Origin of the sequence: Microbacterium sp. TWP3-1-2b2 (genome assembly GCF_049896145.1) — a bacterium.
Lineage (GTDB): Bacteria > Actinomycetota > Actinomycetes > Actinomycetales > Microbacteriaceae > Microbacterium.
On sequence record NZ_JAFCTS010000001.1, the window covers coordinates 2013642 to 2125603 of the forward strand.

Annotated in this window: 110 protein-coding genes and 5 tRNA genes (2 of these 115 cut by a window edge); 48 read left to right on the top strand and 67 right to left on the bottom strand. The window is 65.9% G+C overall.

Going from position 1 to position 111962, the window contains the following annotated elements:
• Nucleotides 1-274 carry the 5' portion of an SDR family oxidoreductase gene (locus ACP7AR_RS09945; RefSeq protein ID WP_426185244.1) on the bottom strand. It extends 605 nt beyond the left edge of the window, so only the first 274 of its 879 coding nucleotides appear in the window; its start codon is at nt 272-274; its stop codon lies beyond the left edge, outside the window.
• Nucleotides 275-444: 170 nt separating this feature from the next.
• Between ACP7AR_RS09945 and ACP7AR_RS09950 the strand changes: the two genes are divergently transcribed.
• On the top strand, nt 445-1443 hold the full coding sequence (locus tag ACP7AR_RS09950) for a PfkB family carbohydrate kinase (protein ID WP_426185246.1): 999 nt from the start codon (nt 445-447) through the stop codon (nt 1441-1443).
• Nucleotides 1440-2261: a 5'/3'-nucleotidase SurE gene (gene surE, locus ACP7AR_RS09955; protein WP_426185248.1), complete on the top strand. Its 822-nt coding sequence runs from the start codon at nt 1440-1442 to the stop codon at nt 2259-2261. The genes ACP7AR_RS09950 and surE overlap by 4 nt, the downstream gene beginning before the upstream one ends.
• Here the strand turns inward: surE and ACP7AR_RS09960 are convergent.
• The gene (locus ACP7AR_RS09960) at nt 2183-2533 is read right to left on the bottom strand and encodes an ATP-dependent DNA ligase (protein ID WP_426187704.1); all 351 of its coding nucleotides are present in this window, start codon (nt 2531-2533) and stop codon (nt 2183-2185) included. The genes surE and ACP7AR_RS09960 overlap by 79 nt on opposite strands.
• Before the next feature lie 82 nt (nt 2534-2615).
• Between ACP7AR_RS09960 and ACP7AR_RS09965 the strand changes: the two genes are divergently transcribed.
• On the top strand, nt 2616-2930 hold the full coding sequence (locus ACP7AR_RS09965) for a hypothetical protein (RefSeq protein WP_426185250.1): 315 nt from the start codon (nt 2616-2618) through the stop codon (nt 2928-2930).
• A 32-nt stretch (nt 2931-2962) separates the two neighbouring features.
• Here ACP7AR_RS09965 and ACP7AR_RS09970 read toward each other — a convergent pair whose 3' ends face one another.
• Nucleotides 2963-3874, bottom strand: a complete 912-nt coding sequence (locus ACP7AR_RS09970; protein ID WP_426185252.1) for a MarR family transcriptional regulator — start codon at nt 3872-3874, stop codon at nt 2963-2965.
• Nucleotides 3875-4049: 175 nt separating this feature from the next.
• On the opposite strand from ACP7AR_RS09970, the gene ACP7AR_RS09975 reads away from it, so the two are divergent.
• The 6 genes from ACP7AR_RS09975 (at nt 4050) to ACP7AR_RS10000 (ending at nt 7571) form a co-directional block, all read left to right on the top strand.
• The gene (locus ACP7AR_RS09975) at nt 4050-4298 is read left to right on the top strand and encodes a hypothetical protein (protein WP_426185254.1); all 249 of its coding nucleotides are present in this window, start codon (nt 4050-4052) and stop codon (nt 4296-4298) included.
• A 9-nt stretch (nt 4299-4307) separates the two neighbouring features.
• Nucleotides 4308-5681: a serine hydrolase domain-containing protein gene (locus ACP7AR_RS09980; protein WP_426185256.1), complete on the top strand. Its 1374-nt coding sequence runs from the start codon at nt 4308-4310 to the stop codon at nt 5679-5681.
• A 107-nt stretch (nt 5682-5788) separates the two neighbouring features.
• Nucleotides 5789-6286: a hypothetical protein gene (locus ACP7AR_RS09985; protein ID WP_426185257.1), complete on the top strand. Its 498-nt coding sequence runs from the start codon at nt 5789-5791 to the stop codon at nt 6284-6286.
• 52 nt (nt 6287-6338) lie between these two features.
• Nucleotides 6339-6731: a CBS domain-containing protein gene (locus ACP7AR_RS09990; RefSeq protein ID WP_426185259.1), complete on the top strand. Its 393-nt coding sequence runs from the start codon at nt 6339-6341 to the stop codon at nt 6729-6731.
• An 8-nt stretch (nt 6732-6739) separates the two neighbouring features.
• Nucleotides 6740-7258 carry a CinA family protein gene (locus ACP7AR_RS09995; protein ID WP_426185261.1) on the top strand — a complete coding sequence of 173 codons (519 nt, stop codon included), beginning with the start codon at nt 6740-6742 and terminating at the stop codon, nt 7256-7258.
• Between the two features lie 40 nt (nt 7259-7298).
• Nucleotides 7299-7571: a DUF7218 family protein gene (locus tag ACP7AR_RS10000; RefSeq protein WP_426185263.1), complete on the top strand. Its 273-nt coding sequence runs from the start codon at nt 7299-7301 to the stop codon at nt 7569-7571.
• On the opposite strand, the gene ACP7AR_RS10005 is transcribed toward ACP7AR_RS10000, so the two are convergent.
• Complete coding sequence (locus ACP7AR_RS10005; RefSeq protein ID WP_426185265.1) at nt 7549-8826, bottom strand: FAD-binding protein; 1278 nt, start codon at nt 8824-8826, stop codon at nt 7549-7551. The two genes, ACP7AR_RS10000 and ACP7AR_RS10005, sit on opposite strands and share 23 nt — an antisense overlap.
• A gap of 52 nt (nt 8827-8878) precedes the next feature.
• A complete protein-coding gene (locus ACP7AR_RS10010; protein WP_426185267.1) occupies nt 8879-9445 on the bottom strand; it encodes an NADPH-dependent FMN reductase in 567 nt (188 codons plus the stop codon).
• 277 nt (nt 9446-9722) lie between these two features.
• On the opposite strand from ACP7AR_RS10010, the gene ACP7AR_RS10015 reads away from it, so the two are divergent.
• Genes ACP7AR_RS10015 through ACP7AR_RS10025 form a run of 3 tightly spaced genes read left to right on the top strand, consistent with a single transcriptional unit; the run spans nt 9723 to nt 11862 of the window.
• On the top strand, nt 9723-10400 hold the full coding sequence (locus ACP7AR_RS10015; RefSeq protein WP_426187706.1) for a DUF6766 family protein: 678 nt from the start codon (nt 9723-9725) through the stop codon (nt 10398-10400).
• Nucleotides 10401-10402: 2 nt separating this feature from the next.
• Nucleotides 10403-10873 (top strand): hypothetical protein, encoded by a 471-nt coding sequence (locus ACP7AR_RS10020; protein WP_426185269.1) that lies wholly within the window; start codon nt 10403-10405, stop codon nt 10871-10873.
• The gene (locus ACP7AR_RS10025) at nt 10870-11862 is read left to right on the top strand and encodes a cation diffusion facilitator family transporter (RefSeq protein ID WP_426185271.1); all 993 of its coding nucleotides are present in this window, start codon (nt 10870-10872) and stop codon (nt 11860-11862) included. Before ACP7AR_RS10020 ends, ACP7AR_RS10025 begins: the two co-directional genes overlap by 4 nt.
• Before the next feature lie 35 nt (nt 11863-11897).
• On the opposite strand, the gene ACP7AR_RS10030 is transcribed toward ACP7AR_RS10025, so the two are convergent.
• The 11 genes from ACP7AR_RS10030 to ACP7AR_RS10080 all read right to left on the bottom strand — a co-directional run bounded on the left by ACP7AR_RS10030 (nt 11898) and on the right by ACP7AR_RS10080 (nt 23058).
• Nucleotides 11898-12035 (bottom strand): methionine/alanine import family NSS transporter small subunit, encoded by a 138-nt coding sequence (locus tag ACP7AR_RS10030; protein ID WP_426185273.1) that lies wholly within the window; start codon nt 12033-12035, stop codon nt 11898-11900.
• A complete protein-coding gene (locus ACP7AR_RS10035) occupies nt 12032-13654 on the bottom strand; it encodes a sodium-dependent transporter (RefSeq protein ID WP_426185275.1) in 1623 nt (540 codons plus the stop codon). The genes ACP7AR_RS10030 and ACP7AR_RS10035 overlap by 4 nt, the downstream gene beginning before the upstream one ends.
• 57 nt (nt 13655-13711) lie before the next feature.
• Nucleotides 13712-14527 carry a DeoR/GlpR family DNA-binding transcription regulator gene (locus ACP7AR_RS10040; protein WP_426185277.1) on the bottom strand — a complete coding sequence of 272 codons (816 nt, stop codon included), beginning with the start codon at nt 14525-14527 and terminating at the stop codon, nt 13712-13714.
• Nucleotides 14528-14544: 17 nt separating this feature from the next.
• Nucleotides 14545-15342, bottom strand: coding sequence for a triose-phosphate isomerase family protein (locus tag ACP7AR_RS10045; RefSeq protein ID WP_426185279.1), 798 nt, complete (start codon nt 15340-15342; stop codon nt 14545-14547).
• Nucleotides 15335-15808: a ribose-5-phosphate isomerase gene (locus tag ACP7AR_RS10050; protein ID WP_426185281.1), complete on the bottom strand. Its 474-nt coding sequence runs from the start codon at nt 15806-15808 to the stop codon at nt 15335-15337. Before ACP7AR_RS10050 ends, ACP7AR_RS10045 begins: the two co-directional genes overlap by 8 nt.
• A 2-nt stretch (nt 15809-15810) precedes the next feature.
• Nucleotides 15811-17559 (bottom strand): dihydroxyacetone kinase family protein, encoded by a 1749-nt coding sequence (locus ACP7AR_RS10055; RefSeq protein ID WP_426185283.1) that lies wholly within the window; start codon nt 17557-17559, stop codon nt 15811-15813.
• Nucleotides 17560-17679: 120 nt separating this feature from the next.
• Nucleotides 17680-18669 (bottom strand): substrate-binding domain-containing protein, encoded by a 990-nt coding sequence (locus ACP7AR_RS10060; protein ID WP_426185285.1) that lies wholly within the window; start codon nt 18667-18669, stop codon nt 17680-17682.
• A 49-nt stretch (nt 18670-18718) separates the two neighbouring features.
• Nucleotides 18719-19813: an ABC transporter permease gene (locus tag ACP7AR_RS10065; RefSeq protein ID WP_426185287.1), complete on the bottom strand. Its 1095-nt coding sequence runs from the start codon at nt 19811-19813 to the stop codon at nt 18719-18721.
• A 22-nt stretch (nt 19814-19835) separates the two neighbouring features.
• Nucleotides 19836-21359, bottom strand: coding sequence for a sugar ABC transporter ATP-binding protein (locus tag ACP7AR_RS10070; RefSeq protein WP_426185289.1), 1524 nt, complete (start codon nt 21357-21359; stop codon nt 19836-19838).
• Nucleotides 21356-22027, bottom strand: coding sequence for a DUF2291 family protein (locus ACP7AR_RS10075; protein ID WP_426185291.1), 672 nt, complete (start codon nt 22025-22027; stop codon nt 21356-21358). The genes ACP7AR_RS10070 and ACP7AR_RS10075 overlap by 4 nt, the downstream gene beginning before the upstream one ends.
• Entirely contained in the window at nt 22024-23058 is a 1035-nt protein-coding gene (locus ACP7AR_RS10080; protein ID WP_426185293.1) for a zinc-dependent alcohol dehydrogenase family protein, read from the bottom strand. The genes ACP7AR_RS10075 and ACP7AR_RS10080 overlap by 4 nt, the downstream gene beginning before the upstream one ends.
• A gap of 269 nt (nt 23059-23327) precedes the next feature.
• Here ACP7AR_RS10080 and ACP7AR_RS10085 point away from each other — a divergent pair, with 269 nt between their 5' ends.
• Complete coding sequence (locus ACP7AR_RS10085) at nt 23328-24374, top strand: NAD(P)-dependent alcohol dehydrogenase (RefSeq protein WP_426185295.1); 1047 nt, start codon at nt 23328-23330, stop codon at nt 24372-24374.
• A gap of 1 nt (nt 24375) precedes the next feature.
• On the opposite strand, the gene ACP7AR_RS10090 is transcribed toward ACP7AR_RS10085, so the two are convergent.
• The 10 genes from ACP7AR_RS10090 to ACP7AR_RS10135 form a co-directional block, all read right to left on the bottom strand.
• On the bottom strand, nt 24376-25014 hold the full coding sequence (locus ACP7AR_RS10090; protein WP_426185297.1) for a flavodoxin family protein: 639 nt from the start codon (nt 25012-25014) through the stop codon (nt 24376-24378).
• Nucleotides 25007-25171, bottom strand: a complete 165-nt coding sequence (locus ACP7AR_RS10095) for a hypothetical protein (protein ID WP_243228339.1) — start codon at nt 25169-25171, stop codon at nt 25007-25009. The genes ACP7AR_RS10090 and ACP7AR_RS10095 overlap by 8 nt, the downstream gene beginning before the upstream one ends.
• A gap of 179 nt (nt 25172-25350) precedes the next feature.
• Nucleotides 25351-25530 carry a hypothetical protein gene (locus ACP7AR_RS10100; protein WP_426185299.1) on the bottom strand — a complete coding sequence of 60 codons (180 nt, stop codon included), beginning with the start codon at nt 25528-25530 and terminating at the stop codon, nt 25351-25353.
• 92 nt (nt 25531-25622) lie between these two features.
• A complete protein-coding gene (locus ACP7AR_RS10105; protein WP_426185301.1) occupies nt 25623-26105 on the bottom strand; it encodes a GNAT family N-acetyltransferase in 483 nt (160 codons plus the stop codon).
• Complete coding sequence (locus tag ACP7AR_RS10110; protein ID WP_426185303.1) at nt 26095-27420, bottom strand: APC family permease; 1326 nt, start codon at nt 27418-27420, stop codon at nt 26095-26097. Before ACP7AR_RS10110 ends, ACP7AR_RS10105 begins: the two co-directional genes overlap by 11 nt.
• A gap of 58 nt (nt 27421-27478) precedes the next feature.
• Complete coding sequence (locus tag ACP7AR_RS10115; protein WP_426185305.1) at nt 27479-28462, bottom strand: YihY/virulence factor BrkB family protein; 984 nt, start codon at nt 28460-28462, stop codon at nt 27479-27481.
• A 69-nt stretch (nt 28463-28531) separates the two neighbouring features.
• On the bottom strand, nt 28532-28843 hold the full coding sequence (locus ACP7AR_RS10120; protein ID WP_426185307.1) for a hypothetical protein: 312 nt from the start codon (nt 28841-28843) through the stop codon (nt 28532-28534).
• A gap of 44 nt (nt 28844-28887) precedes the next feature.
• On the bottom strand, nt 28888-29343 hold the full coding sequence (locus ACP7AR_RS10125; RefSeq protein WP_426185309.1) for an SRPBCC family protein: 456 nt from the start codon (nt 29341-29343) through the stop codon (nt 28888-28890).
• Nucleotides 29344-29461: 118 nt separating this feature from the next.
• Nucleotides 29462-30529: an FUSC family protein gene (locus ACP7AR_RS10130; RefSeq protein ID WP_426185311.1), complete on the bottom strand. Its 1068-nt coding sequence runs from the start codon at nt 30527-30529 to the stop codon at nt 29462-29464.
• Nucleotides 30510-31313: an SDR family oxidoreductase gene (locus ACP7AR_RS10135; protein ID WP_426185313.1), complete on the bottom strand. Its 804-nt coding sequence runs from the start codon at nt 31311-31313 to the stop codon at nt 30510-30512. Before ACP7AR_RS10135 ends, ACP7AR_RS10130 begins: the two co-directional genes overlap by 20 nt.
• 216 nt (nt 31314-31529) lie before the next feature.
• Here ACP7AR_RS10135 and ACP7AR_RS10140 point away from each other — a divergent pair, with 216 nt between their 5' ends.
• Nucleotides 31530-32705, top strand: coding sequence for an alcohol dehydrogenase catalytic domain-containing protein (locus ACP7AR_RS10140; protein ID WP_426185315.1), 1176 nt, complete (start codon nt 31530-31532; stop codon nt 32703-32705).
• Between the two features lie 9 nt (nt 32706-32714).
• Here the strand turns inward: ACP7AR_RS10140 and ACP7AR_RS10145 are convergent, their stop codons facing one another.
• Together ACP7AR_RS10145 and ACP7AR_RS10150 are read right to left on the bottom strand one after the other, a co-directional pair.
• A complete protein-coding gene (locus ACP7AR_RS10145) occupies nt 32715-35075 on the bottom strand; it encodes a phosphoketolase family protein (RefSeq protein WP_426185317.1) in 2361 nt (786 codons plus the stop codon).
• A gap of 55 nt (nt 35076-35130) precedes the next feature.
• A complete protein-coding gene (locus ACP7AR_RS10150) occupies nt 35131-36216 on the bottom strand; it encodes an ATP-binding protein (RefSeq protein WP_426185319.1) in 1086 nt (361 codons plus the stop codon).
• Nucleotides 36217-36457: 241 nt separating this feature from the next.
• Between ACP7AR_RS10150 and ACP7AR_RS10155 the strand changes: the two genes are divergently transcribed.
• Nucleotides 36458-37213 (top strand): ion channel, encoded by a 756-nt coding sequence (locus ACP7AR_RS10155; protein ID WP_426185321.1) that lies wholly within the window; start codon nt 36458-36460, stop codon nt 37211-37213.
• Nucleotides 37210-38826, top strand: coding sequence for an MFS transporter (locus ACP7AR_RS10160; protein ID WP_426185323.1), 1617 nt, complete (start codon nt 37210-37212; stop codon nt 38824-38826). Before ACP7AR_RS10155 ends, ACP7AR_RS10160 begins: the two co-directional genes overlap by 4 nt.
• A gap of 54 nt (nt 38827-38880) precedes the next feature.
• Here the strand turns inward: ACP7AR_RS10160 and ACP7AR_RS10165 are convergent.
• A tRNA-Ser gene (locus ACP7AR_RS10165) sits at nt 38881-38969 on the bottom strand.
• A gap of 75 nt (nt 38970-39044) precedes the next feature.
• Nucleotides 39045-39782 carry a FadR/GntR family transcriptional regulator gene (locus ACP7AR_RS10170; protein WP_426185325.1) on the bottom strand — a complete coding sequence of 246 codons (738 nt, stop codon included), beginning with the start codon at nt 39780-39782 and terminating at the stop codon, nt 39045-39047.
• Between the two features lie 202 nt (nt 39783-39984).
• Here ACP7AR_RS10170 and ACP7AR_RS10175 point away from each other — a divergent pair, with 202 nt between their 5' ends.
• From ACP7AR_RS10175 to ACP7AR_RS10205, 7 genes are all read left to right on the top strand, one after another.
• Entirely contained in the window at nt 39985-41265 is a 1281-nt protein-coding gene (locus ACP7AR_RS10175) for an MFS transporter (RefSeq protein ID WP_426187708.1), read from the top strand.
• Nucleotides 41262-42056 carry a sugar phosphate isomerase/epimerase family protein gene (locus ACP7AR_RS10180; RefSeq protein WP_426185327.1) on the top strand — a complete coding sequence of 265 codons (795 nt, stop codon included), beginning with the start codon at nt 41262-41264 and terminating at the stop codon, nt 42054-42056. The genes ACP7AR_RS10175 and ACP7AR_RS10180 overlap by 4 nt, the downstream gene beginning before the upstream one ends.
• Nucleotides 42014-42925 carry a phosphogluconate dehydrogenase C-terminal domain-containing protein gene (locus ACP7AR_RS10185; protein ID WP_426187710.1) on the top strand — a complete coding sequence of 304 codons (912 nt, stop codon included), beginning with the start codon at nt 42014-42016 and terminating at the stop codon, nt 42923-42925. Before ACP7AR_RS10180 ends, ACP7AR_RS10185 begins: the two co-directional genes overlap by 43 nt.
• A gap of 1 nt (nt 42926) precedes the next feature.
• Nucleotides 42927-43682, top strand: coding sequence for an SDR family NAD(P)-dependent oxidoreductase (locus tag ACP7AR_RS10190; RefSeq protein ID WP_426185329.1), 756 nt, complete (start codon nt 42927-42929; stop codon nt 43680-43682).
• Nucleotides 43683-43695: 13 nt separating this feature from the next.
• Nucleotides 43696-45426, top strand: a complete 1731-nt coding sequence (locus ACP7AR_RS10195; RefSeq protein ID WP_426185331.1) for a hypothetical protein — start codon at nt 43696-43698, stop codon at nt 45424-45426.
• An 87-nt stretch (nt 45427-45513) separates the two neighbouring features.
• A complete protein-coding gene (locus ACP7AR_RS10200; protein WP_426185333.1) occupies nt 45514-46044 on the top strand; it encodes a VOC family protein in 531 nt (176 codons plus the stop codon).
• Nucleotides 46045-46049: 5 nt separating this feature from the next.
• Nucleotides 46050-46853 (top strand): MerR family transcriptional regulator, encoded by an 804-nt coding sequence (locus ACP7AR_RS10205; protein ID WP_426185335.1) that lies wholly within the window; start codon nt 46050-46052, stop codon nt 46851-46853.
• Nucleotides 46854-46869: 16 nt separating this feature from the next.
• Here the strand turns inward: ACP7AR_RS10205 and ACP7AR_RS10210 are convergent, their stop codons facing one another.
• Nucleotides 46870-47871 (bottom strand): LacI family DNA-binding transcriptional regulator, encoded by a 1002-nt coding sequence (locus ACP7AR_RS10210; protein ID WP_426185337.1) that lies wholly within the window; start codon nt 47869-47871, stop codon nt 46870-46872.
• Between the two features lie 184 nt (nt 47872-48055).
• Here ACP7AR_RS10210 and ACP7AR_RS10215 point away from each other — a divergent pair, with 184 nt between their 5' ends.
• The 5 genes from ACP7AR_RS10215 to ACP7AR_RS10235 are packed head-to-tail and all read left to right on the top strand — an operon-like array spanning nt 48056 to nt 53978.
• Nucleotides 48056-48436 (top strand): L-rhamnose mutarotase, encoded by a 381-nt coding sequence (locus tag ACP7AR_RS10215; protein WP_426185339.1) that lies wholly within the window; start codon nt 48056-48058, stop codon nt 48434-48436.
• Nucleotides 48433-49599, top strand: coding sequence for an L-rhamnose isomerase (rhaI, locus tag ACP7AR_RS10220; protein WP_426185341.1), 1167 nt, complete (start codon nt 48433-48435; stop codon nt 49597-49599). Before ACP7AR_RS10215 ends, rhaI begins: the two co-directional genes overlap by 4 nt.
• Before the next feature lie 25 nt (nt 49600-49624).
• Nucleotides 49625-50500 carry an alpha/beta hydrolase fold domain-containing protein gene (locus ACP7AR_RS10225; RefSeq protein WP_426185343.1) on the top strand — a complete coding sequence of 292 codons (876 nt, stop codon included), beginning with the start codon at nt 49625-49627 and terminating at the stop codon, nt 50498-50500.
• Entirely contained in the window at nt 50497-52533 is a 2037-nt protein-coding gene (locus tag ACP7AR_RS10230) for a bifunctional aldolase/short-chain dehydrogenase (RefSeq protein WP_426185345.1), read from the top strand. The genes ACP7AR_RS10225 and ACP7AR_RS10230 overlap by 4 nt, the downstream gene beginning before the upstream one ends.
• The gene (locus ACP7AR_RS10235; protein WP_426185347.1) at nt 52530-53978 is read left to right on the top strand and encodes a rhamnulokinase; all 1449 of its coding nucleotides are present in this window, start codon (nt 52530-52532) and stop codon (nt 53976-53978) included. The genes ACP7AR_RS10230 and ACP7AR_RS10235 overlap by 4 nt, the downstream gene beginning before the upstream one ends.
• A gap of 229 nt (nt 53979-54207) precedes the next feature.
• Here the strand turns inward: ACP7AR_RS10235 and rhaS are convergent, their stop codons facing one another.
• From rhaS to ACP7AR_RS10255, 4 genes are read right to left on the bottom strand one after another with little or no spacing between them, the layout of a single operon-like run.
• Nucleotides 54208-55251 (bottom strand): rhamnose ABC transporter substrate-binding protein, encoded by a 1044-nt coding sequence (gene rhaS, locus ACP7AR_RS10240; RefSeq protein WP_426185349.1) that lies wholly within the window; start codon nt 55249-55251, stop codon nt 54208-54210.
• Between the two features lie 55 nt (nt 55252-55306).
• Nucleotides 55307-56359 (bottom strand): ABC transporter permease, encoded by a 1053-nt coding sequence (locus tag ACP7AR_RS10245; RefSeq protein WP_426185351.1) that lies wholly within the window; start codon nt 56357-56359, stop codon nt 55307-55309.
• Complete coding sequence (locus ACP7AR_RS10250; RefSeq protein WP_426185353.1) at nt 56356-57381, bottom strand: ABC transporter permease; 1026 nt, start codon at nt 57379-57381, stop codon at nt 56356-56358. Before ACP7AR_RS10250 ends, ACP7AR_RS10245 begins: the two co-directional genes overlap by 4 nt.
• Nucleotides 57378-58907 carry a sugar ABC transporter ATP-binding protein gene (locus ACP7AR_RS10255; RefSeq protein ID WP_426185355.1) on the bottom strand — a complete coding sequence of 510 codons (1530 nt, stop codon included), beginning with the start codon at nt 58905-58907 and terminating at the stop codon, nt 57378-57380. Before ACP7AR_RS10255 ends, ACP7AR_RS10250 begins: the two co-directional genes overlap by 4 nt.
• Before the next feature lie 154 nt (nt 58908-59061).
• Here ACP7AR_RS10255 and ACP7AR_RS10260 point away from each other — a divergent pair, with 154 nt between their 5' ends.
• Nucleotides 59062-60069, top strand: a complete 1008-nt coding sequence (locus ACP7AR_RS10260; protein WP_426185357.1) for a LacI family DNA-binding transcriptional regulator — start codon at nt 59062-59064, stop codon at nt 60067-60069.
• A gap of 177 nt (nt 60070-60246) precedes the next feature.
• On the opposite strand, the gene ACP7AR_RS10265 is transcribed toward ACP7AR_RS10260, so the two are convergent.
• The 4 genes from ACP7AR_RS10265 to serS form a co-directional block, all read right to left on the bottom strand.
• Nucleotides 60247-61485, bottom strand: a complete 1239-nt coding sequence (locus tag ACP7AR_RS10265; protein ID WP_426185359.1) for an LCP family protein — start codon at nt 61483-61485, stop codon at nt 60247-60249.
• A 54-nt stretch (nt 61486-61539) separates the two neighbouring features.
• A tRNA-Ser gene (locus tag ACP7AR_RS10270) sits at nt 61540-61624 on the bottom strand.
• A gap of 44 nt (nt 61625-61668) precedes the next feature.
• A complete protein-coding gene (locus ACP7AR_RS10275) occupies nt 61669-62499 on the bottom strand; it encodes an HAD family hydrolase (RefSeq protein WP_426185361.1) in 831 nt (276 codons plus the stop codon).
• The gene (serS, locus tag ACP7AR_RS10280; protein ID WP_426185363.1) at nt 62496-63830 is read right to left on the bottom strand and encodes a serine--tRNA ligase; all 1335 of its coding nucleotides are present in this window, start codon (nt 63828-63830) and stop codon (nt 62496-62498) included. Before serS ends, ACP7AR_RS10275 begins: the two co-directional genes overlap by 4 nt.
• Nucleotides 63831-63887: 57 nt before the next feature.
• On the opposite strand from serS, the gene ACP7AR_RS10285 reads away from it, so the two are divergent.
• Entirely contained in the window at nt 63888-64886 is a 999-nt protein-coding gene (locus ACP7AR_RS10285; protein ID WP_426185365.1) for a diacylglycerol/lipid kinase family protein, read from the top strand.
• Nucleotides 64887-64908: 22 nt separating this feature from the next.
• On the opposite strand, the gene ACP7AR_RS10290 is transcribed toward ACP7AR_RS10285, so the two are convergent.
• The 3 genes from ACP7AR_RS10290 to ACP7AR_RS10300 all read right to left on the bottom strand — a co-directional run bounded on the left by ACP7AR_RS10290 (nt 64909) and on the right by ACP7AR_RS10300 (nt 67484).
• Entirely contained in the window at nt 64909-65664 is a 756-nt protein-coding gene (locus tag ACP7AR_RS10290) for a hypothetical protein (protein WP_426185367.1), read from the bottom strand.
• A gap of 55 nt (nt 65665-65719) precedes the next feature.
• The gene (gene cls / locus ACP7AR_RS10295; protein ID WP_426187712.1) at nt 65720-67174 is read right to left on the bottom strand and encodes a cardiolipin synthase; all 1455 of its coding nucleotides are present in this window, start codon (nt 67172-67174) and stop codon (nt 65720-65722) included.
• Between the two features lie 133 nt (nt 67175-67307).
• Entirely contained in the window at nt 67308-67484 is a 177-nt protein-coding gene (locus ACP7AR_RS10300; protein WP_426185369.1) for a hypothetical protein, read from the bottom strand.
• Between the two features lie 112 nt (nt 67485-67596).
• On the opposite strand from ACP7AR_RS10300, the gene ACP7AR_RS10305 reads away from it, so the two are divergent.
• On the top strand, nt 67597-68724 hold the full coding sequence (locus ACP7AR_RS10305; RefSeq protein ID WP_426185371.1) for a DUF4192 family protein: 1128 nt from the start codon (nt 67597-67599) through the stop codon (nt 68722-68724).
• A gap of 40 nt (nt 68725-68764) precedes the next feature.
• On the opposite strand, the gene lysS is transcribed toward ACP7AR_RS10305, so the two are convergent.
• The 10 genes from lysS to ACP7AR_RS10355 all read right to left on the bottom strand — a co-directional run bounded on the left by lysS (nt 68765) and on the right by ACP7AR_RS10355 (nt 80981).
• The gene (gene lysS / locus ACP7AR_RS10310; protein ID WP_426185373.1) at nt 68765-70285 is read right to left on the bottom strand and encodes a lysine--tRNA ligase; all 1521 of its coding nucleotides are present in this window, start codon (nt 70283-70285) and stop codon (nt 68765-68767) included.
• A 112-nt stretch (nt 70286-70397) separates the two neighbouring features.
• Nucleotides 70398-71213 (bottom strand): serine hydrolase, encoded by an 816-nt coding sequence (locus tag ACP7AR_RS10315; protein WP_426185375.1) that lies wholly within the window; start codon nt 71211-71213, stop codon nt 70398-70400.
• Complete coding sequence (locus ACP7AR_RS10320; RefSeq protein ID WP_426185377.1) at nt 71210-72262, bottom strand: C45 family autoproteolytic acyltransferase/hydolase; 1053 nt, start codon at nt 72260-72262, stop codon at nt 71210-71212. The genes ACP7AR_RS10315 and ACP7AR_RS10320 overlap by 4 nt, the downstream gene beginning before the upstream one ends.
• Entirely contained in the window at nt 72259-73095 is an 837-nt protein-coding gene (locus ACP7AR_RS10325; RefSeq protein ID WP_426185379.1) for a serine hydrolase, read from the bottom strand. Before ACP7AR_RS10325 ends, ACP7AR_RS10320 begins: the two co-directional genes overlap by 4 nt.
• Nucleotides 73092-74066, bottom strand: a complete 975-nt coding sequence (locus ACP7AR_RS10330) for a S66 peptidase family protein (RefSeq protein WP_426185381.1) — start codon at nt 74064-74066, stop codon at nt 73092-73094. Before ACP7AR_RS10330 ends, ACP7AR_RS10325 begins: the two co-directional genes overlap by 4 nt.
• Entirely contained in the window at nt 74063-75715 is a 1653-nt protein-coding gene (locus ACP7AR_RS10335; protein ID WP_426185383.1) for an ATP-binding cassette domain-containing protein, read from the bottom strand. The genes ACP7AR_RS10330 and ACP7AR_RS10335 overlap by 4 nt, the downstream gene beginning before the upstream one ends.
• Before the next feature lie 3 nt (nt 75716-75718).
• Nucleotides 75719-76630, bottom strand: a complete 912-nt coding sequence (locus ACP7AR_RS10340; RefSeq protein WP_426185385.1) for an ABC transporter permease — start codon at nt 76628-76630, stop codon at nt 75719-75721.
• Nucleotides 76627-77670: an ABC transporter permease gene (locus ACP7AR_RS10345; protein WP_426185387.1), complete on the bottom strand. Its 1044-nt coding sequence runs from the start codon at nt 77668-77670 to the stop codon at nt 76627-76629. Before ACP7AR_RS10345 ends, ACP7AR_RS10340 begins: the two co-directional genes overlap by 4 nt.
• A gap of 59 nt (nt 77671-77729) precedes the next feature.
• The gene (locus ACP7AR_RS10350) at nt 77730-79571 is read right to left on the bottom strand and encodes an ABC transporter substrate-binding protein (RefSeq protein ID WP_426185389.1); all 1842 of its coding nucleotides are present in this window, start codon (nt 79569-79571) and stop codon (nt 77730-77732) included.
• Nucleotides 79572-79868: 297 nt separating this feature from the next.
• Nucleotides 79869-80981: a M20/M25/M40 family metallo-hydrolase gene (locus tag ACP7AR_RS10355; protein WP_426185391.1), complete on the bottom strand. Its 1113-nt coding sequence runs from the start codon at nt 80979-80981 to the stop codon at nt 79869-79871.
• A 108-nt stretch (nt 80982-81089) separates the two neighbouring features.
• Between ACP7AR_RS10355 and ACP7AR_RS10360 the strand changes: the two genes are divergently transcribed.
• The 7 genes from ACP7AR_RS10360 to ACP7AR_RS10390 are packed head-to-tail and all read left to right on the top strand — an operon-like array spanning nt 81090 to nt 89660.
• A complete protein-coding gene (locus tag ACP7AR_RS10360; protein ID WP_426185393.1) occupies nt 81090-81860 on the top strand; it encodes a GNAT family N-acetyltransferase in 771 nt (256 codons plus the stop codon).
• Nucleotides 81857-82534 (top strand): MurR/RpiR family transcriptional regulator, encoded by a 678-nt coding sequence (locus ACP7AR_RS10365; protein ID WP_426185395.1) that lies wholly within the window; start codon nt 81857-81859, stop codon nt 82532-82534. The genes ACP7AR_RS10360 and ACP7AR_RS10365 overlap by 4 nt, the downstream gene beginning before the upstream one ends.
• On the top strand, nt 82531-83646 hold the full coding sequence (gene menC, locus ACP7AR_RS10370) for an o-succinylbenzoate synthase (RefSeq protein WP_426185397.1): 1116 nt from the start codon (nt 82531-82533) through the stop codon (nt 83644-83646). The genes ACP7AR_RS10365 and menC overlap by 4 nt, the downstream gene beginning before the upstream one ends.
• A gap of 17 nt (nt 83647-83663) precedes the next feature.
• Nucleotides 83664-84533, top strand: coding sequence for an aminodeoxychorismate lyase (locus ACP7AR_RS10375; protein ID WP_426185399.1), 870 nt, complete (start codon nt 83664-83666; stop codon nt 84531-84533).
• 3 nt (nt 84534-84536) lie between these two features.
• Nucleotides 84537-86282: a membrane dipeptidase gene (locus ACP7AR_RS10380; protein WP_426185401.1), complete on the top strand. Its 1746-nt coding sequence runs from the start codon at nt 84537-84539 to the stop codon at nt 86280-86282.
• Nucleotides 86279-87808 carry a serine hydrolase domain-containing protein gene (locus tag ACP7AR_RS10385; protein WP_426185403.1) on the top strand — a complete coding sequence of 510 codons (1530 nt, stop codon included), beginning with the start codon at nt 86279-86281 and terminating at the stop codon, nt 87806-87808. The genes ACP7AR_RS10380 and ACP7AR_RS10385 overlap by 4 nt, the downstream gene beginning before the upstream one ends.
• 37 nt (nt 87809-87845) lie before the next feature.
• Complete coding sequence (locus tag ACP7AR_RS10390; RefSeq protein WP_426185405.1) at nt 87846-89660, top strand: DUF2207 domain-containing protein; 1815 nt, start codon at nt 87846-87848, stop codon at nt 89658-89660.
• A gap of 150 nt (nt 89661-89810) precedes the next feature.
• On the opposite strand, the gene ACP7AR_RS10395 is transcribed toward ACP7AR_RS10390, so the two are convergent.
• From ACP7AR_RS10395 to hpt, 10 genes are all read right to left on the bottom strand, one after another.
• Nucleotides 89811-90500 carry a DUF2520 domain-containing protein gene (locus ACP7AR_RS10395; RefSeq protein WP_426185407.1) on the bottom strand — a complete coding sequence of 230 codons (690 nt, stop codon included), beginning with the start codon at nt 90498-90500 and terminating at the stop codon, nt 89811-89813.
• Complete coding sequence (locus ACP7AR_RS10400) at nt 90497-92197, bottom strand: PH domain-containing protein (RefSeq protein ID WP_426185409.1); 1701 nt, start codon at nt 92195-92197, stop codon at nt 90497-90499. The genes ACP7AR_RS10395 and ACP7AR_RS10400 overlap by 4 nt, the downstream gene beginning before the upstream one ends.
• Complete coding sequence (locus ACP7AR_RS10405; RefSeq protein ID WP_426187714.1) at nt 92194-92775, bottom strand: PH domain-containing protein; 582 nt, start codon at nt 92773-92775, stop codon at nt 92194-92196. Before ACP7AR_RS10405 ends, ACP7AR_RS10400 begins: the two co-directional genes overlap by 4 nt.
• Nucleotides 92776-92920: 145 nt before the next feature.
• Nucleotides 92921-93409: a DUF3180 family protein gene (locus ACP7AR_RS10410; RefSeq protein WP_206477110.1), complete on the bottom strand. Its 489-nt coding sequence runs from the start codon at nt 93407-93409 to the stop codon at nt 92921-92923.
• Entirely contained in the window at nt 93406-93969 is a 564-nt protein-coding gene (gene folK, locus ACP7AR_RS10415; protein WP_206477111.1) for a 2-amino-4-hydroxy-6-hydroxymethyldihydropteridine diphosphokinase, read from the bottom strand. Before folK ends, ACP7AR_RS10410 begins: the two co-directional genes overlap by 4 nt.
• Nucleotides 93966-94346: a dihydroneopterin aldolase gene (gene folB / locus ACP7AR_RS10420; protein WP_426185411.1), complete on the bottom strand. Its 381-nt coding sequence runs from the start codon at nt 94344-94346 to the stop codon at nt 93966-93968. The genes folK and folB overlap by 4 nt, the downstream gene beginning before the upstream one ends.
• A gap of 2 nt (nt 94347-94348) precedes the next feature.
• Nucleotides 94349-95146: a dihydropteroate synthase gene (gene folP, locus ACP7AR_RS10425; RefSeq protein ID WP_206477113.1), complete on the bottom strand. Its 798-nt coding sequence runs from the start codon at nt 95144-95146 to the stop codon at nt 94349-94351.
• Nucleotides 95143-95763: a GTP cyclohydrolase I gene (gene folE, locus ACP7AR_RS10430; RefSeq protein WP_206477114.1), complete on the bottom strand. Its 621-nt coding sequence runs from the start codon at nt 95761-95763 to the stop codon at nt 95143-95145. The genes folP and folE overlap by 4 nt, the downstream gene beginning before the upstream one ends.
• A gap of 2 nt (nt 95764-95765) precedes the next feature.
• On the bottom strand, nt 95766-97781 hold the full coding sequence (ftsH, locus tag ACP7AR_RS10435) for an ATP-dependent zinc metalloprotease FtsH (RefSeq protein WP_426185414.1): 2016 nt from the start codon (nt 97779-97781) through the stop codon (nt 95766-95768).
• A gap of 101 nt (nt 97782-97882) precedes the next feature.
• Complete coding sequence (gene hpt, locus ACP7AR_RS10440; protein WP_426185416.1) at nt 97883-98434, bottom strand: hypoxanthine phosphoribosyltransferase; 552 nt, start codon at nt 98432-98434, stop codon at nt 97883-97885.
• An 85-nt stretch (nt 98435-98519) separates the two neighbouring features.
• On the opposite strand from hpt, the gene ACP7AR_RS10445 reads away from it, so the two are divergent.
• Nucleotides 98520-99116, top strand: a complete 597-nt coding sequence (locus ACP7AR_RS10445; RefSeq protein ID WP_426185418.1) for a DUF937 domain-containing protein — start codon at nt 98520-98522, stop codon at nt 99114-99116.
• Between the two features lie 36 nt (nt 99117-99152).
• On the opposite strand, the gene tilS is transcribed toward ACP7AR_RS10445, so the two are convergent.
• On the bottom strand, nt 99153-100142 hold the full coding sequence (gene tilS, locus ACP7AR_RS10450) for a tRNA lysidine(34) synthetase TilS (protein WP_426185420.1): 990 nt from the start codon (nt 100140-100142) through the stop codon (nt 99153-99155).
• 64 nt (nt 100143-100206) lie between these two features.
• Between tilS and ACP7AR_RS10455 the strand changes: the two genes are divergently transcribed.
• Entirely contained in the window at nt 100207-100818 is a 612-nt protein-coding gene (locus ACP7AR_RS10455; RefSeq protein WP_426185422.1) for a TMEM175 family protein, read from the top strand.
• A gap of 43 nt (nt 100819-100861) precedes the next feature.
• On the top strand, nt 100862-101353 hold the full coding sequence (locus ACP7AR_RS10460) for an inorganic diphosphatase (protein WP_426185424.1): 492 nt from the start codon (nt 100862-100864) through the stop codon (nt 101351-101353).
• Between the two features lie 71 nt (nt 101354-101424).
• Here the strand turns inward: ACP7AR_RS10460 and ACP7AR_RS10465 are convergent, their stop codons facing one another.
• Complete coding sequence (locus ACP7AR_RS10465) at nt 101425-102846, bottom strand: M23 family metallopeptidase (protein ID WP_426185426.1); 1422 nt, start codon at nt 102844-102846, stop codon at nt 101425-101427.
• A gap of 209 nt (nt 102847-103055) precedes the next feature.
• On the opposite strand from ACP7AR_RS10465, the gene ACP7AR_RS10470 reads away from it, so the two are divergent.
• The 3 genes from ACP7AR_RS10470 (at nt 103056) to ACP7AR_RS10480 (ending at nt 103375) form a co-directional block, all read left to right on the top strand.
• Nucleotides 103056-103128: transfer RNA gene (locus ACP7AR_RS10470), tRNA-Glu, on the top strand.
• 28 nt (nt 103129-103156) lie between these two features.
• Nucleotides 103157-103230: transfer RNA gene (locus tag ACP7AR_RS10475), tRNA-Asp, on the top strand.
• Between the two features lie 72 nt (nt 103231-103302).
• Nucleotides 103303-103375, top strand: a tRNA-Phe gene (locus ACP7AR_RS10480).
• Nucleotides 103376-103584: 209 nt separating this feature from the next.
• On the opposite strand, the gene ACP7AR_RS10485 is transcribed toward ACP7AR_RS10480, so the two are convergent.
• Together ACP7AR_RS10485 and ACP7AR_RS10490 are read right to left on the bottom strand one after the other, a co-directional pair.
• Nucleotides 103585-104871 carry a type II toxin-antitoxin system HipA family toxin gene (locus ACP7AR_RS10485; protein ID WP_426185428.1) on the bottom strand — a complete coding sequence of 429 codons (1287 nt, stop codon included), beginning with the start codon at nt 104869-104871 and terminating at the stop codon, nt 103585-103587.
• On the bottom strand, nt 104858-105079 hold the full coding sequence (locus ACP7AR_RS10490) for a helix-turn-helix domain-containing protein (RefSeq protein WP_426185430.1): 222 nt from the start codon (nt 105077-105079) through the stop codon (nt 104858-104860). The genes ACP7AR_RS10485 and ACP7AR_RS10490 overlap by 14 nt, the downstream gene beginning before the upstream one ends.
• 630 nt (nt 105080-105709) lie before the next feature.
• Between ACP7AR_RS10490 and ACP7AR_RS10495 the strand changes: the two genes are divergently transcribed.
• The 4 genes from ACP7AR_RS10495 to ACP7AR_RS10510 all read left to right on the top strand — a co-directional run bounded on the left by ACP7AR_RS10495 (nt 105710) and on the right by ACP7AR_RS10510 (nt 111431).
• Nucleotides 105710-106993: a deoxyguanosinetriphosphate triphosphohydrolase family protein gene (locus ACP7AR_RS10495; protein ID WP_426185432.1), complete on the top strand. Its 1284-nt coding sequence runs from the start codon at nt 105710-105712 to the stop codon at nt 106991-106993.
• A 54-nt stretch (nt 106994-107047) separates the two neighbouring features.
• Nucleotides 107048-107959, top strand: coding sequence for an AAA family ATPase (locus ACP7AR_RS10500; protein ID WP_426185434.1), 912 nt, complete (start codon nt 107048-107050; stop codon nt 107957-107959).
• Between the two features lie 53 nt (nt 107960-108012).
• Complete coding sequence (locus tag ACP7AR_RS10505) at nt 108013-110604, top strand: S8 family peptidase (protein WP_426185436.1); 2592 nt, start codon at nt 108013-108015, stop codon at nt 110602-110604.
• Nucleotides 110605-111266: 662 nt separating this feature from the next.
• On the top strand, nt 111267-111431 hold the full coding sequence (locus ACP7AR_RS10510; RefSeq protein WP_426185438.1) for a hypothetical protein: 165 nt from the start codon (nt 111267-111269) through the stop codon (nt 111429-111431).
• Between the two features lie 489 nt (nt 111432-111920).
• On the opposite strand, the gene ACP7AR_RS10515 is transcribed toward ACP7AR_RS10510, so the two are convergent.
• On the bottom strand, nt 111921-111962 hold the 3' portion of the coding sequence (locus tag ACP7AR_RS10515; RefSeq protein WP_426185440.1) for a hypothetical protein. 171 nt of this gene lie beyond the right edge of the window; only the last 42 of its 213 coding nucleotides appear in the window; its start codon lies off the right edge, out of view; it ends in the stop codon at nt 111921-111923.

Sequence of the window (111962 nt, forward strand, 5' to 3'; positions counted from 1 at the left end):
GGAGCGTGTCATCAGCATCCCCCTGCTCTTCGGGCATGTGAACGATCGCGACGTCCGCGCCCTCACGGGCGAACGCGATGGCGACCGCACGTCCGATTCCGGAGTCTCCGCCGGTGATCAACGCCCGCCGACCGGCGAGCCGCCCGTGACCTTCGTAGCTGTCCTCACCGTGATCCGGTGTGGGTCGCATCTGGTCGGTCTGCCCTGGCTGGTCCTGCTGCTGCGGGGGGAAACCTTCGTCGGGGTGTGCATAGCGGGGATCTTCGGTCTGCATTCTGGTCTCCTCTCTCGGTTGAGTGTGACTCGAGCCTCCTTCAGTTCTGCCACCGTGCCAAGGGGGTTGACAGGGTTGCGGGCTAGTGCGATCACGCGCCCATGTCAACGGGGACGCGTCGTGCCGGCTGCGTTGAGAGGATGCGAGAACTGACGAAGAAGGGAACGACCGTGAGCGACGTGACCATCCTCGCCCCGTCTCCGACGCTGACCGTGACCGTCGAGGATCACCCCCAGGGCTCCGAGATCCATGTGCACGCGGGCGGGCAGGGCGTGTGGCAGGCGCGGATGCTGCGCCGCCTCGATGTCCCGGTGACGATGTGCTGTGTGTTGAGCGGCGAGATCGGCCGAATGCTGCAGCACCTGCTGGAAGACGAGGGGATCACCGTCGTCGCCGTCGAACGGGAGGGACGCGGCTCTGCCTACGTGCATGACCGCCGCCAGGGCAAGCGCATCGTGATCGCCGAAGAAGAGGGGGATCCGATCGACCGTCATGCACGAGATGATCTCTACGGAGCGGTGCTTCACACCGGCGCAGAATCCAAAGCGGTTCTGCTCAGCGGGCCCGCAGGAGATTCGACGGTGCCGGCCGACCTCTATCGCCGGCTCACGCTCGACCTGCGCAACGAGGAGCGCCCGGTCATCGCCGACCTTGCGGGCGACCGTATGCGCGCGGTCGTCGAAGGCGGCATCGACGTGCTCAAGGTCAGTCACGAGGAGTTGCGCTCGGATGGCCTCGTCAGTGATGCGTCCGTGCCCGACCTCGCCAGGGCGATGCGCCGTCTCCGCGAACAGGGCGCCGGAGCCGTGATCGTGACGCGCTCGTCCGAGCCGCTGCTGCTGCTCGACGAGCACGGTCTGATCGAGGTGTCGCTCCCCCGCTTCGAGGAGAACGAGGCCCGCGGTGCCGGCGACTCGCTGACCGCAGGAGTGGTGGCGGCGCTCACTCGCAGTGAGACTCTGCGTGATGCCCTCAGCCTGGGCGCCGCCGCGGGTGCCCTCAACGTCACCCGGCACGGGCTCGGCACCGGCGACCCTGACGCGATCGCGGGACTGCGCGAGAGCGTCCAGGTACGGGAGATAGCGCTGTCCGACGCGGATGCCGGAATGCCGCAGGGACGGGTCAGCCCGGACGGGCTTGCCGCACTGGCCGAAACGGAGGAGTCATGACGCATCGCGCGCTCATAACCAATGACGACGGCATCGACGCTCCAGGTCTCGTGGCGCTGGCGGATGCCGCGGCCAGGGCAGGACTCGATGTCACCATCGCCGCACCCGCAGCGCAGTCGAGCGGTTCGAGCGCGTCGATCATGGCGAGCGAATCCGATGGGCGCATCGCCGTGGATCGGCCCACGCTGGACACCCTGCCTGACGTGCCGACTTTCGCCGTGCACGGCGGTCCGGGATTGATCGCGATGATCGCCGCACGGGGAGCGTTCGGCCCGGCGCCGGACGTGGTGCTCTCCGGTGTGAATCACGGCGCCAACGTCGGTCGTGCGATCCTGCACTCGGGCACGGTCGGTGCCGCCCTCACCGGCGCACTTAACGGAGCGTGGGCGATGGCCGTGTCACTCGACGTCGGCATGAACCCGAGCGCGTTCCACTGGGACGTCGCCGCCAGAGCTGCCGTCGAACTGCTCCCTCTGCTGACATCGGAGGCGCGCGGAACCGCTCTGAACGTGAACGCGCCGAATCGACCGGATCCCCTCGGCATCCGCCAGTGCACGCTGGCTCCGTTCGGGATCGTGCAGACGACGGTCGCTGAGAGCGACGAGAGCTACGTGCGACTCGCTGTCGAAGAGCTGCCGAACGTGCCGACGGCCGACAGCGATGCCGCGTGCCTGGCCCAGGGCTGGGTCACGATCACAGGCGTCGATTCGGTCACAGAGCGACGCATCGACGTCACGGATCAGCTGACCGCCGGGACCGTCGACATCTCTGCGGCGCCAGGGGCCTCGCCGTTGTCGGCCGGCTCAGGGACGAGATAGAGGCCGGCGGGAGAGTTCGCGTTGAAGGCGAGCGCGTCGACCCAGGCACGGTTGACGGAAGGCTGCCTCCCGCCGTAGTACTTGTAGACGATCGAGCTGCCGGGATGCACCCATACCGTGGTGCGTCCGCCGCCGACGCTGGCGTCTTCGCGCCAGCTGAAGGCGAATGGCTCGCCGCGTCGAAGCTTCGCGCTGACGACGAGCTGGATGTGCAGCAGCGCGCGGTCCTCGATCTCGACCTTGACGCCACCCTCGTAGATGAACTTGCCCATTTGTGTGCCCGCTTTCATGACATTCCCGTATCGTCCGCGCGTGCGCGCCCCCGGAGCATTCCCGTCTGAGTAGCCTAATGCGATGGGAATGATCTTTTACGGCGGCGCCGCTGAACCGATCTCCGTGGAAGATCGCGCGCTCGCGCATCTCAAAGTCGTCATCGCCACGAAGCTGAGACGCAATGAGAGCTTCACACTCTCGTGGCGACATCCGGAAGGACAGCGTCCGGGCCGGTCCACGATCTGGCTGCACCCGTCGATCCCGCTGCGCTTCGTGTTCGACGAACCTGAGCCGCCGGCGCTGAGCGCCGAGTGGATCACCGCGATGGCGAACTCCGCCAACACGAGCGGAGGCATCAACCTCGTCGCGGAAGACACACGACCATCTGAGATGTAGGTGCCGCCGAGCGGACGCTGTCGCCATCCTCATCACCTGCCGTCGGCCTGTGCTGATGATTCGACCAGCGCAGCACTCTGCTGCGCTGACAGGCGGTCCGGTCGCGCGTGGATCCGATAGCCGGCGTCGGTCTCCTGCACCGCGAACGGGTCGGCGATGGCCGGTCGCCGCCGCAGTACCCCGAGCGCGTCGTCGACGCGGGTCGCCGGCCAACCGAGGGCGCGTGCCAGCCGCCGTGCAGTCATGACCTGCCGGGTCTGGCCGAGGGCAGCGATGACGGTCTTCGCATCGCTGATGGTGGGGTCAGCGAGATCGCTGCCGCGCAGATGGTCAGTGAGCGCGCCGAAGAACTGGCCCATCCGGGCCAGCCTGATCCCCGCAGCGCTCTTCGCGCCGAGGAGGGCGAGACCCCGGTGGGCAGCATCCGCGACGTCGGCGTGTCCACTCGAATCAGTGCGCATCGCCCGCGTCCAGACGTCATCACCCACGCGGTAGTACTCTCTACGATCGCCTGGTTCGCTACGGCGTTCGACCAACTCCATCCCTTCGAGATACCCGATCGCTTTGGATACCGAAGCCGGGCTCACGCCGAGCTCGCTCACGAGCCCGGCAGCCGTGGCTGTGTCGGATTCTGCGGTGATGAGACCGGCGAACACCCGTGAGGCCATCCGGGGCATGCCTGTCGAGGCGAGAGCCGAGGTGAGTTCCTCCACGAATGCACGCGCGGGATCCGCGATGGCGTTCGTGCGAATCCCGGTGGTTCGCGATCGGGTGCGGCGACGTGTGGCCTGCTGTGCCTGGCCGGCGGTGTAGTCACGGTGTCCGTTGCGAGCGACCTCGCGACTCACGGTCGAGGTGGGACGCCCGATCCGCCGCGCGATCTCCGCATAGGCGAGTCCCTCGGCCAGCCCAGCGGCGATCGTCTGCCTCTCTGCGAGATCCAACCGACCGCCCGACACCATGCTCTCCGTTCACCTTGCAACGCGAGGGATTGCGTTCACGCGCATCAGCTCGCAACGATTCCACTGTTCACAGCAGCTTATGTTGACGCTTCCGTGAACGCAACGTAGCGTTTCGAAAATCTGAAACACACGACAAGAAGGACACATCATGCATGTCTTGGCGATCTCGACGGTGACCGACGATGACCGATTCTGGGGCGGCCTGAAGAAGGCGTACGGGCGTCTGCCGAAGCAGGCGGCGTGGGTTCTCGCACTGGCGGATGCGGGTGGAACGCGGGCGGTGAATGTGATTCGACACGACTCCATCGAAGCCGTGCGTGACGTGCTGGAAGGGCACGCCGGGTCCGCGGCGGTGACCGAGTACTTCGAAGTCGACGCGGCCAACGCCGTCGGCCTCGCCGAGTAAGGCCAAGAAGTGGCCACCCTCACGAACCTGCGTCCTCGGATCGCCGAGATCCTCTCCGAATACGAGACACCGGGAGCGGTGGTGGGCATCCTTCATCGCGGTGAAGTGACCGAGCTCGCGTACGGCGTCACGGATATCGCGACCGCTGAGCCTGTGACACCCGCCACGGTGTTCCAGTGCGGTTCGCTGACCAAGTCGTGGACGGCGCTGGCGTTCATGCAGCTCGTCGACGAGGGCAAGGTCGCACTCGACTCGCCGGTGCGCACTTACCTGCCCCGCTTTCGCGTGGCCGATCCAGAGGTCTCCGCGAGAGTCACTCCGCGGAACCTCCTGAATCACACCAGTGGAATCGAGGAGGCTTACGGTGACCAGGGCGAGACGGATGCTGTGTACGAGCGCATGGTCGAGGCCATCGTCGACGCACCCCAGGTCAGCCCCCTCGGGAGCACGCACGGCTACAGCGCAGCACTCGGTTACGCGATCCTCGCCCGCATCGTGGAAGTCATCGATGACAAGCCGTGGGACAAGATCATGGCCGACCGACTCTTCGATCCGATGGGCCTCGTCGACACGACCACCCGGAGGGAGGACGTCGATCTCGGCCGCGCCGCGAGAGGCCATCTGGTCCGCTCCCTCGAAGAGGGGCCGATCCCCACCCCGATCGACTTCCTTCCGCGCGCGTTCGGGCCGAGCGGCGGCATCTCCTCCTCTGTTCGCGGCATCCTCGCTCTCGCCCACGTCTACCTGCACGGCGGCGTCGCAGCGAATGGCCACCGCATCCTCTCTGCGCAGCAGGTGCAGGTGATGATGGCCTCACGGGTGACCATTCCTGATCCGTACCTCCTCGGCCAGGAATGGGCTCTCGGGCTCGTTGCGTCCGACTGGCGCGGGATACCCGTCTACGGACACGACGGCAGCACCATCGGGCAGAACGCCCGTCTACGCATGCTCCCCGGCGACGACCTCGCGCTCGTGCTGCTGACCAACGGCGACGACCGAGAAAGCCTCTACAGAAGGATCTTCAATGTCGTTCTCGCGGAAATCGGCACCGTCACCATACCGCCACTGCCCGACGCGAACCCGACGCTGGTGCTCGACCATGCCAGGTACCTCGGCGTCTACGAGCGGCCGGGCGCGCGGTTCGAGGTCACTGCCGACGGTGACAGGCTCCGTCTCAGTGTGGACGTCGATCCCCTGCAGGCCGACATCATGGGTCTGCCACGACACATCACGCGCGACCTCATCCCGATCGACGAAACGCACTTCCTGATCCCGCCGGCCACGGCCTTGGAGGAGCCGCAAACGGCTGCGATCTTCGATCTCCGCGACGGGCGCGCACGTTACCTCCACACCAACGCGCGTCTTCATCCCCGTCGACCATGACCCGTCGCGACGACCGCTAGCCACGAGGACCTCTCCGGTCAAGGCCCTCCTCGTCGATCACCCGAGCACGTAACGTTGCCGTTCCAGTGAGCTTGAAGGGACCGGATATGACCGACCAGACCGCGCCAGGGTACGAGCCGACCACGACCCACGCCGAATGGGGAGCGGGCGATCCGCGTCTGCTCGTCTCGCGCGAGGACGACCGTTCTGTGCATCACATCAACACAGACACCGTGCGCATCGGTCAGGCAGAGGGCAATGAGCTGCGTCTTGCCGACACGGATCCCGTCCACGCGACGATCACGCATGACGAGCGGGACGAGTACGTGCTCACCCTGCACGGCGAGGGCGAGATGAACGCGAACCCTCTGTCGGCCGAGACCGATGGCGGCGACCGTTCGGAGATCCTGCGCACGGGCGCCCGCTTCACCGCAGGCCCCTGGACCCTCGTGTTCAGCAGGGAGGAGTTCGCCGATCACGGACGACCCTTCGGCGGACGTGAAGGCGGCGAGTTCGACGATCAGCCGCCGCAGCCCGCGAGGCCCGCCTATACCGACGACAACGGAGACGAGTCGGATGCCGGGCTCGAGGTGAAGGACGGCTGACCGAGATGCAGACGACGAGAGGAACGAGAGAATGACCCTGACGCGGGATATCATGACCCCGGCACCGCGGTGCATCGGCGAGAACGACTCACTCAGCATCGCGGCAGCCCTGATGTCCGAACTGGACGTGGGAGCCCTGCCGATCTGCGGTGAGGACAGGAAGCTGAAGGGCATGCTCACCGACCGGGACATCGTCGTCAGAGCCGTCGCCGAAGGCCTCGATACCGAGACCACGCCCTCGAGAGCGCTCGCGCAAGGGAAGCCGGTTACGGTCCAGGCGTCGGATGACATCCGCATCGCGCTCGAGAAGATGCAGGAGCACCAGATCCGCCGACTGCCTGTCATCGACGATCACCTGCTCGTGGGAATCATCAGTCAGGCAGATGTCGCACGCTCGCTGGCTCCCGAGGCCACCGGCGTGACGGTCGAGAGCATCTCTCGCTAGGCACCTGAGTGAGCGAAACGCAATCCACCGACGTCGACCGGCTCAGTCGGGTGGCACGCAAACGGGATCTTCGCATCGCGGTGGTCGAGTCCCTCACCTCCGGAGGCCTCGCCCACGAGATCGGCGCCGGCGAAGGAGCCAGCAACTGGTTCGCCGGCGCCATGGTCGCGTACATGACCGACGTCAAGCAGCATCTGCTCAAAGTCGCGCCGGGGGTCGACCCGTGCTCCGCTGAATGCGCGGAGCAGCTCGCCGTCGGCGGTCTCGAGTTGTTCGCCGCCGACATCTGCGTCTCCACGACCGGCGTCGGAGGGCCGGACCCTGAAGACGGGCACCCGCCGGGAACCGTCTACCTCGGCTGGGCGAACCAGCACCAACACGGGCACGAACACCTCCAGCTCGACGGCGACCCCGAGGAGGTGCTGACGGCGACGGTCGACGCCGCCAGCCGCCTGTTGCGTGAACGCGCCGAGCGCTTCGACCATCTACCAGAGGGCGCTGACGCTCCGACTCGCAACCTCGTCTGAACACGGAGCCGACCCACATCTCAACCGAAGGAGAGCAATCATGCCACGCGGTGCGAACTCACGACTGAAGGATCCCGAGCTCTATGAAGAGCTGCGCGACGACGGTGCCTCCAAAGAGAAGGCGGCGCGTATCTCGAACGCCACTGGCGGGACGAAGCAGGGACGGTCAGAGGTCGGTCGTCGCGGAGGCGAGGCCGGGGACTACGAGGACTGGACGGTCGAAAAGCTGCGTGGCCGAGCCAAGGAACTCGGGCTCACCGGCTACTCGAACAAGCGGAAGTCCGAGCTGATCACGGCGCTTCGGAATCACTGAGCCTCAGAACGCGGTCGAGGTGATCGTTGCGGAACTTCCCGGTGGGGTCGACCCGCGCAGCAAGCGCGATGAACTCGCCCAGCCGGTCGAAGCCCGCGGCCTGATCGAACCCTGCCGAGTACACCTTCCCCCAGTGCGCGCGGGGGGTGAACGGCCTCAGCGCGGCCTCGATCTCGGGGAGGATGGCGGCGACCTCGTCCGGACGCTGCCGCCAGGTGAAGTGGATGGCGAGTCGCCCGCCGCCCTCCCCGCCGCTGAGCCACAGATCATCCCCGGCGAAGGTTCTGAACTCGCTCACGTGCAGCAGAGGGTCGATCCGCTCGCCGAGCGGTCGGATGGCGCGCAGCGCGTCGACCGCGGCCGCCCGCGGCACGAAGAACTCGGACTGGATCTCGTCGCCTCCGGCGCTGGGGTCGCGGTCGAAGCGGAAGTGCGCGAGCCTGGTCGACCACGCGCCGCGCGTGCCCAACGGCGTCATGTTGTCATCGGGCGCGTCGCCGGTGATGATGGCGTGCACGTCGGCGGTCACCCGGTCGCCACCGAAGAGTCGGGATCCGGCATCCGCTGAACCGGCTCCGTCCGCACGAGCGCGATGCTTGAGCCAGAGCGTAGAGAGCGTCGGCGTCGCCCACTTGCCGAGCACGCTGACGCTGTACGCCGACGCCATGATCGCGTCGAACTGATCCAGGAAGGTGTCCCAGCTCAGTCCGGTGTACACCTGCTGCGTCACGTCGTACGTGGGCTCGATCGCCAGCCTTATCCGAGTGATGACCCCGAGCGCACCCAGAGCGACGACGCTGCCGTCGAAGTCCGGGTCGCCGGCACCCACCCACGTCAGTTCGCCGTCTGCGCCGATGCGCTCGATCCCCCTCACCGCGGTCGAGAGCACACCGTTGCCGTCGCCGGAGCCGTGCGTACCTGTCGCGGTGGCGCCGGCGACGGAGATGTGCGGCAGAGAACCGAGGTTGTGCAGCGCCCAGCCGTGCTCATGCAGGAACGCCGCGACGGCACCGTACGGTGCCGCACCACGCACGGTGACCGTCCGCGCGGCCTCATCCAGTTCGAACGGTGACGCGATATCGCGCAGCGAGATGAGCTGCGGCGCATCGGCGATGTCGTTGAACGAATGACCGGTGCCGAGTGCTCTGATCCGAGGTGCGTCCGCGACCAGTCGCTGCGCTTCGGCGATGTCTCGGGCGTGAAGCACATCCGTCGGAGTGAAGGCGACGTTGCCCGCCCAATTGCTGAGTGTCATTCGACCATCATGCCGTGGCGATCGGTGGTCCGTGATCGGATGACGCTGCGCGTCACTGCCGTGGCAGCACAGTCAGCACACGCTGGACGTGCTCACGGAACTCCGTCATATATGCGCGCAGGAACTCTTCGGTGTCCGGCTTCGTGACAGTGCCGTCGTCTTGGAAGACCTCCTCGGTGAAGTGGATGTACGCCTCGGGTGCCGTCATCTGACGGGCGTTGCAGAACGCCAGCACTGCGCGCAGGCTCTGCTGCGCGACCGCAGTGCCGATCACGCCGATGGAGGCGCCGATCACCGCGGTCGGCATGTGATCGAAGGAGTTCTGGCCCCAGGGCCTCGACGCCCAGTCGATCGCATTCTTGAGTGCTCCGGGAATCGACCGGTTGTACTCGGGTGTCACGAAGAGGATCGCGTCGCTCGCGCTGATCGCCTCCTTCAGGGCGCGTGCCTCCGCCGGATAGTCGGCGTCATGATCGGGGCTGTACAGCGGAAGACCGCCGATCGGGATCTCCGTGAACTCGAATTCATCGGGCGCGACGCGGATCAGTGCCTTGGACAGCACACGATTGATCGAGGTCGACGACAGGCTTCCGACGAAGTAACCGACTCTGTACGACATGGTTCTCCTCACCATTGAGCGACGAGACCAGTGTGCTCTTCGACTGCGCTGCGCGGTACCCCCCTCGGACGGTTGCGTGACCGCGACCTCGTTGTCAAGGGTGCTCCCCTGCGCGACTTCGTCAGCCAGGATCGGGTGAAGCATGGAGAGGAGCGGGTATGTCGGGCAACAGAGAATCACACGACGCCATGCGCACAGCATTCTGGTCGTGGGCGATGATCATCGTGGTCGGACTCGCGTTCATGATCATCCTGCCGCTGGCAGGACGGTGATCGATGTGCGCCGCTTCCTGCGCAGCAGCAGCCTCAGCCTCGCGTTCCTGGTCATCTTCGTGGTGGCGCTTGTGGGTCAGTCGATCGCGGGGTACATCTACAACAACGAGGAACTCAGCCAGCACGGCCAGCCGCCCGTGACCTTCACTGACTTCGTCACGTCATCCGCATTCCTCGTGGATGTCGCGGAGAACTGGCAGTCGGAGTTCCTCCAGTTCTTCCTCTTCATCCTGGCTACCATCTGGCTCATCCAGCGCGGCTCACCCGAGTCGAAGAAGCTGGGCGACGAGGGCACGGGAACAGATGAGGAGCAGCTCGTCGGCAGGCACGCCAGGGGGGACTCACCCGGTTGGGCCAAGGTCCGTGGCATACGACTGTGGATCTACTCGAACTCCCTGCTGATGACGATGGGCACCGTGTTCCTGTTCTCCTGGTTGGCGCAGTCGATCGCCGGACACACCGTCGCCAATCAGGAGAACGCGCAGCATGGGGTGCCTCCCGAGACATGGGGCGACTACATCGCGTCTGCCGATTTCTGGAACCGCACGCTGCAGAACTGGCAGTCGGAGTTCCTCGCCGTGGGTGCGATGGTCGCATTCTCGATCTATCTCCGCCAGCGCGGCTCGAGCGAATCCAAACCCGTCGGCATGCCGCACCACGTCAGCAGTGCGGAGTCGGAGTGAACATGCTGAGACGACTGCAGGGTGTTCTGCTGGCATTCGCCATGACGGCGGTCCTTGCGGGGTGCGGCATCTCGGTACCCGCCGATCCCGAGGGCACATTGCAGGCGGTCTCCGGCGGCGAGCTGCGGGTGGGCGTCTCCTCTGACGAAGGTCTCGCCGACGTCTCCGGAGACGCACCGACCGGGCCACTCATCGATCTCGTGAACGCCTTCGCGCAGTCGATCGAGGCGGAGGTCGAGTGGTCGACAGGCAGCGAGGAGACGCTGGTCGTGATGCTGGAGGAAGGCGACTTGGATCTCGTGGTCGGCGGACTCACCGACCAGACGCCGTGGGTCGACCGAGTCGGCGTCACACGCGGGTACAGCGGCATCGAGGGTGCGCGGGATCGCGCCATCGTGATGTTCGTGCCTCTCGGGGAGAACGCGTTTCTCACCGAGCTGGAGGGGTTCCTCGACACGGAGGTCGGTCCGTGAACGCTTCTCATCAGTTCGGTCGCACCGATCTGCCCGCCGAACAGCAGCAGGCACTGAAGAAAGCGGTGCGGTGGGAGTACGCCACGATCGCGTACACCGTCTTCACGATCGCGCTGATCGCGTTCGTCGTCGGCAACTCGCAGGCGATGCGAACCGCGTGGATCGAGGACATGCTGTCTCTCATCCCGCAGATCGCATTCCTCACGGCGCTGATCGTCGTGCGACGCCGGCCGACTCTGCGGCATCCCTACGGTATGCACCGTGCGATGGGCGTCGGGCATCTGGTCGCCGGAGTGGCCCTTCTCGCCGTCGGCCTGAACCTCGCCTTCGAAGCCACCTCCGGGCTGATCGCGGGAGAGCACCCAACGATCGGAACTGTCGATCTCTTCGGACAGACCATCTGGCTCGGCTGGCTGATGATCATCGTCATGGCTGTCATCGTGGTCGGTCCTCTGATCTACGGACCCGCGAAGGCCAGACTCGCCCCCGTGCTGCACAACAAACTCCTCTACGCCGACGCCGACATGGCCAGAGCCGACTGGCACACCAACGCCGCGTCCATCGTCGGCGTGCTCGGCGTCGGACTGGGCTTCTGGTGGCTCGACGGCGTCGCCGCCCTGTTCATCTCGCTCGGCATCATCTGGGATGGCGTGCGCAACACCAAGGGCGCTGTCATCGACCTCATGGATCAGCGCACCCGCACCTACGATGACAAGCATCCGCACCCCCTCGCGAACGACATCGTCGAGCACCTCCGCGCACAGCCGTGGATCACGGACGCGGCCGTTCGAATGCGCGATCAGGGTCAGGTGTTCCACGTCGAAGCGTTCGTCATCCCACGCACGCGTCGGGTGCCTGTCACCCGGATCGACCAGGTCTCCGAGAGCATCGCCGAGATGGACTGGAAGGTGCAGGACGTCGTCGTCATCGTATGCAGCACGCTCCCCGACGAGGCGGACAGAGGTGCCGCGCACGCGCGACGCAGCTGAGCGCGCTCAGTGCGCCGACCGGTCTGGAGACCGCGTCAGAGTTCGACGCGCAGCGTCTCCGGCTCCGACTCTGCGACCTCGGGATGACGGGCGAGATTCACGATCGCGGCGATCAGACCTCCCCAGACAGTGACCATGGCGATGATCATCATGATGATGGCTGTCGTGGTCATGCGCTCTGTCCCTTCTCGTGCGACGTTGCGGTGCGGATCGTTCCGGTCTCCGGATCCGGATCGTAATGCTCATCGGCAAGGAAATCGTCGTAGTCGGGATCGTCCTTGGCCTGCGAACGTCCACTCCACGGCATGAGCGAGAGAAGAATGCCGATCACGACCAGCGCGATCACCATCCCCCATCCGAAGATGCTCAGGAACCACGTGGGATACCCGCCGTACGGCTCCGAGATCTTCGTGATCAGTTCAGTGATGAGCAGGTAGCCGAGCACGACGGGGGCGAGCACGCCGACCAGCAGCATCCAGATCCGACCGACGCGGAAGCTGGAACGCCGGTTCAGGTGCTCCCTCAGCACCGGCAGTTTGTGGAACACCCATGCGACCACGATGACCGCGACGAGCGCGACCGCCATGATGCCGAAGGCATTGACGAAGGCATCGGCGGTGTCGAGCACCGTCAGCGCCGTCGTCGTGGAGAAGAGCGCCATCGAGATCACCGCGAGCGGGATCGACACCGTCAGCGTCGTACGGACGCGTCCCCAGTTGAGCTTGTCCTGAAGCGCGGCGACGATCACCTCGAGGATGGAGATGAGCGAGGTGACGCCGGCGAACACCAGTGCTCCGAAGAAGAGGACGCCGATGATCGACCCACCCGTCGCCTGGGAGACGATCGTCGGGAAGGCGACGAACGCCAGCCCGATTCCCGACGACGCGACACCTGACACGTCTGTCCCCTGGGCCTGCGCCATGAACCCGAGCGCGGCGAAGACGCCGATGCCGGCGAGGATCTCGAACCCAGAGTTGGCGAACGCCACGACCAGGCCTGAGCCGGTCAGATCGGTCTTGCGCTTGAGGTAGGACGAATACGTCACCATGATGCCGAAGGCGACCGAGAGCGAGAAGAAGATGTGCCCGTATGCCGACGCCCACACGCCCGGGTCAGCCAGTGCTTCCCAGTTCGGGGTGAAGAAGGCGTTGAGGCCCTCCATGGCCCCCGGCAGGAAGAGCGACTGCACGACGAGGACTGCGAACATGACCGTGAGCAGCGGCATGAGGACCATGTTCGCCGCACCGATCCCCCGCTTGACTCCGAGCGCCATGATCACGATCACGACGAGCCAGACGATGACCAGCGGAATGCCGACCTGAGGGACGAAATCCGTGGAGATCCCCCCTTCCGCGACGTCCGCTGACTGCAGGAAGTCGACGAAGAAGAAGTCGTTCTCGTTCCCTGCTCCCCAGGTCAGCTGTGCGGAGAACCATGTGTACATGGCCGCCCACGCGATGATGACCGCGTAGTACACGGCGATGACGACGCAGATCAGCACCTGCCACCAGCCGAGCGGCTCTGCCGCACGATGGATGCGCCGGAACGCCAGCGGAGCGGAGCCGCGGAATCGATGTCCGATCGCGTAGTCGAAGAACAGCAGCGGGATACCGGCGGTCAGAAGCGCGCACAGGTACGGGATGAGGAACGCGCCACCGCCGCCCTCATACGCGACGTACGGGAAACGCCAGATGTTCCCGAGGCCCACGGCTGAGCCGATCGCCGAGAGGATGAACACGTTCCGTGAGCCGAATGCCTCACGTTTGCGGGTCTGCGTCGATGCCTTGGCCATGTCCCAGACGTTACCTCAGACCGCGTATCTCCGCCGGGAAGCGCGCGTCCCGTCAGCTCAGCGAGCGACGGCAGGGCGACGCGCGATGTGCACGTTGACGCCCGAATCCTGCAGCCGCTCGATGTGTCGCCGGTCCGTCGCGGCGTCGACGACGACGACATCGAAGTCGGCCAGCGGCAGCATCGCGTGCAGTGCACGCTTGTCGAACTTCGTCCGATCGGCCAGCAGCACCCGCTTGCTCGCGGATTCGAACATCGCCCGCTTCACATCCACGGTCTCCAACGTCTGGTGGAAGCAGATGTCGTCGACGATCGCCGACGTGGACATCACGAAGAGGTCGGCACGCAGTTCGGCGATCTCTCGCACGGTGATGCGGCCCATGAAGGCGCTGCACCAGTTGTAGAACTCGCCCCCGAGGCCGATCATCTCGATGCCGCGCATGCCGCGCAGGTCGTTCATGATCGTCAGCGTGTTGGTGATGACGGTCAGCGGCGTCTTCGTGTGCAGGTGCGGAAGCAGATGCATCGTCGATGTCGAATCGTCGAGGATGATCGCCTGACCAGGCTCGACGAATTCCATCGCGGCGAGCGCCATCGCCTCCTTCTCAGCCTGTTGACGACCCACACGGTACACGTCACTGGATTCGACCAGCGCCGTGGAACTGGCGGTGGCCACTCCCCTGCTCTTGCGCAGCAGCCCTCGATCCTCCAGCTCGTCGAGATCGCGGTGGACCGTCATGACGCTGATGTCGAACCGCTCGGCGATCTGCTCGATGCGCATGGACCCTGCGGCCATCACGGCCTCGCTGATCGCGAGCTGACGCGACTGCTGCCGGTCGGTGCGCGAGGGCGCTCCCTGGGAACTGCTGGTCATCACGGGTCTCCTCTTTGTCAGCGAGTCCGTGCGGCTTCGTCGATGATGCTCGCGAACGCCTGCGGATCGTGGGCGAATCGGCCGAGGAACAATCCGTCGACACCTGAGGAGAGCGTACTCAGCAGTCCGGGTTTCGCGCTTCCACCGTAGATCACTGCCGCGTCTGCGAGATCGCGCAGTGCGAGATGAGAACGCAGCCGCGCGACGACCGCCGTCACGTGCTCGGGGGAGGCGGGCTCGCTCTGCCCTATCGCCCACTCCGGCTCGTAGGCGACGACGAGGTCATCGAAGTCTCCGGCATCCGTGATCGCCGACTCGATCTGCGCGATGCAGGTCTCCGCCGCGAGTGCGGCGTCCTGCCGCGTCTCTTCGCCGACGCACAGCACGGGTGTGAGGCCGTTGCGCACGGCGGCGGCGAGCTTTCGCCGGATGATCGCGTCATCCTCGCCGAAGACATGCCGCCGCTCCGCGTGCCCGACCTCGACGTACCGGCATCCGAGTCGGGCGAGGTCGGCACCGCTGACCGCGCCGGTGTACGCACCCCGCTCGTCCCAGAACAGGTCCTGCGCGCCGACGGCGATCGGCGAGTCGGCGACGGCGGCGATCACGCGATCCAGCGCCGGAAGCGACGGCAGGATGAACAGCCGCACATCCCCCGCGAGGACAGCGGGATGCGCGCGTGCGATCTCTGCGAGAGACGTGGCCCACGCGACGCTCGCATCGACGTCGAGATAGAGCTTGAGACTGGCTCCGAGCAGAATCGGACGATCGGACTGCCCGCGTGCGGTACGAGACGGTTCGCCGTCGTCAGCCACAGGTTCCCGTGGCCTCGTAGTCGTTGATCACGGCGACCTTCTGCGCCGAGGCGGACGACTCGTCGAACTCGTAGCCGAGCCACTCACGAGCAAGTCGGCGTGCCAGTTCGAGTCCCACCACACGCTGACCGAACGTGAGCACCTGCGCGTTGTTGCTGAGCACGCTGCGCTCGACGCTGTAGCTGTCGTGTGCGGTGACAGCGCGGATTCCAGGGACCTTGTTCGCCGCGATCGCGACACCGAGCCCCGTGCCGCACACGAGGAGCGCGCGGTCGGCTTCGCCGTCGCGCACCTTCTCGGCCGCCGCGATCGCAACGACCGGATACGCCGTCCCGCCGCTCGAGTCGACACCGACGTCGATGACCTCAGCGACCCGCGGGTCGTTCTCCAGGTCCTTCTTGAGCGCTTCCTTGTACTCGAAGCCCGCGTCGTCGGATCCGATGACGATTCGCCATTCACGTGTCATGTTCAGTCCTTCTCTGTGCTGCTGTCATCTGCGAGCACCTGGCCCGCAACGGTCATCGCCCGTGCGAGCGAGATCGCTCCGGGGTCCGGAGTGCCGAGGCTCTTCTCCATGTGCGGTCGCGCACGCCCGAGACGGGGAAGAAGTGCGGCTGTCGCTTCTGCCGCGCTCGTGGCGTCAGCGGCCGCTGCCACCCACGCCGGCGCCAGCGCCGCGCCTGCTGCGACGCGCGTCGCAAGTCCCTCCGCGAAGGGCACGAGCGCGTCGACCATGGTCTTGTCTCCGACCGCGGCCTTACCGTAGCTCTGGATCGCGGCCCGCGCGGCCTCGACGGCGGATGCGACGTCCTGCGCGGTGGGTCGGATCTCGTCGCCGAGGCGTTCTCCCGCCGCACGAAGCGCCGCACCCCAGAGCGCACCCGAGGTGCCGCCTGCCTTGTCAGCCCAGGCGTCTCCCGCACGGCTGAGCACTGTGCCCGCGCCTGCAGCGGCTGCGACGGCCTTCCGTGCGGCCGCAGCGCCGGCACGTGCACCGCGCTGCATGCCGATGCCATGATCGCCGTCGCCGGCGATCGCATCGAGTCGGCCGAGTTCATCGACGTCACGATCGATCATGTCCCGGATGGCGTCCACGATCGCGAGGGCGACGGCGCCGACCTCGACGGAATCCTGCGAGGCCGCGGGGATGACCTCGTCGTCGAGGCCGGCTTCCTGGACGATCTCGGCTGCGGCGTCCACGCCGGACGATTCGACAGCGCCCTTGCGATACGCCGGAGTGTAAGCGGGCGAGGCCCATGCCTGTGCGAGCTCTTCGTCCAGCCAGAACAGGGTCAGCGAGACGCCCGCCATCTCGAAGCTCGTCGCGTACTCGCCGACCTCTGGCTCGACGACCGTGACCCCCGCATCGGCCAGGATCTCGGTCACCGTCGCGTAGATCACGAACAGCTCTTCGGACTTGACCGCACCGAGACCGTTCAGGATGACCGCCGCCCTCGCGCCGTCGGCCGCGACGCCGTCGGGCAACTCAGCGAGCAGTCCTTCGACGAGGAGTGCCGCGATCTCGCGTGCCGATGGCAGCGGTACGACCGAGATGCCCGGTTCGCCGTGTATGCCCATCCCGACCGCCATGTGGCCGGGCGCAACGGTGAAGAGCGGCTCGGACGCGCCTGGGAGCGTGCACCCGGAGAACGCCACACCGATCGATCGGGTGCGCTCGTTGGCGCGGGCGGCGATTGCGGCGACCTCTTCGAGCGCCATCCCCTGCTCGGCGGCCCATGAGGCTGCGCGGAAAACCGCAAGGTCTCCGGCGATGCCGCGACGCTTCGATCTCTCTGCAGGGGACGCACTGTAGATGTCGTCCGTCACCCGAACGGTGCGGCACGGGATGCCTTCGTCGCGCAGCCGCTGCTCGGCCTGATCGAAGTTGAGCACGTCGCCGGCATAGTTGCCGTAGCTGAGGAGCACGCCGGCCTCGGTGGCGACGGCCTTGGCGACCGAGTAGATCTGCTGCGCGCTCGGCGACGCGAAGACGTTGCCCATCGCTGCGCCGTGCGCGAGGCCGGCACCGACCAGCCCTGCGAAGGCGGGGTAGTGTCCTGATCCGCCGCCGATGACGACCGCCACCTGTCCTGGTGCGGTGGCCCGCGCACGGGCGACACCGCCGGCGACTCGCCTCACGAGCGCGCCGTGGGCGGCGACGAAGCCGACCACGGATTCGTCCGCGAAATCGGCGGGGTCGTTCAGAACGTAACTCATGTTGCCTCTCGTGAGCGCCTTGAGATCATTGCCCCTTGAGATCGGGACGAAGTGTGTGGGCGGTGGCGGATGCTGCTCGGCATCCGCCACCGCTCTCACCGCATGGGAGCGCGGTGGTGCCTACTCGGAGTAGGTGAAGGGCTCCGTCATCTTGTCGGCGTTGTCCTTCGTGATGAGGATGCAGTCGAACGACTGCTTCTCGGTCTCCGGTGCGGTGCCGGTGCGGATGTACTCGTCGGCGAGCTCGACGGCCTTCTTCGAGAAGACTGCGACGGGCTGGAGGACGGTGTACGCCATCTCTCCCGCGATGACGGCGGAGACAGCATCCGGTGCACCGTCGAAACCACCGACGACGACGCCCTCGAGCTTGCCGGCTTCCTTGAGCGCTGCGACCGCGCCAAGCGCCATCTCGTCGTTGCCCGACATGACGCCGGTCAGGGACGGGTTCGACTGCAGCAGCGACTGCATCTTGTCGTGGCCCTTGGTGCGGTCCCAGTCCGCGACCTCTTCGCCGACCTCGACGAGCTCGGGGTACTGGCTGATCACGGTCTGGAAACCGTTGGAGCGGGTCTGCGCGTTGTTGTCGGACGGAGCGCCGAACAGCTCGACGTACTCACCGGCCTCGCCCATCTGCGTCACCCACTCCTGGGCACCGATCGCGGCTCCCTGAGCGTTGTTCGACACCAGCTGCGCCTTCGCGATGCCGGCCTCGTTGATCTCGGCGTTCACGAGGAACACGGGGATGCCCGCTGCCTCGGCCTTCTTGACCGCGGCGATCGAACCGTCGGCGTTCGCGGGGTCGAGGATGATCGCGACGGACTTGTTCGAGATCGCCGTGTCGATGAGGGTGTTCTCGGTGTTCGTGTCGCCCTTGTGCGCGCCGACGCTGGACTCGTAGCCGAGCTCCTCCGCCGTCGCGGCTGCGACGTCGCCCTCTGTCTTCCAGTAGGGGTTGGCCGGGTCGTTCACGATGATCGTGATGAGGCCGCCGGCTTCTCCGCCTTCGGCATCCGTCGGAGGAGCGTCCGTGCTGCCTCCGGCGCATCCAGCGAGCGAGATGATCAGCGCGCCTGTGGCGATGATCGAGGCGATTGCCTTCTTGCGCATCATTTGATGCGTCCTTTCTCTTGGTGGGTGTTGCAGGTTCTGTGAGTGCGGGTCAGTTCTTTCCGGCGGGTTCCGGAGTGGACTGCGACGCCTTTACGGGCGGTGTCGCGGTCGCGGGGCGGCGCCGGCGCCCGTACTGCAGGCTGTTCAGCAGCACAGCGACGACGATCACGGCGCCGATGAAGACCATCTGCCAGTAGGCGGAGACGCCGACGATGACGAGCCCGTCTGACAGGAAGCCGATGACGAAGGCGCCCAGCAGCGTGCCGCGCACGTTGCCGCGTCCGCCCATCAGGGATGCACCGCCGATCACGACCGCGGCGATCGCCGTGAGCTCGTAGGTGTTGCCGGCCGTGGGGCTGGCGCTGGTGAGCGTCGAGGCGAGGATGAGGCCGGCGATCGCAGCGCAGATGCCCGAGATCACGTAGACCCAGATCTTCACGCCACGCACCGGCACACCGGAGAGTTCAGCCGCACGCTCGTTGCCGCCGGATGCGTACAGCCAGCGTCCGAAGCGCGTGCGTCCGAGGATGAAGCCGAGCACGATCGCGATCAGGATCATGATGATGACGCCGATCGGGATGTTCAGGACGCGGTTGAAGCCGAGCCAGTTGAAGCCGGTGTTGCCCAGCGCCTCGTCACCCGAAAGATCGTTGATCGTCAGGCCGTTGGTCATGAGCAGCGCGAGGCCGCGCACCACGTAGAGCATGCCGAGCGTCGCCACGAACGGGGCGACCTTGAACTTGGACACCAGGATTCCGTTGACCAGGCCGACAGCTGCGCCGACAGCACAGGAGATCACCACGACGACGGGGATGCTCGGGTAGAGGATCACGCCGAAGATGTTGATCGGCACACCTTGCATCAGGAACCCGGCGATCACCGCGGAGAACCCCAGCGTCGAGCCGACCGAGAGGTCGATGCCGCCGTTGAGCACGACCAGCAGCATCCCGAGTCCGAGGATGGCGTAGATCGCGACGTGCGAGGACATGATGAGGATGTTGTCGAACGTGAGATAGTTCGGGGACATCAGGGAGAACACCACGATGATCAGGATCAGGGCGAGGAACGCCCTGCCTTCGATGAGCACTCGTGCGAGCGAGAACTTCTTCTTGTTCTCGAGGATGGCGGTCGTTGTCGTCGTCATTGTCGGTCCGTTCTCAAGTTCTCTACGCGGCCACGGCCTCGCCGGAGGCGGCCATGATCATTTCCTTCGTGGCGTCCGGACCGAACTCGGCGGAGATCTGGCCGCGTCGCAGGACGATGATGCGGTGGGCGATGCTGAGGCATTCGCCCACCTCTGATGTCGAATACACGACGGCGAGACCCTCGCGGGCACGCTCGGCGAGAAGTCGGAAGACCTCGCCCTTGGCGCCGATGTCGATGCCGCGACTCGGTTCGTCGAGGAGCATCACCCGCGGATCGGTCGCGATGACCTTGCCGATGACGACCTTCTGCTGGTTCCCTCCGGAGAGCGACCCGATCGGCAGCTCGGGTCCCGGCGTCTTCACGGTCACCGTGCGGATGAGATCCTGAGCGATCTTCTTCTCGGTCCGACGCGAGAGCACGCCGTTGCGCAGCGAGTCGCCGAGGCTCGCGAGGGTGAGGTTCGTGCCGACGTCGAACGTCTGCACGAGCCCGTCGCGCTGCCGATCCTCAGGCACGAGTCCGATGCCGAGCGCGATGCGCTCTGCGATCGTGTCATCGCCGAGGGCGGTGCCGTCCAGCAGGATCTCGCCGCCGTCGATCCGATCGCGCCCGGCGACCGCCTCGAGCAGTTCGGTGCGTCCAGCACCCATCAGCCCGTAGAGGCAGACGATCTCGCCCGCTTTCACATCGAGGCTGAGTCCGTTCACGATCGAGCGCTCCGGGTTCTCCGGATCGAGGACGCGGAGGTCGCGGATGCTGAGGATCGTGTCTCCGAACTCGTATCCGCTGGGTGGCGATCCGAGGTCGAAGTTGTCGCCGACCATGTTCCGCACGATCCACTCGAGATCGATGTTCGACCGCTCGTCCTTCGCGGTCATGGATCCGTCTCGCAGGACGACGGCATGATCGGTGACTTCGAGCGCCTCCTCGAGGTGGTGCGAGATGTACACGATGGCCACGCCACGGGCGGTGAGATCGTGGATGATCCCGAAGAGGATCTCCACCTCGGCTGCCGCCAATGCGGATGTCGGCTCATCCATGATGAGGATGCGCGAGTTCACGGAGAGCGCCCGGGCGATCTCGATGATCTGCTGCTGGCCGACGCGCAGATCGTTGACATGCGTGTCGGGTTCGACGCCGGGAAGCAGATCGGCGAGTAGCTCGCGCGTCTGACGCGCCTCCTCCGCGAAGTCGATCCCGAACGGCCCGGTGATCTCGCGGCCCATGAAGATGTTGTCGCGCACCGAGAGGTTCGGGGCGAGACTCAGCTCCTGATGGATGATCGAGATGCCGCGCTCTCGCGCGTCGTTCGTGGAATGGAAGACGACCGGCTCCCCGTCAAGGATGATTTCGCCGGAGGTCGGCTGCTCAACGCCGGAGAGGATCTTCATCAGCGTCGACTTGCCGGCGCCGTTCTCTCCGAAGAGGGTCGTCACCGTTCCACGACGGATCTCGAAGTTCACGCCCTTGAGCGCTCTGGTGCCGCCGTACGTCTTGACGACGTTGCGCGCCTCGAGGACGACGTCGTCGAAATCTTCGTTCATTGCACGCTCAGTTCGACCGGGGTGACGAGCCAGGAGCTCGGATTGATCAGGGTGAACGCACCGGTGACCTCGATCGTCTTCCCTGTCAGTGCAGCGGTGTCGATGTCGGCGAGCACCTGCGCCTTCAACTCCTCGTTCAATGCAGCGGCGGCGTTCTGGAAGTCGATCTGGTTGACGAACTGCCCGAACTCGATCTCACCCGTCGCATCGCGCAGTTCGGTGCCGTTGATGGCGGGACCGGTCTGCACTCGGATCAGGAGGTCGTCGGGCAGGCCCTCGACGGCCACCTCGTAGATGCCGGATTGGCCTTCGCCGACGACGCCGGTGAACGTCGTGCTGTAGACGGGGCCGCCCGAGCTCTGCACGGCATATTCCTCGGCGGCGGCTGCGGGGTCCTCCGCGACTGCAGCCGCGAGGACGTCCGCCTCGACGGCACGGTCGACGACGTCGGACTGCACCGTGGGAAACTCCTCGGCACCATAGGTGGCTGGATCGAACTTCTCCGTACCCTGCGCAAGAGGGTCATCAGCCGGCACGACTCGGGTACCCAATACCAGGCCGAGGATGACGACGACGATGGCGCCGATCCAGATGCCGCGCTTGGCAGCGGTCGACAGCGGTCGCCGCGGTTTCCTGACCGGCGCACTCGCCGTGGTGGGCGCGGTCACGGGATCAGCACCCTGGACTCGGTGTCGTTCGGTCGGATCTGCAGCTTGCGACCCGAGCCGCGACGGAACAGCTCCAACGCCTCTTCGTAGTCATCGAGGATGAACGAGTGGCTGATCATCGCCTTCGCGTTGATCGCGCCGGCCTCGAACATCTCGACAGCACGGCCGAAGGAGTTGAGCACGGCCATCGTGCCGACGATCGAGATCTCATCGCGGTAGACGCGGAACGGCGAGAACTTGGCGGTGCCGTCAGCGGGAGCGACGCCGAAGTCCTGGAAGAAGCCGGCCGGCTTGACCCGGGTCAGCGCGTCTTCGATGGCGCGCAGGTTTCCGGTGCAGTCGATGACGACGTCCCACTTCTCGCGGTCGGCGTCATCCGCGGATGTGTACCGCAGCTCGATGCCGCATTCCTCGGCGACCGCGAGGCGATCGGGGTTCAGATCGACGATGCTGACCGATGCCGCGCCCGCGCGGGTGGCCAGCTGAGCCATCAGCAGCCCCATCGTGCCGGCTCCGTAGACGAGGACGTGGTCGCCGATGCGGCGTGGCAGCACGTCCCAGCCGCGGATCGCGCAGGCCAGGGGCTCGATGAGGGCGGCCTCGTAGAGGTCTGTCTCAGGCTTGAGCGTGTAGACGTTGCCGGCCGGTGCGGTGAAGAACTCCTGGGACGCACCGTCTGATGCGACGACGCCCAATCCGTTCCAGAATCGGCAGAGGTTCTGGTGCCCGTTGAGGCAGAACTCGCACTCGCCGCAGGTGGTGCTGGGGTTGATCGCGACGTGGTCGCCGACCTTGAAGTCGAACACACCGCTGTTGACGCCATCGCCGAGTGCCACGATCGTTCCCGTCGCCTCATGGCCGGGCACGAGCGGGAAGACAGTGCCCTCGAATTCGCCGTCGAAGACGTGCGTGTCCGTTCCACAGATGCCGACGGCTGCCGTCTCGATCAGGATCTCTTTGTAGCCGGGCGTGGGCTTCGGCCGCTCTTCGAGGGAAAGTCGCCCCTCGGCTGTGAATACAACTGCTCGCATCTTTGCTCCCGATTTGCGTCTCCCGCGACGCGAACACCGTCTCGCCGTTGGGATGTGTCGATGTAACCGCGGGACCCGTGCCAGTGGCGTGAGGTCCCTTGGAGAGGTTCTACTCTCGTGTTACGTTCCTGTGATCAGGTAACATGACCACGTTACATTCACCATACTTCGCGGTATCATCGGGTGTCAAGAAGCCCGCCGATGGCTCCTCTCAGGTCGGTTCATCGGCGAAACGCGACAGTGAAGACCCGCATCGAGGAGATCGCATCATGACTGCAACGACGCACGTTCCCGAGCACATGTTCGCCAATGTGCTCACCCGACCCGGCCACGTCGAACTGCAGGAGCGTCGGGTCCCGACACCGGCAGCGGACGAGGTTCTCGTGAAGGTCACCGCGGTGGGCGTGTGCGGCTCCGATGTGCACTTCTTCCACGATGGGCGCCTCGGCGACTGGGTCGTGGAAGAGCCGCTCGTGCTCGGTCACGAGTCCGGCGGTGTGATCGTCGCGGTCGGCGCGGATGTCTCGCCGGACCGCGTCGGAGAACGGGTCTCGATCGAACCGCAGCATCCGTCGACGACATCCGCCGAGACGCTCCGCGGTGACTACAACCTCGACCCGCACATGCGCTTCTACGCGGTTCCGGGCACGGATGGCGCCTTCCAGGAGTACGTCACGATCCAGAGTCATTTCGCCTTCGCGGTTCCGGACTCCGTGAGCGATTGGGCCGCCGCCCTGCTCGAACCGCTGTCCGTCGCCGTGGCGACAGGGCGCAAAGCCGCCTTCTCGGTCGGTGACCGTGTGCTGATCACCGGCGCAGGCCCGGTCGGTCTCGCCGTCGCGCAGGTCGCCAGGGCGTCGGGCGCCTCGGAGGTCCTCGTCTCCGACATCAGCGAGGCGCGTCGACACGCCGCGCTGCGATTCGGCGCGACCGCGGCTCTCGATCCTGTGGCCGACGCGGATGCGATCCGCACGATCGGCGCCGACTCGTTCGTGGACGCCTCAGGGGCTGCTGCGGCAGTTCGGAGCGGAATCGATGCTCTTCGAGCAGGTGGGCGCGCCGTGCTCGTCGGAATGGGGCTGCCCGAGCTGGCGTTGCCGATCACTCAGATCCAGAACAAGGAACTCGTACTGACGGGCGTGTTCCGCTATGCGAACACGTGGCCGGCCGCGATCGCCCTCGTCGCATCAGGTCAGGTCGATCTCGATGCGATGGTGACCGGCACATTCTCCTTGGACCGGGTCAAGGACGCGCTCGAGTCCACGGCGGATCCGGACACGATCAAGTCGGTCGTGCAGCCACACCGCCGCGGCTAGATCAGCTGGATGCCGGGTAGCTCGACTCACGCAGAAGCCGCGCCAGGTGGATGGCGTTCGTGAGCGCAGTGCTTATCGACGCGCTCACCTTCTCGGGGGTCTGATCCAGGTCCTTGTAGTCGGTGGTGTGCATCGCCTCACCGTTCCAGTACACGCACCCCTGCGCCGGAACCGTGAACCCGACGTCGTTGAGTGCCTGGAACAGCACGGCGGTGATGTGGTGGGCGCCGTCCTCGTTTCCGACGACACCGGCGACGGCGACCTTGTCGAAAAGGATCGGCCGCCCGTCAGCATCCGTCTCGCTCAACTCGGCGTCGAGGCGTTCGAGTACCCGCTGAGCGACGCTCGAATGCTGTCCGAGCCAGGTCGGCGTCACGAACACGAGAACGTCGGCGCTCAGCACCTTCTCGCGCAGCGCCGGCCATTCATCGCCTTCTCCCATGTCTTTCTCCACGCCGGGAAGGATGACGTGGTCGACGGCCCGAACGCTCTCGCACTCCACGCCGCGTTCGGCGAGGAATGTCGAGAGCTGGCCGCCCATCACCTCTGAGCTCGACTCAGCCGGCGATGGCTTGAGCGTGCAGTTGACGACGAGTGCCGTCAACTGCACGCTCGAGACATCCTGGGGGATGTCAGACACGGTTGCGGCCGCCTATGACCCGGAACAGGAAGGCGATCAGGGCGATCACGCCCACGATGAGAGCAACCCAGAGCAGCCAGTTGAGTGCTGCGTTGAGTCCTCCGACGATGGCCAAGACGATCGCGATAACAATGATTACGACAAGTGCGATGTTCATGCTGGTACTCCTGACCTTTGTGGTGAAGGGCGACGGTGGCCGTCCCTCATGTGCGTATAAGAGTGGCAGGTTCGGCGGGTTGCGTCGTGGGGGTTGACGTCCAAATCGCGCGATGGTAATCACGCGGCCCGCGTTGCTGGCCGCGCTACTGCGGGACACGGGCTCTGACACCCGGTCCGCTATTCGGCCGCGCCCGTGCCGTCGGACTCCTCTTCGCTCGCGAGGCGGTCAGCAGTCGCGCTGTCGATGAGACTTTCGTCGATGTCGGGATCGAGCACGGCATCCCCGTCGACATCCATCGTCGCCAGTTCGTCGTCATCATCCGGCGGTGGCACCGGCACGATGTTCGGGTTCGACATGATGGCATCCTTTCGTCTGATGGGACCACGCTAGCCCCGTGAACGGTGCCATCCGATCGGGTTGACCGGTGACAGCTTCGGGGGTATAACTCTCAGCCCGCAGGGGTGCCGAGGCGCTTGCGCATGAAGAGCTGCATCGTGCCGTCGCCCTGATCCACGCTCTCGGTGATCCGATAGCCGCAGCTCTCGTACAGTCGCACGTTGGCCTCACTCAGACTGCCGGTGAACAGCTCGGCCTCGGGCGCTCGGGTGTCGCGTTCCGCGGCCGCGAGCAGGCTTCTGCCGATCCCTGAGCCCTGCATGTCCGGGGCGATGGCGATCCGTCCGATGAGCAGCAGTTCGTCCGTCTCCCTGACCCGGATCGCCCCCACCAGGCGCGAGCCGACCCTGGCGACCCAGCCGTTCGCATCCATCAGCTCGGCCTGCAGCTCCTCGAGGGTCTGCGTGAGCGGGGGCATGTCGGCCGTGCCGTAGATCAAGGCCTCTGATGCGAAGGCCGCCCGCTGGATCGTCAGGACCTCGCCGGCGTCGTTGGGCGAGATTCTCGCCAGAGTGACGTCCGGATCATTCGCCATGCCGTACTCCTTCACGTCGCCGCGCCCACTGCGCGAGGGCGAAGAGCCCAAGACCGACTGCGAGCAGCGCAGCGCCGAACAGCCACACGATCCCGCGCTGCTGAGTCAACAGCAGGATGCAGGACGCGATGCCGAGCCAAGGAACGAACGTCCACACTCGGAAATGGTCGTGCTCGACGCGGTCGCGGCGCAGGACCAGGACGGAGACGTTCGCGCTCAGGAAGACGAACAGCAGCAGAAGCACCACGGTCTCCGCCAGCGTCGCGAGGTCGCCGATCAGCGTCAGCAGCATCGCCACGATGGTCGTGACCAGAATCGCCACCCAGGGGGTCTTCCGGCGAGGGAGCACGCGCCCCAGCCCGCTCGGCAGGAGGCCCTGTTCCGCCATCCCGTAGGCGAGCCTGCTCGCCATGATCATGGTGAGCAGCGCGCCATTGGCGACGGCGACAAGGGCGATCAGACTGAACAGCCAGGATGGCACCCCCACGCCGGTCGCCTCGACGACGGCGAGGAGCGGACCGCTGGACTGTTGAAGCTCTTCCGGGGGCAGTGCAACTGCGCTCGCGAGACCGACCAGCATGTAGACGACCCCGGCAGTGAGAAGGGCGGCGAACAACGCCTTCGGGTAGGTCTTGGACGGATCCTTGACCTCCTCGATCACGTTCGCCGACGTCTCGAAGCCGACGAAGGAGTAGTAGGCGATGATGGCGCCGCCCAGCACCGCGAACCCGGCGCCGGTGCCGTCCGGCGTCTCCATGACGCGTGTGACGTCGCCACCCCCGCCTGCGACGAAGAACCCGACGACGGCGATGACGATCACGAGCCCGCTCAGTTCGATCGCCGTCATCACGAGGTTCGCGCCCATCGACTCGCGGATGCCACGGGCGTTGAGTGCGCCGATGAGAACGAGGAACACCATCGCTGCGAGGATCGGAGGCACGGGCAGGAACGTCTGCAGGTAGTCCCCCGCGAATGCGATCGCGAGTCCGGCCGCACTCACGACACCCGCCGCGAGCATGCTGAATCCGACCAGGAACGAAATGATGCGGCTGCGGAATGCACGCTCCGCGAAGACGGCCGCACCTCCGGCGCGCGGATACTTCGTGACGAGTTCGGCGTACGAGCCTGCTGTCAGAAGCGCGAGCAGCAGCGCCAGCAGGAGCGGTGCCCAGAGCATGCCGCCCACCTGCTCGGAGAGCACGCCCATGAGGGCGTAGATCCCTGCGCCGAGGACGTCTCCCAGGATGAAAGCGAAGAGCATCGGTCCGGAGATCGCGCGACGCAGTCGTGAGGGCGCTGGGGTCTCTTTCGTCATCGTGCAAACCTAAGGCCCGACGCGAATGCTCTCCCAGCCCTTGACAACAGACCGGGTTTCATGTCCCGTCGTCGGTTTCCGTCGCCTTTTCACGTATCTGACGGGCCGCTGCTGCATCGGCCCTGTCCCTGCGCACGACCGTGGCGATGCGTCCGGCGTCGCGCAACGGCAGCTGCACCTGAGTCTCGGCGGGCACGCCGGCGCGGAGCTCACGGATCCGCTCCAACTCCGCGTCGAACTCGACACCGACCAGCAGTGCCATGTTCGCGATCCACATCCACAGCGCGAAGGCGATGATGCCGGCAAAAGAACCATAGACGCGGTCGTAGTTCGAGAAGTTCGCGATGTAGAGACCGAAACCGGCGGATGCGATCGCCAGCACCGCGATCGCCACGACGGCACCAAGGCTGATCAAGCGGAACCGGGGCGGTCGGACATTCGGGGTGAAGTAGTAGAGGAATGCGATGACGAACACGACGAGGAGAACAAGCAGTGGCCATCTCCCGATGCGCCAGACGAAAAGTGCGATCTCGCCCATACCGAGTGCGTTGCCGATCGCGTGCGCGACGGGCCCGGAGCCGACGATGAGCAGTGCGGCGATCACGGCGCAGACGATGGTGACCACGGCGATGGCGAGTTGAGTCAGTTTGAGCGACCAGATGGGGCGCCCCTCCTCCACGCCGTAGATCTTGTTCATCCCACGTCCGAGCACCCCGACGAAACGTCCTACAGACCAGATCGACAGCAGCACACCGAAGACGAGCAGAAGGCCGGACATCCGCAGGTCGGCGAGTTCCTTGAGGAAATCGCCGACCCCGCGCGCCGCTTCCTCCGGCGCGACGGCACGCACGACCTCGAGAAGGATCTGCGCCGTCTCATCGTCGCGCCCGAGAACGCTGAGGATCGAGAACCCGACCATCGACGCCGGCAGCAGAGCGAGGATCGCATAGAAGGCGAGGCTCGCGGCGGTATCGGCGCAACCGTCCGCCGCGAACGCCCGGATGATCCGCCTGATCGCGAAAGTCCATGCGTGTGTGGTCATCCCCACACTCTCGTGCCCCTTCCGGGGAACACGATGCCCCTTGACACTGTCCTCGTCACATTGCTGGATTCAGCTCTGCGGCTCGAGCACCTCATCGACCAAGAAGATGCCGCCGGTGGAATTCGCGGAGTGCATCAGTTCTTCGATCCAGCGCGCGTTCAGCGGCGTGGCATCCGGTTCGTCGAAGACGAATCGCAGCGGTATCGACGGGTGCACCCAGATCGTGGAGCGACCAGCCGGGTCGCCTTCGGCATGCTTCCATGAGAGCGTGAAGGACTCCTGGCGACGAAGCTTCGTCGCGATCACGACTTTGAGGTGCGCCAGCGCGCGATCCTCGATGTGAATCGGGTCCTCAGACCCGCCGTACTGAATTGAGCCCATACGCTGACCGTAGCGCATGACGGAGGGTGTCTCGAACGCCTCGGTCACGCGTCGATGTCGCCTCGCCACGCCCCGCTCTCGCTGCCGCGACGCTCGATGAACTCCTTGAAGTTCTTCAGGTCCTTCTTGACGGCGTGGGAGCCCGCTCCGACGACGGCGCCGATACTCTCCAGAAGCCCTTTCGGCTCCCAGTCGAGTTGCACGGTCACCCGCGTGGACGAGTCGGTGAGCTTGTGGAAAGTGACCGCTCCCGCGTGCTCCGTCTCGCCACCGGTGCTCGTCCAGGCGACGCGTTCGTCTGGATGCTGCTCAGTGATCTCCGCGTCGAACTCACGCTCCGCTCCCCCGACGTTGACCTTCCATCGGGTCAGAGTGTCTGACACCTGTGTCAGTGAGACGACCTCGTCGAGGAACTCCGGAAAGCTCTCGAACTGGGTCCACTGGTTGTACGCCACGCTGACGGGGACGTCGACGTCGATGGTCTCGATGATCTGCGCCATGATTCTCTCCTCTGGTCGGTTGACGTGATCTCCATTCAGCACGATCGTCGCGCGTAGCATCAGGGCCTTGACGTCGCCGCACGGATGCGCGATCGTGTGCATCTGCCGCTCGGACCGATCACTCATGCGATCGCAGCAGGAGCAGGATCCTCCGCAGATGCATGCTGATGACGACGCCGGGGCCGATCGCCTGACCGGAGCTGACGGTCACCTCGTTCACCGTCTCGAGCAGAGCTCGGACCGACCGCGCTGCGCGTTCACGGACCTCATGCGCATCGGCGGAATCGTCTTCTCTCCCGTCGATGCAGTCTGCGACGCGATGGCATGCCTCGCTCAGGGGCTCGGCGAGCGCAGGGTCCAGCCCGAGCCCGCCTGGTCGCTCCCAGATCGCGTCGGCGAGCGTCTCGGAGATGTCGCGGATGCGGACGGCGATCAGCTCCAGCGTCCCCAGCCGGTCGTGGACGTCGGCGGTCCCGTGTCGGCCCCGCATCGCGCGTGGGTTTCCCTTTCGGCTCGTGTCCGCGTCGTCCAGCGCCTGGCGCACCTCCCGCGAGGTGTCGGCCAACGCAGCCGCATCCTGCACCCATCCGTCACGCTCAGGTGGCCACGAATCCGACACCGCCTTGCCGATCTCATGCAGATGTCGCGCGAGCAGTCCGCGAAAGGTCTCTACTCTGGCCGCTGCAGCGGCGGTGAGCGTGCTTGGCGCGATCAGCAGATTGACGGCGAGTCCCACGGCTACTCCGACTGCCATCTGAGTGAGGTATCCCAGCGAGTAGTCGTCCGAATCCTGACCGCCGACGATCAGCACGAACAGCGCCGCGATCGGCACATATTCCCGTCCCACGCCGAACCAGCCGGTACCGGACAGCAGAACACCGACTCCGGCGACGATGGGTATGGACCACCAGGTCGGTCCGACGGTGACGACGACCAGCAGGGCGAGGGCGATGCCTGCCACCAGTGCGAACAGCGTCTGCAGGCCCGACTTGGCAGACTCCATCAGCGTCGGATACATGCTCAGCAGGGCACCGAGCGGGGCGTAGTACGGGTACTCGTCCGTCACGCCGGGCGTGTACTGGGCGACAGTCCAGGCGATCCCTACTGCGAGCGCCGTCTTCGCGGCGATGAGCAGGCGCGCCGAGCTGACGGCGTTCCTCAGCGACTCAAACCGTTCGCCAGGCATGCTCAGTCATGTCTGCTCCGGCCTGCGGTCCCATCTGCAGCATGCCGCCATCGATGACCAGCGATGTGCCGGAGATGTACGCAGCCTCTGGTGACGCCAGGAATGCGATGAGCGCGGCGACCTCGCGGGCGTCGCCCGGCCGACCCAGCGGAATACCGGGGCGATCCTTGTGCCTCGGATCGCTGTCGGTCTGATCGGTCATCGACGTCGCGATCTCGCCCGGGGCCACGCTGACCGCACTGATGCCATGTGCACCGAGCTCGAGAGCCAAGTTCTTCATGAGCCCGCTGAGGCCATGCTTCGCCGCGTCATACGCACTCGATCCGACCATGGGCTGATGTGCATGCACACTCGTGACGGCGATGAGGCGTCCACCTCGGCCGGCTGCGACCATCGAACGAGCGGCGCGTTGCAAGCACACGAAGGCGCCGGTCAGGTCCGTGTCGAAGACGCGGTTCCACTCCTCGAGAGAGATATCGAGGAAGGGGGTCCGTGTGCCGATGCCGGCGTTGTTCACGAAGACATCGAGACCACCGAGCTCATCGATCATTGCGTCGATCACATCGCCGCAGGCCGGGATGTCGGTCACATCGAGCTGAGCGACGATCGCCCTGGAGCCATGACTGCGCACCTCGGCTGCGGTCTGCTCCGCCCCTTCTCGATCGGTGTGCCAGGTGACGCCGACTTCGAGGCCCGCAGCGGCGAGTGCGACCGCGGTCGCACGGCCGATTCCGGAGTCGGAGCCCGTGACGATCGCGCGACGGGGTTGGGGGTCAGCTTTCATCGTTCGCTCCGAATCTACTCATTGCGGTGCTTCAGTCTCGCCCCCGGTGACCAGATTCTGGTCGGGGGTTGACAGCGTCCCTGGCAGTCACATTCCTGATGAGCGCGACGTCTGCGGCCGCCGAATGCGACTGTGCCCGCGACGACAGCTGTTGTCAACCCGATTGGCGTCGCAATGATGATCTGCGAGTGTCACCGTAACGAGACGGAGGAAGACATGAAGGCACTCACCTGGCAGGGCAAGCGCAACGTCACAGTCGAGGAGGTGGAGGATCCGATCATCGAGCAACCGACGGATGCCATCATCAAGGTGACCTCGTCGGCGATCTGCGGCTCGGATCTGCACCTGTATGAGTTGCTGGGGCCATTCCTCGACCGCGGCGACATCCTCGGCCATGAACCGATGGGCACCGTGGTGGAGGTCGGGTCAGACGTCACGCAGCTCGCCGTCGGCGATCGCGTTGTGATCCCCTTCAACATCTCCTGCGGACACTGCTTCATGTGCCGCCACGGTCTGCAGTCGCAGTGCGAGACCACGCAGGTACGCGAGTACGGCAGTGGCGCCTCTCTTTTCGGATTCTCGAAGCTGTACGGCCAGATTCCGGGAGGCCAGGCCGAGTACCTGCGCGTGCCGCTGGCTGATTACAACCACATCCGCGTCGGGGCAGATCTCCCCGACGACCGATATCTCTATCTCAGTGACATCCTGCCGACGGCATGGCAGGGCGTCGAGTATGCGCACGTGCCCGACGGCGGCACGCTCGCCGTGATGGGACTCGGTCCCGTCGGTCAGTTCGTCTCCCGCATCGGCATCCACCGCGGATATCGGGTGCTCGCTGTGGATCCCGTCCCGGAGCGCCGTGCCATGGCAGAGCGCCACGGTGTGCTCACGTACGATCTGACGGACTCGGTCGTCGACGAACTGCGTGATCTCACGGATGGGCGCGGAGCCGATTCCGTCGTCGACGCCGTGGGACTGGAAGCGCACGGCAACGGCGCGGCGGAGTTCCTTCAAAGGGCAGTCGGGCTGCTTCCGGATGCTGTCGCCAGGCCCATGCTCGACAAGGCCGGCATCGATCGTCTTGCTGCGGTCTACGCCGCGATCGACCTCGTACGCAGAGGCGGGACGGTCTCGCTCAGCGGGGTGTACGCCGGCGACGCCGACATACTGCCGATGAAGACGATGTTCGACAAGCAGCTCAGCCTGCGCATGGGCCAGTGCAACGTCAAGAACTGGGCGGATGCGATCCTGCCTCTCGTCGAGGACCCGGCAGACCCACTCGGCGTACTCGACCTCGCGACGCACCATGCGTCACTCGATGAGGCACCGGAGCTGTACGGGAAGTTCCAGCGCAAGGAGGACGGTTGCATCAAGGTCGTGTTGAACCCCTGACGAGCGCGTTTAGGTCCTCCCGGTGAAGACCCAGTCGGCGACCGCGGGGATGTCCACGCCGTGTTCGCGGGTGTGGCGAAGCGCCTCGTCACGCGCCGCAGTGAGGTGCGCGCGGACATCCTCACGTTCGTCGGCAAGACCGGGCACGAGGTCGATCGCATCGATCGCAAGCCGATACCTGTCCATGTCGTTGAGCATGAGCATGTCGAAGGGCGTTGTGGTCGTGCCGCGCTCCTTGTAACCGTGAACGTGCAGGTTCTGGTGCCCGTTCCGCTTGTACGCGAGGCGGTGGATCAGCGCCGGATAGCCGTGATAGGCGAACACGACCGGGCGGTCGGTCGTGAAGAGCGCGTCGAACGCCGCATCGTCCAGACCGGCAGGGTGGTGCTGCGACGACTGCAGCGTGGCGAGATCGACGACATTCACGACGCGGACCTTCAGCGCCGGGATGCGGTCGCGCAGCAGTTCGGCAGCCGCGATGATCTCCTGCGTCGGTACATCGCCCGCGGCGGCGAGCACGACGTCCGGAGTCTCATCCGCTGCCGTGGAACCGGCCCACGACAGCTCTCCCACCCCGCGGCGGACGTGCTCCCGCGCCTCGTCGAGGCTCATCCATTGCGGCGCAGGCTTCTTTCCTGCGACGACGACGTTGATGCGGTCGGTGGCTTCGAGGCACTGTGCCATCGTCACCAGCAATGTGTTGGCATCGAACGGGAGATACACACGCACGACATCGACGCTCTTGTTCAGGACGAGATCGATGAACCCGGGGTCCTGATGCGTGAATCCGTTGTGATCCTGCTGCCATACGTGACTCGACAGCAGATACGTGAAGGAGGGCAGCGGTTCGCGCCACGAGACGCCAGCACACGCCTCCAACCATTTCGCGTGCTGGTTGAACATCGAATCCACGATGTGGATGAACGCCTCGTAAGAGGTGAAGACGCCGTGTCGTCCGGTGAGGGTGTACCCCTCAAGCCACCCCTGGCACAGGTGCTCACTGAGCACCTCCATCACCCGCCCATGCGGTGCGAGGTGCTCGTCCACCGACTCCGTGCCGGCATTCCACTGCTTCTGCGTCGCGTCGAACACCGCCGGAGCCAGGCGGTTGGACTCGAGCTCGTCGGGACTGAAGATCCGGAACGTCTCCGGATTGCGGCCGATGACATCGACGAACCAACCGCCGAGGACCTCGGTCGCACCGGCCTCGGACCCGCCAGGAGAGCCGACCTGGACGGCGTGGCCATCGAGTCCCGGCAGATCGAGTGCCCGACGAACCGCCCCGCCGTTGGACTGAGGGATCGCGCTCATGCGTCTCGTGCCGCGAGGCCCCCATCCGGCGGTCGATTCGCGCGGGGATCCGGCGTCGTCGAAGAGTTCCGCAGGCTGGTATGAGCGCAGCCATTTCTCCAGCATCCGCCGATGGTCTTTATCGTCGCGCACATCGGCGAGGGGCACTTGGTGAGAGCGCCACGTGCCTTCGACGGGCTTTCCGTCGACCTGCTCAGGCCCGCTCCAGCCTTTGGGTGAGCGCAGGACGATCATCGGCCATGGGCGGCGCGAACCATTCACCGCCCCGGCGCGCACCCGATCGATGCCCTCGAATGCTCGGTCGAGCGCCGCAGCGAATCGTTCGTGCACCACATCGTGGGATTCGGATGCATCGATCGTCACGAAGATCGGGTCGTAGCCGTATCCGGTCATCAGCGCGGCCAGCTCCGCTTCCGGAATCCGTGCGAGGAGCGTGGGATTCGCGATCTTCCAGCCGTTGAGATGCAGGATCGGCAGCACGATGCCGTCACGTCGGGGATCAAGGAACCTGTTGCCATGCCAGGCCGCAGCCAGCGGCCCCGTCTCCGCTTCGCCGTCCCCGACGACGCACACGACGGTGAGCTCTGGGTCGTCGAGAGCGGCACCGAAGGCGTGCGCGAGCGAGTAGCCGAGCTCTCCTCCCTCCTGGATGGATCCAGGAGTCTCAGGAGCGGTATGGCTGGGAACGCCACCCGGATAGGAGAACTGCTGGAAAAGCTCCCGCATGCCCTCGGCATCCGGTGTCACTTTCGCATGGAGCTCCGAATAGGTGCCGTCGAGCCAGGCATTCGCATTCATCGCGGGACCGCCGTGACCGGGGCCGGCGATGAAGAGCACGGGCTCGTCGCGCTCGACGATGACACGGTTCAGGTGCGCATAGACCAGGTTGAGGCCCGGCACGGTTCCGAAGTGACCCAGCAGACGGGGCTTGATGTCTTCGGCGACAAGCGGCCGCTCCAGGGTTGCGTCGTCCTGCAGATAGATCTGCCCGACACTCAGATAGTTCGCCGCGCGCCACCAGCGATCGATCCGATCCAGCGCTTCACCCTTTTCAGTCATGTTCCCCTCGATACGCAGGTTCTCTCGGACTGTCAAGTGCCCGCTTCGGAGTGAATCAAGAGCGCAGCGGCACGCGGACGTCACTGCCGGCCTCGTGGGTGAGCCGTTCCCCCATCTGCACGAAGGTCGGCTCGGAGATGAAGCCGCCAGCGAAGAGCGCCTGTCCCTGTGCGAATCCCTGCGCCTGGCGGATGTCCTCTTCCGGGACGAAGCCGAACACCTCGGCGAGCTCAGCGATGTCGCGCGGGGCATTGACGCGCATGAGGCCGAGATTGTCGCACTGTGAAAGCACGTTCGGATGGATCTTCGTCGGCCTTTGGGTGGACAGGAGGAGCCAGAGCCCGAACTTGCGTCCCTCTGCCGCGATCTGCACGAGTTGCTCGGTGAGGGCCCGTTCCACGGCGGTGCGCGGCTCCGGCGAGCAGAGGTTGTGCGCCTCGTCGATCACGATCAGGACGGGTCGTCGGCTCTCCCTCCGCGCCCAGAGCTGCTCAAGAACCGCGAGGGCTGCGACTTTGGGCTCTGCCGGGTGATCGAAGCCTCCGAGATCGAGGACCGTCGCCATGGGACGCTCCTCAATCGCATCGACGACAGATCCTGCACCTCTGGACCACAGGTGCCATTCGAGAACCTGCAGGTTCTCCATCCGGTTCGCGAGCCGGATGCGCGCCGGATCACCCGATGCGCGCAGATCCGCGAGTAATTTCGCCGCGTCGAACTCTGTGGTGTCGGTGTTCCAGTGCAGCAGGACGTTGTACTCCTCGGCATCCGCGATCGGATCAATCTGCAGAACCGCCGCCTTCGCCGCCGGGGAGAGATCGAGATATCGGACGTGCAGCGGATCGCCGTCAGCACCGCCGGATCTGAACACGCGAATGTCGCGGCCTGAGATGTGCGCGGCATGTTCGGCCGCGGCCCCTGCCCTGGCCTCCTTCAACCGCACATAATCCGCGTTGGGGTCGAAGACGAGTATCGGCAGCTCAGTGTGCAGCAGGAGTTGTTCCAGCACGACGCCGAGAGCGTAAGTCTTGCCGCTGCCGCTCTGTCCGCACCAGAAGGTGTGACGGTTGAATCGACGAGGATCCAGCTGGGCAGGCGTCGCCGGGTCGGCGACCTTGACACCGATGGTCAGAGGGATCATGCGTGCCTTCTCTCTCGCGTGTGCGTCCAGCATGCCCTGAACTCGTGCGCGACACCATCACCGTCTCAAGTGACTCCTGCCTGCGACGAAGGCGCCGATGTCATGAGGCAACTCGCCTTGAAAGGGTGACGCGGGCGCGTGCCGCGCACTCGCGAGTGACACCCTGAGCGATGCCAGCAAGTTCCGTGGCGTTGGCCTCGGGCCAGGTTCCGCTCGCCCGTGGAGATGAGTGAGCGTACGCATGAGTTCCGACGGACCTGGAAGCAAGCCGCAGGTGTCCTCCCCTGCGCATTCCGCGAGATCGACGCCGTCTTGGCGCACGGGCTACTGGCTGATCATCGCACTGCTCGTTCTCACGTACGTTCTGTGCGCCGCTCAGGTCACGAACGATCCGAGCCCGTCCGCGTTCCTGGTGCAACTCGTCACGGTCGCCGCCGTACTGCGGGTGACCGAGGTACGCGCCGATGTGCAACGCATCGCGTGGCTGGTGCTCTCGATCGCGGGTGCCGCGATCATCGTCGTCACCATCCTGGGTACGAAAGGGTTGGTTCTCGACATCGTGTTGTCGGCGGCTTCGATGATCGCGTTCTTCGTGGCGCCGGTCGCGATAATCCGTCACCAGGTCACGCGACGCGGCCTCGACATCGAGGCTCTGCTGGCGGCGACTGCCGCGTATGTGCTGGTGGGAATGTTCTTCACACTCTTGTATAACCTGGTCGGGCTGCTGACCGTTGCACCGATGTTCGGGAGTGAGAGCCTCGATTCGCTGTCCAGTCAGCTCTTCTTCTCGTTCACCACCCTCACGACCACGGGGTACGGCAACATCGTGCCGGTATCCCCTGAGGTGCAGGGAATCGCCGTCGCCGAGGCGATCACAGGTCAGCTGTTCCTCATCACCGCCGTGGCGCGGATCATGCGCGGAGCCCGACGCCCGCCGTTCGAGGGTGGGTCTGCTCGTGGGCTCACTTCTGACACAGTCCCGAAGGAGGAGCCGTGAAGAAGTGGAACGTCGTCGTCGTCCTCGGTGCGGCGCAGTTCGTCATGGTGCTGGACGGGACGGTCATGAACGTGTCGATCTCGACCGTCGTGGACGACCTGGACACGACGGTGGCGGCGATGCAGGCTGCGATCACGTTCTACACCCTAACCATGGCGGCTGTCATGCTCTTGGGGGCGAAGCTCGGCGACGTCTGGGGACGTCGTCGGGCGTTCGTGATCGGCTCGTGCATCTATGCGATCGGCTCGCTCATCACGGCCTTGAGTCCGACGGTGGCGTTCCTCTTTCTCGGCTGGTCGGTCATCGAGGGGCTGGGGGCGGTGCTGGTGATCCCTGCGATCGCCGCCCTCGTCGCCGACAATTACCAAGGTCGCGATCGGGTCACCGCCTTCGCGGTCATCGGCGCCGTTTCGGGTGCGGCCGTCGCCGCAGGGCCTCTTATCGGTGGCGCTGTGACGACGTACTTCAATTGGAGGTACGTCTTCGTCGCCGAGGTCGTGATCATGGTCGGCGTCGTCCTCTGTGCGCGCATCGTCACCGATGCCACACCGCGGCAGAGGGTGCGTATCGACATCGGCAGCGTTCTACTGTCGTCCGCCGGCCTTGTGCTGATCGTCTTCGGCATGCTTCAGAGCAAGACCTGGGGATGGATCATCCCGCTGCACACGCCTGAAGTCGCCGGGGTTGCCCTGGCCCCTCTCGGCATCTCTCTCACGGCATGGTGCATCGCGCTGGGCGGCGTGCTGATCTCATTGTTCGTCGCGTGGCAACGCCGACTCGTCGGCGAGGGGCGGTCGCCGCTGCTGCAGACGGCGTTGTTCTCGATCGCACCGCTGCGCAGCGGTCTTTCGGTACTCGGGGCCCAGTACGCGGTGACCGCCGGACTCTTCTTCATGGTGCCCGTCTATCTGCAGATGACGCTGGGGCTGGACGCACTGGAGACGGGGATCAAGATCTTCCCCCTCTCGGTGTCGTTGATCCTCTTCTCGATCCTCGGCACGCGGCTTTCCGGCAAGTGGTCACCTCGTCGCATCGTGCGCGTCGGGCAGTTGATCCTGGTGCTCAGCGCAGTACTGCTGCTTGCCGCAGCGACGAGCGATCTGCGTGGCGCCCTGTTCGCCACCGGCATGTTCCTCGCCGGTAGCGCCTTGGGCCTTCTCGCATCGCAGCTCGGCAACGTGAACATGTCGAGCGTGACCGAGAAGGACACCAGCGAGGTCGGTGGGCTCCAGGGTGTCTTCCAGAACCTCGGCTCATCGCTCGGCACCGCGCTGATCGGATCGATCCTGATCGGTGCGCTGTCGACCTCGTTCGCCTCAGGAGTCGCCGACAGCGATCTTCCGGAGGACGCACGCGCCACCGTGGCTGCAGCCACCGACAGAGGAGTCACGATCGTGCCCGCCGCAGAGGTCGCAGGGCTCGCCGAGCAGGGTGGGCTCAGAGAAGAGGAAGCGGACGAACTCGCTGAGATCTACCGCGAGTCTCAGCTGTCATCGCTGCGCGTGGCGTTCGTCGGCCTGATCGTCATCAGCCTGATCTCGCTGCTTTTCTCTCGCGGAATTCCGACCGAGGTCGCGATCAGGCGAAGAGCGATCGCGGCCGAGGGAGGGTGACGCGCCGCTCGCGCGGATCGCACGCCGACATCAGACTCGGCGAGGAGTTTTCGGCGGAGACGAGGGGATTTGAACCCCTGGACCCCTTGCGAGGTCTCCACCTTAGCAGGGTGGTGCACTAGGCCGGACTATGCGACGTCTCCAGGCATCCGACTCGAAAGCACGGATGCGCTCGTCCATCATAACCGGTCAGAACGCATGCCACGAACCGGCCGACTTCACTCCTGCGAGTCGGCGAGCAGGCGCGCGGTGGCGGTCGCCATGTGGACGGCCATGGCTGATGCGGCAGCATCCCCGTCACCTGCACGCACCGCGGCCAGCACAGCCTCGTGCTCGGCGACCGCCCGCTCCGCCTGCGCCGAATCGTGCACCGCCCGATCCGCGTACACCTGCAGGAGCGAACGGATGACGTGCACATGGTCGGTCAGCGTCTCGTTGCCCGCGGCTTCGGCGAGTGCGTGGTGGAACTCGAGGTCGGCCTTCGCGAAGGCCGACAGGTCGCCGACGGTCTCGCGCATCCGCTTCACGCTCTTGTCGAGTCGGACGATGACGCCGGCATCCGCCCGCGCCGCCGCGAGGCGGGCGACGTAGATCTCCAATCCCTCGCGCAGTTCCAGCAGTTGCGCCGTGTTGCGTTCGCCGATCAGCAGCCCCCAGCGCAGCGTCTGCGGCAGAAGCTCACTCGCCAGACCACGCAGGTACGTACCCGAGCCGGGCCGGACATCGACGATGCCGAGGATCTCGAGAGCCGCGAGCGCTTCGCGCACCGCCGAACGTCCGACGCCGAGAGCAGCGGAGAGCTGCCGTTCGGGTGGAAGTCGGGTGCCGGCAGCGACAGATCCACTCGTGAAGAGATCGAGCAGACGGCGTGCGACCTCGGATACCGGCGTCCCGGCAGGCAGCGCGCTCAGTGCTGCCGTGATGTCATCAACCGGTTCGCCGGGGTATGCGGGCATGGGTTCAACTTACCCGTCGAGGAAGGAATGAGGAGACTTGCAATTGGTCAACCGGTTTGCCAAACTCGAGACAACGCACTGGCCATCACCCGTGATCAACGTCGATTCAGGAGTCACCGTGGACAACACCCAGACCGAAAGCGCGGTCGCGAAGTCTGCGATCCGCAAGGTCGCGATCCGGCTCGTGCCGTTCGTCGCGCTGATGTTCTTCATCAACTACCTCGATCGAACCGCCATCGGATTCGCCTCCCCGAACGGCATGAACGATGACCTCGCCCTCAGCGCAGCACAGTTCGGCTTCGCCTCCGGCGTCTTCTTCATCGGCTACATCCTGCTCGAGGTGCCGTCGAACCTCGCCCTGCACAAGTTCGGTGCCCGCCGCTGGCTGGCCCGCATCATGGTGAGCTGGGGCATCGTCGCGCTGCTGTTCACCTGGGTCCAGAATTTCGAGCAGCTCGTCGTTCTGCGATTCCTGCTCGGTGTCGCCGAAGCAGGCTTCTTCCCTGGCGCCATCCTCTTCCTCAGCCTCTGGGTCCCCGCTCGCTACCGTGGCCGCATCCTCATGCTCTTCTATCTGGCACAGCCCCTGACCACGGTCATCGGCGCACCTCTGGCCGGTGCTCTCATCCAGCAGCACGGCGTCTTCTTCGGCCTCGAGGGCTGGCGCTTCATGTTCATGGGTGTGGCGCTCCCGGCGATCGTGGTCGGCGTCATCGCCTGGTTCTATCTGAAGGACAAGCCTGCCGACGCGAAGTGGCTCACCGCGGAGGAGCAGACCTGGCTCACTGGTGCGCTGGAAGCGGAGCGCAAGACGACCGAGTCCTCGGAGAAGCACGTCTCCGCACGATTCGCGTTCTCGAGCGGACGCGTCTGGATGCTGTCGTTCATCTACTTCGGCTTCATCTACGGTCTCTACGCGCTGGCGTTCTTCCTCCCCACGATCATCGAGGGATTCCAGACGGACACCGGCGGCGAGTTCGACGTGTTCCAGAAGGGACTCATCACCGCGATCCCCTATCTGCCGGCAGCGATCGTCATGTACTTCTGGTCGAGGGATGCCGGCACGCGCGGGCTCAAGACATGGCACATCGCCGTGCCTGCGCTCGCAGGCGCAGTCTCGATTCCCTTGGCACTGTTCATGGGGTCGCCCGTGGCGACGATGGCGGTCATCACCGTGACCGCCTGTGCGATCTTCGCAGCGCTCCCGAACTTCTGGACCCTGCCGACGCAGTTCCTCACCGGTGTCGCCGCCGCAGCGGGCGTCGCTCTGATCAACACGATCGGAAACCTCGCGGGCTTCACGGCGCCGTACATCACCGGCGCCGTGCACGACTGGACCGGCGGGTACGAGGTGCCGATGTTCATCGTCGGCGGGTTCATGCTGTTGTCGGCGGTGCTGATGGTCGTTCTGTCCCGTCGCAATCGCAAGACGCCGGATGCCGGGGCCGTCGAGCGGGCCGATTCGGTGGTAGGCGAAGGATGATCGGCCTCGGCACCTACGCCTACTTCTGGCGGCACTCCGACCGCGTACCGCAGCCGATGAGTCTGATCGGCGCGTTCGAAGACACCCGTGCACAGGGTGTGGACCTGTTCCAGATCTGCGACTACGCACCGCTCGAATCGATGAGCGACTCCGAGCTGCGCGATGCCGCGGGAGCCGCCCGCGACCTCGGCCTCACGATCGAGTTGGGCACGAAAGGCATCGTCACCGAGCACCTGGGCCGATTCCTCGAGCTGGCCCAGATCTTCGATGCGCACTTGGTGCGGAGCATGCTCTACGGTGCGGACTCTCGCCCTTCTCTCGCCGAGGCCGAGTCCTGGCTGCGGCATGCCCTTCCCGCCTACGAGGCCGCCGGTGTCACCCTCGCCCTCGAGACCTACGAGCAGCTCGCCACCGCTGACCTCATCGGCGTGATCGAGCGCGTGGGCAGCGAGAACCTGGGGATATGTCTGGACCCGGCCAACGTCGTTGCTCGCCTCGAATCACCGCGCATCTGCGTCGAGCAGACGGCTGCACTCACGAAGAACGTGCATGTCAAGGACTTCGCCTTCGCCCGCCAGCCGGGTTGGGTCGGCTTCACGTACAGCGGCACCAAGATGGGCACCGGGCTTCACGACTACGACCATCTGCTCGCCACCGTCCGTCCGCGCGAGCGCGGCATCAACGAGATCGTCGAGCACTGGCTGCCATGGCAGGACGACGCCGCGACGACCATCCGAACCGAGCGGGAATGGACCCGCGCCACCCTGGAACACCTGAGGAGCACACTGTGACCGACATTTCGACAAGCTCAGCAATCTACAAGATCGCCGTCATCGGCGCGGGCGGCAAGATGGGCATGCGCGTGTCCGACAACCTCGTGAAGACCGGCCACACCGTCTGGTACGTGGAGAACTCCCCCGCAGGCCGGCAGCGCACGCTCGACGCCGGCCGCGAACTCACCGATGCTTCTGCGGCAGTGGCCGATGCTGACATCGTCGTACTCGCCGTCCCGGACCTCGCGCTCGGACCGGTCACAGCCGACCTGGTCCCCCAGCTTCGGCCCGGCGCGATCGTGCTCACGCTCGACCCGGCCGCCGCGTACGCAGGCCTCCTCACCACTCGCGACGATGTCATCCAGGCCGTGGCGCACCCGTGCCACCCGTCGATCTTCCTGCAGCGTGAGACACCCGAGCAGTGGGCGGACACCTTCGGCGGTATCGCCGCCCCTCAGGATGCCATCGCCGCGATCGAGAGCGACGACGACGCCAAGAAGGCGATCGTCGAAGCCACTGTCCGCGCGATCTATGCTCCCGTCATCGACGTGCACTGGGTCACGATCAAGCAGCTCGCCCAGCTCGAGCCGACCCTCGTGGAGACGGTCGCCTGCATGATCGGCGCACTTCTGAACGAGGCGTTGCAGGAGACGGTGAACACGATGGGCGTTCCGGAGGCCGCCGCGCGCAGCATCCTGTACGGTCACACGCAGGTGGCGCTCGCGAACGGTCTGCGCGGAGACAACCCGTTCAGCGACGCGTGCCTGATCGCGATGGACTACGGCAGGGAGAGCATCATCAAAGACGACTGGAAGAAGATCTTCCGCGACGACGAGCTCGACAAGAACCTCGCTCGCATGCTGCACCTCGACAAGATCGAGCGTTGAGATGACCCGCCTCGCTGGAAAGACCGCACTCGTCACTGGTGCCGGTGCAGGGATCGGACGCGCGGTCGCCGAGCGTTTCGCCCGGGAGGGCGCCCGCGTGATCATCGCCGACCGGGATGCGGATGCCGCGGCATCCGTCGCCGCGGAGATCGGCGATGCGGCACGCGCGGCAGTCGTCGACATCTCGGACGAGGCATCCGTCGAGGCGGCCTACGCCGAGCTCATCGCCGCAGGGTGGAGCCCCGACGTGGTCGTGGCGAACGCGGGAGTGCAGTTGTTCGGGCAGGATGCCAAAGCTGCAGATCTCGATCTCGACGTGTGGCGCCGCACGATCGACGTGAATCTGACCGGCACCTTCCTCACGGTCAAGCACTCCGTCCGGGCGATGCTCGCCTCCGGAGGCGGTTCGATCATCCTCACCGGAAGCCCCACCGGCCTCAACGGCGAGGGGCAGGACTTCACCGCGTACTCGGCTTCGAAGGCAGGCATCCACGGCCTCGCGCGCACGGTCGCCGCCGCGTATGCTCACGACGGCATCCGAGTGAACACTGTCGTGCCGGCCTACACCGAGACCGGACTCGTCTCCACGATCTCCGACGACCCCGACTCACGCGCGGCGATCATCGGACGCATCCCACTGGGTCGTGCAGGAAACCCGGCAGACGTGGAGGGCATCATGGTGTTCCTCGCCAGCGCCGACGGCGAGTTCGCCACCGGCGCGCTGTTCGCCGTCGATGGAGGGATGACGACGCTGTGAACTGGCTCGAAACGTGACCTCGACGACGTGGTGGCGCGGCGACACAGCGACGTGGCAGGCAGAGGGGTGGTCCTTCGAACTGCGCGGTGATGAGCTCGCGGACATCCGACGCGGTGGCGAGGTGATCCTGCGTGCCGTGCGAGCGGTCGTGCGCGACCACGGCTGGAACACCGTCCCCACCAGCGTCACGGCGACGGAATCCGACGAGTCCTCGCTCAGGCTCGTCCTGCGCCATGAGGGGTTCGGCGCCGAGGTGGTCTCCACGCTCACGGTCGAGACGAGCGGAGACGAGCTCCGAGTCACGTGGGACGCCGAGAACCTTCGCGTGTTCTCGACCTGCCGCACAGGGCTCGTGGTCCTGCATCCCGCAACTGACGCCGGGCGCCGCGTCACCGTGACGCACTCCGACGGCGCAGTCGAGCAGACCGCCTTCCCCACCCGCATCAGCCCGCACCAGCCCATCCTGGACATCCGTGCTCTCGAACTTCATCCCACAGGCGATGCGGATGCCGCGACCACGATCCGCTTCGATGGCGACGTGTTCGAGATGGAGGACCAGCGCAACTGGTCGGATGCCTCGTTCAAGACGTACAGCCGACCGCTCGGCCTCCCCTACCCGTACCCGATCGCGGCGGGCGAGCGCGTACATCAGTCGCTCACCGTCGCCGCCGTGCGGACCTCGACCGCCGAGTCACCACCGTCGGCGGAGATCGTCCTCGTCGAAGGCGGCCCGTTTCCCGCTGTCGGTGTCGAAGCCTCGACCGCACCAGGTCGCGGAAGCCGATGTGCAGATGGCAGCTTCCGCGTCGTCGAATTGAACCTGACCACGCCGACGTGGTCGGCGGCCCTGCGCAGAGCCGCTGCTGACGGACTCCCCCTGGACGTGCGTCTCGTGATCGACCAGGACCCGAAACCCCTGGCGGATGCCGCACGAGCACTCGCACACCACCCGGTCGTGGCCGTCACCCCGTTCGACAGCGTGCGTCATGTGAGCGACGAGGGCACTGTCGCGCGCACGCAGGCGGCGTTCGACGACGCAGGCGTACCCACTCACCTTCGCGCCGGCGCCCGATCGCACTTCACGGAGCTCAACCGTGAGCAGGATCGCATCCCCGACGACGTCCACGGCATCGTGTTCACGACCACGCCGCTGTTCCACTCGCTCGATACCGAACAGCTCGTCGAGGCACTCCCCATGCAGCGCCTCATCGCAGCTCAGGCCGTCGAGATGGCAGATCGGCGCCCCGTGCACATCGGGCCCGTGACGTTGCGTCCTCGGTTCAACAATGTGGCGACGTCTCCGGAACCGGCGCCGACGCTGACGGATCTGAGCGAGGGCTACGGGGCCCAGTTCACGGGCGCGGAGGACGAACGACAGAATTCAATGGAGCTCGCGGCCTGGACGATAGCGAGCGCCGCGGCGCTCGCCGTTCCCGGTGTCGAGAGCCTGTCGTGGTTCGAGACCTGGGGGCCGCGCGGTCTGCGCGATGCCACCGGAGCGCCGCGCTTCGTGGCGGAGGCGATTACCGCGCTCTCGCCGCTCGCGGGACGGATGCTGCTCTGGGGCTCCAGTCCCGATGGACTGCTCTGGGCGATCGGCGCCAGAGCAGATGACGAGGATGTCGTGCTGGTTGCGAATCTGGGGCGGGTGCCGAGGACGGCCACCGTCGAAGTGCCCGAGCGCACGGCGGTCAAGGACGTGATCCCGGCTGGCTCCTGGCTGCGTCTGACGACACGAAACTGATGACCACAGCCGAGAACACGAGCGTATACGGTGCAGTTCGACGCCGCGCTTGACCCTCACGCGACGTGAGGATCCAGGCTGTCTCACATGACTGATCACTTCAATGCATTCGAGATGAGCCCCGTTCCCGACGGCCCCGATGCCGTCGCCCCGGATCCGTTCCGAGGCATATACGCGATGCCGATGTTCGTGAAGATCCCGACGCGGGATCTCCAGGCATCGACAGATTTCTGGGTGCGCGGACTCGGCTTCATCGACCTGTTCAGCGTTCCCGGACAGATCGTGCACCTGCGACGATGGGCGTTCCAGGACGTACTGCTCGTTCCCTCGGACGACGATGCGGTCCCGACAGCGGCATCGACGGTTCAGGTGTTCGTCTCCTGCGTCCTCAGCCAGCTCGACTCCGTGGCCGACGCATGTCGAGCCATGTCACCGGGTTCAGTGACGGGACCGTACGACACGGCGTGGAGGACGCGCGACATCACCGTCATCACGCCGGAGGGCGCGCAGGTCACGATCACGGCCGCGACGCCGTTCACTCCCGACAGTGATGTGGGACGCAATTTCGCATCCGTCGGGATTTTCGCACCGGAAGACTCCGAAGGAGGAGCACAATGACATCGATGGTTGACAACGAGATCGATGAGGATGCGACCGTTGGCGTGGCAGCCGACCTCCTCGGGCTGACCGTGCGCACTCTTCATCACTGGGACGAGATCGGTCTCGCGTCGCCGTCTCGCCGCACACCTGCGGGTTATCGTCTCTACACCTGGGACGACCTCGAGCGCCTCAGCCGCGTCGTGGCGTACCGTGAGGCGGGCCTCACGCTCGACGCGATTCGTGATGTGCTCGATGATGCGACCGCTGAGATCGGCGATACCTTGCGCGAGCAGCGGGCCCAACTTGCCGAACGGATTCACGATCTGCAACAGCTCGACGAACGCCTCGAGCGCATGACCGAGGCGCACGAGCGCGGCATCCTGATGAGTGATGACGAACAGCGCGAGGTGTTCGGCGAAGAGTGGGACCCGGAGCAGTCGCGCGCGGCCCGCTACGTGTGGGGAGGGTCGAGGCAATGGGCGCAGTTCGCAGAGCGCTCAGCGTCCCGCTCGCAAAGCCAGTGGCGGGAACTCTCCAGGGCCATGTCCGCCCTCCAGCTCGACCTGGCCGATGCGGTGAGCCGGGGTGTCGTGCCCGGGAGCGAGGACGCGGATGCACTCGCCGAGCGCCACCGTCAACTGTTCTCGCACTTCTTCCCGCTCACACGGCAGATGCAGGTGTGCCTGGGGCGGATGTTCGAAGCCGACCCTGGATTCGCTTCGTACTACAACGGTATCGGCGACGGGCTCGCCACATGGTTTCGTCAGGCGATCGATGAATCCGCGCGTCACCACGGCATCGATCCGGACACCGCGACCTGGGAGTGACGTCGCGGTCCGGAGTTCAGCCAGACGTCGACTGACGGATGACCAGTTCAGGCCGGAAGCGCACATTGCGTTCGTAGTCGCCATCGGGGTCATCGATAGACCGCAGCAGCAAGTCGACCGCGGTGTGCCCGATCAGCTGTGCCGGCTGACGGATGGAGCTCAGAGGCACGACTGTGGCCGCCGCGAAATCGATGTCGTCGTAACCGATCAACGCGATGTCTTCAGGAACTCGGAGCGTCCCGAACATCGAGAAGGCCTGCAGCAGACCGACGGCCAGCAGGTCGTTCGCGGCGAAGATCGCGTCCGGCCGGTCCGGCTGCCCGACGATCACTTCGCCGGCTTCTCGACCGTTGAGCACCGTGAGCGCCGGCATCTCGATCAGCTCGAGAGTCGCGTCCGGAGCCTCCTCCACAGCGCGACGCGCTCCGGTCAGACGGTTCGCGACCTGCGCGATCGATGACGGCCCCCCGATGAACGCGATCCGGCGTCGGCCGATGTCGATCAGATGCCGCACAGCGAGGTATCCGCCCTCGATATCGTCCACCGATACAGAGCAGAAGGTGCTTCCCGGCAGCTCATGATCGACGAGAACGACCGGGATTCCGGCATTCTGCACGCGCTGGAGCTTGTCGACGTCGTCGGTTGCGGGGCTGATCAGCACACCGTTCACGCGCTGCTCGCGGAAAAGGTCGAGATAGCGGTCTTCGCGGGAAGAGTCCTCGTCGCTGTTACCGAGCAGCACCGACAGCCGATCATCCTCAGCCCTCGCCTCAGCGCCGCGGGCGACATCCGCGAAGAACGGGTTGCCTGCGTCTGGCACGACGAGGCCGATGCTCCGGCTTCGCCCTGCGCGCAGCTGGCGGGCGGCGTCGTTGCGGACGAAGCCGAGTTCGTCGATCGCGGCCAGCACTCGCTCAACCGTGTCCGCGGCGACTTTGTCGCGCCGGTTGAGGACGTTGGAGACCGTGCCCACCGAGACGGATGCCGCCACCGCGACATCCCGTACACTCACTGCCACCCGCTGCTCCTCGTCCTTCGTGCTGAGCGCGAGTGTACGGCATCCGGCAGCTGCTCCCCAGCCAGCGCTCCGTTGCAGAGCCCGCGCCGGAACTCGTCGCGCAGACGCGCTTGCGGTCCGCGTGACGCCCGCTTAGTATTGAAACGATTCACGCCATCCCGTCCGACCGAGGAGCACGTCACCGATGACAGCCGTTACCCGCGTCTGCTTTCAACTGAGGGTCCGCCCAGAACTGCTCGACGAGTATCTACGTCGCCACGCACCCGTCCGGCCCGAGATGCTCGCCGAGATCGCCGCCGCCGGCCGGCGGAATTACTCTCTGTTCCTCGGCGAGGGCGGCCGACTGATCGGTTACTACGAGACCGACGACGATGCTGCCGCCCAGGCGTATCTCGCGCAGTCCGAGATCGCCACCCGGTGGGAAGCCGAGATGGCACGGTTCTTCGTCGATCTCGAAGGTCGCCCCGATCAGGCAGCGACCCCGCTCACTGAAGTCTTCAACCTTGCGGATCAACTGTCCGCCACAGCATCCGCACCATCGCCCGCAGAAAGCAGCAGATCATGAGCATCCTCACCCCCGCGATCCTCTCGGAACTCGAGAAGCAGTCCATCGAGCTCCCCTCATGGGCGTTCGGAAACTCCGGCACTCGTTTCAAGGTGTTCGGCACCCCTGGCACCCCGCGCGACCCGTGGGAGAAGATCGCCGATGCCGCGCAGGTGAACAAGTACACCGCCCTCGCTCCGACCGTCGCGCTGCACATCCCGTGGGACCTGGTCGATTCCTTCGACGACCTGCGCAAGCACGCCGAGGACCACGGCGTCGCCCTCGGCACCATCAACTCGAACACCTTCCAGGACGACGAATACAAGTTCGGAGCCCTCACGCACGAGGATGCCGCGATCCGCAACAAGGCCATCGATCACCACCTCGCCTGCATCGACGTGATGGATGCGACAGGATCTCGCGACCTGAAGATCTGGCTCGCCGAGGGCTCGAACTACCCGGGGCAGGCCGACCTCCGCGGCCGTCAGGACCGATTGAACGAGTCGCTCCAGAAGATCTACGCGCGCCTCGGTGACGACCAGCGCCTGGTGCTGGAGTACAAGTTCTTCGAGCCGGCCTTCTACCACACCGATGTTCCCGACTGGGGAACCTCGTACGCCCAGGTCAGCACGCTCGGCGACAAGGCGATGGTGTGCCTCGACACCGGTCACCACGCTCCTGGTACGAACATCGAGTTCATCGTGATGCAGCTGCTGCGTCTCGGAAAGCTGGGCTCGTTCGACTTCAACTCACGCTTCTACGCCGACGATGACCTCATCGTGGGCGCCGCCGACCCGTTCCAGCTCTTCCGCATCCTCTTCGAGGTGATCCGCGGCGGCGGCCTGAACAACGCCGACGTGGCATTCATGCTCGACCAGTGCCACAACGTCGAGGACAAGATCCCCGGCCAGATCCGCTCCGTGCTCAACGTGCAGGAGATGACAGCTCGCGCGCTGCTCGTCGACAAGGATGCTCTGACCGCCGCCCAGAAGTCGGGCGATGTGCTCACCGCCAATGCGGTGTTCATGGATGCCTTCTACACCGACGTGCGCCCGGCACTCGCCGAGTGGCGTGAGTCGCGGGGCCTCGACGGCGACCCGATGGCAGCGTACGCTGCATCCGGTTACCAGCAGAAGATCGCCACCGACCGGGTCGGCGGAGTGCAGGCAGGCTGGGGCGCGTGAGCGGCCGGCACGGTTCTGGAAAGGAATGGATGCTGTGACGCAGCCATACGCCGCCGCCGATGGACTCGTGCGCGTGTACCCGGCCGAAGTGCCCGACGGCACTGGACTCGTCTGGGCGCACGGCGGTGGCTTCCTGTTCGGCGACATCGACATGCCCGAGTCCGATTGGGTCGCCCGGCAGCTCGCCGCTCGCGGAACCACCGTCGTCTCGGTCGATTATCGGCTCGCACCGGTTCCGGAAGGGTTCCACGATGGGGTGACGGGCCAGCCCGGTCACCCCTACCCGGCGGGCTCCGACGACATGGTGACCGCGTGGCGATGGACGCTGACGCACGCAGTCGAGCTCGGAATATCCTCGTCCGCCCTCGCGATCGGCGGAACCAGCGCCGGCGGCAACCTCGCGGCAGGCGCTGCGCTTCGCCTCGCCGGCACGCATGAGGCTCCGGCGCTCGTGCTGCTCGCGTACCCGACGCTGCTCGCGGTGCAGCCCGCTCCGGATGCCGAGCTGCGCGCCGCTCTCGACGCCGACCCCGACGCGGATCGGTTCGGGCCGGTAGCGGTGCGGAGGATGTACGAGAACTATCTCGCCGGTCCGGTCGACGACGCACCACTGCCGGCTGTTCCCGGACGAGCGACGGCATCCGACCTGTCCCACTACCCACCGACGTTCATCGTCAACGGTGATGTCGATGAACTGCGCGTGTCCGCCGAGCACTTCGCGACGACCCTCGCCGCGGCCGGGCGCGATATCGAGATCATCACCGAGTACGGCACTCAGCACGGCCACCTCAACCGTCCGGAGGAGCCGGCCGCCACTCTTTCGATCGAGCGGATGGCCAGACGCCTCGCCGCTCTGTCACCCCAGCTCTCCCCCATACCCTCCGAAGGAATCGCCTCATGACGAACCCCACAGCAGCCGCGCTCATCGCACGCAGCAACCGCCTCGGCGCGGACCCGAAGAACACGAACTACGCCGGCGGCAACACCTCGGCCAAGGGCACTGAGACCGACCCCGTCACGGGTCAGCCGGTCGAGCTGCTGTGGGTCAAGGGTTCAGGCGGAGACCTCGGCACGCTGAAGGAGCAGGGCCTGGCCGTGCTCCGTCTCGACCGCTTCCGCGCGCTCGTCGACGTCTACCCCGGCATCGAGCGCGAGGACGAGATGGTCGCTGCGTTCGACTATTGCCTGCACGGCAAGGGCGGAGCGGCCCCCTCTATCGACACCGCGATGCACGGACTGGTGGATGCTGCGCACGTCGATCACCTGCATCCCGACTCCGGTATCGCGATCGCGACGGCCGCCGACGGCGAAGCCCTCACCACGAAGATCTTCGGAGACAGGGTGGTGTGGGTGCCGTGGCGGCGCCCCGGCTTCCAGCTCGGCCTCGACATCGCCGAGATCAAGAAGCAGAATCCGCAGGCGATCGGCACCATCCTCGGCGGGCACGGCATCACCGCGTGGGGCGACACCTCGGAGGAGGCGGAGGCGAACTCCCTGTGGATCATCGACACCGCCGCCGCGTACATCGAGGCGAACGGCAAGGCCGACCCGTTCGGCGGCGTGCGTTCCGGGTTCGAGGCGCTTCCAGCCGCGGAGCGTCGTGATCGCGCGGCCGCGCTGGCAGGCACGGTCCGCGGCATCGCGTCGACGGACAACCCGATGGTCGGTCACTTCACCGACTCCGACGTGGTGCTCGATTTCCTGGCATCCGAGCGCGCTCCCGAACTCGCCGCGCTCGGCACCAGCTGCCCCGACCACTTCCTGCGCACCAAGGTCAAGCCGCTCATCCTCGACCTGCCGTCCACGGCATCCGTCGATGAGCAGATCGCGCGCCTGCACGAGCTGCACACCGAGTACCGCGCCGACTACCAGGCGTATTACGACGCGCACGCGACCGCCGAGTCACCGGCGATCCGCGGGGCGGACCCGCTCATCGTCCTGATCCCAGGCGTCGGAATGTTCTCGTACGGCGCCAACAAGCAGACCGCCCGCGTGGCCGGCGAGTTCTACGTCAACGCCATCAATGTCATGCGCGGCGCCGAGGCGCTCTCCACGTACTCCCCCATCTCGGATGCCGAGAAGTTCAACATCGAGTACTGGGCGCTGGAGGAGGCGAAGCTGCAGCGCATGCCGAAGCCGAAGTCGCACCAGGGCCGCATCGCGTTCGTCACCGGCGCAGCATCCGGCATCGGCAAGGCCATCGCGACGCGTCTCGCCGCCGAGGGTGCGTGCGTCGTCATCGCCGACCTCGATCTCGAGAAGGCGCAGTCCGCCGCCGCTGAACTCGGAAACACGGATGTCGCGATCGGCGTCGCCGCCAACGTCGCCGACGCTGATGCCGTGCAGGCAGCGCTCAACGACGCCGTGCTCGCCTTCGGCGGTGTCGACCTCGTCGTTAACAACGCCGGTCTGTCGCTGTCGAAGCCACTGCTGGAGACCACCGAGAAGGACTGGGATCTGCAGCACGACGTCATGGCCAAGGGCTCGTTCCTCGTGTCGAAGGCGGCAGCGAAGGTACTCATCGACCAGAAGCTCGGCGGCGACATCATCTACATCTCGTCGAAGAACTCCGTCTTCGCCGGGCCGAACAACATCGCGTACTCCGCGACGAAGGCAGATCAGGCCCACCAGGTGCGGCTGCTGGCTGTGGAACTCGGCGAGTTCGGCATCCGCGTCAACGGCATCAACCCCGACGGCGTCGTGCGCGGCTCCGGCATCTTCGCCTCCGGCTGGGGCGCGAACCGCGCTGCGACCTACGGTGTCGATGAGAAGGATCTCGGCCAGTTCTACGCGAACCGCACGATACTCAAGCGCGAGGTCGTTCCGGAGAACGTGGCAGATGCCGTGTTCGTGCTCACCGGCCCTGAGCTCAGCCGCACGACGGGTCTGCACATCCCGGTCGACTCCGGCGTCGCGGCGGCATTCCTGCGATGACCACTCCCGATTCTCCGGTCGCTGAGCCCGTCGAAGCGTCCGGTGTCCGCGCCGTCGTCGCCGTCGACCTCGGAGCCACATCGGGACGCGTCGTGATCGGGCGCATCGGGGAGGAGACGCTCGAACTCGAGCTCGTCACCCGCTTCCCGAACGGGCCCATTGAACTCGACGACGGACTGCACTGGGACTTCGATGCGCTCTACGGCCATATCGTCGACGGCCTCGCCGAAGCGGTGCGCCGCGAACCCGCGATCGAGAGTATCGGCATCGACTCCTGGGCGGTCGACTACGGCCTGCTGCGAGACGGCAAGTTGCCCACGCAGCCGTTCCACTACCGTGACTCGCGCTCGGAGCGGGGCGTCGCCCAGGTACATGAGATCGTGTCCTTCAGCGAGCTCTATCAGCGCAACGGACTGCAGTTCCTGCCGTTCAACACGCTGTACCAGTACCGCGTCGACGAGCGGCTTGCGGATGCCGACACCGCTCTGCTCATCCCGGACCTGATCGCCTATCTCTTGACGGGCACCGCCGCCGCGGAGCGTACGAACGCCTCGACGACTGGTCTGCTCGGAGTGCGCTCAGGCGAGTGGGATACCGAGCTGGCGGATCGCCTCGGCATCCCGACGGCGGCGCTCCCCACCCTGGTCGACCCGGGGTCGGTGATCGGGATGCTGCGCCCCGAACTCGCCCCGCGCATCGGCAAGGAACTCCCCGTCATCGCGGTCGGCTCGCACGACACGGCATCCGCCGTCGTCGCCGTCCCGCTCTCGTCGCCGAACGCGGCGTACATCTCGTGCGGCACCTGGGGTCTTGTCGGCGTCGAACTCACCGAGCCGGTGTTGACGGATGCCGCGCGCGAGGCGAACTTCACCCACGAACTCGGAGTCGACGGCCGCTACCGCTTCCTGCACAACGTCACGGGACTGTGGCTGTTGAGCGAGACCGTGCGGGCGTGGGAGGCGGAGGACGGGCACTCGGTCGACCTGCCCGAACTGCTGGATGCCGCGTCCGCTGTGACCGACGACATCGCGCTGTTCGATGCGAATGACTCGTCGCTGAGTGCTCCCGGCGGCATGCCCGCACGCATCGCGGCGGTGCTGCGTGTGCAGGGCTCGCCGGTGCCGGCTGATCGCCCGGCCTTCGCCCGCACGATCGTCGAATCGATCGCTGCGGCGTTCGCTTCAGCGGTCCAGACCGCGGCCGATCTGTCAGGTCGCGAGCTCGACAGCATCCATCTCGTCGGCGGCGGGTCGCTCAACCGATTGCTGTGCCAGGCGACAGCCGACCGCGCCGGTCTGCCGGTACTGGCCGGGCCGGTCGAGGCGACCGCTCTCGGCAACGTGCTCGTGCAGGCACGCGCACGCGGTGCTGCTCCTGCGACGCTGGAGGAAATTCGGGCGCTCGTCGCACGCACACACGAACCGCTGCGTTACGACCCGCGCTGATCAGGTCCGTTCCCGGGTCGGGTATCCGCCTGCCCAAAGGTGTCGCCGGATGCTGCTTCCCGTGCCCGGAAGCGACCAACTGCGCCACCTCGAGTGACAGGCGCTCCGGAAGGGTGTCACTGGATGCCGCCAAACCTGCCCGAAGGCGACCAACAGCGCCACCTCGAGCGCCGGGGTCCGCACACAGCAGGACGCCCGACCGCGCGAGCGACCGGGCGTCCTGCACGACTCAGAAGTCGAAGTCGCCGATGTTGTCGGCGTTGAACTCGAACGGGTCGCCGAGCAGGACGGTGCCGTCCGCCCCGACCGTGTACTCGCCGAGGTCGCCTGCCTCGAAGGTGTCGCCTTCGGCGCCGGTGATGTCGCCCTGGATGAGCGCGGCAGCCGCATACGCAGACAGGTATCCGAGCTCTTCCGGGTTCCACAGCGCGAACGCGGTGACAGTGCCGTCTTCGACGTATTCGCGCATCTGGTTCGGCGTGCCGAGGCCAGTGAGCGCGACCGTGCCCTTGTAGTCCGACGTCGACAGGTACCGCGCCGCAGCGGCGATGCCGACCGTCGTGGGCGAGATGATGCCCTTCAGGTTCGGGTGCGTCTGCAGCAGTGCTGCAGTCTTGTCGAACGAGGTCTGGTCGTCGTCATCGCCATAGACCGTCTCGACGAGCGTGATGTCGGGGTAGTCGCTCGCGAGGTACTCCTCCATCAGGGCGATCCAGGCGTTCTGGTTCGTCGCGTTCGCCGAAGCAGACAGCACGGCGATCTCGCCCGCGCCGCCGATCTGCTCGGCGATGAGGTCTACCTGCACCTTCGCGATGCCCTCGGAATCGGCCTGGTTGATGAACAGGTCGCGGCAGTCGGGGTTGGTGTCGGAATCGAACGTGACGACCTTGACGCCGGCGTCGCGTGCTTCATTCAGTGCGTCGCAGATGGCCTTCGGGTCGTTAGCGGACACCACCAGCGCACCGACGCCCTGCTGTGTGGCCGTGTTGATGTAGCTCACCTGAGCATCGGGCGTCACCTCCGCCGGGCCGACCTCGGCGAAGGTACCGCCGAGTTCTTCGACGGCGGTCTTGCCACCCTTGCTCGACGTGTCGAAGTACGGGTTGCCGAGGTTCTTGGGCAGGAATGTGATGGCGAGGTTGTCGGAGCCACCCTCGGCTCCGCCGCCGTCGCCACCCGAGCCTGTGCCGGTGTCGGCGCATCCGGTCAGGACCAGAGCCGCGGCCACGGCGACAGCCGCGAAAGCCGTGACGCGCTTGCGTGCAAACTTCATTGTTCTTCCTTTCGTGGGGCTGCCACAGGCGGATGCCGATGGCAAGAGAGCGATCTCAAGGGGTCGACGCGGCTGCGGAACGAAGCGGTGGGCCTGCCTTCGCACGCACTCTCTGCGCCCAGGCGAGCAGGCTGGCTGCCACCACGGACGCGACCAGAAGACCGCCGGTGATGATGTTGATGACGTCGGACGTCACATTCGCGAGGCGCAGCGCGCTGGAGAGCACACCGATCAAGAGCACAGCGGCGACGACACCGTGCAGTTGCCCCCGCCCTCCGAACACCGATACTCCGCCGAGGACCACTGCGGCGATGACCTGAAGCTCGAGGCCGGTGGCGTTGTCACCCCGGGCGCTGCCGAAGCGCAGCGTGAAGAAGATCCCCGCGAAGGCGGCGACGACGCCGGCGAGCACGAACAGGATGAACTTCGTCCGCTCCACGTGCACACCCGAGAATCGCGCAGCATCCTTCGACAGGCCGATCGCGTAGATGCCACGGCCGAACGGCGTGAAGTGCAACAGCACCACGAAGATCACGAGAAGAACGAGGAATGGCACGGTGATGTACGGAATCGTGGTTCCTGCGATCTTCGCCTTGGCCAGCGCCGTCCACATCTCGGGAAAGTCGGTGACCGCCGTGGTGCCCAGCAGGCCGACGGCGAGTCCGCGGAACAGTGCGAGGGTTCCGATGGTCACCGCGAGCGAGGGCAGTCCGACCACGGTCACCAGGAAACCGTTGACAGCCCCTCCGACCACACCGACGGCGAGGGCGGCCAGGGCTGCGACTTCGAACGGGGCGCCCGCCTGTGTGAGCACGCCCGTCACGACGCTCGCGAGACCCACCATGCTGCCCACCGACAGGTCGATCTCGCCGGTGACCATGATCAATGCCATGGGCAGCGCGATGAGCAGGATCGGCGCGACGTCCAGCAGCAGATAGTTCAGTGTGATCGGCTGCGCGAACCCCTTCACCGTCGTCATCGCGACGACGATCACGACGATGAGCAGCGCGACGATCGCCATCTCCCTGGTGAGCAGCAGCCGTTGCCAGAGGGGCCGGTCGTGTTCCCGGATGACGCGGGTCGTGGCCGTGGCCGTGGTGGCGGTCATGATTCGTCCCTCGCCTCGATGAGTCGCCGTTTCTGTCTGACCGCGAGCAGCCGGTCTAGCACGATGGCGCCGATGATGAGCGCGCCGACGACGGCCCGCTGCCAGAAGTCCTGGATGCCGAGGATCGGCAGCGCTCGGTTGATCGTCATCAGCAGCATCGCTCCGATGGCGGCACCCCAGACCGACCCGACCCCGCCGGTGATGGCGATGCCTCCGATCACGGCCGCACCTACGGCATCCAGTTCCCATCCAGCGCCCGCCTGCGAGCTGACGGATCCGTAGCGGGCGGCGTAGAAGACGCCAGCGAGTCCGGCCAGAGCACCGGAGAGCACGAACGCGGTGAGCAGACGTCGCGTGACTTTGAGCCCGTACAGCTCTGCCGCGGCAGGGTCGGAACCGATCGCGTAGTACTCGCGCCCGGCTCGCGTGTTGCGCATGTACCAGGCGGCGATCGCCAGGACGATCAACGCGACGATCGCCAATACGGGGATGCCGATGAGCTGAGCCGTTCCGAGTCCCAGGAAGTCCTTGGGCATGTCGGAGGCGTTGACCCTGTCGCTTCCTGCCCAGAGCACGTTGATACCGCGATAGGCATACAGCGTGCCGAGTGTGATCACCATGGCCGGCACCTTGGCGAAGGCGACCAGCGCGCCGTTCACGAGCCCGAGCAATGCGCCGAAGACCACCGCAGCGATGACGACGATGATGATCGGGATGCCGGGGATGTCGATGAACAACCGGCCGGTGAGATAGGCGGTCAGACCCATCACCGAGCCCACCGAGAGGTCGACGTTGCGGGTGATGATGACGATCGCCTGTCCGACTGCGACGAGCACGAGGATCGAAGGAGTCAGCAGCAGGTCGCGCCATCCATCGGCGCTGAACAGGAAATTCGGGTTCTTCGCCGTCGCCGCGATGACGACGAGGGCCAGGGCGATCAGGATGCCGAACTCCCGTGCACGCCCGACGCCGCCGATGGCCTTGCCGAGTCCGGAACGCCGGATCGAAGTGGTGCTGGTCACGAGTGGAGCTCCGTTGCATGCGTTGCGGCGAACATCACGTTCTCACTGGTCGCCTCGGCGCGACCGATCTCGGCGGTGATGCGCCCTTCGCGCATGACGAGCACGCGGTCGGCCATTCCCAGCACCTCAGGGAGCTCCGAGGAGATCATGAGAATGCCCATGCCTTCGCCTGCGAGCTGTGACAGCAGCCGGTGCACCTCCGCTTTGGTGCCGACGTCTATGCCTCGCGTCGGTTCATCGATGATGAGCACGCGCGGGTGCGTCGCCAACCACTTCGCGAGGACGACTTTCTGCTGGTTGCCGCCGGAGAGCGTCGATGAGACGGTGTCGAGCGCGTGCGCCTTGACCTCGAGCCTGCTCGCCCACTCCTTCGAGGCGCTGTTCTCCATACCGGTGGTCAGGAGGCCGAACTTCGCGAGTCTGCCGCGGATCGCCATCGTGATGTTGCTGCCGACCCCGGACTCGATCACGAGCCCCTGCTTGCGCCGATCCTCCGGCACGAGGGCGAGCCCAGCGCGCATGGCGTGTGTGGGGCTCCGGCGCGGTACGGTCTGGCCGAGCATCCGCACTTCACCCTCGCGATATGCGTCGACGCCGAACAGGGCGCGGGCGACCTCACTGCGCCCTGCGCCGACGAGCCCGGCAAGGGCGACGATCTCGCCCGCCCGCACGTTGAACGAGATGTCGTGGAAGACACCGGGGCTCGTGAGTCCGCTCACTTCGAGCAACGGCTCTCCGATCGGAACCGTCTGCTTGGGGAAGAGCTCCGTGACGTCTCGGCCGACCATCTGGCGGACGAGTTCGTCGACGGTGGTCTCGGCGATCGGGGTGGTGCTGATGTACGCGCCGTCGCGCATCACGGTGACCGTGTCACACAAGGCGAACACCTCATCGAAGCGGTGCGAGATGAAGAGCACCGCGCGGCCCTCATCGCGGAGGCTGCGCGCGACAGCGAAGAGTCGCTCGACCTCGACCCCGCTGAGCGCTGCGGTCGGCTCGTCCATGATGAGGACACTGGCATCGAGCGAGATCGCCTTGGCGATCTCGATGATCTGCTGATCAGCGATCGAGAGGCCTTCGGTGATCCGCTCGGGGTCGAGAGCGACTCCGAGACGCTGGAAAATCTGCTCGACCTCCTGGCGCATGGATCTGCGGTCGATGCGGCCGATCGCGTTCGTCGGCTGCCTGCCCATGAAGATGTTCTCGGTGACCGAGAGATCGGGGAACAGCGTCGGTTCCTGGTAGATCACGGCGATGCCCGCCGCCTTGGACTGCGCGGTGCTGGTGAAGTCGACGTCGTCGCCGTGCAGACGGAACTCGCCGGAGTCGCGCCGGTACAGGCCGGCCATGATCTTCACGAGTGTGGATTTGCCTGCACCGTTCTCGCCGATGAGCGCGTGGATCGACTGCGAGCGCAGCGTCAGGCTGCCGGAGCGCAGCGCCACCACCGGCCCGAAGGACTTCACGACGCGATGCAGTTCCAGCGCGGCATCCGCTGGGCTGCGGTTCTCGACTTCGACGGCCACTGGCGCGTCCTCTCCGTTGAGGGGATCGATTGATCCGAGACTGAATTTACATGAATCGATTCAGGTACGTTTCAAGCTAGTGTATGAAACTACGCCACGAGGTCAACACCATGGTGACCGAATCGTGATCCGATCAATGAGGAGAGGTGAGGCCGTGTCGGTGAGCATCCGTGATGTCGCACTGCGCGCCGGTGTCTCGGTCGGAACCGTCTCCAACGTCCTGAACCGCCCGGAAGAGGTCTCCGCCGATTCGGTGCAGCGTGTGAGTGAGGCGATCGAACAGCTGGGGTACGTGCGCAACGACGCGGCCCGCAAACTTCGCGCCGGCATCAGCACGACCGTGGGTTTCGTCGTCCTCGACGGACAGAACCCGTTCTACAACGACGTCGTTCGCGGCGCCGAGGATGAGGCCACTCGTCACGGCATCGCCATCCTGTACGGAAACACCGATGAGGACCCGTCGCGGGAGAAGGTCTACCTCGATCTGTTCCGGGAGCAGCAGGTGCGCGGCCTGCTCATCGCGCCGTACGGCGACGTGATGACGCAGTTGCGTCGCTTCCGCTCCTCCGGCATCGCCACGGTGCTCGTCGACCGGTTCAGCGCAGACAGCGACTTCTCGTCAGTGTCGGTCGACAGCGTCGCCGGGGGCCGTCTCGCCGTGGAGCATCTCATCGAGAGCGGCCGGCGGCGCATCGCCTTCGTCGGCGGACCGTTCGACATGCGACAGGTGACCGACAGGCTCGCCGGGGCCAGGGCCGCGGCGGAGAACGCCACGACGCGTGTCGACCTCGAAGTCGTCGCCACCGCGGCGATGACGGTCGAGGAGGGTGCGGCGGCAGGGAGCCGTATCCTCGCCCGGCCTCGGCGGGAGTGGCCGGATGCCCTGTTCGCCTCGAACGATCTGCTCGCCCTCGGCCTGCTGCAATCGCTCGTCGCGGGAGGCCGGATGCTGGTGCCGGACGAGATCGCGATCATCGGATTCGACGACATCCCGTTCGCCGCGGCCGCCGCTGTGCCGCTGTCGTCGATCCGCCAGCCGAGTCGGGTGATCGGTCGCACCGCGCTGCGGATCGTGTTGGAGGAAGCAGCCGATCCGGACAGCATCCCCCGTCAGACCGTCTTCCCGCCCGAACTCGTGATCCGCCGGTCGACCACCGGCTGACTTAGCCCTTCACGGCTGCGTCCGACGTTTCGACCGGTGTCGCAGATCGCCGTCATGTGCATGTGCGAACTACCACGAGGGACAACTCCCGCGAGCGGCATACCCGACCGGTGTCACAAATGGCCGCCAAATATGACTTGACGCGACCACGAGCGACACCTCCCGCGATGGGCCTGTCTAGCGGACGTTGCCGTTGGAGCAGGTCTGCTGAGCGGCCGAGTTGCCCTTGATGGAGTCGGGCAGGGCGACAGCCGTATCGGACGGCGCTGGTGTCTCGCCCGCGGTCTCGTCCGGCGCCGGGGTCTCGGGCTCTTGCACGACGACGCCGTCGTTCTCCGTGTTCTCGTGCGTGATCTGCAGCTGCTGGTTCGCGTTGATCGCGTCCCACATGGTCTGCGCGGACTGTGTGTCCGCCACGACCTTGTTCCGGTCGTCCGGATCCTCATAGGTCGGGTACTGCAGGAAGACGATGTCCTCGAACGGAACATCCTTCACTGCGAGGGCGACCTGCACGATCGTCATCGGATTGGTCAGCGACGTGCTGGCCTCGAGGTTGCTGAGCGCCGTGTTGGCCAATCGCAGCATGGTCGGGATGTTGCCGAGGACCTCGCTGCTGATGAGCTTGCGCGACAGGCTCGACATGTACTGCTGCTGATTGCCGATCCGACCGAGGTCGCTGCCGTCGCCGACGCCGTGGCGAGTCCGCAGGAACTGCAGCGCCTCGAGCCCCATGACCGTGTGGGTTCCGGCCGCCATGTCGAGTCCGGTGTAGCGGTCCTTGATGGGAGTCGCGAGGCAGACGTCGACGCCGCCGATGGCGTTGGTGATCTCGATCACGCCGCCGAAGGTGACGGATGCCGCGAACTCGATGTCCTGACCGGTCTCTTCCGCGATCGTCTTGGCGACGCAGTTCAGGCCGCCATCCATGTACGCGCTGTTGAGCGGCTGTTTGCTCATCGCCGAGGTCGTGCTGCCGTCCTCGCGTGTGCACTCCGGAATCGGGAGCATGAGATCGCGCGGGAAGCTGACCGCCGTGATGCGACGAGGCTCCTCCGACACGTGCAGGAGGATGTTCACGTCGTTGAGGTTGCCCTCGGAATCCGAACCCGAGCACCGATCCCCGAACAGGTGCGCATACGCGTCTTCGCAGCTGTCCGTGCCGACGAGCAGCATGTCGAAGCCGCCCTCGTACTCGCTGATGTCCGGCGGCACCGGCTGCTGCCCCTCGAGCTCGACGGCCCCGGCCGTGGCAGTCCCGTAGAGATCGCTCACCACGAAGGCACTGACGCTCACACCGCTCACCAGCACGACGGCGAGCGCGACGCCGATGATCTTGAGGAGCTGGCTGATCGGGCCCGGAGACCGCAGTTGACCGTGGCGGGCCACAGTCCTGCGGCGACGGATCTTCTCGCTCACTCAATGCCTTTCGAGTCTGTTGCAGTGCTCAGGGGTACCGCAGTCAGTTCTCTGCGGAGGGTGTGGGATTCGAACCCACGAGACATCTCTGCCCACTGGTTTTCAAGACCAGCTCCATCGGCCGCTCGGACAACCCTCCATCGACAGACGAATCCGTCGATCAGTGGTCGAGTCTAGCCGGTTTCATTCTGTCGTCCCCACCTGAGGGACCGCTGGATGGCGCAGCAGCGTGTCCAGTGCGAGCGCGAGCCCGCCGTCTGCGACGTCTGCGGTGACCTCTCCGGCGGCATCCTTGACCTCGTCGACCGCCTGGCCCATCGCCACGGCGCGGCCTCCGACGCTGAGCGCCCAGCCGAACATGCCGAGGTCGTTGCGTCCGTCCCCGGCGACGAACACGTTGCCGCCTTCCATGCCGAGTGCGGCATGGACGCGCTCCAGAGCCGTTCCCTTGTCCACGCCCTGCGGGGCGATGTCCAGCCACGCCGTCCAGCCGATCGCATACGAGACCTCGTTGAGCCCGGCATCCGCGACCAGCCGGTGGAAGTCGTCCTCGCTGTGTCCAGGCGAGACGACGACGACACGAGAGACCGGCTCCGCACCGAGTTCGTCGAGTTCGACCAGACGTCCGTCTCCCAGCGTCCAGTCGTCGAGTTCACCCGTGAACAGGCGCTGCCCTGTTGCGAGTTCGACCATGTAGTGCGCCTCGGGCAGCCGCTCAGTGAGCAGTGCGAGCACAGCGGTCGGGTCGAACGTCTCGACGTGCCATCGCTCCCAGGCGTCTCCCACACGACGCATCGTGACGGCGCCGTTCGAGCACACCACGAATTCGGGAGTGATCTCGAGCTCATCCACCCAGCGCTCGGTACCCATCCAGCTGCGTCCTGTGGCGATCGTCACGAAGTGGCCTGCGTCGCGCACGCGGGCGACGGCCTCCGGAACACCGGGGCTCATCGTCTCGTCCTGAAGGATGATCGTGCCGTCGACGTCGAGGCCGACCAGCCAGGCAGCCGTCACTTCGCCGCCTGCCGAATCGATCCCTGCGCCTGCCGGAGGGTCGGCTCCAGCACTTCCAGTCCGCCGAGATACGGCCGCAGTGCCTCAGGCACGACGACGGAGCCGTCCGGCTGCTGGTGCGTCTCCAGCAGCGCGACGATCCATCGGGTCGTCGCGAGCGTGCCGTTCAGAGTCGCGACATGCTGTGTCTTCGATGCGGCGCCGTCCTCCGCCGCGGGACGGTGCCGCACATCCAGGCGACGAGCCTGGAACGTCGTGCAGTTCGAGGTCGAGGTGAGCTCGCGGAACGCGCCCTGGGTCGGCACCCATGCCTCGATGTCGTACTTGCGCGCGGCGCTCGATCCGAGGTCGCCTGCGGCGACGTCGATCACCCGGTAGGACAACCCGAGGGCAGTGAGCATCTCCTCCTGAAGAGCGACGAGGCGCAGGTGCTCCGCCTCGGCGTCCTCCTGATTCGTGTAGACGAACATCTCGAGCTTGTTGAACTGGTGCACGCGGATGATGCCGCGGGTGTCCTTGCCATAGGAGCCCGCCTCGCGGCGGTAACAGGTCGACCAGCCCGCGTAGCGCAGTGCTCCGCCAGAGAGATCGACGATCTCGTCCTTGTGGTATCCGGCGAGAGCGACCTCGCTGGTGCCGACCAGGTACAGGTCGTCGTCCTTGTCGAGGTGGTAGACCTCGTCCGCGTGCTCGCCGAGGAATCCGGTGCCCTGCATGATCTCCGGGCGCACGAGCGTCGGGGTGATCATCGGCACGAAATCGTTCTGCAGTGCCTTGTCGAGCGCCATGTTCATCAAGGCGATCTCGAGGCGGGCACCGATGCCGCGGAGGAAGTAGAACCGCGAGCCGGACACCTTCACGCCGCGCTCCATGTCGATCGCGCCGAGCAGCTCGCCGATCTCGAGATGGTCGCGCGGTCCGTCAGGGAAGGCAGCGGGGTCGAAGGTCGGCGCTTCGCCGACGCGGCGCAACTCGACGAAGTCCTCTTCGCCGCCGGCAGGCACGCCGTCGATCACGACGTTCTCGATGAGAGCGAGGGCGGATGCCGCGGCATCCGCTGCCTCGTTCGCGGCCTGCTGCGCGTGCTTCACACGCTCGGCGAGTTCCTTCACCTGGGCGACGAGGGCGGCCTTGTCCTCCTTGGGAGCCTTCGCGACCTGCTTTCCGAACGCATTCTGCTCGGCGCGCAGATCTTCGAACGTGCTCAACGCAGCCCGTCGCGCTCGGTCGGCCTCGAGCGCCTGGTCGACGGTGGCGGCGTCGTGGCCGCGCGCGATCTGCGAGCGGCGGACGATGTCGGGCTGGTCGCGGAGAAGAGCGAGGTCGATCATCAGCCAAGTCTACTGGGCGCGCCCTCAGGCACCGAGGCGGCCCGTAGAGTGAGCGGCATGAGGAAGAGCGCCTCGCGAGAGAGTCACGCCGCCCTCGTCTACAACCCCATCAAGGTCGACGAGAAGCGCCTGCGCGCAGCCGTGCGCGAAATGTCGAAGGACGCAGGCTGGTCACCGCCGTCGTTCCACGAGACCACGCTCGAGGATGCCGGGCAGGATGCGGCTCGATCGGCCATCGCCCATGGCGCCGATGTCGTGCTCGTCGCCGGCGGAGACGGCACGGTTCGCGCAGTCGCTGAGGCGATGGCGGGTACCGGTATACCCCTGGCGATCGTCCCGAGTGGCACGGGCAACCTCCTGGCCCGCAATCTGGGGCTGCCCCTCGCCGCCCCTGAGGCGATGATCCGAGCCGCTCTCGGCGACTTCCGGTATCCGATCGACATCGGCTGGGCCGCGCTCACCAGAGTGGGTGGGGAGACGACCGAGCATGCCTTCGTGGTGCTCGCCGGCATCGGCCTTGACGCCGACATGATCGCGAACACACGACCCGATCTGAAGAAGTCGGTCGGATGGGTCGCCTACGTCGACGGGGCCGCTCGGTCACTGCCGAACGCGAAACCGTTCCGCATCGTCTATCAGATGGACGAGTCCCGCCTGCATTCGACCAAGGTGCACAGCGTGCTCTTCGCGAACTGCGGCACGCTGCCTGCCGGGATCGCGCTGATCCCGTCCGCATCCATCGCCGACGGCGAGATGGATGTCGCGATCATCCAGCCGACCGGTCCGTTCGGCTGGCTCGGCGTCTGGCGCAAGATCTGGTGGGACAACTCGGTGCTGCGCAGGTTCCGTGCCGGACGGCTGGTCCTGCAGCGCCGGGGCAGGGACGCATCGGTGCGCTATCTGCATGGAAAGGTCGCAGAAGCCGCCGCCACGCAGCCGACACCGATCGAACTCGACGGCGACGGATTCGGCGAAGCCGTGCGCATCCGATGCCGTATCGCTCCCGGCGCGCTGCTGCTGGCTCTGCCCGAGGGCCACCCCGTGGAGTCGCTGTAGGGACGAGCCGCACCGAGCGGCGTCAGCCTCTGTGCACGGTCACCGTCGCGTCGAGATTGTCGCCGACGAGCGTGAGCACGAATTCACCGTCGTCATCGCTGTCGTCTCCCTCGTCACTGAACCCGAGCACCGTCGCACGCGGCACCATGTCCATCGTGCACGCGCCGTCCTGGGTCACGAAGGTGACGGTCGCACCACCGGCCTGCTCTTCGACCTTCTCGACGACGGGTACGCAGGTCGATGAACCCCACGTGAGCAGAACGGCGCCCTCGTCGTCGAACCAGCCGGCACTCGGCGCGTAATCGGTCGAGCTGCCGGGCGCGGCCTTGAGCGCAGGATTCCCGTCGAGGTCGACGTCGTCGGTCACATCGTCGACCGTGACGATGAACTCGACATCCTGTGTCGGATCCACCCCTTCGGGGACGGCCCCTACGCTCGCACGCGGTGCGAGATCGGAGGTGCACGCCTTCTCAGCGCCGTCTGAGCTCGGCGGGTCGACCAGAGACACCGTCACGGTCTGCCCGTCACCGGTGACCTCATCCACGATCGGGACGCAGGTCGACGAGCCCCAGGTGACGATGGCGAACATGCGGCCGTCGTCGAGCCACGCCGCCTCCACGTCATCGTCGTCCGTCGGCGCGGTCGAGCTGCCCGAGCCGCCCGACGTCGCACTGCTGGTCGGTGCCGGCGATCCAGGTGACGAGGCGCAACCTGCGACGAGGAGGGCAGCGGCGAGCGCGGTCGATGCGGCCAGGACGAGGCGCAGTGGGGTGGTCATGCCCTCAGATTAGCTGTCGCCGGGCCGTTGCGTCAGTGTCGGCGCAGGACCGCGATCACTGCAGCGCGGAGGTGAGTCTGGCGAGGTTGTCGAGCACCGTGGAGCGCAGCGGTTGCTGCAGCCACTCCTCGAGGGTGAGCTCGCGACTGAATGCGCGGTACTCGTCTTCGACCGCGCGCATCTCGGCGACGAATTCCTCGCCACGCACCAGCATCGAGATCTCGAGGTTCAGGCCGAAGGAGCGCATGTCCATGTTGCTGGAGCCGATGACGGCGACCTCGTCATCGATCGTGAGGCTCTTCGTGTGCAGGATGTACGGCCTGCGGTACATCCAGATGCGCACGCCCGCGCGCAGCAACGCCTCGTAGTAGCTGCGCTGTGCGTGATACACGACCGCCTGATCGCCCTCCTCCGACACGAACAGCTCCACGGCGACGCCACGGTCGCTCGCAGCGCTGACTGCGAGCAGCAGCGCTTCGTCCGGCACGAAATAAGGGCTCACGATCATGATCTTCTCGCGGGCAGCGTAGAGGAGTGCGAGGAAGAGACGCAGGTTGTTCTCGACCTCGTAGCCGGGGCCGGACGGCACGATCTGACAGTCCAGATCTCCACTGCCGATCTCAGCCTGCGTGATGTCGATCTCGCTGAGCACCTCGTCGGTCTCGCTGTACCAGTCGCTGAGGAAGATCGCGTTGACGGCGAGGACGACCGGTCCGTCGACACGAACCATCAGGTCGACCCAGTGCAGCCCGCGCTTGATGTTCTTCGGAAGGTTGTAGGTGGAATCTGTGACGTTCTGCGACCCGACGAACGCGACAGTTCCGTCGACGACGAGCAGCTTGCGGTGATTGCGCAGGTCTGGGCGCTGCATGCGCCACTTGAGAGGCTGCATCGGCAGCATGAGGTGCCAATCCGCGCCCATCGCATTCAGCCGGTTGACTGTCTTGCGGTAGCGGGGCTTCCACCGGTTCGCCCAGTGGTCGAGCAGCACACGCACGGTGACGCCCCTGGCCGCGACCTCTTCGAGTGCGCGGAAGAAATTATCCGTCGAGACGTCCGACTGCAGAATGTAGAACTCGACATGAACGTAGTCATCGGCAGTGCGGATGGCGTCCGCCATCTCATCCAGTGATCGCTGATAGTCACTGATCAGATGGGCGCCGTTGTCGCCCGAGATCGGCAGCGCACCCAGCTTCTGGTTCATCGCGACGAGAGGAGGGAACCATTCTGGAGCGTTCGGCCGCAGAGTCCCGAAGTGCAGCTGATCACTGGTCTCGGCGATGTAGGCATTGATCTGATCCTGCTTGCGCCGTCGCGCTCGCGGCAACCGCGGATTGCCGATCACGAGGAAGAGGATCACGCCGATGTAGGGGATGAAGAACACGGCGAGCAGCCACGCCATGGCGGCGGTCGGTCGGCGATTGCGCGGGATGACGATGATCGCGGTGATGCGGATCGCGATGTCGATGACGATGGCGATGCCGAAAACCCACCACGGCCACTGCTCCATGCGACTCACCCCCGACATCCACTGCGCCTTCGCCGAATGCGGCGTCAGGCCTCAGCGTAGTCTGTGCGGCGGACACAGCCCGCAGGCGCGATCGGATACCGCTGGTTCAGCGCGCCCGAGTGCGGCGCGCGGGTCAGGAGGTGCGGGGCGGAAGACCGCGCGCCGCGCGCTCCTCGGCCTCGATCTGCGCGTGCGCCTTCCGCTCGGTGCGATCGGAGCGGATGATGCCCCGCAGCACGATGAAGAAGACCAGACTCACGCCGATGGTCGGCAGAAGCGACCATGCTGCCGCGACCCAGAATGCGTCCATACGTCCATCGTACGCCGCCGCTGCGCGGCCACACTATTCCTGCACATCCGGAGAGAGCCGCTTCTGCTGTGGATGGCCGTCCTCGCGCCGTACTCTGCGCCACACTCACGGCATGAACACAGTCCTCCGTGCCACAGATTCCGCCGAGTTCCTCGGCCTCGTCCCCGCTCTCGCCGGGTTCACGCCACGACAGAGCATCGTCCTGCTGCCGTTCCGGCACTCACGTGCCCATGGCGCGATGCGCATCGATCTTCCGCATGACGATGCAGAACTCGACGACTACGTCGACACTGCGATCGGTCTGGTCTCGCGGGTCAGCGGAACGGATGCCGTCGCCGTTGTGGTGTACACCGATGAGCCACCGCAGCACACCCCGGACGGGATCGTGCTGCCGTCGAGCGTCGTCGTCGACGAACTGCTCGGACTCGCCGCCGACCTCGGGCTGCGCATCGTCGATGCGCTCTGCGTCACGCCAGAGGGATGGGCGAGTTTCCTGCATGACGAGCCCGTCCTTCGTGCGGTGGACGAGATCCCGCAGCCCGCGCCGATCCCCGGGGTCGCCGATGTCTCCGGCGACCAGGATTCCGGCTCGGCTCTGCCTGTCGTCGACCTGGCGGAGAAGGAGCGGGTCGGCCGTGCGCTGCTCGACATCTCCGACATGCTCGCCCACGAACACCTGGCACCGTCCGACCACACACGCACGAACCCGCAGGCGATCGCCGCCTCCGTGCTGCTCGACGATCTGCCGCTGTTCTTCGAGGACCTGCTCGATTCGCCGGAGAATCTGCCGCCCTTCGCGACCGCCGCACTGCTGTGGTGCATGGAGCGACCGCGGTATCGCGACGTGGCGCTGCTTCAATGGGCGACCGACCTGCCCACCGGCGAGCGCGCCCTGAGCGCGCAGCTCGCCTACGCCGAAGGTGCGACGACAGTGCCGGACGATCTGGGCGCGGTGTTCCTCGGACGCGGTCCTCGCCCGGACGTCGACCGGCTCAAGGTGGCGCTCACGATCGCACGCAACGTCGCGGCCCGTGCACCCCGCGCTTCCCGCCCGGCACCGCTCACCGCCGCGGCCTGGCTGTCCTGGGCGCTCGGCCGTTCCTCACACGCCGCCCACTACCTGCGGCTCGTCGGCGAGATCGATCCCGGATACTCACTCGCGTGCCTCATCGGCAGCATGATCAACGCGGCGATGCTGCCGGAGTGGTCGTTACACCGTGGCGACGCGCTCGAGCGGTGATCACCGGCGCCGCTTGTCGAGACCCGACGCGTGAGGTGCGCTACTTGACCAGCGGGAAGAGGATCGTCTCGCGGATGCCGAGACCGGTGATCGCCATGAGCAGGCGGTCGATGCCCATTCCCATCCCGCCCGATGGCGGCATGCCGTGCTCGAGCGCCCGCAGGAACTCCTCGTCCACGCGCATGGCCTCGACGTCTCCACTCGCGGCGAGCTTCGCCTGCTCTACGAAACGCTCGCGCTGGATGACGGGGTCGACGAGCTCGGAGTATCCGGTCGCCAGTTCGAAGCCGCGGATGTACAGGTCCCACTTCTCCACGACGCCCGGGATCGCACGGTGCTCGCGCACCAGCGGCGAGGTGTCGACCGGGAAGTCCATCACGAACGTCGGGCGCACGAGGTCGCCCTTCACGAAGTGCTCCCAGAGCTCCTCGATGAGCTTGCCGTGGATGGCGTGCGGCGGGACATCCACGCCGTTCTCCTCGGCGAAGGCGATGAGGCCGTCGACCGCGTCGCCGGGTGCGAAGGTGCGCCCTGTGGCCTGCGAGAGCGATTCGTACATCGAGACGCGGTCCCACTCGCCGCCGAGGTCGTACTCGGTGCCGTCGGCCCACGTGACCGTGGTCGAGCCGGTGACCGCGATCGCCGCCTTCTGCACGAGCTCCTGCGTGAGCTCGGCCATCTGGTTGTAGTCGCCGTACGCCTGGTACGCCTCCAGCATCGCGAACTCTGGGCTGTGCGTGGAATCAGCGCCCTCGTTGCGGAAGTTGCGGTTGATCTCGAACACGCGCTCGATGCCGCCGACGACGGCGCGCTTCAGGTAGAGCTCCGGCGCGATGCGCAGGTACAGCTCGGTGTCGAACGCGTTCGAGTGGGTGACGAACGGACGAGCGGATGCTCCCCCGTGCTGCACCTGCAGCATGGGGGTCTCCACCTCGAGGTAGTCGTGCGAACCGAAGGTCGCACGCAGGCTCGCGTTGACGGCAGCCCGGGCGCGTACCGTGGTGCGTGCCTGCTCGCGGACGATGAGGTCGAGGTAGCGGCTGCGAACCCGGCCCTCCTCACTGAGTTCCGAGTATGCGTTCGGCAGTGGCAGGATCGCCTTCGACGCGATCGCCCACTCGTCGGCCATGATCGACAGCTCCCCGCGGCGGCTGGAGATGACCTGGCCGTGCACGAAGACGTGGTCGCCGAGATCGACGAACTCCTTCCACCGCGCCAGCGAGTCCTCGCCGACCTCGGCGAGCGAGATCATCGCCTGGAGGCGTGAGCCGTCTCCGGCCTGCAGCGTGGCGAAGCAGAGCTTGCCGGTGTTGCGGCTGAAGACCACGCGTCCGGCCACACCCACCGTCACTCCGGTCTCCGCACCTGCCTCGAGATCGCCGTACTCGGCGCGCAGCGCAGGGATCGTGTGAGTCACGGGCACCGCTACAGGGAACGCTCCACCCGCGGCATCCGTCCGCTGCGCGATGAGTCGTTCGCGCTTGGCGAGACGAACGGCCTTCTGCTCGTGGATGTCCTCGGCGGATGTGTCGTCTGGCTGATCTGCGGGCGCGGCGGTCATTAAGGCTCCTTGAAAGTCGCTGCCCAGTTTACCGGCGGTCGCTCCGCCGGTTTTCACCCGGCGACAGACCCGCGCCAGCGGCGGACCCGCGCTGGGACCAGACGCGACCGGCTCACGACTCCAGCTCGGCGCGGAGCGCGACCCCGGCCTGCCGCATCACGTCGAGCGCGCGGTCGCGCGCAGGTGCACCGCGCTCCCAGTTGATCAGCACAGCGTAGGCCAGCCTCCTCGTCGGCGACATCACCAGCCCGAGATCGGCGCGGACGGTGCTGATCGTGCCGGTCTTGTTCCACAACCACACATCGCGGTCGAAGTAGTAATGCGCGAGAGGATCGAGCCCGAAAGCGGAGGCGACCATCGAGAGATCCATGCCGGCACCGAGCCAGCGCTGCAGCGTGTCGCTGGCGGAGGCGCTGAGATCGTCGCGGTCGGCGGTGCGCCGCACGAACCGCACCAGCTCCTCCGCGTTGGCGTGCGACAGCGTCCGCGGAGCGCCAGGCGGCAGCGGCCATCGCACGATGTCGTCGAGGCCGGACCGGGTGTAGCCGAGTGCGCGGGTGTGCGCGTGCACCTCGTCCAGTCCGATGACTCGGCACAGCGTGTTGGTCGCCGCGTTGTCACTCGTCGCGCCGATGAGCGCAGCCACGTCGTACAGCGTCAATGAGTCCTGCTGCAGCAGGTACCAGATGCCGGAGTTGTCGATCTGTTCGACCGGACGACGCGTCACCCTCTCCTCGAGGCTGCGCTCGCCGCGGTCTGTCTCGGTGAGCAGACGATGCAGCAGAAAGATCTTGCCGACGCTCGCCGTGTCGAGCACCCGTTCCGGATGGTGCCGGAACACCTCGACGCCTGAGTCGATGTCCGCGGCGAGCGCCGAGATCGAAAGCCCAGGGAAGTCCCGCTCCAGCTCCTCGAAGCCGATCGTCACAGTTGCACTCGCTCTCCGCGCGCGAACGCGCTCCATCGACCTCGCCACGGCGAACCGCTCCCCTGCAGGAGAATCTCATCGGCCGCCGTGTCGACCACCGTGGTCACGTAGGTCCACAGATCCTCCGAGCGCCCGAGGACGCCGGGCGTGCGCAGCGCGTCGAACACGCCGACGGCGCTCGTCGGCGTTCCGAGTCTGCGAAGCACGCCCAGCCTGGTCCTGCTCTCGCCGAGCCACTCGTCGTCGTCGGACACCGCGAGGCCCTCGATGGTGCCGTCGAGCAGCCGCAGATGGTTCGTATGGCAGTAACGACCCGTCTCCGAGGCGACGTGACCGGCCGCGTTCTCGATCAGGTCGGCCCGCCCCGCGGCGTCGGCGACGTCGAACGCGAATCCACCGGCGCATGGCACGTGCGACAGCGCGGCACGCGCCGCTTCCCCTGTCGGCTGACGCTGCGCATGCCGCGCGACGAAGTGCCGACCTGCGCCGTCGGTCTGCGGAGCGACGACCGGTACGTGGTCCATGCCGAACGCCAGGCCGGCCGTCGTCGTGACGAACGCGTTGGACGGCAGCATCCCCGGGTACCAGACAGCGGTCACGGCGGGGTCGCCGTCGATGTCAAGCGTGACCACGCGGATATGTTCGCGCAGTTCGCCGTCGCCGTCTTCGTTGTGCCCCATCACCACGCCGGCACCCGTGGTGAATGCGATGTCGCTGCACCCCGTGCCGTCACGCCCCAGGTCGCCGCGGAGGTTGCGCGCCCACATATCCCGTTCCGCGATGCCCGCGTCCTCCGCGATCCAGGCGAGCTCCTGAGATTCGACGGGCAGCAGTGCTCGTGTCGACGCGATGACGGCGTCGAGGCGCTCGGCCGCGACGGTGTCTGCCCGGCGCACCTGCGCTTCCCACGATCCGCCGGGCAGGGAGCGGAAGGCGTGGATCGCATCGGCATGCTCTCGGCCGAGAGCGTGCATCACTTCCATCCGCTCGCCACGGAACACGCTCCAGGCGAGCCCGGAGATCGGTTCGAGATGCGTGATCTGCGTCACTCATCCCCCACGTCGCGGGCGCGTCCGGTCACGTGCGCACGGATGCCTTCACCGAGGACGCGCATCGCATCGACGACCGGTGCACGCAGATCCTCTCGTACGTCCTTCCAGTTCGCCGCGACCGCGTATGCGACGGTGGCCGCCGGCCCCTGCAACCACCCGATGTCGATCCTCGCGAAGCTCGTGCTGCCCGTCTTGTGCCGCAGCAGCATGCCCTGGTATTCCGCGTCGGGGTGGGCGAGCGGGTCGAGCAGGAACGCGTCGGCGAGCATCGACGTGTCGGTGTCGGCGGCGAGCCATCCGAGGACCTGTTCGCTGACTGCCGGTGAGATGACCTCGCGCGCGCCGAGCCTGCGCATCACGTCGGCGAGTTCCCGACCAGTACCGTATGACGGCGTCCAGGGCATATCGGAGGTGCGTTCGTTGCGGATGTAATCGTGCAGGGAGGTGTCGCGGTATCCGAGCTCGACGGCGACCGAGCGCACGTCATCGAGGCCGCACAGCGAGATGAGCGCGTTGGTCGCGAGGTTGTCGCTGACCGCGCCGACGAGGAGTGCGGCGTCGTGCACTGTGAGCCGCTGGTCGAGCATCCGGTACAGCAGGCCCGAATCGGCGACGACATGCTCCGCCGGGATCTCCACGCGCTGATCGGCACGAAGGCGGCCGTCCTCCAACCGTCTGGCGACCTCGATCAGCAGGAAGACCTTGCCGATGCTCGCCGTCTCGCACACGGCATCCGGCTCGTGCTCCGCCAACGCCTCGCCGGTGACCGCGTCGACGATCCGGATCGACCAGTGCGCCCGCGTGTCGAGGGCCGGGACAGGGATGCTCATGAGGATTCCTCATCGACCATGAGCGAGACCCCGTGATCTCCTCCGCCGAACGAGGCGCGCATGGACCCCTTCACGTTCAGCGGCACGCTCAGCGCGTGGGGATCGTGTCCGAAGCCCTGTTCCCACAGCACGGGGACGCCGAGGTCGGCGAGGTACTCGTGCATCAGCGCGCGCACGCCGACGAGGTCGGCGCACCCGTGCCACGAGCCGAGAACGATGCCGGACGCCGCGCTCAGCCGACCAGCTCGCCGCAGTTGCAGCAGGAATCCGTCCAGGCGGTAGATGTCCTCGTTGATGTCTTCGAGGAAGAGGATGCCGTCGGGTGACTCCGCAGCCTCCGTCGACCCTTGGCTCCCCGCGAGCAGGGCGAGGTTGCCGCCGGTGAACAGCCCGACTGCCGCGCCCTCAGCAAGCGCTTCCGTGGCCGGACCGACGATGCGGCGTCCTCCCCACGCCTCGAACAGCCAGCGATGAACGTCGTCTCGGACCTGCTCCGAATCACGGAACACATCGTTGCCCGCCATCGGGCAGAACAGCGTGGGCACGTCGAGGTGCACGCGGAACGCCTCGTGGAGGGCCGTGATGTCGGAGGACCCCGTGAGCAGCTTCGGGCGACCGTCGCGCCGCGTGGCCCTCTCACGCATCGCCGCCCAGTCGATTCCGTCCAGCAGCCTCATCGCACCGTAGCCCCCGCGTATGCACACGACGGCGTCGGTGTCGGGGTCCGACCACGCCTCGACAAGATCCTGTCGACGTACGTCGTCCGGGCCGGCCAGGTACGTCGCTCGTGGGTGAGGTTGCAGCACATGATCGCCGACGATGACCTTGAGCCCCCACGCCTCGTAGAACGCCACCGCACGAGCGAGGCTGTCGGGCTTGCCCGGACCGGACGGCGAGACGAAGCGCACTGTGTCGCCCGGCTGCAGCGGGGCGGAGCCGAGGTACGCATCGCGCATCGCCGGCGCGCTCATGCCTTGATCCTCTCGATGCTCGGGGCGGCGGCCAAGAGCTTTCGCGTGTAGGGATGCTGCGGATCCAGCAGTACCTGCTCGGTGGGTCCGTGCTCGATGATCTCGCCGTCGACCATCACGGCGACGGTGTCGGCGATGTTCCAGGCGAGACCGAGGTCGTGGGTGATGACCAGGGCGCTGAGGCCGAGCCGCTCGCGCAGCGACAGCAGCAGCGCGAGGATCTCGCCGCGCACCGAGGCATCCAGTGACGCGACGGGTTCGTCTGCGATCAGGACCTCCGGGCCGACGGCGAGCGCACCGGCGATGACCGCCCGCTGGCGTTGACCTCCGGAGAGCTCCTGCGGGATCGCCCCGAAGTACTTCTCCGGCGGCGTGAGTTCGGCATCGGTGAGACTCTGCGCCACGCGCTCCCGCTCGTCGCCGCGGTAGCGCTGGACGCGCAGCCCCTCCGCGACCGACTCGTACACGCTGAGCTTCGGGTTGAGCGCCGCGGTCGGATCCTGCAGCACCATCTGCACCTCGCTGCGGAAAGCACGCAGCGCTTTGCCCGAGCGCGGAAGGTCGGAGCCGCGGAACTGCAGAACCGATCCTTCGTCCGGGGTCTGCAGGCCGATCAATGTCCGTGCCAAGGTGCTCTTGCCCGATCCGGACTGGCCGACCAGAGCGACGATCTCACCGCGGTGGATGTCGAGGTCGACGGATCGGACGGCCCGCATGGTGCTGCCCCCAGAGCGGTAGGTGACGCTGAGGCCGCGTGCGCGCAGAAGCACCTCCTCGCTCTTGCCCTTGGCAGGCTCGTCGGACACCTGCGAACGATCCCTACGTGTCACGGGCTTGAGCCGGGACGCCTGATCGCCGATGGTCGGAAACGCCTCGGCGAGCTGCCGGGTGTACGGATGCGTCGGATCGGTGCACACCTGTTGCGCCTCTCCGAGCTCCACGAGCTCGCCGTCGCGCATGATCGCGATGCGCTCGCAGGCTGTGGCGAGCACGGAGAGGTCATGGCTGATCATCAGGAGAGAGATCCCGCGCTCTGTCACGAGCCGGCTGATCATGTCGAGGATCTGCTTCTGCACGATCACGTCCAGAGCGGTCGTCGGCTCATCGGCGATGATGATGTCGGGCTCGCAGGCGAGTGCCATGGCGATCATGACCCGCTGCTTCTGTCCGCCGGAGAGCTCATGCGGAAAAGACTCCGCTTTGAGCAGGGGCAGATCCACCGCTGTGAGCAGTTCACTGACCCGAGCCGCTCGCGCCTTGTCGCTCTTCCATCGGTCGGTGACGTGCAGTTGCAGCGCCTCGAGGATCTGGGCGCCGACCTTCTGCACGGGGTTCAACGAGTGCATGGCGCCCTGGAAGACGATGGAGGCGTCGGCCCAGCGCAGCGCCCGCAGCTGTCCGAAACTCAGTGCCTGCACGTCGGTGTCACCGATGAGGATGCGGCCCGTCACCTTCGCTGAACGCGGCAATAGGCGCAGCACGCTCATGGCCAGGCTGGATTTGCCTGACCCCGATTCTCCAGCGATGCCCAGAGTGCCACCGGACGGGAGGCTGAGCGACACCTTCGTGACGGCAGGCACCTCGCCTCGATCATTGCGTCCAGAGGTGCGGTAGGTGATCGAGACGTCCTCGAATGTCAGATCGGGCATAGGTCAACGGTTCCTCAGGGTGGGGTTGACGATGTTCTCCACGGCGCGGCCGATGAGAGTGAAGGCGAGCACGACGAGCACGATCGCGAGTCCGGGGATGAGGACGTACCACCAGTAGCCGCTCGTCGCAGCGGACACATCCATGGAATTCCTCAGGATCGCGCCCCACGACTGCACGGTCGTATCGCCGAGCCCGAGAAAGGAGAGCGTGGATTCGGCGATGATCGCGGACCCGACCGTCAGCGTCGTGTTCGCCAGCACCAGCGGCATCACGGCCGGCAGCAGATGTTTGACGATGATGTGCCAGTGCCCGGCGCCGAGCACGCGTGCTCGCTCGACGTAGTCCCGGCTCTCGACCGACAGCGTCTGGGAGCGGACGACACGGGCGGTCCCTGCCCACGAGGTCAACCCGATGGCGATCACGATCGTCCACACGCCTCGAGAGAGCACCGACGTCAGCACGATGGCGAGGATGAGAGACGGCAGCACGAGGAAGAAGTCGATGGCGCGCATCAGCAGGCCTCCCCACCACCCGGTGAAGTGACCGGCGGCGATACCCACGATGGTGCCGATGACCATCGACATGGCGGTCGCCGCGAACCCGACCAGGAGCGACACCTGGGCGCCCCACAGCATCCGGACCCAGAGTTCGCGCCCCTGGTGGTCGGTGCCGAGCGGATGTTCCCACGATGGCGGAGCGAACCGGGGAGCGTCGATGAGCGTGGTGACATTCAACATCGACGCCGGTGCGAGCACGGGCGCGAGCACGGCGAGCAGGACGATGACCACGAGGAAGACGAGGCCGATCAGCCCCGCGCGATTCTGCGCGAACTCGCGGCAGAACTCTGCGAAGGCGCTGCGTCGCCGCTCCCACGCCATCGCGCGTGGCGAGCGCAGTCGTGTCTGAGTGCTCATGCCTGCCTCACTCTCGGGTCCAGGAATCGGTAGACGAGGTCGGCGATCAGATTCATCGCGATGATGATCGCGGAGAACACGACGAACGTTCCCTGCAGCAGTGGGAGATCCGGGCCGGTGATGGCTTCGTAGGTGAGCTTGCCGAGTCCCGGCCAGCTGAACACGGTCTCGACCGTGACCGCACCGGCGATCAGCCCTCCGATGTGCATGAACACCAGGGTGACAGCGGGCAGCAAGGCGTTGGGGACGGCGTGACGTCGGCGAACGAGGTCTTCTCTCAGCCCCTTTGCTCGCGCAGTGGTGAGGTAGTCGGCGCTCTTCTCCTCCATGACGGATGCGCGCATCACCATGACGTACTGGGCGTAGACCACGGCGACCATCGTGATGACGGGCAGAACCATGTGCGCCAGCACATCACCGATCAGGCCGAGTGGGTCTGTCGGGGGGTCAGGTGAGACCATCCCGCCGGTGGGGAACCAGTGCAGCGTGCCTCCGAAGACCATCAGCAGGAGCAACCCGAGCCAGAACGTCGGCACCGACCACAGCACCAGCGATGTGCCGGAGGTGATCTTGTCGAACAGGGAGCCGTGATTCCAGCCCGCGTGCTGCCCGAGCCAGAGGCCGAGTGCGATGGCGAGGATGGCGGAGGTGCCGGTGAGCAGGATCGTGTTCCAGAAGTAGTCGCCGATCAGCGAGGACACCGATGTCTTGTACACATAGCTCTCACCGAAGTTCAGAGTCGCGACGTTGACGAGATAGTCGCCGAACTGCTGCCACAGCGGTTTGTCGAGTCCCATCTGCTGCCGCAGCTGCTCGACCTGTTCGGCATTGAGCTGGCGTTCCCTGGTGATCGATGCGACTGGATCTCCTGGGAGGATGCGGAAGGCGAAGAACCCGAGCAGGATCACCATCACCATGCTCACCGCGGCGCCGCCGAGCTTGCTGAAGAGGTAACGAGCACCGGACACCCGCCGCGGCGGCTCGTCCAGTCCTTCCTCTTCGAGGATCACAGCTCCCGTGGATGGCATGATCTCGGTCATCCGTACCTCCTTGCACGTAGATGGGGCCGCCGCGGCGTGCACCGCGGCGGCCCGTCAGGTCACTCTATGTCCGCGCTGCGTCGACGGCGCAGCAGCAGGAACACCACGATGCCGATGACCGCGACGCCGACGATGACCCCGACGACGATCAGGCCGGTGGGGGGACCGTCGCCTCCGTCTGCGGAGGCCGCATCCACCGGCTCCATCGTCAGGAAGCCCCAATAGCCCGCCTGACTCGCGATGATGCCGCCGTCCTTCGGCTGCAGCGTGAAGCCGGTGAACCGATCAGAGCGATACGCCTCCAAGGAGTTCGCATACCAGGTGGCGATCTGGGCGGTGTCGGTGTAGTTCAGCGCGAGCATGTCGTGCACGATCTCCTGGCGCTTGGGCTCGTCGAGCTCCGCGCGCTGCTGGTCGTACAGGGCATCGAACTCCGGGTTGCAGTAGCCGTCCTGGGACGTACCGCCCGAACCGTCGGTGCCGGTCGGAAGCGTCGAGCACAGGTTGATGCCCAGCTGGTAGTCCGGGTCCGGATTGACGCTCCAGCCGCTGAAGTAGATGTCGTAATCGCCCGAGACGGCCTTCGCGCTGATCGTGTCGGAGTCGGTGGACTCGACGTTGATCTTGACGCCGATCTCCTCCATCCAGGGCACGAAGTACTCGGAGATGGACACTTCCTGGAGATCCTCAGCATCCGCGAGCAGACGCAACTCGAGCTTGGCCCCGTCCTTCTCTCGAACCCCGTCCGCGCCGACGGTCCAGCCGGCGTCTTCGAGCTTCTGCTTGGCCGCTTCGGGATCGTATTCCACGATCACGGGGTCGTCGGCAGGCAGAGTCCACTTGCTGAACGATGTGGGAATGAAGCTGGTCGCCTGCACGCCCTGACCGTCGAGTACCTTGTCGAGCAGCGTCTTCGTGTCTGTCCCGAGCCGAAGGGCCTGACGCACCTCCACGTCCTTGAGCGCCTCATTGCCAGTGCCGTACGGCACGCCATCGCGTGTGATCAGGCCCACATTGATGCTGAACGAGTGGTAGCGTCGCCCCTCGCCGGAATGGACGGTGATCCCGTCGGTGCCCTCGAGCGCTTCGTACTGCGTCGGGCTCAGTCCACTGACGAAATCGACCTCGCCTGAGCGAAGTGCCTGCACCTGGGCATCGGAGTTGGTGTAGTACACGTACTGAATGCGCTCCACTGCAGGCTCACCCCGCCAGAAGTTCGGGTTCGCCTTCAGGGTGATCTGCTGGTTCGCCTCGTACGACTCGAGAAGGTACGGACCGGATCCGACGACGTCCGCATCGTTCACGAACTCGGCCGGGCTGTCGATCGCTTCCCAGATGTGCTTGGGCACCACGGGGATCTCGATGCCGGGGTTGGTCGCCTGCGGTCCCTTGAGAGTGATGACGACGGTCTTCTCGTCTGGAGCTTCGACGCTCTCGAAGTTGGTCACCAGGTTCCCGTTCGCCACTGCCAGCTCGGGGACCTCCATCATCTGCGTGTACGTGTACACGACGTCGTCCGCGGTGATGGGTTCGTCGTCAGACCACTTCAGATCGTCCTGCAGCGTGTACGTCCACGTCGTCCCGTCGTCCGTCTCCCACGAGTCCGCCAGCCCCTTCGTCGGAGAACCGTCTTCCGCGTCGTTCTGCACGAGGTACTCGTACACGTATCGGATGATGTTCGTCGGCGTGAGGTAGATCGATACGAACGGATTGAACGAGTCGACGAAGCCCGACGTCGCGATGCGGAACGTCGTGGGGGAGCTCGTGGACTCGTCGGGTGCCTCTTGCGCAACGACCGGCGAGTCTGACGCATGTGCCGCGCCGGCCGGAGCGGCGATCAGCAACGCTGCGATCGCCAGCGACGCGGCGCGGGACGGGCGTCTGGGATGGGATACGGACATGAACGGGGTTCCTTTCATCGAGGGAGCGTGAACCCTGGGATGGAGCAATAGAACCGCAAGACTGCCCCGAGGTCAACACATTCGTGTCGGATGTTCGCGAACACCACACGATTGCAACATGCCAGAAACACGAAGCTTTCGCATCCGACGCGCAGAAGACTTCGGATGGAACGCAGGCTTTGCCTGTGAACTCGCGCATTTCGCGCAACTCCGGTGCCAATGCATACACATCCCGCATGAACCGCGCCGCCGCTCACGCGTTGTGAGCGACGCCGGGATACGTTTCGTATCATGAACCTAGCTCGACAGCAAGAATGCCTCGAGCAGCGCGACTCGTTCGAGAAGCGAGGAGGTCAGCACGTGCTCATCCACCGCGTGCGCGCCGCCACCTCGGGGACCGAAACCGTCGACGGTCGGCACGCCGAGCGATCCGAGCAGGTTCGTGTCGCCTGCTCCTGCAGCGGGCCGCCCAGCGACGTGCTGCCCGATCCCGCTCGCGGCAGTCGCGATCGCTTCGAGGAGCTCCGCGTCGGCACCGGATGCCCGCCACGCGGGCCGGTGGCTCAGCACCTCGACCTGGATCTCTGCCCCCTCCCGGATGGGGCGCAGTGCCCGGAGCGCGGACAGCACACGATCCTCGGTATCAGGGTCGATGAAGCGGAGGCCGATCTCCGCCGTCGCGTCGGCGGGTACGACGTTCGCTCTTCCGCCGCCGCGAACCGTGCCGACATTGCACAGCACCTCGGACGCCAGGCCGGGGTCGCTGACGATGGTGCGCAGCACCTGCAGCTGATCGACGAGCTCATCGATCGCCGATACGCCGCCTTCCGGATCCAGCGCGGCGTGGGACGCACGGCCCGCGACGGCGAGGCGCACACGAGTACTCCCCCGTCGGCCGATCTTCAGCGCGCCGTCGGGGTGGGGCGACTCGAATCCGATCGCTGCGCGCACGTCTTCAGCGCATCCGCTGAGCAGATCGGCGGTCGTCGGAGAGCCGATCTCCTCATCGCAGACGACGATCACGCGGAACGCACGGTGAGACCGCCCGCGCAGACGCTCAGCCGCCGCCAGCATGACCAGGAGCCCGCTCTTCATGTCGTAGACGCCCGGCCCCCTCACGACTTCACCGTCATCGCTCCACGGGACATCGCCATCCAGAGTCCCGACGGGCCAGACTGTGTCGGAATGCCCGACGAGCAGCAGAGGATCGCCTTCCCCCGCGACATCGGCGATGAGGTTCACACCGGCGGCGGTCGCGATGATCCGCACATGTGCGCCGACGTCTCGCCACCACTGCGCGAGCAGGTCGACGACGAGCTCGCTGGCGGCGACATCGAGCGACGGCGACTCGATGAGCGTCAACTGCGCGAGGCGGTCCACGAGCGCGCGCACCTGCTCGGTATCGTTCATATCTCCTCCGGGAGTCATCATACGAGACATATCAGTTCGCACCAGCGTCAAGGAACCACGCGAAATCAACCATTGGCGTCAGATCATCCCGCACATAGGATACGTATCATGCCGAACCAGCCCGCTATCCCTCTGCACGGTGAGTCGCTCGTCGGCGACGCTGCATTCCGGGATGCGGCGGCGCTGTACACCCGCGTCTTTCGATACGAACCCACTGAGTACTCGTTGAACCCCAACCTGCTCAGCGCCCTCGCCAAGAACGGCGGCTCCGCCGTCGGAGTGCACGACGGGGACAGACTGGTCGGTTTCGCATACGGCTTCGCCGGCCGTGACCACAGCGGACACGAGTTCCACTACTCGCAGGCCGCAGTCGTGGATCCGGACTACCAGGGGCGCGGCGTCGGTCGTCTACTCAAGACATGCCAGCGCAAGGTGGCGCTCGGCTGGAACCAGCATCGGATGCGCTGGACCTTCGACCCACTCCTGGCCCGCAACGCGCATTTCAACTTCGCGGCGCTGCAGGCCGAGGGCACCGGATACGCCGTCGACTACTACGACCGGCCCGGCACCGACCGCATCGTGGTCGATTGGGCCCTCGACCGCGAACGCGATCCTTTCGCCGACATCCGCGGACTGCCGTCCCCCGCATTCGGCGCCGACGACGTCGGACGTCTGTTCGAGGCCGTCGAGAACGGTCGACGGATCGCGCGGATCCCGCTGCCCTCATCCGTGAACGACGTCGATGCGTCGACCGGCGCGTTGCGCGCACGCATCAGGGGCAGCATGCAGAGCGTCTTCGACGCCGGGCTCGTCCTTGTCAACTGCACCAGAATCGACGATGACACAGCGGTCTACCTTGCCGGGGAGGATATGCGATGACACGGGATGATGACGACGAGGACCGCGCGCTCGTTTCGCCCGGTGCGCGCTTCGGCGAGCGCTTCCGCACGAGCCTGTCCGCCGAGGTGCTTCAGGCGAAGGTGATGGAGACCGAGACCCGCTCGTTGGCACGCACGTTCGATGAGCTCACCCGGACCGGCGCCGTGTCGCACGCGGCGACGCTGATCCTGGGTGCTCGCCGGCGATACATCGCGGGGCGGGGCAAGACCGTGGCGTACGCCGACCTGCTCGCCGCAGATCTGTCGGCGACCCTGTCCAATGTGTTCCTCGTCGATGACAGGTCGCTCTCCCCGCTCACCGTGCTGACCGACGTGCGCGCCACCGACCTGCTCGTGCTCTTCACCATGCGGCGCTACCGCGAGGAGTCGATCCGCTTCGGCGAGAGGTTCCGTCGAGCCGGCGGCGAACTGATCGTCATCACCGACAGCGACGATGCGCCGCTGACGGACGTGGCCTCTGCGGTGATCAAGGTGCACACTCATTCCGCCTCCTACGCGGATTCGCCCACGGCGGTCGCCGCGGTCTGTCATCTGCTGAGCACCCTCACCACTGCGAGCGCGAAGGGTGCACGTCGCCGGCTGGCCGCGCGTGATGAGCTGGCGGCGGATCTGGGTCTGCACCATCCTGATCACGGCAAGGAGACCGGACGGTGAGAATCGCGCGCCTCGCACTCTTCGAAGTGTCGCTGCCGCTGGTGCACAGCTTCGAGACGAGCTCGCACCGCAAGAGCGGCCTGCAGCACATCCTGGTTCAGGTCACCGATGTCGACGGAACATCCGGGTGGGGCGAGATCGCTTCCCCGTCCGACCCGTACTACACATCGGAGACGACGGACACGGCGTGGCTGATCGCCAACCGCTACCTCGCACCGCTGGTGCTGGGCGCGAGGTGGGATGAGCCCGCCGAGTTGGAGAGCACGTGGTCGAGGATCCGCGGACACGAGTTCACGAAGGCGGGCTTCTCGGCCGCCGCGTGGGACCTCCACGCCCGCGCGCGTGGAATCTCGCTGGCAGCCGCTCTCGGCGGCACCAGAACGGAAGTGGTGGCGGGGGTCTCGCTCGGAATCGAGCCGGGCCTCGACGAGTTGCTGGCGCAGGTCGAGACACAGGTGCGCGCAGGATACCCACGGATCAAGCTGAAGATCGCGCCGGGGTGGGACGTCGAGCCCGTCAAGGCCGTGCGCAGCCACTACCCCCAACTGGATCTGCACGTCGACGCGAACGGCGCATATCCGGACACGGAGGAGGCGGCTGACGTCTTCCGGCACCTGGACGAGCAGTCTCTCACGATGATCGAGCAGCCTTACACGCCGCGCGATCTCCCTGCCCACGCCCGACTGCAGCGACGGATCAGCACGCCCGTCTGTCTCGACGAGTCCGTGGTCGAACTGGCGGATCTGCGAACGATGATCGAGCTGGATGCCGGTCGCGTGCTGAACATCAAGGTCTCCCGAATGGGTGGACTCCTCACCGCCCGCAGCGCCCACGATCTCGCCCGGGATGCCGGCATCCCGGTATGGTGCGGCGGCATGCACGAGTTCGGCGTCGGGCGGGCCGCGAACGTCGCGATCTCATCGCTGTCGAACTTCACGCTGCCGTCGGATGTGTCCGGTTCCGACAAGTACTACGAGCGGGATGTGATCGTGCCGCCGGTGGTCGCGGAGAACGGCGTCGTGCAGGTGCCCGAAGGGCCAGGCATCGGATACGAGATCGACCTTGACTGGGTTCAGCACAACGCCGTTCGCACCGCCGAAGTCACCGTCTGAGATCATCGAGGAGGACCATGAAACCGCTCGTGCTGTACCGCGTCGATCTCCGTGCGGATGATCCGGCCTCCGCACTGAGGAGGATCGACCCGGCGAGACCTCTCCTGACCGGCACCGACCTCGCCGCCACCCGGGGAGACGGGGTCTTCGAGACGGTTGTCGTGGTCGACGGCGTCCCTCAGGCCGTGGAGGCCCATCTGGATCGCTTCGAACGTTCCGCGAGCCTGCTCGAACTTCCCTTGCCGGATCGCTCGCTGTGGCGCACGGCCGTCGAGACGGTCGCAGCTGAGATGGATGTGCCGCGCGGAGCGGTCAAGTACATCCTGTCCCGCGGCGACGAGGTGACGGGAGAGCCGACGGGATGGGCGCTCGGATTCGCACCGACGCATCACCGCTCAGCGACTCCGCCAGAGCTGGACGTCGTGCTGCTCGATCGCGGGTACCGCTCGGATGTCGCCACAACGGCGCCGTGGTTGCTGCAAGGCGCGAAGACTCTCTCTTATGCGGTGAACATGGCCGCGCTTCGCGAAGCACACCGTCGCGGGGCGAACGACGTGATCTTCGTGTCCAGCGACGGATACATCCTCGAGGGGCCGAACTCCACGGTGATCGCCAGGATCGACGGTGAATACGTCACGCCGCCGGTGGAGTTCGGCATCCTGCCAGGGACCACGCAGGCCGACGCGTTCGAGGCGTTGTCAGACGGCGGCGATCGCGTCGCGGTCCGCGGCCTCACGGTCTCCGATCTCTCTGATGCCGACGCGCTCTGGCTGTGCTCGAGCACTCGCGGCGCAGCGCCGGTGCGATCACTCGACGGGGTCGCCCAGCAAGTCGATCGGGCGATCACACAGCGCATCTCTGATTTCCTGAACGCACGAAAGGCCTGACAGATGATCCCGGTGATCGACGGACACAACGACCTGGCCTGGGCGCGTAGACAGCGCCACGCACTGTCCACGCAGCAGCTGCATGAACTCGTCGCGGAGGCGCACACCGACATCCCCCGGCTCCAAGCAGGGGGCGTCGGCGGTCAGTTCTGGTCGGTATGGGTCGACTCCTCACTCGAAGGCGCGGCGCAGGTGACCGCGACCCTCGAGCAGATCGACTTCGTGCACCGGCTGGTGCAGGACTATCCGGAGGTCTTCGCGTTCACCCGCACCTCGCACGAGGCGCGTACCGCCATCAGGCAGGGGCGCATAGCGTCACTGATCGGCGTCGAAGGCGGCGCGCAGATCGACAACTCCCTCGGCGTGCTGAGACAGTATGCGCGGCTCGGGGCGCGCTACATGACACTCACCTGGAACCACACGACTGACTGGGCGGACGCCGCCACGGATGCTCCGCGCCACGACGGCCTCAGCGAGTTCGGTCGCGACGTCGTGAGGGAGATGAATCGGATCGGGATGCTCGTCGATCTCGCGCACGTCGCGCCGTCGACGATGCGGGATGCGATCGCCACCAGCATCCGCCCGGTGATGGTGAGTCACTCGGGTGCCGCGGCGCTCTGCGATCATCCGCGCAACGTCCCTGACGACGTGCTCGCCGCGATCGGAGCAGGCGGCGGGATAGTGATGGTCGCGTTCGTCCCGACGTTCCTCAGCCAACAGCGCCGCGACTGGCACGTCGCCGGCGAGATCGGCGCACCACCCGAGGTGACGATCGCCCATGTCGCCGACCACATCGAACACGTGCGAGCCGTCGCCGGAGTGCACGCGGTCGGCATCGGCGCGGACTATGACGGCACGGATGCCATGCCCACCGGCCTCGAGGACGTCTCGGGGTATCAGCGGTTGCTCGACGAGCTACGACGCAGGGGATGGACGGAAGACGAACTGCAGGCGTTGGCGTTCCGCAATGCGCTGCGCGTGCTGGAAGCCTCGGATGCCGACCACCTCGCCTTCCTTTCCGGACGCGAGGATCGTCCCCGGGTGCTCATCGTCGTGAACGCCGACGGTTCGGGACCTCGGCGCCTGCTGAGCTGGCTCGATGCCGCAGGAGTCCGAGCCGACGTACGCCATGGTGCGCATGGTCTCCCGGAGAACCTGGAGTCCTACGATGGCCTGGTGATGCTCGGCGGCGGGATGATGCCCGATGACGTCGAGAAGGGACCCTGGCTTCCGGACGAGCGGCGACTCGCGTCCGAAGCGATCGAACGGGACCTGCCCACTCTGGGCATCTGCCTCGGTGGACAGCTGCTCGCCCAGATCGCGGGTGGCGAAGTGCGCGAGTCGTATGGGGTGAAGGAGCGCGGTTCCACGGTGATCACGACGACCTCTGACGGGCGCGAGGATGCGGTGATGTCGGGGCTCGGCAGCGCGGCCCCGCTGATCGAGAACCACCAGGACCAGATCACGGTGCTGCCGCCCGATGCCGTTCTGCTCGCATCGAGTGAAGGGGTCGCCATCCAGGCGTTCCGCATCGGCGCGCACGTCCGCGGAGTGCAGTTCCATCCCGAGGTCTCAGCCGATGACCTTCTGTGGTGGAGCGAACCGACCGATCCTGCACCTGGCGATCGTCCTGTCGCAGACCTCGTCGCCGAGGCCCTTCGCGTCGATGAGGAGAACACCGCCGCGTGCCAGGCGTTGGTGCGCGGCTTCGCGCAGGAGGTGCGTGAGGCTGCGGGGATCCGGACGTGAGCGTCGCGCCGAGCCCGTCGACCAGGGCTGCGCTCGACCAGGGCGCTGCAGCCGTGATACTGCGAGGTGCGATCGCCGAGACGAGACACCTCGCCCCCGCCACCGCGGCCGCCATCACCCGCAACGGTGAGCTCGTCGCCGTCGATGTGCAGGGGATGCCGCGAAGAGACGGGGCCAGCACCTCACGGGGAACCGTGTTCCGTATCGCGTCGATGACGAAGAGCTTCCTCGCCGCCACCGCTCTCGCGCTTCGCGACGACGGACTGCTCGATCTGCACGCCCCGGCGGCGCAGTACGTTCCCGGTCTCGCCGCCGCGACCTTCCGCGGGCGCCCTGCATCGATGACCCTCTCGTCGCTGCTGTCCAACCGGGCGGGGCTCACCGAGGACAATGCGTGGGGGGATGAGATGCTCGGCGAACCGCGAGAGTCGATCGCAGAGATGGTCGACTCCGGCCTTCGGCTCGCTGCGCTCCCCGACACCGAATACCACTACTCGAACCTCGGAATATCGATGATCGGCCGAGCCATCGAAGCCGTCACCGGCCTGCCCGTCGAGGTCGTGATGCAGCAGCGCATCATCGATCCGCTCGGCCTGTCGAACACGAGACCAGCGGCATCGCTGTATCCGCGCGGTACCGAACTCGCCCTGGGCTTTCGCACCTTCGACGATGGGACGACGTTCGTCGAGGAGCCGTACGTGGGTTCGGGTGCGCTCGCCTGCATCGGCAGCCTCTTCTCGACGCTCGACGACATCGCGCGATGGATGCACTTCCTCGGCACGGCGTTCGATGACGCTCCGATCGCCGAGGATGTCCTCTGCGCAGCTTCCCGAAGAGAGCTGCAGTCAGCGAGATCCATGATCCCGATCTCCGGTGGGCGCTTCGACCCTGACCTCGTCGACGGCGCGGGCTACGGCTACGGAGTCGCCATCGAGCACGACAGGCGGTTCGGCAGGATCGTCCAGCATGCGGGCGGCCTTCCCGGCTTCTCCTCGCACATGCGGTGGCATCCCACCACCGGGATCGGCGCCGTCGTGTTCGGCAACTCCGACGCGTTCGACGCCGCTCCGGTCGCGGCTCAGGCGCTTCGGGACGCACTCGCTGCGATCGACGCGCCCGCGGCGATCGTCCGACCGTGGCCGGAAACGCTCGCCGCCGCGTCGGCCCTGGATGATCTCGTGCGCGCCGGGCGTCCGCTGTCGGATGCGGTCGAACTGCTCGCCCGCAACGTGCTCCGCGACGTTCCGGAGCCGGTGCGCGCCGCGAGGCTTCGCGCCGCGATCGACGAGGTCGGCGATCCGCTCCCGCATGCGGGGTCGGCCCTTCAGCGCATCCTCACCGCGAAGGATGCGGCGTCGCTGCGCTGGAGGATCCCCTGTGAACGTGGCGCACTGATCTGCGATGTGCATCTGATGGGGCTGCACCGGCCGCTCGTGCAGTCGTTCTCGGTGCGCGTCGGCGACGGGGACATCCCCCGCGGCGCGGCCGCTGACATCACCGCGCACCACCTCGTCGAACTCCCCTGAACTCGGAGACGAACCCACCCCTCGATACGCTCGAAGCATGTTCCGGAGATCACTTCCCCGATACCTCGCTCTGTTCGTGACCGCCGTCGCGCTGATGTTCACCGCATCCGGCGCCGTGGCATCCGCGATCGAACCGCAGGCGGGCGTCGATGATTTCGACTTCTCCTCATGGGACGCGACGTTCGAGGTCGGCATGAATGCGGACGGGCGCGCGACCATGCATGTGGTGGAGACCCGCGTCGCCGAGTTCCCCGAGTACGACCAGAACCGGGGCATCGTCGCGGGCTATCCGGACAGTTATCAAGGAGCAGGACTCGACACCTCGATCATCTCGGTGCGTGATGAGAACGGAGACGACGTCCCCTATGAGATCGAGAAGGACGACGGCATCATCTACGTCCTCACTGGTGACGATGACTACGTGCACGGCTCGACGACATACGTCATCGAATACGAGATGCGCGACGTCATCCTCGCCGCCGAGGGCACGAACGTCGATGAGTTCTATTGGGATCTGCTGCCGCTGGACAGCACCCAGGACATCGGCCGATTCCGCGCAGACGTCGCCTTCGACGACGCGCTGGCCGCGCAGCTCACCGGCGACTCGGCCTGCTACCAGGGCCCGCAGGGCTCGACGGACACCTGTGACCTCAGCGAGGACGCCGGCACGTTCTCCGTCAGCGCGAACGACTTGACCGCGGGCGAGGGTGTGTCTGTGGCGATCGCACTGGAGCCCGGCACGGTCACCCAGCCATCGGCGCGCAGGCCCAATGCCGCCACCGACGTGCTGCCCTACGCAGTCGGCGGCGGCGCTGTACTGCTCTCACTCGGCGGCTGGTTCGCCACCAGCGCCATGATCCGTTCCCGCCGCCGAGGCACTGGCATCGTGGTGGCGCAGTACGACGTGCCGGATTCGATGCCACCTCTCCTCGCGAGCGCCGTCGTGCCCAAGACGAAGAACTCGCTCACCGCGCAGATCGTGCACCTCGCCGTCCGCGGACTCATACGACTCGAAGACGTGCCCGAGGACGGCGAGAAGAAGAAGCGACGCCCGCGCCTGCGCCGACTCGACGGCCCGATCCCCGATCCGCTGGATGAACGGGCCCTCAAAGCGCTGTTCAACAGCACCGAGACGGGCATCGTCATGAAGATGCCGAAGAACAGTGCGGCGTTCTCGAAGCGCATGGTGGCGCTCCTCAAGGCCGGCCCGAAGGCCGCGGAAGAACGAGGACTGACCACGAAGGCCCGCAGCCGAACGGCGCAGATCGTCCAGATCGTCTCGCTGGTCGTCCTCGCGGTGATGATCGGCCTGTTGTGCTGGGGGCTCTTCACCGGCAGGTCATCCGCCGGCCCGGTGTTCCTTGCAACGCTGGCCTGCACCATCGTCGTGGCCATCTCGAGCGTGGTGGCGTTCAAACAGCACACCGTGCTCACCCACGAGGGCGCGCTCCAGCTCGAGTATCTGGAGGGCGTGCGTGAGTTCATCCGCGTCGCGGAGGCCGACCGGCTGCGAATGCTGCAGTCGTACTCGGGCGCAGAGCGTCGCAGCGACGGCACGGTCGACGTCATCCACGTGTACGAGAGGCTGCTGCCGTACGCGATCCTGTTCGGGCAGGAACGCGAATGGGGTGAAGTGCTCGAGGTCAGCTATGCGAGTGAGCAGCGGTCACCCGGCTGGATCGACGGCTCCGCGGTCGGCCTGACGATGCGGATGACCGCGTTCTCCGCCGCGACGCGTGCTTCTTCGACCTACACCGCGCCGAGCACAGGCAGCTCGTCGAGCTTCGGCGGATCGTCGGGCGGCGGGTTCTCCGGTGGCGGCGGAGGCGGCGGATTCTCTGGAGGCCGCTGACGCGAGAGGCCGAATCTAGCTTTGGAAAACCCAGACCATCTGGCGTGTCGTCGGCGCGGCGCACCGTGACACGCTGAGGACACGCCAGGTCGTCCCTGTTTCCCCAGGCGGGCGCCTGTCCCCGGTGCCCGTCCGGGTCGGCCGAGCTCGTCAGATGATGGGCGGATCGGATGCGTCGCGCAGAGCCCGCTCGACGGTCGACTGCACGAGCGCCGAGAGGTAGCCGCCCGGATTGTCCACGCCGATGCCACGGAGCAGCGACGTCGACTGTCCGATGATCGCCCGGGAGAACTCGGATGCCGTCGCGATCGCCTCCGCGTACGAGGCTCGGTCGTCCTCGCCGATGACGACCGGCTCGCATCCGAGCTCGACAGCCAGCGCCTGCGCGATCGGCAGCACCGGCGCGGGGGCGGTGACGGCGGCGAAGCTCGCCTGCAGCTGGCGCAGATCGATCGAGGTTCCGGTGAATGAGATCGCCGGGTGCACGGCCAGCGGGATGGCGCCCGCACGCTGCGCGGGCTCCAGCACACCGATGCCGTAGGCGGGATCCGTGTGCAGCACGAGCTGACCCGGCTGCCAGGCGCCCAGTTCCGACAGTCCGCTGATGAGACCGGGAAGCTCATCGTGCGGCACTGCGACGATCACCAGCTCGCTGCGACGCAGCACCTCCGCGGCATCGAGCACCGGCACGTCCGGCAGCACACCGGCGACACGGTCATCGTCGGAGCCGCTCGTGATGCCCGTGATCGCGTGTCCCGCACCCGCGAGCGCAGCACCGATCACCGGTCCGACGTGTCCGGCGCCGATGATCCCCACGCCGAGTCGTCCGTCACGGTTCATAGGGACCGCTCGTGCTCAGCATCCTGAGCCCAACGATGACTGTGATCACGACCCGCTGCCGCCGCTGCGCGGCGCGAGATGTCATCCATGGCCGCAGTCAACGCCGCGCTCTCGATGCCGACGACATCGCCGAGGACGGGGCCCGTGACGCTGTGCACCTTGAGCGCCGCGACGCGCTGGGCCCGATCGATCGGTCCCTGCGCGGCCGAGACGCCCTGCATGCGGGCGAGCGGGAACACCGCGAGCTTGCGCCAGAAGTTGCCGCGCCGCATGATCACGCCGAAATCCGTGACCGCGAAGCCGTGGCGCTTCCACGAGAATGGGCGGCGCCACCAGCCGCGCCGCTGCAGCACCTGATAGGGATCGCCCGTCTGCGGTCCGAAGATGCCCTGCTCCCAGATGAGCGGTCGATCCGCTTCGGGCATGTCGGGAAGCACCAGCGCGAGCACGCGCTCGACGTCGTCGCGAGTGCCCACCGGCAGCACGATGTTGAACTGCTGAGCCGTGCTGGACTGCTGCTGGGATACGCTCTTGCCGCTCATCCGGTTGATCTTGATGGTCCACCAGCCGAACGGCCGCCACAGGATGGACTGCGTCACTTCGACGGCGAAGATCCGCCCGGGCGGAATCGTCTCGGTGACAGTCGTGAACAGGCCGAACGTGATGCGCACACCGTCGGACGTCGGCGCGATCGAGTAGCGCAGCGACCTGGATATCTGCGCCCAGACGATGGCCACCGCGGCGATGACGAACGGCACCCCGACGCCGAGAAGGATCCCGACGACGCCGATCCACGCGTCAGGATCGCCGTCCGAGAGGATGGCAGGGATGGCGAATGCCATCGTGATGCCGAAGATCAGGATGAAGAACCCGAGCCACAGCACGCCTGCGAGCAGCTGCGACCCGACGAGTCGTCCGGTCGGGATCTTGACGACGCTCTCCGGTGCGACATCGTTGAGGTCGACGCCGCCGATGAGGTCGTTCACTCCCCCGTTCAGCGAGCCGACGAACTGGGAGCGGATCGTCGCGGCGCCCGCAGGAGCAGCGTTCTGCGGCGACCGACCGTGCTGCCTCGCCTCGCGTGCCGCACGCGCACCGGATGCGAGCCGGAGGATGTCCGATCGCACCGTCTCCGCCTTGGTCGTCGAGAGGTACTCCAGCGGCACGTTCGCGTCGGTGCCGGCGCCGACGACCTCCAACTTGGCCATACCGATCAACCGTGCGGGGAAGGGCCTCGTGAGATTGACGCCCTGCACGCGGTCGAGCGGTGCCCGGCGCTGCGAACGGAAGATGATGCCCTTTCGCACTTCGACGTGCTCGTCGGAGATGCGGAATTCCTGGAAGCGCCAGACCAGCCAGAACAGCGCGATCAGCACGATCAGCACGCCCAGCACGACGAGGAGGACGACCAGGATGAGGTTGTTCTCGAACACCCAGTCCACCGGATCGCCACCGGCGTAGTCGCCGACATGAGCCTCTTCCGGGGCGAACAGGCCGATGCCCCAATAGATGATGCGGTCGCGGAAGTTGTTCAGCATGATTCCGGCGACGATGATGAGCACGAGGCCGCCCTTGAAGAGCGGTGTCAACGGATGCAGTCGGTGCCATTCGCCGTCGGCGAGCGACTCGCTGCCCGCGGGCGCGGACGGCACGGGTGGCTGCGCCGCGTGCGGATCAGGGGGCTGAGGAGTGCTCACAGGCCGGTCCGTCGAGTCTCGGCGACGTCGATGAGGGTGTCGCGCAGCGCTTCGGCGGCCGCCTGCGTGAGTCCGGGGATCTGCACCCCCGTCGTGGCGGCGGCGGTGACCATCTTGAGCTGCGAGACGCCGAAGGCGCGATCCAACGGTCCGTGCGTGATGTCGACGAGTTGCATGCGGCCGTATGGCACGGCGATGATCCGCTGCCACAGAATGCCCTTGCGGAACACGATGTCATCAGCGCGCAGCATGAAGCCGATCGCCTTCGCCTGCCGCGGAAGGATCACCAGGGTGATGAGGATCATGACCGTGATGATGCCGGCAGGGATCCAGATCCAGTGCTGATCGAGAACCAGTCCGACGATCAGGGCGGCGATGACCACCAGTGCCAAGAAGATGCCGTTCTGCAGGAACTGCGAGACGACGTAGCGCGGCGAGATCTGATGCCATCTGCCGTCGAGGTCGATGCGTCCTGCGCCACGTGGTTCGCGGAGCTTGTCGTAGGTGCCCTCATCGAGCACAGGCGGTGCGGTGATGGGAGAGGCCGGCGAGGCCTCCGACGCCACGGCGGGGGCCATCGGCTCGGCAGGTGCTGCCGGAGCGGGCGGAGCAGGAGGCGTCACTTGCGGCGCAGCGTTCGCGGGCATCTGCGGTTCCGACGCAGGCACCGGAGGCGCTGGCGGGGCCGGGGGGATGTTCGGCAGCTGGGAGGGCGGTGTCGGCTCAGTGCCCGGCGTCGGCTCCGGTGGAGGGGTCGTCTGGCTGTCGGTCATCAGGATCCTTCGGCAGGGTGCAGAACTGTTCGGCCACGAGAGCGGCGACCACGAGGACGAGTGAACTCGCCATGAGAGCGGCCATCGCCACAATCGACCCTACCTGTGGATCAACGGGACGCGACAGGAGGAAGACCAGCAGGCCGCCTCCGAACCCCGTCATGATCGCACCGAGCAGGCTCGAGGCTCGGGCGAGGGTCGCGGCGCGCAGCGCACGGAACGGATCGATGCGACCGGCAGACTTGCCTCGAACGCTCCGCCTGACCGGCCAGGCGACGGCGAGAACGGCGACGGCGAGCAGCAGCAGGAGCACCGGCAGGAACCCCGACGGAGCGAACGTCGCCCGACCGGACACCGTCAGCAGATGATCGATCAGATAGCTCACTCCCCCGCCGATCAAGGCGAGGAGGATGAGAATCGGGGCCGAAGTGCGCTTCATCCGCGCCCCGAGCCGTCGCTCGAGCTGTCATCCGCGGCATCCGCGCGGAGAACCACTGCGAGATCGGCGATCCGGCCACGCCCCGGGATCTCGCCGTCTGGGTCGAGGCTGAGCCATGGATCGAGCACGAACAGCCGCTCTGCAGCGCGCGGATGCGGCAGAAGCAGACGCGGGTCATCCGAGACGACGTCGCCGTAGGTGATCAGATCGAGATCGAGAGTTCGATCGCCCCAGCGCTCGCGGCGCTCACGACCGTGCTCCTCCTCGATCGCATGCAGCATGCCCAGCAGCACCTGCGGAGCGAGACGTGTCGAGACGATCGCGACCGCGTTGACATACCCCGGCGCGTCAGGATCGGGACCGTCGAGGCGCACCGCGACCGTCTCGTACAGTTCGGAGAGCCGCACGTCATCCACGAGTGGGAGCCGTTCGATCCGCTCCACGGCGCGTCGGATCGTCTCACGACGGTCTCCGAGATTCGCTCCGAGCGCGATGACGGCGTTCGCCGTGTCACGGCCAGGACGAGGGTCCGGCTGTGCGGGCGGCGGCTTGCGGATCATCGGGGTGCATCCTTCCGTGAACGACGGATCGTGACCGACACATCGGAGAACGTCAGCGGGATGGGCGCGTGGGGCTTGTGCACTGTGACATCGACCTCGTTCACTCGCGCGTCCACGAGAACGACATCGGCGATGCGCTGAGCGAGAGTCTCGATGAGGTCGACCGGCTCGCCTGCGACGACGGCGGCCACTTTCTCAGCGAGCTCGCCGTAGTGGACCGTATCGGCCACGTCGTCGGATGCCGCGGCATCCGCCAGATCGAGACGCAGGCGCAGGTCGATCACGAACTCCTGGCCGTTCTCGCGTTCGTGCTCGAACACCCCGTGGCGGCCGAACACAGTGAGCCCGGTGAGCGTGATCTCGTCCGTGGTCTGCATGCTCAACCCTCCCAGGCGTGCGCGATCGCGAGGGCGTCGCGCGTCGCGGCGACGTCGTGCACGCGCACCGCCCACACACCGTAGCGAACCGCGAGCGCACTCGTCACAGCCGTGGCGAGATCTCGCCGATGCTCGTCGACTTCTCCGGCTCCGTCGAGTGACTCTGTCAGGAATCTCTTGCGCGAGGTGCCGATCAGCACGCGATGGCCGAGAGCGGTGATGTCGTCGAGGCCGCGCAGGACTTCCCAGTTCTGCCCGCCGGACTTGGCGAAGCCGATTCCGGGATCGACGATCAGTCGGGCGGGAGCGATGCCGGCGGCGGCCGCTTCACCGACGCGATCCCGCAACTCGCCGGCCACCTCTCGCGAGACCCGGCGATACTGCGCGCGCGCGTACATGTCGTCCGACGGTCCTCGCCAGTGCCCGATCGCGAAGTCGGCAGAGGATTCGGCGACGGCGCTGAGCATGTCGGGGTCGGCGAGGCCACCGGACACGTCGTTCACGATGCGTGCGCCGGCGTGCACGGCAGCGGCAGCGGTCGATGCGTTGAGCGTGTCGACGCTCACCGGGATGCCGCGGGCAGAAAGCTCCTTGATGACCGGGAGCACGCGCTGCTGCTCCACCTCCGGGTCAACTCGTTCGGCACCGGGCCGGGTGGATTCTCCACCGACGTCGAGCACGCTCGCACCGGCGTCGCGCAACGCCAGACCCTGAGCGATCGCATGCTCGGGATCGATGTAGCGGCCGCCGTCACTGAACGAGTCCGGCGTGACGTTGACGATGCCCCAGATGCCGGTCATCGCTCTTCCCGGCCGGCACCCGTATCGGACGTCGATCCCGCACCGATCAGCGCGATGATCTCCTGCCGTGCGACGGGCTCGGTGTATTCGCCGCGTGCGGCGATCGTCAGAGTGGATGACTCGCTCTGGCGGCCACCGCGCATCGTGACGCAGCCGTGGGTCGCGTCGAGCACGACGAGCACGCCTCGCGTGTCGAGATGCTCCGCGATGGTGTCGGCGATCTGCTCGCCGAGGCGCTCCTGCACCTGGGGGCGGGCCGCGAGGATGTCGACCACGCGCACCAGCGCTCCGAGCCCGACGACCTGCTCGCCCGGCAGGTACGCGATGTGCGCGTGCCCGGCGAACGGCAGTAGATGATGCTCGCAGACGGAGCGGAAACGGATGTCGCGCAGCAGCACCGCACCCGACGGCAAGGTCTCCGGCGCGGGTCCCCGCGTCACGCTGATCGTCCGGGCGAGAGGTGCCGCGGCATCCTCACCCACACCGGCGAAGAACTCGGCGTACAGCTCGGCCATCCGCGCCGGTGTCTGCCGGAGTCCAGGGCGCTCGGGGTCTTCGCCGATCGCCTCGAGGAGCTCACGGGTCAGCCGCTCGACACGCGCCCCGTCGACGGCCACGATCAGGCCGTCGCCGGCCGGGCCTGCCCGGATGCGGGCGCGCTGCCGGTCGCGCCACGGGATGCCGTGGCATCCGCCGACCCGTCCACCGAAGCCGCGGCATCGACCGGGATGACGCGCGTCGGCACATCGATCGGCGGACGATCCGACACCGGGCGCTCGTTGCTCGAGAGCCAGAGGGGCCGTTCGGGAAGTTTGCGGATCTCGGTGAAGATCTCGGCGATCTGGTTGTGATCGAGCGTCTCCTGCTCGAGCAGCGCGAGCGCGAGACGATCGAGGATGTCGCGGTTGTCGCTGATCACCTTGTACGCCTCATCGTGCGCCTGCTCGATGAGCGCACGCACCTCTGTGTCGACGCGCTCGGCGATCGACTCGGAGTACTCACGACCGCGCCCCATGTCGCGTCCTGCGAACGGCTCGCCGCCCTCGGTGCCGAGCTTGACGGGACCGAGGTCGGTCGTCATGCCGTACTCGATGACCATCTTGCGGGCGATGCTGGTCGCCTTCTCGATGTCGTTCGAGGCGCCGGTGGTCGGGTCGTGGAAGACGAGCTCTTCCGCCACGCGGCCGCCCATGGCGTAGGTCAGCTGATCCTGCAGCTCGTTGCGAGTGACGGAGTACTTGTCATCCAGCGGCATCACCATCGTGTAGCCGAGAGCCTTGCCTCGGGGCAGGATCGTGATCTTGGTCACGGGATCGGTGTAGTTCATCGCCGCCGCCGCGAGGGCGTGGCCGCCCTCGTGATAGGCCGTGATGAGCTTCTCGCGGTCCTTCATCACGCGGGTGCGCCGCTGAGGCCCCGCGATGACGCGGTCGATCGCCTCATCGAGGGCACGGTTGTCGACCAGCTGCGCGTTCGAGCGTGCCGTGAGCAGAGCCGCCTCGTTGAGGACGTTCGCGAGGTCGGCACCGGTGAAGCCGGGAGTCTTGCGGGCGACGACTTCGAGGTCGACACTCTTGGCGAGCGGCTTGCCCTTGGCGTGCACCTGCAGGATGTGCAGGCGGCCCTTGAGGTCGGGGGCGTCCACGCCGATCTGACGGTCGAAGCGACCGGGGCGCAGCAGCGCGGGATCGAGGATGTCCGGGCGGTTGGTCGCCGCGATCACGATGACGTTCGCGTTCGGGTCGAAGCCATCCATCTCGACGAGCATCTGGTTCAGCGTCTGCTCGCGCTCATCGTTGCCGCCGCCCATGCCGGCACCGCGGTGGCGACCGACGGCGTCGATCTCATCGATGAAGATGATGGCAGGGGCGTTCTCCTTGGCCTGATTGAACAGGTCGCGCACACGAGAAGCACCGACACCGACGAACATCTCGACGAAGTCGGACCCGGAGATCGAGTAGAACGGAGCGCCGGCCTCGCCGGCGACCGCGCGGGCGAGAAGGGTCTTGCCTGTTCCTGGAGGGCCGTACAGCAACACGCCCTTCGGGATGCGGGCGCCGATCGCCTGGAACTTCGCGGGGTTCTGGAGAAAGTCCTTGATCTCCTCAAGTTCCTCGATGGCCTCGTCCGCACCGGCGACGTCGGCGAAGGTGACCGTCGGTGTCTCCTTGTTGGCGAGCTTGGCCTTGGACTTGCCGAACTGCATGACCTTGCCGCCGCCGCCTTGCATCGAGGAAAGCAGCCACCAGAACAGCAGGCCGAGCAGCACGAGGGGCAGGAGGAGGGAGAGGAACCCGTCGAACCAGGTGGCGCGAGGAACGACGTCGTTGAAGCCGTCCTTCGGATCTGCCGTGGTGATCGCCTCGACGACCTCTTCGGCGCGGGCGTTCACATAGTAGAACTGCACCGTCTTGGAGTCTTCGAACGCCTTCGACAGCGTCATGTCGACACGCTGATCGCCGTCGGTGTTCGTCACCTCGGTGACCGTGTCACCCGCGAGCAGGTCGAGACCCTGCTGAGTGGTGATCGTCTTGGGGGCGCCGAGGTTCGAGATCAGCAGGAACCCGCCGAACAGCAAAACACCGATCAGCGCCACATAAACCAGTGGATTCCGGGTGATCTTCTTCACGTCCATGATGCGTTCAGCGTATCGCGCCGTACTTTACGGTCCGCTGGGATTCGCCCACGGCGTACCCCATGACCGCTGAGCCTGGTCGAAGCGTCAGAGCAGGCGGGTCAGGAGTACACGTGCGGCGCGAGCACGGCGACATCGCGCAGGTTGCGATAGCGCTCATCGAAGTCGAGACCGTAACCGACGACGAATTCGGTCGGGATGTCGAAGCCGACGTACTTGCAGTCGATCTCGACCTTCGCGGCATCCGGCTTGCGCAGCAGCGCGAGCACCTCGATCGACGCGGGGCCTCGGGACTCGAAATTCTCCAGCAGCCAACTCAGCGTCAGACCGGAGTCGATGATGTCCTCGACGATCAGCACGTGCTTTCCGTGCAGGTCGGTGTCGAGGTCTTTTCGGATCTGCACCACGCCGCTGGATTTGGTGCTGGAGCCGTAGCTGGAGACGGCCATCCAGTCCATCGGGGCGTGGAACGGCAGTTCCCTGGCGAAGTCGGCCATCACCATGATGGCGCCCTTCAGCACGCCGACGAGCAGCAGATCCTTGCCCGCGTAGTCCTTCGCGACCTGAGCGGCGAGTTCGGTGAGCTTGGCTTTGATCTCCTCCTCTGTGACGAGGATGTCGGAAAGGTCGTCCTGGATCTCAGCGGCGCGCATGCATCGATTTTAGTGACACGATCCTGTGCGTGCGCACTACTGTGAGCGGTGAGGCGCGCGGACGCCCGCCGAAGGAAGGAATCTCATGGCTCTTGACGACATCCTCAAGCAGGTGCCGATCGATGACATCGCGGCGAAACTCAACGTCTCACCCGACGTCGCGAAGTCTGCGGTCGAGCAGGGTGGAGCAGTACTGCTCGGCGGGCTGGCCAAGAACGCGTCGAGCGAAGCGGGCTCTGCGGCGATCCAGAACGCGCTGAAGAAGCATGAAGGCAAGACCGGCGTCTCCACGGTGGATGAGGTCGATCAGGCCGATGGCGACAAGATCGTCACGCACGTGCTCGGGGATCAGAAGCAGGAAGTCACGTCGAAGCTGAACGCGTCGGAGAAGACGGCAGGGATCGACTTCGGCAAGCTCCTCCCGATCCTCGCGCCGATCATCATGGGCCTGATCGCGAACAAGAACAAGGAGAAGTCGACGACCGCGGACGGCACGGAATCCGGTGGCGGAATCGGCGACCTCATCGGCGGATTGATCGGCGGCGGCGACCAGGGCGGATCCGGTGGTGGAATCGGCGATCTGCTCGGCGGGATCCTCGGTGGCGGATCGTCCTCAGGAGGCTCCGGCGGAGGCATCGACCTCGGCGGCATCTTCGGCAGCATCTTCGGCGGCAAGAAGTAGCCGCACGACGCTGCGCGTATTCCGCATCGCGCGCAGTCAGCCCCGCGCAGTGAAGACGATCTGCCCGCCCAGTCTCGCTGCCGAGCAGCCGGGCAGATCGATCGGTCCTTGCCCCGACCAGTCGGTGACGAGGCGTGCGACCTCCGTCGTCTGAGTGCGTGTGAGACTCACGCCGAACTCGCTGTGCGCGACGAGACGGATGATGCGGTTGCGCAGCGCCGTGGGATTCGCGGCGAGGGCTCGGACACTGACGGAGATCCCGGCTTCGGCGTGCTCGACGATGTCCTCTATCGTCTCGCTGATCATCTCGTCGAACGCCTCGGTGTCTTCCCGAAGCTGCGCTGCCGTGCGCGCGAGCGCCTCGGCGATGCCGGGGCCGAGCTCCGTCTCCAGCACCGGAAGCACGCGTTCGCGCACGCGGACCCTCGCGAAGCGATCGTCGAGATTGTGCGGGTCGTCCCAGGGCTCGAGATCGGATGCTGCGCAGAACGCTCGCGTCGTCTCCCGCCGCACGCCGAGCATCGGGCGAAGCCAGATCAGCCCGTCGTCGGCTCGGCTCGGAGACATGCCCTGCAGACTCGCAGCGCCGGCGCCGCGAGCAAGTCCCAGCAGCACGGTCTCCGCCTGGTCGTCGAGCGTGTGGCCGAGAAGGACTGCAGTGGCGTGCTCCTCCGCGGCGATCCGGCGGAGCGCCGTATACCGGGCGGCACGCGCCGCCGCCTCCGGGCCATCCGCGTCGCCGCGCACCTGCACGCGTTCGACTGAGGCTCGGATGCCGAGTGCATCAGCCTTCGCGGCGGCCACGGCCGCAGCATCCGCTGACCCTTCCTGCAGCCCGTGATCGATCGTCGCGCTCACCACCCGCATCCGCCGCGCGCGCGCCTCGAATGCGGTTGCAGCGGCCAGAGCCAGAGAGTCTGCGCCTCCGGAGAGCGCGACGACGAGAGTCGCCCCTTCGGGCAGATCGACGAGCGCGGTGCGCACAGCGAGGCGGATCTCGGCGATGGCGGGCGACAGTGAAGGCACACGACAACGGTACGGCACGCAAAACACCTGCCCGCGGCATCCGACTCCGCTCTAGTCTGAGCCTGTGACCGAGCAGACCGCGTTCGCTCCCGAGCGCCTGAAGGCGTTCGTCGATGCTGTCGTGGCGATCGCGATGACACTGCTGATCCTGCCTCTTCTCGAATCGGTGTCCGACGCTGCGAGAGAGGGATCCGCCACCGGTGCGTTCCTTGTCGAGCACCGCGGCCAGATCGTCAGCTTCATCCTCAGTTTCGTTCTGATCGCCCTGTTCTGGATGGAACATCATCGACAGTACGAGCGGGTCCTTCGCGTCACCTCGCCGCTGTTGTTCATCAATGTCGCGTGGATGCTCACGATCGTGTGGCTGCCGGTGCCGACGGCGATGCTCGGTCAGATGGACACCGACCCGTTGCAGGCTCTGCTGTACATAGGCACGCTGATCCTCACCCAGGTGACGACGCTTGCGGGCAAGCTGTACCTGATGGGGCATCCGACGCTCATGGATCTCAGCGCCGAGAAGCTCCGAAGCGGAGCGATCGGCGACATCGCCGCGATCATCCTGTTCTGCGTCGCGTTGCCGATCGCCGCGTGGGTGCACGTCGTCGGCTACTTCGCTCTTCTGCTCCTCGTGTTCTCGGGTCCGCTGGAGAAACTGCTGGATCGAGTGCGCAGGTAGGCTGGTTCCCGGCATCCAACCGTCTTTTCTGAGGAGCACACGCATGGGCGCACACGACGCCGTCATCGAGATCCCGCGCGGCAGCCGCGTGAAGTACGAGGTCGACCACGAGACCGGGCGAGTCCACCTCGACCGCGTGCTCTACACGACCTTCGGCTACCCGGCCGACTACGGCTACTTCGACAACACTCTGGGCGAGGACGGCGATCCCCTGGATGTGCTCGTGCTGCTCGACCAGGCACTGTTCCCCGGCGTGGTCGTCGAGGTGCGCCCCGTCGCCGTGCTGAAGATGAGCGATGAGGCCGGTGGTGACGACAAGCTCGTCGCCGTGCTGTCGAAGGATCCGCGCTGGGCGCACATCCAGGACATCGGTGACCTCGCCGAGTACACGAAGAAGGAGATCGAGCACTTCTTCGAGCACTACAAGGACCTCGAGCCCAACAAGTGGGTCAAGGTCGACGCGTGGGGCGACGCCGCCGAGGCACAGCGCATCCTCGATGAGGCGATCGTCCGGTTCGGCGAGAACGGTCACTGAGCCGCTCCCCCTCCACGTAAGAAGCCCTCGGCTCCGCATCTGCGGCCGAGGGCTTCTTCGTGCGTGCGATCTCAGACCGAGATACCGCGCGCTGCCATGAAGTTGATGGGGTTCGTGTACCCGCCGTTGATGTAGACCTCGTAGTGGAGGTGGCATCCGTACGATCCGCCGGTGTTGCCCGAGTAGCCGATGACCTGACCCGCGTTCACCCACTGGCCGTGGCGAACCGAGATCTGGCTGAGGTGGCCGTACCCGCTGCCGATACCCCCGCCGTGCTGGATGCGGACGTAGTTTCCGTAACCCCAGGTCCAGCCGCCGTTGAGGCCGGCGTAGTCCACCGTGCCCGAGTGCGCCGCGAAGATCGGCGCGCCGCAGCCGTTGGCGAGGTCGACGCCGTAGTGCCAACTCGAGGAGCATCCGCTGCCGTTGCACTGCTGCGAGCGCGGGCCGTAGCCCGATGAGCGGTAGCCGCCCTGCGGGCGCACCCAACCACCGGTTCCGCCGCCTCCGCCGCCACCACCGCCTCCGCCGCCGCCGCCGCCACCGTTGTTGTTCTTCGCGGCTTCTTCGGCTGCTCGACGTGCGGCTTCCTCTGCCGCGCGCCGCCTGGCCTCTTCTGCCCGCTTGCGCGCGGCCTCACGGACGCGGACGCCCTCCTGGTAGTCCGCGACCGTCTTCTTCGTGTTGTCCTGAAGCGCGGCCAGCTGAGCTTCGAGAGTCTCGAGGTTCGCAGACTGCTCGTCGAGGGCGGCCTGCGCTGCCTGAGCGGCTTCTTGCGCCGCGACCATCTTCTCTTCAGCGATCTTCTGCAGGCGGTCGCGCTCGTTCCTGGCGACGACGGCCTGGTCGCTGAGCGCCTGTGCGGAGTTGTGCGCGGCGACGGCGGAGTCATAGACCGACTGGTTGTACTGGAGGAGCTTGTCCATCGTGCCCAGGCGCGAGAGCAGGTCGTCGGCCGTCGAGGCGGAGTCCGCGAAGAAGAGTTCGAGGGCGGTGTCGTCGCCGCCGTTGCGGTAGAGCTGCGTCGCGACCTGCCCGGCCTTGCGAGCCGAGTCGTCTGCGATCTGAGACTGCTCATCCGCTTGTGCCTGCAGCGCCTCGGCCTCTGCGATCGCAGCGAAGTACTTCTGCTGGGCTTCGTAGTACTCGGCGGCGGCGGTCTCGGCGGCTGCCTGAGTCTCGGTGACCCGCTGTGCGAGCGACTTGATCAGGTTCTGGATGCGGGCCACCTCAGTGGCCTTCGCCGCCTCACTGTTCTTCGCGCGCTGAACGTCATCCCAGCTCGGGTACGAGGCCGCGAAGGCGGCGTTGACGCCGGAGCCGATTCCGAAGGCGCTCAGCGAGACGACACTGAGAGCGCCGAGTCCGAGGGCGTTGCGGCGGGTCAGTGCGTCCTTCTGCCAAAACGTGCTCCGCTCGTCGACGGTCGGCGCGCATCCGCACGAATCTCCCGCATCGCGCGCAGCATCCATCGCCGACTGCTCGTCGTTCACACGGCCCCTTTCACAGGATTCACTCATGCCACAGTAACAACATCTTTAACATCCGCAACAGCGAATTTCGGATGCTGCGGCATGGCAGGCACACCCCATCGTCCTCCCGAAACGCCCGGGCGGAAGGATGGCGCGCCCTCGATTCGCGTTTTGGCCAAAACATCCTTTATGCTTGAGCGTCGGCAAGGAAGTCCCCCGGGACGCCCTTCGGCCCCATCGTTTAGCGGCCTAGGACGCCGCCCTTTCACGGCGGTAGCACGGGTTCGAATCCCGTTGGGGTCACTCCATCCGATATACAATTTAAAAGCATGGCCCTGTAGCGCAGTTGGTTAGCGTGCCGCCCTGTCACGGCGGAGGTCGCGGGTTCAAGTCCCGTCAGGGTCGCTCTAAGCGACGGGCCCTTTTTTCGAAGAGGGCCTTTCGTCTAGGTTGCGGCAGATCTACGATGTGCCGCATGGCTCTGTAGCTCAGTTGGTAGAGCGCACGACTGAAAATCGTGAGGTCACGGGATCGACGCCCGTCGGAGCCACAAGGGTGATCATTACAGTCATCCTAGAAACCCTCGCCTAGCTTCTACATGGCGGGGGTTTTGCTTTGCCCTGGTGAGGGGTGGTTTCCGAGCCGCTCCCCTGGGCTGTTCCGGCCAGGTCTTCGAACGAGTTGGGCTACCGGCCGCTGCGTGAGCGCGGCGACACGAGACGCCCTCTCCGGGAACTTGTGCCGGTTTTGTGCCTGTCGTCACACGTTCCAGCCACGCGACGACGCATACTCATGGATGCTGTCGACCATCCGCCCGACGAACGGGTCGTCGCCGAGCTGCGCTCGCGCAGCATCCGCCGCCGCAGCGTAGGCGATAACGATGCCGTCCGTGATCTCATGGGCGCGCGCCTCAGCCCAATCGCGGTCGAGGCCGACCCGCGCCGCCACCCTGACCAGCGAATCGAGGCTGATCCGTCCGACGCTGTACTCGCCCTCGATCGACATGGCGAGCTTCGGGTCACCGCCGTCGGCGGCGAGGTACGGTGCGTAGCTGCCGAGGTCATAGAGCGGGGCAAGCTTGGCACGATCACGCTGCAGCAGAAGCGAGTAGTTCTTCGCGTGCGCGTCGGTGCCGAGAGACGCCACCGAGAACACGAGAGCCTCGTAGAACTGTCTTGCGTTGCCTCGCCGGTCTTCGGCGTCAGGCAGGGAGTTGATGAGGCGGGCGATCGCGGCGACACCGGGTCCGCCCTCGGACTGATACTTCATATCCGGCGGGACGCTCAGCGTCTGACAGAGGTCTTCCTGATGGAGCCGATGCCAACGCCCGTCTTCGAGCCGGCGGTCGTAGCGCGTGGAAACGAACACCGCGTGACCACGTTCGGTGGTCACCAAGAAGTCGTCAGCGACGTGAAGCCGCAACTCACGCGCCGCGGCCATCGTCATGAACTCATTGATGTGATGGTCCGGATAGGGCGCGACCGCTGGCTTCAGTATGTGCGTGGTCGGTGTCGAATCCTGCGGCACCGCCCATTGTTCCTGCTCGGTGCGGAACAGCGCGACTTTGGGCTGCGCACCGGGAAGACTCCAGCGTGCGTCATCCGCACGCCTCCCCCAGGTATCACCGTTGCGGACAAGATCCGCCACGAGCTCCGCGAAGTCGGCCTCGGAGAGTTCTCTCACATCGCCGTGACGTTCGGCTGCGTCAGCGCTCGCCTCACCAGGCGGAAGCAGCTGCACCGCACCGGCCGCATCACGACCAATGTGCGAAAGCAAAGCGAAAGGATTACTGGCGCTGACACGATACTCGCGTCCGAGCTCCGCGAGCCGCCCAGGACTGTCGGGAAGCAACCCCTGCAGAAAAGCACGCACCGCCTTGTTCTTGTGCCCGGCTCGCACAAGCGGCATGGAGAGTGAGAGCGGGGTCGCATCGCGCCGGGACCGGTAGTCAGGGTCGTAGGTGAATGACAAGGCGCCGCCAGCCGACTGCCCGATGACGCCGATCGCTTCGCCATCGAGATACGCGAACAGTTCACTCGACATCATCGACCTCGCTGACGTCGACGACGAGGCCGAGCTCTCGGAGAACGCGCATGAGCCGGAAGAGCGTGACGGTTGTGGACCCGTTCTCCAGCCGCACGACCCACTCACGGGTGACGCCGGCGCGGCGCGCGAGCTCAGCTTGAGACAGACTCAGACCTTCGCGGCGCTCAGCAACGAGCGCCCCGAAGTCGGATGCAGCGCGTATTTCCATCTCCACCTCGCAAGTGACTTATAACGCACAACCCTACATGTGACTTATAACGCACACAAGGGGAAGTGACTTTTAACGCACACTCATCTGTCGCCGAGCCACGCGACCCCCACCACTCGATCTTGCGTGGTGTCCGCGAGCGACCCACCAAACTGCCGGGATGTCGGCTCAGAACTCACGGGCGAGAGCTGTGAGAACTTTCTTAACTCATTCAAGGCCGGCCTCCGGCCGGTTCGTGGCGAGATCGGCCTGCGGTACGTGCGGTCCTCGGCCACTCTCCCCACGAACGAGTAGTCGAACACATCCACGTCCTCAAGACGGTCGAGTGTCCGCGCCGTATGCTAAGAAAGGGACGAGTAAGCCCCATCTGAAGGACTTCGATCTGAGGAGGAGCCTCATGAGCCTAGTAACGTCACAGGGACTCAAGGCGCGAAGCAACGTCGACGCAGCGATCGACCGCGTACGCAACGAGCTTCTCGCAGAGGTGACGAAACGAGATCTGGAACTGTCAGAGGCATTCAGAATCTTTGCCGACGATTCGGAACAGACAGTGCGCGAGGCTGTCTGGCGGCTGCTCAACGATCGCCAGGTGGAAGTCACATCAGGCACACGGCTACGTTCTCTGCACGCGTGAGTTCGGTTCCGCCGGACTTCAGAACAGCCGGCCAGCATGACGTAGACAGAATTCTCTATTCTTCGGCCTACAGGCGACTCACTGGGGTCACGCAAGTCGTGGCAGTGGGAGAGCGGCAGCTTTTCCACAACCGGCTCGCTCACACCCAGAAGGTTGCACAGCTCTCACGCCGCATAGCCCAATTCTTGAATGCTCACCCCGACAGCCCCGAGGGCCTGCGAAACGTACCCGGCGGCCGTATCGACGAAGACTGCGCCGAAGCGGCCGGTCTCGCGCACGATCTAGGGCACCCTCCGTTCGGTCACATCGCGGAAAAAGCGCTGAACGAAAGATGTGACGACGCCGGTACCGACGGGTACGAGGGGAACGCCCAGAGCCTTCGTATCGTGACGAAGCTCAGCGTTCGACGCAATCTTCGCAACCTCGACCTTTCCGACCGTACGCTGAACGCGATCTTGAAGTACCCGTGGATGAGCGACCACCCGGAGCCACCCGCGAAAGGCAAATGGGGTGCCTACCTCACCGAGCGGGAAGTTTTTGAACGCGTTCGCGGGGTGCGATCGTCGGATGTCCAGCAAAGCGTGGAGGCCGAGATCATGGACTGGGCCGACGACATCAGTTATGCCGTGCACGACTTGGAAGACTTTTACCGCGCAGGCTTCATCAACCTGTATGGAATCCAAACAGACGAAGTCGTGCGAGCAGAGTTCTTTGGTCGGGCTCTAGCTGAGTGGGACGGCGCGCCATGGCCCGAAGAGCAGGCGCAGGAAGAGTTCAACGAGATCCAGTTCCAGATCAAAACCGTGGAGGGCCCGTTCGACGGCAGCATGAAAGCTCGGGCTACCGTTAACGAGCTTGGTTCCAGTCTTATTAATCTGCTCGTAAGCTCGTCCCGGCTCGATGCGGACGGGCGACTTCTTGTACCAGACAAGCTGCGCAGGCAGGTTCATTTCCTCAAGCAATTAACGTGGCAGTTCGTGATCAACGAGCCGTCGCTCGCGACCTTGCAGGTGGGCGAGGTCAAGGTGATCAACGATCTTTTTGAGAGCCTCTTCACCTGGCTGTCAACTGAGAAGAAGCGACCGCAGCGGCTACCGACGCGACTGCACGACCTTCAAAGTATGGCCGTGCGCGAAGACTATCCAGATGAAGACGCGCGCAATGCGAGAGTCGTGGCGGACTACATCTCGTCGCTTACCGAGGACCAGGCGATGGACCTACACGCTCGACTCCACGGTTATACACGCGGAAGCGTCCAGGACACGTGGGTGTCGTATTGACCACCATCAGTTGGTGCCGCGGGCACCTTCAGCACCAGATGAAAAGTGAAGACCATGGCGAGATCTGACCTCATCCTCGCCTTGGCCGCCGCGTCGCTCGAATCCGACACCGAGGATGCACGGCGAGCGATCGAGACCATCGCCGCGGAAGAGTTGCGCAAGGGCCACAGCCATGTAGCTGAACGGCTAGAAGAACTACTCCTCGCCGCACCCGCTCCGCGACCCACGACTGGTTCACGGGTCGAATCCAGGCGAGCGTCGCAGGCATCAGTGCGGAAGACATTGTCTACAAAGCGACTGGCAGACATTCGTCTAGGGGACGAGTCAAGGGCGGTTCTGGAAGAGATCATCTCTGAACACCACCACACGCGAGAACTGCGCGCGGTCGGACTTGAGCCGCGCCACAGGCTGTTACTCATTGGCGCCCCGGGGACCGGCAAAACCACCTTGACTTCAGCGCTCGCGAACGAGCTCGCCCTGCCGTTGCGAACGGTCCAGTACGAGGCCGTGATTGGTAGTTACCTCGGCGAGACTTCAGGGCGCCTGCGCGACATGTTCGATTGGGCATCGGAAGAACCTTGCGTACTGTTTCTCGACGAGTTTGACACCCTCGCGAAAGAGCGCGGCGACGAACACGATGCTGGTGAAGTGAAGCGCGTCGTCAGCACACTCTTGCTCCAGCTTGACGCGCTCCCCAGTCATGTGGTGCTCGTGGCTGCCACCAACCATGATGAGCTTCTCGATCGGGCCGCGTGGAGGCGATTTCAGGCCATTGTGCGACTACCGCTTCCCGGGGCCGATGAGCGGGCGTCGTATGCGCGCGAACTCGCGAAACGCATTGGGCTTTCAGCAGCAATCGACGTAGAGGAACTGGCCCGATCCATGGATGGCGAAAGCTACGCCGCGGTCGAAGAGTCTGTTGTGTCGCTGCGTCGGAGAGAAGTCATCACGGCCGCTTCACAGTAGGTCTGTAGAAACCACCGTAATGACGCGTTCTGTCCACCCCCGCTAGGAGCCCGATGCCGACGTACTCAAGCGCCAGCGAGAGCTACCCACTGCTCGCCATCTCTTCGAGTGAGGGCGGGAAGCGTGATGGCTTGCCCGCAGGTTTCGCCAGTGTGAAGCCTGCTGCTCGCACACAACAAAGTTCCCGGCTCAGTCCAAGGTTTGCTGCGCTTTCTGCCGCGATGGACACCGAGCGACTGAGAATCAACGACGATATCGCCGGCCATGACCCCGAACTAGTGATCGTCCTTGAGGTCAACGCGACACTTGCTGAGTTTGCGCGAGCAGTCTCCCTAGTTCCTGGACTGGAGTTCTTGGCCGAGCTTGTCGAGGACCAGGAGGATCCTGAGTTTGGCGTTACGACGCCGCGCGCCGGGCAACTCGTTGATCGCACCATGTACGTTCTCGCTCAGAACGCCAAGGCCTTACAGCAGATCCAGCGTCTATGGGACCAGTGGAAGACCGAGGCGTCCCCGAAGTTCGCACGTGGCCTCGCCCCTTGGAAACAAGTGTTTGCGTTGCTAAAGGACGTGCGGCCGTGGGGGCCGTCGGACAGAATCGCTGGAACGCAGCTCGAGGAGGCGTGGGGTCAATCTTTAGCGCGGGGGGACGCCGACCTCGTGGCAGAGGTCGAGCTCTGGTTTCGTCGCACGGCGTCGGCCCGGGATCGTGCTGAAGAACTCTTCATTGCCGAACTCCGTGTAGCGGGTTGCGAGATTCTTGACATTGCGCAAATCGAAAGCATCGCCTACCACGCGATTCTCATCCGAGTCGACGCGGATCTCGCCCGAGCAACGCTTGACGAGCAAGGCTTCTTGGTAAACAACGCGCGAGTGTCGCAGGTGCGCCCACAGATGATCGGCAGCGATCACGTCGTCGACACGAATCTCGACCAAGAGGGTGCGAGTGCGTCAGCACCAGTCTCGGACGCAGAACCGCTCGTCGCAGTGCTCGACGCTATGCCGCTGACTGGCCACCAATTGCTCGCATCGCGGCTGATCGTGGATGATCCCAACCAGGTTTCCAATAAAGTGCAGGCACAAGACCGTGTCCACGGATCCGCGGTGGCGTCTCTAGTTATCTGGGGCGATCTAGAAAGAGGCCGGGAGGACTCGGTCGGCCGGAAGGTCTACACGCAGCCATTGTTCACCACGGGGAACGGCGATGGTGCAAATTTCGAAGAATCGATGCCTTCCGACCGCCTGGCAGTCGCCGTGATGAATGACATCTTGACGCGCATGTACATCGGGACGAGTGATACCCCTCCGTCGGCTGCATCTGTTCGTGTGATTGTTCTAACCGCCGGCCACACCGCTCTGCCCTTCGGGTCAAAGATCAGCCCTTGGGCCAGGCTCCTAGATGTCTTCGCCAGCCGTTTCGACATCCTATTCATCGTGAGCGCGGGGAATTACTCACAGCCGATCGAACTTGACCCTCAGGTCGGGACGGAGGTGCTCGACGACAAGGACCAGTTGCAACGCCAGGTCCGGAAGCATCTGCTAGAGAATGCTCACGAGCGAAGAATCCTGTCGCCGGCCGACTCCTTGAACGCTCTCACGATTGGTGCCCTCCATGCGGACTCGGTCACCGAGGAGATGCCCGCAACCGCACTGGACGTGATCGGCTCCGCACTAGCTCCAAGTCCCGCCAGCGCCATCGGTGGCGGGTACCTGCGCGCGATGAAGCCGGATCTGTTTGCAGATGGCGGTCGAGTCCTCTACCGCCACCGGTTCGATCGAACCGATCGCATCGTGCTCGATGTCATCGAAAGCAGCAATGCTTCGCCCGGGCTTCTCTCAGCGACGCCTGGTCTTTCTGGAGAAACTGCCGCGGAGGGACACTTGCGCGGAACGTCTGCGGCAGCAGCGTTCGTAGGTCACGAAGCCGCGCAGGTGGTCGAGCTGCTTGCAGGCGATAGCGGGAGCCCGCTCGTGCCGCCGCGCTACCTCGGAATCGCAACCAAAGCGCTCGTCGCAAATGCAGCGTCGTGGCAGAGCGCGGAGTCAATGATCGAGGAAGCCATGACGCCGTCCGACCGAGGTGCGTTGAGACGTGATGCATCGCGTCTCTTCGGGTTCGGATTTCTGAGGCCGGACGAGGTTGCGCTGTGCGGGGCTCGGAAGATCACTGTAGTTGCTACTGGGGCGGTCATCGCGGATGGTTCGCGAGACGTTTACATGCCGGTTCCCTTGTCTCTGAACGGCCGACGAGATGTTCGTCGCGTGATTGCGACACTTGCCTGGTTTACCCCAGTAAATCCTCGACAGAAGTCATACCGGCAAGCTCGAGTGTGGTTCGACATCTCGAATGGCAGCGAGTTCGGTGTATCGGGAATGGAAGGCGAGTGGCGCGCTACCCGAAGGGGATCGCTTCAGCATGAAATTTTTTCCGGCGACCGTGCGGTCACGATCGGTAGGGATGCCGCCCTGCATGTTCGAGTGAATTGCATGGGAGCGGCCGGTGGCGTATCCGGGGCCGTGCCTTTCGCTTTGGCCCTTACTTTCGAAGTCGATGATTCAAGCGACATCCGCGTTTACCAAGAGATCTCGACAGCACTTCAGTCTCGCGCAACGGTCCAGGGTGCGCGGGCGCGGGTTCGAACATAACGGGCGCATCCTCCCATCGCGAGGCACTCAATGCCGGTGCTGTGCCGGTAGCTCCGCTGAAACCACCGTCAACCGGCAGCGACCAACCATGACAACTTCCCCGGAATCACGCGGCAAACGACGATCAACGAGCGCCTACTCCCCCTCCGCATCCAACTGAAAATCGTGAGTTCACGGGATCGACGCCCGTCGGAGCCACTGACACCCTCGTTTGGCTTCTACACACGGGTTTTATTTGTTGCAGGTTCGTTCGCGGGACTCCCGGAGCTGTCCAGCCCGAAGAACATCGGTAGCCGGCGACGCACGCCGACTCACCCATCGACGACGGCGAGTTTCCCCCCAAGGCAGTCCACCCACCCGGCGTTCGGGGACAGTGAGCGAGTCAGCGCCTCGATCGCGGGCCAGCTCGGCCACTTCGCTCTCAACCCGGAAAACGGGGGGGTATGCGCCGATAGTTCTGATGAGTGTGATTATCCGTGGTACAAACCCAGCCCCTTGAAGTGAGACGGGGCTGAGCATGAACTCAACTCTTCGAGCGCACGAGTACGACTGAATACGTCGTTCTGCTCGAAGTGCTGGTTTGACGTGGGTTCGCTCTAGGCGCGGGGCCGGACACCGCAGTACGCTCTGGACAACCTGAGCACCGGAAGGCGGTGGTCCGCATGGCCACAAACGAACCGAGAGTCGATCCCGAGACGGAGGCTGCGACCAACCGCGCCCTCGACTCAGCACAACTGCGTGCCGGCGACACCACCGCTTCAGTCGTCCACCCGGGTCAGGGTGAGTCGGCAGCTGACGACGGCACCTTGGGCGACGACGGAGACTAGAGGCAGGACGAGAGTCCCCCGGAATGACCCGGGCAGCACTCATCGTCGCTCAGTAACGGCCGGTGCGGCCCCTCCGTTCGGCGCCGAGACCAATTCCACGCCTCCGCAGTCAGCGTCGCCGCGGCGTCATAGATCGATCGGCCCAGGTGAGGGAGCTTCCGTCGGCAATCCGCCGTCGAGGATTCGCTCGACCATGCCGATCGCACGATCGGTGAGGACATCGCCCCGGTGGAAGTCCTCGTAGTGCTCCTGAGCCTCCTCCAGCGTGGTGCTCCGGTCACCGTCGACCTCGGCTATGGGGTCGTTGTCACTCTCTACTCACAGAGTTTGCGACAGGCGCCCGATCATTCTGATGTCGAGCTGTTCCACTGGCATGTCCGGACCATTTACTCCGAAGCCATCCTCATACGGCAGGCGAGCCAATGAACGAGTCGGTCCGTGCAAGAGCGTTCGGTTGCCGACCGATCGTTCCCTGATCAGAACAATGCATCACTGGTGATCACCCGCGACAGGTTCGGTTTCTTGAGGGGT

Excerpts from the sequence above, each read along its gene's own strand:
- surE (WP_426185248.1), top strand. The coding sequence starts at position 1,440 with ATGACGCATCGCGCGCTCATAACCAATGACGACGGCATCGACGCTCCA.
- ACP7AR_RS09960 (WP_426187704.1), bottom strand. The coding sequence starts at position 2,533 with ATGGGCAAGTTCATCTACGAGGGTGGCGTCAAGGTCGAGATCGAGGAC.
- ACP7AR_RS09965 (WP_426185250.1), top strand. The coding sequence starts at position 2,616 with ATGGGAATGATCTTTTACGGCGGCGCCGCTGAACCGATCTCCGTGGAA.
- ACP7AR_RS09985 (WP_426185257.1), top strand. The coding sequence starts at position 5,789 with ATGACCGACCAGACCGCGCCAGGGTACGAGCCGACCACGACCCACGCC.
- ACP7AR_RS09990 (WP_426185259.1), top strand. The coding sequence starts at position 6,339 with ATGACCCCGGCACCGCGGTGCATCGGCGAGAACGACTCACTCAGCATC.
- ACP7AR_RS10000 (WP_426185263.1), top strand. The coding sequence starts at position 7,299 with ATGCCACGCGGTGCGAACTCACGACTGAAGGATCCCGAGCTCTATGAA.
- ACP7AR_RS10005 (WP_426185265.1), bottom strand. The coding sequence starts at position 8,826 with ATGACACTCAGCAATTGGGCGGGCAACGTCGCCTTCACTCCGACGGAT.
- ACP7AR_RS10010 (WP_426185267.1), bottom strand. The coding sequence starts at position 9,445 with ATGTCGTACAGAGTCGGTTACTTCGTCGGAAGCCTGTCGTCGACCTCG.
- ACP7AR_RS10020 (WP_426185269.1), top strand. The coding sequence starts at position 10,403 with ATGCTGAGACGACTGCAGGGTGTTCTGCTGGCATTCGCCATGACGGCG.
- ACP7AR_RS10030 (WP_426185273.1), bottom strand. The coding sequence starts at position 12,035 with ATGACCACGACAGCCATCATCATGATGATCATCGCCATGGTCACTGTC.
- ACP7AR_RS10035 (WP_426185275.1), bottom strand. The coding sequence starts at position 13,654 with ATGGCCAAGGCATCGACGCAGACCCGCAAACGTGAGGCATTCGGCTCA.
- ACP7AR_RS10040 (WP_426185277.1), bottom strand. The coding sequence starts at position 14,527 with ATGACCAGCAGTTCCCAGGGAGCGCCCTCGCGCACCGACCGGCAGCAG.
- ACP7AR_RS10050 (WP_426185281.1), bottom strand. The coding sequence starts at position 15,808 with ATGACACGTGAATGGCGAATCGTCATCGGATCCGACGACGCGGGCTTC.
- ACP7AR_RS10055 (WP_426185283.1), bottom strand. The coding sequence starts at position 17,559 with ATGAGTTACGTTCTGAACGACCCCGCCGATTTCGCGGACGAATCCGTG.
- ACP7AR_RS10060 (WP_426185285.1), bottom strand. The coding sequence starts at position 18,669 with ATGATGCGCAAGAAGGCAATCGCCTCGATCATCGCCACAGGCGCGCTG.
- ACP7AR_RS10065 (WP_426185287.1), bottom strand. The coding sequence starts at position 19,813 with ATGACGACGACAACGACCGCCATCCTCGAGAACAAGAAGAAGTTCTCG.
- ACP7AR_RS10070 (WP_426185289.1), bottom strand. The coding sequence starts at position 21,359 with ATGAACGAAGATTTCGACGACGTCGTCCTCGAGGCGCGCAACGTCGTC.
- ACP7AR_RS10080 (WP_426185293.1), bottom strand. The coding sequence starts at position 23,058 with ATGCGAGCAGTTGTATTCACAGCCGAGGGGCGACTTTCCCTCGAAGAG.
- ACP7AR_RS10085 (WP_426185295.1), top strand. The coding sequence starts at position 23,328 with ATGACTGCAACGACGCACGTTCCCGAGCACATGTTCGCCAATGTGCTC.
- ACP7AR_RS10095 (WP_243228339.1), bottom strand. The coding sequence starts at position 25,171 with ATGAACATCGCACTTGTCGTAATCATTGTTATCGCGATCGTCTTGGCC.
- ACP7AR_RS10100 (WP_426185299.1), bottom strand. The coding sequence starts at position 25,530 with ATGTCGAACCCGAACATCGTGCCGGTGCCACCGCCGGATGATGACGAC.
- ACP7AR_RS10105 (WP_426185301.1), bottom strand. The coding sequence starts at position 26,105 with ATGGCGAATGATCCGGACGTCACTCTGGCGAGAATCTCGCCCAACGAC.
- ACP7AR_RS10110 (WP_426185303.1), bottom strand. The coding sequence starts at position 27,420 with ATGACGAAAGAGACCCCAGCGCCCTCACGACTGCGTCGCGCGATCTCC.
- ACP7AR_RS10115 (WP_426185305.1), bottom strand. The coding sequence starts at position 28,462 with ATGACCACACACGCATGGACTTTCGCGATCAGGCGGATCATCCGGGCG.
- ACP7AR_RS10120 (WP_426185307.1), bottom strand. The coding sequence starts at position 28,843 with ATGGGCTCAATTCAGTACGGCGGGTCTGAGGACCCGATTCACATCGAG.
- ACP7AR_RS10125 (WP_426185309.1), bottom strand. The coding sequence starts at position 29,343 with ATGGCGCAGATCATCGAGACCATCGACGTCGACGTCCCCGTCAGCGTG.
- ACP7AR_RS10130 (WP_426185311.1), bottom strand. The coding sequence starts at position 30,529 with ATGCCTGGCGAACGGTTTGAGTCGCTGAGGAACGCCGTCAGCTCGGCG.
- ACP7AR_RS10135 (WP_426185313.1), bottom strand. The coding sequence starts at position 31,313 with ATGAAAGCTGACCCCCAACCCCGTCGCGCGATCGTCACGGGCTCCGAC.
- ACP7AR_RS10140 (WP_426185315.1), top strand. The coding sequence starts at position 31,530 with ATGAAGGCACTCACCTGGCAGGGCAAGCGCAACGTCACAGTCGAGGAG.
- ACP7AR_RS10145 (WP_426185317.1), bottom strand. The coding sequence starts at position 35,075 with ATGACTGAAAAGGGTGAAGCGCTGGATCGGATCGATCGCTGGTGGCGC.
- ACP7AR_RS10150 (WP_426185319.1), bottom strand. The coding sequence starts at position 36,216 with ATGATCCCTCTGACCATCGGTGTCAAGGTCGCCGACCCGGCGACGCCT.
- ACP7AR_RS10155 (WP_426185321.1), top strand. The coding sequence starts at position 36,458 with ATGAGTTCCGACGGACCTGGAAGCAAGCCGCAGGTGTCCTCCCCTGCG.
- ACP7AR_RS10170 (WP_426185325.1), bottom strand. The coding sequence starts at position 39,782 with ATGCCCGCATACCCCGGCGAACCGGTTGATGACATCACGGCAGCACTG.
- ACP7AR_RS10175 (WP_426187708.1), top strand. The coding sequence starts at position 39,985 with ATGTTCTTCATCAACTACCTCGATCGAACCGCCATCGGATTCGCCTCC.
- ACP7AR_RS10180 (WP_426185327.1), top strand. The coding sequence starts at position 41,262 with ATGATCGGCCTCGGCACCTACGCCTACTTCTGGCGGCACTCCGACCGC.
- ACP7AR_RS10185 (WP_426187710.1), top strand. The coding sequence starts at position 42,014 with ATGGACCCGCGCCACCCTGGAACACCTGAGGAGCACACTGTGACCGAC.
- ACP7AR_RS10190 (WP_426185329.1), top strand. The coding sequence starts at position 42,927 with ATGACCCGCCTCGCTGGAAAGACCGCACTCGTCACTGGTGCCGGTGCA.
- ACP7AR_RS10200 (WP_426185333.1), top strand. The coding sequence starts at position 45,514 with ATGACTGATCACTTCAATGCATTCGAGATGAGCCCCGTTCCCGACGGC.
- ACP7AR_RS10205 (WP_426185335.1), top strand. The coding sequence starts at position 46,050 with ATGGTTGACAACGAGATCGATGAGGATGCGACCGTTGGCGTGGCAGCC.
- ACP7AR_RS10215 (WP_426185339.1), top strand. The coding sequence starts at position 48,056 with ATGACAGCCGTTACCCGCGTCTGCTTTCAACTGAGGGTCCGCCCAGAA.
- rhaI (WP_426185341.1), top strand. The coding sequence starts at position 48,433 with ATGAGCATCCTCACCCCCGCGATCCTCTCGGAACTCGAGAAGCAGTCC.
- ACP7AR_RS10225 (WP_426185343.1), top strand. The coding sequence starts at position 49,625 with ATGGATGCTGTGACGCAGCCATACGCCGCCGCCGATGGACTCGTGCGC.
- ACP7AR_RS10230 (WP_426185345.1), top strand. The coding sequence starts at position 50,497 with ATGACGAACCCCACAGCAGCCGCGCTCATCGCACGCAGCAACCGCCTC.
- ACP7AR_RS10235 (WP_426185347.1), top strand. The coding sequence starts at position 52,530 with ATGACCACTCCCGATTCTCCGGTCGCTGAGCCCGTCGAAGCGTCCGGT.
- rhaS (WP_426185349.1), bottom strand. The coding sequence starts at position 55,251 with ATGAAGTTTGCACGCAAGCGCGTCACGGCTTTCGCGGCTGTCGCCGTG.
- ACP7AR_RS10245 (WP_426185351.1), bottom strand. The coding sequence starts at position 56,359 with ATGACCGCCACCACGGCCACGGCCACGACCCGCGTCATCCGGGAACAC.
- serS (WP_426185363.1), bottom strand. The coding sequence starts at position 63,830 with ATGATCGACCTCGCTCTTCTCCGCGACCAGCCCGACATCGTCCGCCGC.
- ACP7AR_RS10285 (WP_426185365.1), top strand. The coding sequence starts at position 63,888 with ATGAGGAAGAGCGCCTCGCGAGAGAGTCACGCCGCCCTCGTCTACAAC.
- ACP7AR_RS10290 (WP_426185367.1), bottom strand. The coding sequence starts at position 65,664 with ATGACCACCCCACTGCGCCTCGTCCTGGCCGCATCGACCGCGCTCGCC.
- cls (WP_426187712.1), bottom strand. The coding sequence starts at position 67,174 with ATGGAGCAGTGGCCGTGGTGGGTTTTCGGCATCGCCATCGTCATCGAC.
- ACP7AR_RS10300 (WP_426185369.1), bottom strand. The coding sequence starts at position 67,484 with ATGGACGCATTCTGGGTCGCGGCAGCATGGTCGCTTCTGCCGACCATC.
- ACP7AR_RS10305 (WP_426185371.1), top strand. The coding sequence starts at position 67,597 with ATGAACACAGTCCTCCGTGCCACAGATTCCGCCGAGTTCCTCGGCCTC.
- lysS (WP_426185373.1), bottom strand. The coding sequence starts at position 70,285 with ATGACCGCCGCGCCCGCAGATCAGCCAGACGACACATCCGCCGAGGAC.
- ACP7AR_RS10325 (WP_426185379.1), bottom strand. The coding sequence starts at position 73,095 with ATGAGCATCCCTGTCCCGGCCCTCGACACGCGGGCGCACTGGTCGATC.
- ACP7AR_RS10330 (WP_426185381.1), bottom strand. The coding sequence starts at position 74,066 with ATGAGCGCGCCGGCGATGCGCGATGCGTACCTCGGCTCCGCCCCGCTG.
- ACP7AR_RS10335 (WP_426185383.1), bottom strand. The coding sequence starts at position 75,715 with ATGCCCGATCTGACATTCGAGGACGTCTCGATCACCTACCGCACCTCT.
- ACP7AR_RS10340 (WP_426185385.1), bottom strand. The coding sequence starts at position 76,630 with ATGAGCACTCAGACACGACTGCGCTCGCCACGCGCGATGGCGTGGGAG.
- ACP7AR_RS10345 (WP_426185387.1), bottom strand. The coding sequence starts at position 77,670 with ATGACCGAGATCATGCCATCCACGGGAGCTGTGATCCTCGAAGAGGAA.
- ACP7AR_RS10350 (WP_426185389.1), bottom strand. The coding sequence starts at position 79,571 with ATGTCCGTATCCCATCCCAGACGCCCGTCCCGCGCCGCGTCGCTGGCG.
- ACP7AR_RS10355 (WP_426185391.1), bottom strand. The coding sequence starts at position 80,981 with ATGAACGATACCGAGCAGGTGCGCGCGCTCGTGGACCGCCTCGCGCAG.
- ACP7AR_RS10360 (WP_426185393.1), top strand. The coding sequence starts at position 81,090 with ATGCCGAACCAGCCCGCTATCCCTCTGCACGGTGAGTCGCTCGTCGGC.
- ACP7AR_RS10365 (WP_426185395.1), top strand. The coding sequence starts at position 81,857 with ATGACACGGGATGATGACGACGAGGACCGCGCGCTCGTTTCGCCCGGT.
- ACP7AR_RS10375 (WP_426185399.1), top strand. The coding sequence starts at position 83,664 with ATGAAACCGCTCGTGCTGTACCGCGTCGATCTCCGTGCGGATGATCCG.
- ACP7AR_RS10380 (WP_426185401.1), top strand. The coding sequence starts at position 84,537 with ATGATCCCGGTGATCGACGGACACAACGACCTGGCCTGGGCGCGTAGA.
- ACP7AR_RS10390 (WP_426185405.1), top strand. The coding sequence starts at position 87,846 with ATGTTCCGGAGATCACTTCCCCGATACCTCGCTCTGTTCGTGACCGCC.
- ACP7AR_RS10395 (WP_426185407.1), bottom strand. The coding sequence starts at position 90,500 with ATGAACCGTGACGGACGACTCGGCGTGGGGATCATCGGCGCCGGACAC.
- ACP7AR_RS10405 (WP_426187714.1), bottom strand. The coding sequence starts at position 92,775 with ATGGCCCCCGCCGTGGCGTCGGAGGCCTCGCCGGCCTCTCCCATCACC.
- ACP7AR_RS10410 (WP_206477110.1), bottom strand. The coding sequence starts at position 93,409 with ATGAAGCGCACTTCGGCCCCGATTCTCATCCTCCTCGCCTTGATCGGC.
- folK (WP_206477111.1), bottom strand. The coding sequence starts at position 93,969 with ATGATCCGCAAGCCGCCGCCCGCACAGCCGGACCCTCGTCCTGGCCGT.
- folB (WP_426185411.1), bottom strand. The coding sequence starts at position 94,346 with ATGCAGACCACGGACGAGATCACGCTCACCGGGCTCACTGTGTTCGGC.
- folP (WP_206477113.1), bottom strand. The coding sequence starts at position 95,146 with ATGACCGGCATCTGGGGCATCGTCAACGTCACGCCGGACTCGTTCAGT.
- ftsH (WP_426185414.1), bottom strand. The coding sequence starts at position 97,781 with ATGGACGTGAAGAAGATCACCCGGAATCCACTGGTTTATGTGGCGCTG.
- hpt (WP_426185416.1), bottom strand. The coding sequence starts at position 98,434 with ATGCGCGCCGCTGAGATCCAGGACGACCTTTCCGACATCCTCGTCACA.
- ACP7AR_RS10445 (WP_426185418.1), top strand. The coding sequence starts at position 98,520 with ATGGCTCTTGACGACATCCTCAAGCAGGTGCCGATCGATGACATCGCG.
- ACP7AR_RS10460 (WP_426185424.1), top strand. The coding sequence starts at position 100,862 with ATGGGCGCACACGACGCCGTCATCGAGATCCCGCGCGGCAGCCGCGTG.
- ACP7AR_RS10485 (WP_426185428.1), bottom strand. The coding sequence starts at position 104,871 with ATGATGTCGAGTGAACTGTTCGCGTATCTCGATGGCGAAGCGATCGGC.
- ACP7AR_RS10490 (WP_426185430.1), bottom strand. The coding sequence starts at position 105,079 with ATGGAAATACGCGCTGCATCCGACTTCGGGGCGCTCGTTGCTGAGCGC.
- ACP7AR_RS10500 (WP_426185434.1), top strand. The coding sequence starts at position 107,048 with ATGGCGAGATCTGACCTCATCCTCGCCTTGGCCGCCGCGTCGCTCGAA.
- ACP7AR_RS10505 (WP_426185436.1), top strand. The coding sequence starts at position 108,013 with ATGCCGACGTACTCAAGCGCCAGCGAGAGCTACCCACTGCTCGCCATC.
- ACP7AR_RS10510 (WP_426185438.1), top strand. The coding sequence starts at position 111,267 with ATGGCCACAAACGAACCGAGAGTCGATCCCGAGACGGAGGCTGCGACC.